This window comes from Aquamicrobium soli (genome assembly GCF_042646345.1).
Classification (GTDB): domain Bacteria; phylum Pseudomonadota; class Alphaproteobacteria; order Rhizobiales; family Rhizobiaceae; genus Mesorhizobium; species Mesorhizobium soli_A.
Map to the genome: position 1 here is coordinate 281,977 of NZ_JBHRTK010000001.1, position 110,345 is coordinate 392,321.

118 protein-coding genes and 5 pseudogenes (1 of these 123 running past the window's edge) are annotated in these 110,345 nt (G+C 60.1%); 47 read left to right on the forward strand and 76 right to left on the reverse strand.

Annotated elements, in window-relative coordinates; genetic code table 11:
• Positions 1 to 151: 151 nt before the first annotated feature.
• The 6 genes from ACFOHJ_RS01435 to ACFOHJ_RS01460 form a co-directional block, all read right to left on the reverse strand.
• Complete coding sequence (locus ACFOHJ_RS01435) at positions 152 to 355, reverse strand: hypothetical protein (RefSeq protein WP_378217735.1); 204 nt, start codon at positions 353 to 355, stop codon at positions 152 to 154.
• Positions 356 to 371: 16 nt separating this feature from the next.
• On the reverse strand, positions 372 to 752 hold the full coding sequence (locus ACFOHJ_RS01440) for a DUF6481 family protein (RefSeq protein ID WP_378218060.1): 381 nt from the start codon (positions 750 to 752) through the stop codon (positions 372 to 374).
• Between the two features lie 34 nt (positions 753 to 786).
• The gene (locus ACFOHJ_RS01445; RefSeq protein WP_378217738.1) at positions 787 to 1,008 is read right to left on the reverse strand and encodes a hypothetical protein; all 222 of its coding nucleotides are present in this window, start codon (positions 1,006 to 1,008) and stop codon (positions 787 to 789) included.
• Between the two features lie 126 nt (positions 1,009 to 1,134).
• On the reverse strand, positions 1,135 to 1,344 hold the full coding sequence (locus ACFOHJ_RS01450; RefSeq protein WP_184296509.1) for a cold-shock protein: 210 nt from the start codon (positions 1,342 to 1,344) through the stop codon (positions 1,135 to 1,137).
• 314 nt (positions 1,345 to 1,658) lie between these two features.
• Complete coding sequence (locus ACFOHJ_RS01455; RefSeq protein WP_378217741.1) at positions 1,659 to 1,898, reverse strand: helix-turn-helix domain-containing protein; 240 nt, start codon at positions 1,896 to 1,898, stop codon at positions 1,659 to 1,661.
• Between the two features lie 543 nt (positions 1,899 to 2,441).
• Positions 2,442 to 2,708 (reverse strand): hypothetical protein, encoded by a 267-nt coding sequence (locus tag ACFOHJ_RS01460; protein ID WP_378217743.1) that lies wholly within the window; start codon positions 2,706 to 2,708, stop codon positions 2,442 to 2,444.
• Positions 2,709 to 2,849: 141 nt separating this feature from the next.
• Between ACFOHJ_RS01460 and ACFOHJ_RS01465 the strand changes: the two are divergent.
• A pseudogene (locus tag ACFOHJ_RS01465) lies at positions 2,850 to 3,104 on the forward strand (transposase); the annotation flags it as partial.
• A gap of 270 nt (positions 3,105 to 3,374) precedes the next feature.
• Positions 3,375 to 3,563 carry a hypothetical protein gene (locus ACFOHJ_RS01470; protein ID WP_378217745.1) on the forward strand — a complete coding sequence of 63 codons (189 nt, stop codon included), beginning with the start codon at positions 3,375 to 3,377 and terminating at the stop codon, positions 3,561 to 3,563.
• 33 nt (positions 3,564 to 3,596) lie between these two features.
• Here the strand turns inward: ACFOHJ_RS01470 and ACFOHJ_RS01475 are convergent, their stop codons facing one another.
• On the reverse strand, positions 3,597 to 4,475 hold the full coding sequence (locus tag ACFOHJ_RS01475) for a LysR substrate-binding domain-containing protein (protein WP_378217747.1): 879 nt from the start codon (positions 4,473 to 4,475) through the stop codon (positions 3,597 to 3,599).
• 155 nt (positions 4,476 to 4,630) lie between these two features.
• Between ACFOHJ_RS01475 and ACFOHJ_RS01480 the strand changes: the two genes are divergently transcribed.
• Positions 4,631 to 5,857: an aromatic ring-hydroxylating oxygenase subunit alpha gene (locus ACFOHJ_RS01480; RefSeq protein WP_378217749.1), complete on the forward strand. Its 1,227-nt coding sequence runs from the start codon at positions 4,631 to 4,633 to the stop codon at positions 5,855 to 5,857.
• Between the two features lie 6 nt (positions 5,858 to 5,863).
• Complete coding sequence (locus ACFOHJ_RS01485; RefSeq protein WP_378217751.1) at positions 5,864 to 6,934, forward strand: 2Fe-2S iron-sulfur cluster-binding protein; 1,071 nt, start codon at positions 5,864 to 5,866, stop codon at positions 6,932 to 6,934.
• Between the two features lie 428 nt (positions 6,935 to 7,362).
• On the opposite strand, the gene ACFOHJ_RS01490 is transcribed toward ACFOHJ_RS01485, so the two are convergent.
• The gene (locus tag ACFOHJ_RS01490; protein WP_378217752.1) at positions 7,363 to 8,268 is read right to left on the reverse strand and encodes a LysR family transcriptional regulator; all 906 of its coding nucleotides are present in this window, start codon (positions 8,266 to 8,268) and stop codon (positions 7,363 to 7,365) included.
• 104 nt (positions 8,269 to 8,372) lie between these two features.
• On the opposite strand from ACFOHJ_RS01490, the gene ACFOHJ_RS01495 reads away from it, so the two are divergent.
• Positions 8,373 to 8,963: a hypothetical protein gene (locus tag ACFOHJ_RS01495; RefSeq protein WP_378217754.1), complete on the forward strand. Its 591-nt coding sequence runs from the start codon at positions 8,373 to 8,375 to the stop codon at positions 8,961 to 8,963.
• A gap of 11 nt (positions 8,964 to 8,974) precedes the next feature.
• Complete coding sequence (locus ACFOHJ_RS01500) at positions 8,975 to 10,012, forward strand: aldo/keto reductase (protein WP_378217756.1); 1,038 nt, start codon at positions 8,975 to 8,977, stop codon at positions 10,010 to 10,012.
• 733 nt (positions 10,013 to 10,745) lie between these two features.
• On the opposite strand, the pseudogene tnpA reads toward ACFOHJ_RS01500, so the two are convergent.
• Positions 10,746 to 11,009: pseudogene (gene tnpA / locus ACFOHJ_RS01505) on the reverse strand (IS66-like element accessory protein TnpA); the annotation flags it as partial.
• A 167-nt stretch (positions 11,010 to 11,176) separates the two neighbouring features.
• Between tnpA and ACFOHJ_RS01510 the strand changes: the two are divergent.
• A complete protein-coding gene (locus ACFOHJ_RS01510) occupies positions 11,177 to 11,998 on the forward strand; it encodes a class I SAM-dependent methyltransferase (RefSeq protein ID WP_378217758.1) in 822 nt (273 codons plus the stop codon).
• Between the two features lie 154 nt (positions 11,999 to 12,152).
• Here ACFOHJ_RS01510 and ACFOHJ_RS01515 read toward each other — a convergent pair whose 3' ends face one another.
• The 5 genes from ACFOHJ_RS01515 to ACFOHJ_RS01535 all read right to left on the reverse strand — a co-directional run bounded on the left by ACFOHJ_RS01515 (position 12,153) and on the right by ACFOHJ_RS01535 (position 15,415).
• Complete coding sequence (locus ACFOHJ_RS01515) at positions 12,153 to 12,428, reverse strand: hypothetical protein (RefSeq protein ID WP_378217759.1); 276 nt, start codon at positions 12,426 to 12,428, stop codon at positions 12,153 to 12,155.
• Positions 12,429 to 12,614: 186 nt separating this feature from the next.
• Positions 12,615 to 12,752: a hypothetical protein gene (locus ACFOHJ_RS01520; protein ID WP_378217761.1), complete on the reverse strand. Its 138-nt coding sequence runs from the start codon at positions 12,750 to 12,752 to the stop codon at positions 12,615 to 12,617.
• 239 nt (positions 12,753 to 12,991) lie between these two features.
• Complete coding sequence (locus ACFOHJ_RS01525; RefSeq protein WP_378217763.1) at positions 12,992 to 13,921, reverse strand: lysylphosphatidylglycerol synthase domain-containing protein; 930 nt, start codon at positions 13,919 to 13,921, stop codon at positions 12,992 to 12,994.
• A gap of 384 nt (positions 13,922 to 14,305) precedes the next feature.
• Positions 14,306 to 14,788 (reverse strand): TspO/MBR family protein, encoded by a 483-nt coding sequence (locus ACFOHJ_RS01530; protein ID WP_378217766.1) that lies wholly within the window; start codon positions 14,786 to 14,788, stop codon positions 14,306 to 14,308.
• A gap of 33 nt (positions 14,789 to 14,821) precedes the next feature.
• Positions 14,822 to 15,415, reverse strand: a complete 594-nt coding sequence (locus ACFOHJ_RS01535; RefSeq protein ID WP_378217769.1) for a helix-turn-helix domain-containing protein — start codon at positions 15,413 to 15,415, stop codon at positions 14,822 to 14,824.
• Positions 15,416 to 15,625: 210 nt separating this feature from the next.
• On the opposite strand from ACFOHJ_RS01535, the gene ACFOHJ_RS01540 reads away from it, so the two are divergent.
• From ACFOHJ_RS01540 to ACFOHJ_RS01555, 4 genes are all read left to right on the forward strand, one after another.
• Complete coding sequence (locus tag ACFOHJ_RS01540) at positions 15,626 to 16,108, forward strand: fasciclin domain-containing protein (RefSeq protein WP_378218062.1); 483 nt, start codon at positions 15,626 to 15,628, stop codon at positions 16,106 to 16,108.
• Positions 16,109 to 16,453: 345 nt separating this feature from the next.
• Positions 16,454 to 16,969, forward strand: coding sequence for a hypothetical protein (locus ACFOHJ_RS01545; RefSeq protein ID WP_378217771.1), 516 nt, complete (start codon positions 16,454 to 16,456; stop codon positions 16,967 to 16,969).
• 177 nt (positions 16,970 to 17,146) lie between these two features.
• Positions 17,147 to 17,353, forward strand: coding sequence for a hypothetical protein (locus ACFOHJ_RS01550; RefSeq protein WP_378217773.1), 207 nt, complete (start codon positions 17,147 to 17,149; stop codon positions 17,351 to 17,353).
• A 105-nt stretch (positions 17,354 to 17,458) separates the two neighbouring features.
• Positions 17,459 to 17,737 (forward strand): hypothetical protein, encoded by a 279-nt coding sequence (locus tag ACFOHJ_RS01555; protein ID WP_378217776.1) that lies wholly within the window; start codon positions 17,459 to 17,461, stop codon positions 17,735 to 17,737.
• 396 nt (positions 17,738 to 18,133) lie between these two features.
• Here the strand turns inward: ACFOHJ_RS01555 and ACFOHJ_RS01560 are convergent, their stop codons facing one another.
• The 6 genes from ACFOHJ_RS01560 to ACFOHJ_RS01585 form a co-directional block, all read right to left on the reverse strand.
• Positions 18,134 to 19,453 carry an HlyD family type I secretion periplasmic adaptor subunit gene (locus tag ACFOHJ_RS01560; protein ID WP_378217778.1) on the reverse strand — a complete coding sequence of 440 codons (1,320 nt, stop codon included), beginning with the start codon at positions 19,451 to 19,453 and terminating at the stop codon, positions 18,134 to 18,136.
• Positions 19,454 to 19,456: 3 nt separating this feature from the next.
• Entirely contained in the window at positions 19,457 to 21,187 is a 1,731-nt protein-coding gene (locus ACFOHJ_RS01565) for a type I secretion system permease/ATPase (RefSeq protein WP_378217781.1), read from the reverse strand.
• 170 nt (positions 21,188 to 21,357) lie between these two features.
• Entirely contained in the window at positions 21,358 to 22,782 is a 1,425-nt protein-coding gene (locus tag ACFOHJ_RS01570; protein ID WP_378217783.1) for an endo-1,3-1,4-beta-glycanase EglC, read from the reverse strand.
• Positions 22,783 to 23,365: 583 nt separating this feature from the next.
• The gene (locus ACFOHJ_RS01575; RefSeq protein ID WP_378217785.1) at positions 23,366 to 23,722 is read right to left on the reverse strand and encodes a response regulator; all 357 of its coding nucleotides are present in this window, start codon (positions 23,720 to 23,722) and stop codon (positions 23,366 to 23,368) included.
• Between the two features lie 11 nt (positions 23,723 to 23,733).
• Positions 23,734 to 24,738 (reverse strand): HWE histidine kinase domain-containing protein, encoded by a 1,005-nt coding sequence (locus tag ACFOHJ_RS01580; RefSeq protein ID WP_378218064.1) that lies wholly within the window; start codon positions 24,736 to 24,738, stop codon positions 23,734 to 23,736.
• A gap of 796 nt (positions 24,739 to 25,534) precedes the next feature.
• Positions 25,535 to 25,975 (reverse strand): hypothetical protein, encoded by a 441-nt coding sequence (locus ACFOHJ_RS01585; RefSeq protein ID WP_378217787.1) that lies wholly within the window; start codon positions 25,973 to 25,975, stop codon positions 25,535 to 25,537.
• A gap of 153 nt (positions 25,976 to 26,128) precedes the next feature.
• Between ACFOHJ_RS01585 and ACFOHJ_RS01590 the strand changes: the two genes are divergently transcribed.
• Both ACFOHJ_RS01590 and katE read left to right on the forward strand, forming a co-directional pair.
• The gene (locus ACFOHJ_RS01590) at positions 26,129 to 26,332 is read left to right on the forward strand and encodes a CsbD family protein (protein ID WP_378218066.1); all 204 of its coding nucleotides are present in this window, start codon (positions 26,129 to 26,131) and stop codon (positions 26,330 to 26,332) included.
• Positions 26,333 to 27,183: 851 nt separating this feature from the next.
• Entirely contained in the window at positions 27,184 to 29,295 is a 2,112-nt protein-coding gene (gene katE, locus ACFOHJ_RS01595) for a catalase (RefSeq protein ID WP_378217789.1), read from the forward strand.
• Positions 29,296 to 29,732: 437 nt separating this feature from the next.
• Here katE and ACFOHJ_RS01600 read toward each other — a convergent pair whose 3' ends face one another.
• Positions 29,733 to 30,209 carry a cupin domain-containing protein gene (locus ACFOHJ_RS01600; protein WP_378217791.1) on the reverse strand — a complete coding sequence of 159 codons (477 nt, stop codon included), beginning with the start codon at positions 30,207 to 30,209 and terminating at the stop codon, positions 29,733 to 29,735.
• A 65-nt stretch (positions 30,210 to 30,274) separates the two neighbouring features.
• On the opposite strand from ACFOHJ_RS01600, the gene ACFOHJ_RS01605 reads away from it, so the two are divergent.
• Together ACFOHJ_RS01605 and ACFOHJ_RS01610 are read left to right on the forward strand one after the other, a co-directional pair.
• Complete coding sequence (locus ACFOHJ_RS01605) at positions 30,275 to 30,736, forward strand: MarR family winged helix-turn-helix transcriptional regulator (RefSeq protein ID WP_378217793.1); 462 nt, start codon at positions 30,275 to 30,277, stop codon at positions 30,734 to 30,736.
• 387 nt (positions 30,737 to 31,123) lie between these two features.
• Positions 31,124 to 32,160, forward strand: a pseudogene (locus ACFOHJ_RS01610) (IS110 family transposase).
• Between the two features lie 441 nt (positions 32,161 to 32,601).
• Here ACFOHJ_RS01610 and ACFOHJ_RS01615 read toward each other — a convergent pair.
• The 10 genes and pseudogenes from ACFOHJ_RS01615 to ACFOHJ_RS01660 form a co-directional block, all read right to left on the reverse strand.
• Complete coding sequence (locus ACFOHJ_RS01615; RefSeq protein WP_378217795.1) at positions 32,602 to 33,591, reverse strand: acetamidase/formamidase family protein; 990 nt, start codon at positions 33,589 to 33,591, stop codon at positions 32,602 to 32,604.
• 29 nt (positions 33,592 to 33,620) lie between these two features.
• A complete protein-coding gene (urtE, locus tag ACFOHJ_RS01620) occupies positions 33,621 to 34,331 on the reverse strand; it encodes an urea ABC transporter ATP-binding subunit UrtE (protein ID WP_378217796.1) in 711 nt (236 codons plus the stop codon).
• On the reverse strand, positions 34,324 to 35,040 hold the full coding sequence (locus ACFOHJ_RS01625; RefSeq protein ID WP_378217798.1) for an ABC transporter ATP-binding protein: 717 nt from the start codon (positions 35,038 to 35,040) through the stop codon (positions 34,324 to 34,326). Before ACFOHJ_RS01625 ends, urtE begins: the two co-directional genes overlap by 8 nt.
• A gap of 3 nt (positions 35,041 to 35,043) precedes the next feature.
• Positions 35,044 to 36,102, reverse strand: a complete 1,059-nt coding sequence (locus ACFOHJ_RS01630) for a branched-chain amino acid ABC transporter permease (protein ID WP_378217800.1) — start codon at positions 36,100 to 36,102, stop codon at positions 35,044 to 35,046.
• A 6-nt stretch (positions 36,103 to 36,108) separates the two neighbouring features.
• Positions 36,109 to 36,981, reverse strand: coding sequence for an ABC transporter permease subunit (locus ACFOHJ_RS01635; protein WP_378217802.1), 873 nt, complete (start codon positions 36,979 to 36,981; stop codon positions 36,109 to 36,111).
• A gap of 65 nt (positions 36,982 to 37,046) precedes the next feature.
• The gene (locus tag ACFOHJ_RS01640) at positions 37,047 to 38,276 is read right to left on the reverse strand and encodes an urea ABC transporter substrate-binding protein (protein ID WP_378217804.1); all 1,230 of its coding nucleotides are present in this window, start codon (positions 38,274 to 38,276) and stop codon (positions 37,047 to 37,049) included.
• Between the two features lie 16 nt (positions 38,277 to 38,292).
• Complete coding sequence (locus ACFOHJ_RS01645) at positions 38,293 to 38,937, reverse strand: ANTAR domain-containing response regulator (protein WP_378217806.1); 645 nt, start codon at positions 38,935 to 38,937, stop codon at positions 38,293 to 38,295.
• The gene (locus tag ACFOHJ_RS01650) at positions 38,934 to 40,097 is read right to left on the reverse strand and encodes a transporter substrate-binding domain-containing protein (RefSeq protein ID WP_378217808.1); all 1,164 of its coding nucleotides are present in this window, start codon (positions 40,095 to 40,097) and stop codon (positions 38,934 to 38,936) included. The genes ACFOHJ_RS01645 and ACFOHJ_RS01650 overlap by 4 nt, the downstream gene beginning before the upstream one ends.
• Positions 40,098 to 40,420: 323 nt before the next feature.
• Positions 40,421 to 41,150, reverse strand: a pseudogene (locus ACFOHJ_RS01655) (IS30 family transposase); the annotation flags it as partial.
• A 47-nt stretch (positions 41,151 to 41,197) separates the two neighbouring features.
• Positions 41,198 to 41,347, reverse strand: coding sequence for a hypothetical protein (locus tag ACFOHJ_RS01660; RefSeq protein ID WP_378218090.1), 150 nt, complete (start codon positions 41,345 to 41,347; stop codon positions 41,198 to 41,200).
• A gap of 139 nt (positions 41,348 to 41,486) precedes the next feature.
• Here ACFOHJ_RS01660 and ACFOHJ_RS01665 point away from each other — a divergent pair, with 139 nt between their 5' ends.
• The 3 genes from ACFOHJ_RS01665 (at position 41,487) to ACFOHJ_RS01675 (ending at position 42,320) form a co-directional block, all read left to right on the forward strand.
• On the forward strand, positions 41,487 to 41,684 hold the full coding sequence (locus tag ACFOHJ_RS01665; RefSeq protein WP_378217810.1) for a hypothetical protein: 198 nt from the start codon (positions 41,487 to 41,489) through the stop codon (positions 41,682 to 41,684).
• Positions 41,639 to 41,968, forward strand: a complete 330-nt coding sequence (locus ACFOHJ_RS01670; RefSeq protein WP_378218068.1) for a VOC family protein — start codon at positions 41,639 to 41,641, stop codon at positions 41,966 to 41,968. The genes ACFOHJ_RS01665 and ACFOHJ_RS01670 overlap by 46 nt, the downstream gene beginning before the upstream one ends.
• Before the next feature lie 148 nt (positions 41,969 to 42,116).
• Positions 42,117 to 42,320: a hypothetical protein gene (locus tag ACFOHJ_RS01675; RefSeq protein WP_378217812.1), complete on the forward strand. Its 204-nt coding sequence runs from the start codon at positions 42,117 to 42,119 to the stop codon at positions 42,318 to 42,320.
• 327 nt (positions 42,321 to 42,647) lie between these two features.
• Here the strand turns inward: ACFOHJ_RS01675 and ACFOHJ_RS01680 are convergent, their stop codons facing one another.
• Positions 42,648 to 42,821 (reverse strand): hypothetical protein, encoded by a 174-nt coding sequence (locus ACFOHJ_RS01680; RefSeq protein ID WP_378217815.1) that lies wholly within the window; start codon positions 42,819 to 42,821, stop codon positions 42,648 to 42,650.
• A gap of 158 nt (positions 42,822 to 42,979) precedes the next feature.
• Positions 42,980 to 43,477 (reverse strand): MgtC/SapB family protein, encoded by a 498-nt coding sequence (locus ACFOHJ_RS01685; protein ID WP_378217816.1) that lies wholly within the window; start codon positions 43,475 to 43,477, stop codon positions 42,980 to 42,982.
• A gap of 1,249 nt (positions 43,478 to 44,726) precedes the next feature.
• On the opposite strand from ACFOHJ_RS01685, the gene ACFOHJ_RS01690 reads away from it, so the two are divergent.
• Entirely contained in the window at positions 44,727 to 44,825 is a 99-nt protein-coding gene (locus ACFOHJ_RS01690; RefSeq protein WP_378217818.1) for a putative RiPP precursor, read from the forward strand.
• Between the two features lie 190 nt (positions 44,826 to 45,015).
• On the forward strand, positions 45,016 to 45,285 hold the full coding sequence (locus ACFOHJ_RS01695) for a hypothetical protein (protein ID WP_378217820.1): 270 nt from the start codon (positions 45,016 to 45,018) through the stop codon (positions 45,283 to 45,285).
• Between the two features lie 138 nt (positions 45,286 to 45,423).
• Here ACFOHJ_RS01695 and ACFOHJ_RS01700 read toward each other — a convergent pair whose 3' ends face one another.
• The 8 genes from ACFOHJ_RS01700 to ACFOHJ_RS01735 form a co-directional block, all read right to left on the reverse strand.
• Complete coding sequence (locus ACFOHJ_RS01700) at positions 45,424 to 45,795, reverse strand: hypothetical protein (protein WP_378217822.1); 372 nt, start codon at positions 45,793 to 45,795, stop codon at positions 45,424 to 45,426.
• Positions 45,796 to 46,156: 361 nt separating this feature from the next.
• A complete protein-coding gene (locus ACFOHJ_RS01705; protein ID WP_378217824.1) occupies positions 46,157 to 46,459 on the reverse strand; it encodes a hypothetical protein in 303 nt (100 codons plus the stop codon).
• A 564-nt stretch (positions 46,460 to 47,023) separates the two neighbouring features.
• Entirely contained in the window at positions 47,024 to 48,106 is a 1,083-nt protein-coding gene (locus tag ACFOHJ_RS01710; protein WP_378217826.1) for a DNA topoisomerase IB, read from the reverse strand.
• A gap of 256 nt (positions 48,107 to 48,362) precedes the next feature.
• Positions 48,363 to 51,842 carry an AAA family ATPase gene (locus ACFOHJ_RS01715; RefSeq protein WP_378217828.1) on the reverse strand — a complete coding sequence of 1,160 codons (3,480 nt, stop codon included), beginning with the start codon at positions 51,840 to 51,842 and terminating at the stop codon, positions 48,363 to 48,365.
• Entirely contained in the window at positions 51,842 to 53,110 is a 1,269-nt protein-coding gene (locus ACFOHJ_RS01720) for a metallophosphoesterase family protein (protein ID WP_378217830.1), read from the reverse strand. Before ACFOHJ_RS01720 ends, ACFOHJ_RS01715 begins: the two co-directional genes overlap by 1 nt.
• 553 nt (positions 53,111 to 53,663) lie before the next feature.
• Positions 53,664 to 54,050 (reverse strand): LuxR C-terminal-related transcriptional regulator, encoded by a 387-nt coding sequence (locus ACFOHJ_RS01725; protein WP_378217832.1) that lies wholly within the window; start codon positions 54,048 to 54,050, stop codon positions 53,664 to 53,666.
• Positions 54,051 to 54,156: 106 nt separating this feature from the next.
• Positions 54,157 to 54,648, reverse strand: a complete 492-nt coding sequence (locus ACFOHJ_RS01730; RefSeq protein ID WP_378217834.1) for a hypothetical protein — start codon at positions 54,646 to 54,648, stop codon at positions 54,157 to 54,159.
• Between the two features lie 324 nt (positions 54,649 to 54,972).
• Complete coding sequence (locus ACFOHJ_RS01735) at positions 54,973 to 56,391, reverse strand: amidase (RefSeq protein WP_378217836.1); 1,419 nt, start codon at positions 56,389 to 56,391, stop codon at positions 54,973 to 54,975.
• Positions 56,392 to 56,807: 416 nt separating this feature from the next.
• Between ACFOHJ_RS01735 and ACFOHJ_RS01740 the strand changes: the two genes are divergently transcribed.
• From ACFOHJ_RS01740 to ACFOHJ_RS01750, 3 genes are read left to right on the forward strand one after another with little or no spacing between them, the layout of a single operon-like run.
• Positions 56,808 to 57,782: a sugar ABC transporter substrate-binding protein gene (locus ACFOHJ_RS01740; protein WP_378217838.1), complete on the forward strand. Its 975-nt coding sequence runs from the start codon at positions 56,808 to 56,810 to the stop codon at positions 57,780 to 57,782.
• A gap of 8 nt (positions 57,783 to 57,790) precedes the next feature.
• The gene (locus ACFOHJ_RS01745; RefSeq protein ID WP_378217840.1) at positions 57,791 to 59,341 is read left to right on the forward strand and encodes a sugar ABC transporter ATP-binding protein; all 1,551 of its coding nucleotides are present in this window, start codon (positions 57,791 to 57,793) and stop codon (positions 59,339 to 59,341) included.
• Positions 59,338 to 60,324, forward strand: coding sequence for an ABC transporter permease (locus ACFOHJ_RS01750; protein ID WP_378217842.1), 987 nt, complete (start codon positions 59,338 to 59,340; stop codon positions 60,322 to 60,324). Before ACFOHJ_RS01745 ends, ACFOHJ_RS01750 begins: the two co-directional genes overlap by 4 nt.
• Before the next feature lie 41 nt (positions 60,325 to 60,365).
• Here ACFOHJ_RS01750 and ACFOHJ_RS01755 read toward each other — a convergent pair whose 3' ends face one another.
• Entirely contained in the window at positions 60,366 to 60,848 is a 483-nt protein-coding gene (locus ACFOHJ_RS01755; protein WP_378217844.1) for a hypothetical protein, read from the reverse strand.
• A 683-nt stretch (positions 60,849 to 61,531) separates the two neighbouring features.
• Between ACFOHJ_RS01755 and ACFOHJ_RS01760 the strand changes: the two genes are divergently transcribed.
• The gene (locus ACFOHJ_RS01760; protein WP_378217846.1) at positions 61,532 to 61,723 is read left to right on the forward strand and encodes a hypothetical protein; all 192 of its coding nucleotides are present in this window, start codon (positions 61,532 to 61,534) and stop codon (positions 61,721 to 61,723) included.
• A 596-nt stretch (positions 61,724 to 62,319) separates the two neighbouring features.
• Here ACFOHJ_RS01760 and ACFOHJ_RS01765 read toward each other — a convergent pair.
• Positions 62,320 to 62,460, reverse strand: coding sequence for a hypothetical protein (locus tag ACFOHJ_RS01765; RefSeq protein WP_378217848.1), 141 nt, complete (start codon positions 62,458 to 62,460; stop codon positions 62,320 to 62,322).
• Between the two features lie 293 nt (positions 62,461 to 62,753).
• On the opposite strand from ACFOHJ_RS01765, the gene ACFOHJ_RS01770 reads away from it, so the two are divergent.
• A complete protein-coding gene (locus tag ACFOHJ_RS01770; protein ID WP_378217850.1) occupies positions 62,754 to 62,960 on the forward strand; it encodes a hypothetical protein in 207 nt (68 codons plus the stop codon).
• A 171-nt stretch (positions 62,961 to 63,131) separates the two neighbouring features.
• The gene (locus ACFOHJ_RS01775) at positions 63,132 to 63,419 is read left to right on the forward strand and encodes a hypothetical protein (RefSeq protein WP_378217852.1); all 288 of its coding nucleotides are present in this window, start codon (positions 63,132 to 63,134) and stop codon (positions 63,417 to 63,419) included.
• Between the two features lie 9 nt (positions 63,420 to 63,428).
• Here the strand turns inward: ACFOHJ_RS01775 and ACFOHJ_RS01780 are convergent, their stop codons facing one another.
• The gene (locus ACFOHJ_RS01780; protein WP_378217854.1) at positions 63,429 to 63,848 is read right to left on the reverse strand and encodes a helix-turn-helix domain-containing protein; all 420 of its coding nucleotides are present in this window, start codon (positions 63,846 to 63,848) and stop codon (positions 63,429 to 63,431) included.
• Positions 63,849 to 63,915: 67 nt separating this feature from the next.
• Here ACFOHJ_RS01780 and ACFOHJ_RS01785 point away from each other — a divergent pair, with 67 nt between their 5' ends.
• A complete protein-coding gene (locus ACFOHJ_RS01785; protein ID WP_378217856.1) occupies positions 63,916 to 65,145 on the forward strand; it encodes an MFS transporter in 1,230 nt (409 codons plus the stop codon).
• 248 nt (positions 65,146 to 65,393) lie between these two features.
• On the opposite strand, the gene ACFOHJ_RS01790 is transcribed toward ACFOHJ_RS01785, so the two are convergent.
• Entirely contained in the window at positions 65,394 to 65,705 is a 312-nt protein-coding gene (locus tag ACFOHJ_RS01790; protein ID WP_378217858.1) for a hypothetical protein, read from the reverse strand.
• A gap of 256 nt (positions 65,706 to 65,961) precedes the next feature.
• A complete protein-coding gene (locus ACFOHJ_RS01795; RefSeq protein WP_378217860.1) occupies positions 65,962 to 66,189 on the reverse strand; it encodes a hypothetical protein in 228 nt (75 codons plus the stop codon).
• 235 nt (positions 66,190 to 66,424) lie between these two features.
• Here ACFOHJ_RS01795 and ACFOHJ_RS01800 point away from each other — a divergent pair, with 235 nt between their 5' ends.
• The 7 genes from ACFOHJ_RS01800 (at position 66,425) to ACFOHJ_RS01830 (ending at position 70,715) form a co-directional block, all read left to right on the forward strand.
• A complete protein-coding gene (locus ACFOHJ_RS01800) occupies positions 66,425 to 66,652 on the forward strand; it encodes a hypothetical protein (RefSeq protein WP_378217862.1) in 228 nt (75 codons plus the stop codon).
• Positions 66,653 to 66,969: 317 nt separating this feature from the next.
• A complete protein-coding gene (locus ACFOHJ_RS01805) occupies positions 66,970 to 67,230 on the forward strand; it encodes a hypothetical protein (RefSeq protein ID WP_378217863.1) in 261 nt (86 codons plus the stop codon).
• A gap of 91 nt (positions 67,231 to 67,321) precedes the next feature.
• Complete coding sequence (locus ACFOHJ_RS01810; RefSeq protein WP_378217865.1) at positions 67,322 to 67,567, forward strand: hypothetical protein; 246 nt, start codon at positions 67,322 to 67,324, stop codon at positions 67,565 to 67,567.
• Positions 67,568 to 67,582: 15 nt separating this feature from the next.
• Positions 67,583 to 67,972, forward strand: a complete 390-nt coding sequence (locus tag ACFOHJ_RS01815) for a hypothetical protein (RefSeq protein ID WP_378217867.1) — start codon at positions 67,583 to 67,585, stop codon at positions 67,970 to 67,972.
• The gene (locus ACFOHJ_RS01820; RefSeq protein ID WP_378217869.1) at positions 67,969 to 68,274 is read left to right on the forward strand and encodes a hypothetical protein; all 306 of its coding nucleotides are present in this window, start codon (positions 67,969 to 67,971) and stop codon (positions 68,272 to 68,274) included. Before ACFOHJ_RS01815 ends, ACFOHJ_RS01820 begins: the two co-directional genes overlap by 4 nt.
• A gap of 224 nt (positions 68,275 to 68,498) precedes the next feature.
• Positions 68,499 to 68,873: a hypothetical protein gene (locus ACFOHJ_RS01825; RefSeq protein WP_378218070.1), complete on the forward strand. Its 375-nt coding sequence runs from the start codon at positions 68,499 to 68,501 to the stop codon at positions 68,871 to 68,873.
• 729 nt (positions 68,874 to 69,602) lie between these two features.
• Positions 69,603 to 70,715 (forward strand): calcium:proton antiporter, encoded by a 1,113-nt coding sequence (locus tag ACFOHJ_RS01830; protein ID WP_378217871.1) that lies wholly within the window; start codon positions 69,603 to 69,605, stop codon positions 70,713 to 70,715.
• A 52-nt stretch (positions 70,716 to 70,767) separates the two neighbouring features.
• On the opposite strand, the gene ACFOHJ_RS01835 is transcribed toward ACFOHJ_RS01830, so the two are convergent.
• Positions 70,768 to 71,664: a LysR family transcriptional regulator gene (locus tag ACFOHJ_RS01835; protein ID WP_378217873.1), complete on the reverse strand. Its 897-nt coding sequence runs from the start codon at positions 71,662 to 71,664 to the stop codon at positions 70,768 to 70,770.
• A 124-nt stretch (positions 71,665 to 71,788) separates the two neighbouring features.
• Here ACFOHJ_RS01835 and ACFOHJ_RS01840 point away from each other — a divergent pair, with 124 nt between their 5' ends.
• From ACFOHJ_RS01840 to ACFOHJ_RS01855, 4 genes are all read left to right on the forward strand, one after another.
• Positions 71,789 to 73,333: a proton-conducting transporter transmembrane domain-containing protein gene (locus tag ACFOHJ_RS01840; RefSeq protein WP_378218072.1), complete on the forward strand. Its 1,545-nt coding sequence runs from the start codon at positions 71,789 to 71,791 to the stop codon at positions 73,331 to 73,333.
• Between the two features lie 25 nt (positions 73,334 to 73,358).
• A complete protein-coding gene (locus ACFOHJ_RS01845) occupies positions 73,359 to 75,791 on the forward strand; it encodes a YbcC family protein (protein ID WP_378217875.1) in 2,433 nt (810 codons plus the stop codon).
• A gap of 69 nt (positions 75,792 to 75,860) precedes the next feature.
• Positions 75,861 to 76,085, forward strand: coding sequence for a hypothetical protein (locus ACFOHJ_RS01850; RefSeq protein WP_378217877.1), 225 nt, complete (start codon positions 75,861 to 75,863; stop codon positions 76,083 to 76,085).
• Positions 76,086 to 76,251: 166 nt separating this feature from the next.
• Entirely contained in the window at positions 76,252 to 76,854 is a 603-nt protein-coding gene (locus tag ACFOHJ_RS01855; protein ID WP_378217878.1) for a BA14K family protein, read from the forward strand.
• A 734-nt stretch (positions 76,855 to 77,588) separates the two neighbouring features.
• Here the strand turns inward: ACFOHJ_RS01855 and ACFOHJ_RS01860 are convergent.
• The 12 genes from ACFOHJ_RS01860 to ACFOHJ_RS01915 all read right to left on the reverse strand — a co-directional run bounded on the left by ACFOHJ_RS01860 (position 77,589) and on the right by ACFOHJ_RS01915 (position 89,301).
• Complete coding sequence (locus ACFOHJ_RS01860; protein WP_378217880.1) at positions 77,589 to 77,840, reverse strand: cytochrome C oxidase subunit IV family protein; 252 nt, start codon at positions 77,838 to 77,840, stop codon at positions 77,589 to 77,591.
• 2 nt (positions 77,841 to 77,842) lie between these two features.
• Positions 77,843 to 78,487, reverse strand: a complete 645-nt coding sequence (locus tag ACFOHJ_RS01865; RefSeq protein ID WP_378217882.1) for a cytochrome c oxidase subunit 3 — start codon at positions 78,485 to 78,487, stop codon at positions 77,843 to 77,845.
• On the reverse strand, positions 78,484 to 80,127 hold the full coding sequence (gene ctaD, locus ACFOHJ_RS01870) for a cytochrome c oxidase subunit I (RefSeq protein ID WP_378217884.1): 1,644 nt from the start codon (positions 80,125 to 80,127) through the stop codon (positions 78,484 to 78,486). Before ctaD ends, ACFOHJ_RS01865 begins: the two co-directional genes overlap by 4 nt.
• Complete coding sequence (gene coxB / locus ACFOHJ_RS01875) at positions 80,124 to 81,098, reverse strand: cytochrome c oxidase subunit II (RefSeq protein ID WP_378217886.1); 975 nt, start codon at positions 81,096 to 81,098, stop codon at positions 80,124 to 80,126. Before coxB ends, ctaD begins: the two co-directional genes overlap by 4 nt.
• Positions 81,095 to 81,706, reverse strand: a complete 612-nt coding sequence (locus ACFOHJ_RS01880; RefSeq protein ID WP_378217888.1) for an SCO family protein — start codon at positions 81,704 to 81,706, stop codon at positions 81,095 to 81,097. Before ACFOHJ_RS01880 ends, coxB begins: the two co-directional genes overlap by 4 nt.
• Positions 81,707 to 81,846: 140 nt before the next feature.
• Positions 81,847 to 82,293 carry a hypothetical protein gene (locus ACFOHJ_RS01885; RefSeq protein WP_378217890.1) on the reverse strand — a complete coding sequence of 149 codons (447 nt, stop codon included), beginning with the start codon at positions 82,291 to 82,293 and terminating at the stop codon, positions 81,847 to 81,849.
• Positions 82,286 to 83,275, reverse strand: coding sequence for a hypothetical protein (locus tag ACFOHJ_RS01890; protein ID WP_378217892.1), 990 nt, complete (start codon positions 83,273 to 83,275; stop codon positions 82,286 to 82,288). The genes ACFOHJ_RS01885 and ACFOHJ_RS01890 overlap by 8 nt, the downstream gene beginning before the upstream one ends.
• A 128-nt stretch (positions 83,276 to 83,403) precedes the next feature.
• The gene (locus tag ACFOHJ_RS01895; protein ID WP_378217894.1) at positions 83,404 to 83,940 is read right to left on the reverse strand and encodes a c-type cytochrome; all 537 of its coding nucleotides are present in this window, start codon (positions 83,938 to 83,940) and stop codon (positions 83,404 to 83,406) included.
• Positions 83,937 to 84,464 (reverse strand): DUF3341 domain-containing protein, encoded by a 528-nt coding sequence (locus ACFOHJ_RS01900; protein WP_378217896.1) that lies wholly within the window; start codon positions 84,462 to 84,464, stop codon positions 83,937 to 83,939. The genes ACFOHJ_RS01895 and ACFOHJ_RS01900 overlap by 4 nt, the downstream gene beginning before the upstream one ends.
• The gene (gene nrfD / locus ACFOHJ_RS01905) at positions 84,461 to 85,828 is read right to left on the reverse strand and encodes an NrfD/PsrC family molybdoenzyme membrane anchor subunit (RefSeq protein ID WP_378217898.1); all 1,368 of its coding nucleotides are present in this window, start codon (positions 85,826 to 85,828) and stop codon (positions 84,461 to 84,463) included. Before nrfD ends, ACFOHJ_RS01900 begins: the two co-directional genes overlap by 4 nt.
• Positions 85,821 to 88,661 carry a 4Fe-4S dicluster domain-containing protein gene (locus tag ACFOHJ_RS01910; protein WP_378217900.1) on the reverse strand — a complete coding sequence of 947 codons (2,841 nt, stop codon included), beginning with the start codon at positions 88,659 to 88,661 and terminating at the stop codon, positions 85,821 to 85,823. The genes nrfD and ACFOHJ_RS01910 overlap by 8 nt, the downstream gene beginning before the upstream one ends.
• On the reverse strand, positions 88,645 to 89,301 hold the full coding sequence (locus tag ACFOHJ_RS01915; protein WP_378217902.1) for a cytochrome c3 family protein: 657 nt from the start codon (positions 89,299 to 89,301) through the stop codon (positions 88,645 to 88,647). The genes ACFOHJ_RS01910 and ACFOHJ_RS01915 overlap by 17 nt, the downstream gene beginning before the upstream one ends.
• A gap of 210 nt (positions 89,302 to 89,511) precedes the next feature.
• Here ACFOHJ_RS01915 and ACFOHJ_RS01920 point away from each other — a divergent pair, with 210 nt between their 5' ends.
• Together ACFOHJ_RS01920 and ACFOHJ_RS01925 are read left to right on the forward strand one after the other, a co-directional pair.
• Positions 89,512 to 89,823: a DUF982 domain-containing protein gene (locus ACFOHJ_RS01920; protein WP_378218074.1), complete on the forward strand. Its 312-nt coding sequence runs from the start codon at positions 89,512 to 89,514 to the stop codon at positions 89,821 to 89,823.
• Between the two features lie 15 nt (positions 89,824 to 89,838).
• A complete protein-coding gene (locus tag ACFOHJ_RS01925) occupies positions 89,839 to 91,878 on the forward strand; it encodes an ABC transporter ATP-binding protein/permease (protein WP_378217904.1) in 2,040 nt (679 codons plus the stop codon).
• Between the two features lie 15 nt (positions 91,879 to 91,893).
• Here ACFOHJ_RS01925 and ACFOHJ_RS01930 read toward each other — a convergent pair.
• The 3 genes and pseudogenes from ACFOHJ_RS01930 to ACFOHJ_RS01940 form a co-directional block, all read right to left on the reverse strand.
• A pseudogene (locus tag ACFOHJ_RS01930) lies at positions 91,894 to 93,644 on the reverse strand (thiamine pyrophosphate-dependent enzyme).
• A gap of 1 nt (position 93,645) precedes the next feature.
• The gene (locus tag ACFOHJ_RS01935; protein ID WP_378217906.1) at positions 93,646 to 93,978 is read right to left on the reverse strand and encodes a four-helix bundle copper-binding protein; all 333 of its coding nucleotides are present in this window, start codon (positions 93,976 to 93,978) and stop codon (positions 93,646 to 93,648) included.
• Between the two features lie 11 nt (positions 93,979 to 93,989).
• Positions 93,990 to 94,202 carry a hypothetical protein gene (locus tag ACFOHJ_RS01940; protein WP_378218076.1) on the reverse strand — a complete coding sequence of 71 codons (213 nt, stop codon included), beginning with the start codon at positions 94,200 to 94,202 and terminating at the stop codon, positions 93,990 to 93,992.
• A gap of 220 nt (positions 94,203 to 94,422) precedes the next feature.
• On the opposite strand from ACFOHJ_RS01940, the gene ku reads away from it, so the two are divergent.
• Both ku and ACFOHJ_RS01950 read left to right on the forward strand, forming a co-directional pair.
• On the forward strand, positions 94,423 to 95,256 hold the full coding sequence (ku, locus tag ACFOHJ_RS01945; protein ID WP_378217908.1) for a non-homologous end joining protein Ku: 834 nt from the start codon (positions 94,423 to 94,425) through the stop codon (positions 95,254 to 95,256).
• Between the two features lie 32 nt (positions 95,257 to 95,288).
• Complete coding sequence (locus tag ACFOHJ_RS01950) at positions 95,289 to 95,516, forward strand: hypothetical protein (RefSeq protein WP_378217910.1); 228 nt, start codon at positions 95,289 to 95,291, stop codon at positions 95,514 to 95,516.
• Between the two features lie 39 nt (positions 95,517 to 95,555).
• Here ACFOHJ_RS01950 and ACFOHJ_RS01955 read toward each other — a convergent pair whose 3' ends face one another.
• From ACFOHJ_RS01955 to ACFOHJ_RS02005, 11 genes are all read right to left on the reverse strand, one after another.
• A complete protein-coding gene (locus ACFOHJ_RS01955) occupies positions 95,556 to 96,122 on the reverse strand; it encodes an alpha-ketoglutarate-dependent dioxygenase AlkB (RefSeq protein WP_378217912.1) in 567 nt (188 codons plus the stop codon).
• A 27-nt stretch (positions 96,123 to 96,149) separates the two neighbouring features.
• Positions 96,150 to 97,193 carry an ATP-dependent DNA ligase gene (locus tag ACFOHJ_RS01960; protein WP_378217914.1) on the reverse strand — a complete coding sequence of 348 codons (1,044 nt, stop codon included), beginning with the start codon at positions 97,191 to 97,193 and terminating at the stop codon, positions 96,150 to 96,152.
• Entirely contained in the window at positions 97,190 to 97,774 is a 585-nt protein-coding gene (locus tag ACFOHJ_RS01965) for a general stress protein (protein ID WP_378217916.1), read from the reverse strand. The genes ACFOHJ_RS01960 and ACFOHJ_RS01965 overlap by 4 nt, the downstream gene beginning before the upstream one ends.
• A gap of 20 nt (positions 97,775 to 97,794) precedes the next feature.
• On the reverse strand, positions 97,795 to 98,520 hold the full coding sequence (locus ACFOHJ_RS01970; RefSeq protein WP_378217918.1) for a DUF4142 domain-containing protein: 726 nt from the start codon (positions 98,518 to 98,520) through the stop codon (positions 97,795 to 97,797).
• Between the two features lie 168 nt (positions 98,521 to 98,688).
• Complete coding sequence (locus tag ACFOHJ_RS01975; protein ID WP_378217920.1) at positions 98,689 to 99,579, reverse strand: c-type cytochrome; 891 nt, start codon at positions 99,577 to 99,579, stop codon at positions 98,689 to 98,691.
• A 358-nt stretch (positions 99,580 to 99,937) separates the two neighbouring features.
• Positions 99,938 to 101,008 carry a GMC family oxidoreductase gene (locus tag ACFOHJ_RS01980; protein WP_378218077.1) on the reverse strand — a complete coding sequence of 357 codons (1,071 nt, stop codon included), beginning with the start codon at positions 101,006 to 101,008 and terminating at the stop codon, positions 99,938 to 99,940.
• Positions 100,915 to 101,703 (reverse strand): hypothetical protein, encoded by a 789-nt coding sequence (locus ACFOHJ_RS01985; protein WP_378217922.1) that lies wholly within the window; start codon positions 101,701 to 101,703, stop codon positions 100,915 to 100,917. The genes ACFOHJ_RS01980 and ACFOHJ_RS01985 overlap by 94 nt, the downstream gene beginning before the upstream one ends.
• A 4-nt stretch (positions 101,704 to 101,707) precedes the next feature.
• A complete protein-coding gene (locus ACFOHJ_RS01990; RefSeq protein ID WP_378217924.1) occupies positions 101,708 to 102,454 on the reverse strand; it encodes a gluconate 2-dehydrogenase subunit 3 family protein in 747 nt (248 codons plus the stop codon).
• 350 nt (positions 102,455 to 102,804) lie between these two features.
• Complete coding sequence (locus ACFOHJ_RS01995; protein WP_378217926.1) at positions 102,805 to 103,503, reverse strand: RES family NAD+ phosphorylase; 699 nt, start codon at positions 103,501 to 103,503, stop codon at positions 102,805 to 102,807.
• Positions 103,497 to 103,910 (reverse strand): antitoxin Xre-like helix-turn-helix domain-containing protein, encoded by a 414-nt coding sequence (locus ACFOHJ_RS02000; RefSeq protein ID WP_378217928.1) that lies wholly within the window; start codon positions 103,908 to 103,910, stop codon positions 103,497 to 103,499. The genes ACFOHJ_RS01995 and ACFOHJ_RS02000 overlap by 7 nt, the downstream gene beginning before the upstream one ends.
• Positions 103,911 to 105,809: 1,899 nt before the next feature.
• On the reverse strand, positions 105,810 to 106,154 hold the full coding sequence (locus ACFOHJ_RS02005; RefSeq protein WP_378217930.1) for a hypothetical protein: 345 nt from the start codon (positions 106,152 to 106,154) through the stop codon (positions 105,810 to 105,812).
• Between the two features lie 443 nt (positions 106,155 to 106,597).
• On the opposite strand from ACFOHJ_RS02005, the gene ACFOHJ_RS02010 reads away from it, so the two are divergent.
• The 3 genes from ACFOHJ_RS02010 to ACFOHJ_RS02020 all read left to right on the forward strand — a co-directional run bounded on the left by ACFOHJ_RS02010 (position 106,598) and on the right by ACFOHJ_RS02020 (position 107,386).
• Positions 106,598 to 106,807, forward strand: coding sequence for a cold-shock protein (locus tag ACFOHJ_RS02010; protein ID WP_378217932.1), 210 nt, complete (start codon positions 106,598 to 106,600; stop codon positions 106,805 to 106,807).
• 106 nt (positions 106,808 to 106,913) lie between these two features.
• Entirely contained in the window at positions 106,914 to 107,147 is a 234-nt protein-coding gene (locus ACFOHJ_RS02015; RefSeq protein ID WP_378217934.1) for a hypothetical protein, read from the forward strand.
• Between the two features lie 74 nt (positions 107,148 to 107,221).
• Entirely contained in the window at positions 107,222 to 107,386 is a 165-nt protein-coding gene (locus ACFOHJ_RS02020; RefSeq protein WP_378217936.1) for a hypothetical protein, read from the forward strand.
• An 85-nt stretch (positions 107,387 to 107,471) separates the two neighbouring features.
• Here the strand turns inward: ACFOHJ_RS02020 and ACFOHJ_RS02025 are convergent, their stop codons facing one another.
• A complete protein-coding gene (locus tag ACFOHJ_RS02025) occupies positions 107,472 to 107,930 on the reverse strand; it encodes a MucR family transcriptional regulator (RefSeq protein WP_378217938.1) in 459 nt (152 codons plus the stop codon).
• Between the two features lie 253 nt (positions 107,931 to 108,183).
• Between ACFOHJ_RS02025 and ACFOHJ_RS02030 the strand changes: the two genes are divergently transcribed.
• Complete coding sequence (locus tag ACFOHJ_RS02030; protein WP_378217940.1) at positions 108,184 to 108,390, forward strand: hypothetical protein; 207 nt, start codon at positions 108,184 to 108,186, stop codon at positions 108,388 to 108,390.
• A 163-nt stretch (positions 108,391 to 108,553) separates the two neighbouring features.
• On the opposite strand, the gene ACFOHJ_RS02035 is transcribed toward ACFOHJ_RS02030, so the two are convergent.
• Positions 108,554 to 109,075, reverse strand: a complete 522-nt coding sequence (locus ACFOHJ_RS02035; protein WP_378217942.1) for a Holotricin-3 precursor — start codon at positions 109,073 to 109,075, stop codon at positions 108,554 to 108,556.
• Between the two features lie 563 nt (positions 109,076 to 109,638).
• Here ACFOHJ_RS02035 and ACFOHJ_RS02040 point away from each other — a divergent pair.
• On the forward strand, positions 109,639 to 109,917 hold the full coding sequence (locus ACFOHJ_RS02040) for a lipocalin family protein (protein WP_378217944.1): 279 nt from the start codon (positions 109,639 to 109,641) through the stop codon (positions 109,915 to 109,917).
• Positions 109,918 to 109,997: 80 nt separating this feature from the next.
• Here the strand turns inward: ACFOHJ_RS02040 and ACFOHJ_RS02045 are convergent, their stop codons facing one another.
• Positions 109,998 to 110,345, reverse strand: partial view of a PRC-barrel domain-containing protein gene (locus tag ACFOHJ_RS02045; RefSeq protein ID WP_378217946.1) — the 3' portion only. Its footprint extends 123 nt past the window's final position; the window shows 348 of its 471 coding nt (coding positions 124-471); the start codon falls outside the window, past its right edge; it ends in the stop codon at positions 109,998 to 110,000.

Genomic DNA, 110,345 nt, shown 5'->3' on the forward strand with positions numbered 1-110,345 from the left:
ACCATCGAGCAATTACGCCGGTATAACGCTACTTGCGAAGCACGCACTGAACTTGAAGAAGTCGACGCGCTTCTAGGGGTCGCGCTCGAAGAGGTCAGGCGCAAAATCAGGCAAAAAGCTCGCGCGCCACATCCCTGAGAAACGGCTGGGGCTAGATCTGCTCGGAAGACGGAATCTGCCCGGACTCGGGCGGCGGGATTGGAACCGTTGGGACATCCCGCCGAAGAACTTCCCCAAAGACAATCACAGCCTCGCTGATAAGGCGGCGCAGTTCTTCGCGATCGAGCACATCAAAATGTTCTTCGGCATCCATGAGATTGACGAGCAGATCGACGCCGCGTTGGTGCAGTAGCATTCAAACCTCCGGCGCGCTATTTCTGTCGCGCTTTGCGATTGGCGTAGCGCAGATCACGTGCGGCCTTTCGCAACGCCGCATCCTCGATGACGCGAGAAATGCGGTCTGTCTCAGCCTTCTCACGTGCTTCGACTTCGGCTCTTGCGGCAGCATCAGCGGTTGCCTGACGTTCGGCCGCCGCAGCCTGAGTCCTCTTCTGCTCATCGAGTTTCAGGCGTTCTCTTTCTGCTCGCCGTTCTTCCCTGGCCACAGCTACCGCCATACGCTCTTCCTGCCGTGCGAGCCTGGTCGGCTCAGCGGCTTCCTTTGCGGCACGATAGGACTGGAGGAGAGCCGCCTTCGCGTCGGCAGCGGCGCTGCGGCGATCGGAGAGATCATTGTCTCTGGTGTTTTTCAAATCTGTGTTCCGTTTGAATCTGCTCACGCTGGGTTCAGGCATTGATGGCTCGCTTCGCGCTAAGGGCGGCAGTTGCCCTCGCGCGATCATCCGCTTCCTTTGCCAGGCGGGCATTCTTCAGTCGCGAAGTCTTGTCCTCGCGAGCCTTGGCCATCGTGTCGACTTCTTCGATGGCGCGATTTCGCGCCAGGAACTGCGATTGTGCCTTCGTAAAGGCGCTCTCCGCCTGTTGGCGGGACTTGCTGTGTTGCGTCATGATGGTCCTTCGGGCTCTTCTGACGGCGGGCGATAACAAAAAAGGCCAGGCAAATGCCTGACCTTTCTCGGTCTCATGCTCTCGACAGTGCCAGTACATCCGTGGTCAAGGGAGAGCTAATAACGATTACGCAGCCTGCAGATTGCAGGCTGACATCTTGCCGGACTTGCTGTCGCGCTCCAAGTCGTAGCCGATCTTCTGGCCCTCGACGATTTCGCGCATACCGGCACGCTCGACGGCGGAGATATGGACGAATGCGTCAGCACCACCATTGTCGGGCTGGATAAAACCGAAGCCCTTGGTGGAATTGAACCATTTAACTGTGCCAGTGGTCATAATGAACCCTTTCATAGCGTGTATTGTTACCGCCACGCGGGAGTGCGCTGCGGATCAGAATAACGATTATTGAAAGGGAGGTTCGTCCAAGCGCGGTGCCAATCGCGCAATAACCAAAGCTCAACAAGCAAATATCGGTACGCCTACATTCAGAGACAGCCCCTCTCAATGTCAATAGCTTGTTTTGTCGCCGCCGATCGCCGGCACCAGAGCGGAGCTGGCATCTATCAGTGCTGCGTCAACTGCTCTAACGTAGCCAGCAGACGCCGCTCAGCAGAGCCTTGCTGCGGTCGGTGGTCATGATGTTCGCGTCGTCAATCCCGTTTTAGAGAGACGCCGTCACCAATAGCCGGTTGGCCATCCGCGAGGAAGGTGACCCCGGCCGCTTCAAGCGCGCCCCGGATAGCGGCAAGGTTGTTAACGGAGGGAATCCGTCGTCCCTTCTCGAAATCCCGAATGGTGCTTTCGCTTAGTTGTGCTGCCGAGCCGAGCCGCATTTGAGACCAGTTCAGTAGACCACGTGCCGCCCTCGATTGTTCTGCCTTGATTGCCATTTCGGTTCCATCATTCCGGAAAACGTTTAGCACGAACCGAAAACGCTGACATCGGGAAGATTCACGCTTTTGCCTTGGTGGAACAAACCCGCACGTTGCTGGTTGGGAATACGTCGCGATGCACACCGCGACGGAGGAACCCCCGTCCTCTCTCGGCCCGTCACCCGGGTGACGGGCTTTGTTGATGAAGCTGTACGAGGAGCAGCCCGGTCGGGCAGACGGTCGGAAAGGAAACGGCCGGGCCGGTTGCCTAGGCAACCTAAAAACGCTGGCGGAACATGGAGCGGGAGTCAAGGATGGTTCGTCGCCCAATTACATTGCAATGCCGTGCCGGCGGCAATAGGAGTAAAGACGTGGTGCTTAGTGCTTTTCGTTGGCGAAGTAGATCAAGCTGAAGTCCCCAAGCCTCCCGCCGCGCCGCTTGTAACTTGCCGCGAAGGGGCGATCCAGCGGATACTTCCGGCAATCGAAATCTTAGTCCCGCTGCCGCACCCAACTACACACGGCAACATCGCCGATCTTGTCCTCTGCACTTTTGAGGCCTCAGGAAAGACCGTCGCAGGCGTTGCATGCCGAAAGGCTTGCAGACGGGTTGACCACTTCCGTGGCGTCCGCACGATGAACTTTCACGCCGTCTTCTTTGCAGCGCTGCTGATCGTGCGCTTCTATGAGAGGTTCACGCCGCGCCAGATTGGCCGAGCGGGCTTCATCTTGTGCACCATCGCATTGCTGTGACTGGCCTTTGTCGTGCGCAACGACTGGAGCTCCATTCCCGTGCTGTTCGGCCTTTTCGTGTTCGGCATCGGTCAAGGGTCACTGGTGACACTGCTGTTCAATGTGCGGGTTACGTCTTCGCCCAAGGAACTTGCCGGCGATTGGCCTTCCCCCTGAGAACGGGTCCATATTGAGAGTTAGAGTTTCGGCTATTTTGGGCTTTGAAAGGAGCACGGAATGGCACGGAAGAATTACACGAGCGAGCAGATCATCGGGATGTTGCGGGAAGCGGAGGTGCGGCTTTCTCAGGGAGAGAAGACCGGCTCGATCTGCCGCGGCCTGGGGATATCGGAGCAGAGCTACTACCGTTGGCGCCGCGAGTATGGCGGCCTGAAGGTAACGCAAGCAGCACGACTGAAGGCGCTGGAGAAGGAGAACGCCCGGCTCAGGAAGGCGGTCTCCAACCTGACGCTGGACCCCTTGATCCTGAAGATGTAAACGGTGGGGCTTTTCGCTCGCGTTCTAACTCTGTTCCTACCACGTGTCAGGAGGCGACGGGTGGCCAGTGGAAATCGAATATTCGTGCTGGGAATCATTGAAAACGTTTGATTTTTGGGAAACACGTTGCGGGCGTTGTGACATACCGGCCGGGTCGGGCCCTACGGCATGTGCGCTGAGTTCTCGCGCACGTGGTATCGCGGCAATGGCAAAGCCCTCCGACGAACAGGGAAAACTGCATGCCATCATCGCCTAAGAGCATGTGTGACGAACATGGCCATGCTCAGGCCAGGCGTCTCGTTTACCGAACTGACGCAGCGCGGCCTCAAGATTCCGGCCGAATTCACCGAACAGCGCTACGGTGTCATGATGCACGGTATCGGACTGTGCACGAACATCCGGCCGTCGCTAACTACGAAAATCTCTCCAAATGTCCTTTCGACCAAGCCTTAATGGGCTGAGTTTCTTCGGCGGGAGGGGTCGTTCTCAGGAATATTTGTCGAGCCAATCAGCGAAGAGGCGCGCTTTCGCAGAAGCCCGCGCAGAGATCTTGAGATAGAAAGGCACCGGCGAAGGAATGGCGGCAGGAACGAGCCTTGTTAGCCGCCCTTCTTGCAAGAGGCTCTGAATGAGTCCCTCCCAGCCCAATGCGGCCCCGACATCGTCTTGTGCCGCCTGGAGTGCGATCATGTAGTTGTTCACGTGAAAGCCGCGGCCTTTAGGAGCGGGCTGCGATAGCGCCGCGAACCATTCGGTCCAGGTCGTCCAATCAGTCTCCTCTATACCCGAATGGATCAAGGGCACCTGTAGCAGATCTTCCAGTCGGGTGATGCTGTATTCGGCTGCGAAATTGTCCGTTCCCACAGCGACGATGCGATCCTGAAAGAGTTCCTTGTATTCGACGCCGTCCTGCCGCGGATTGCCATAGCGGATGCTCAGATCACAGCGGCTGTCACCAACCGGCACGTCGCTGACGATCTGGGAGACGGTGACGGAAGGATGGAGCTTCCAGAAAGCCGAGATCTTCGGTGTGAGCCACAGCGCACTGACGGCAGTGGTGGTGCCGATGATTACATCGACCGTTTCCGGCTGCCCGCGTAATCGGGCGATAGCTTCGGAAATAGTCTCGAAGCCACGCTGGATGGCAAGGAACAGGAACGCTCCTTTTTCCGTCAGTTCAACGCCCCGAAACCGGCGCACGAATAAACTGCACGCGAGATCTGTCTCCAACGCCTTGATCTGATGGCTGATCGCGGCGGGCGTTACATTCATCTCCTGCGCGGCCTTTTTGAAGCTCAGATTGCGGGCGGCCGCTTCAAAGCAGATCAGGGCGGTCATGGAGGAGAAATCATATGGGCGGCGCACGCGGCTTTCCTCCGAGGAGATGTGCTCCTCTCCCTGCCTTGAGATTAGTTGATATAACTCAAGATGAAATTTAATGCCATTGTCAAAGGGGTTATGGGCGCTAGTGATGTTAAATCATCTGAATCCTTGATCTCGGAAGCTAGGAGGTCGCCACCATGATCAACATCCAGGAATTGCTCAGTCGCCGCATACCGGGCCATGCCCTCGAGCAACCCTTCTACGTGTCGCCAGATGTTTTCCAACTGGACCTCGAACAGATATTCTACAAGGAATGGCTCTATGCTATCCCGGCGTGCCAGCTCACGAAGACCGGCAGTTACGTCGCCCTGCGCATCGGCGCTTATGAGATCATCATCGTCAGGGGGCGCGACGGAGAGATCAGGGCATTCCACAATACCTGCCGCCATCGCGGCTCGATGATCTGCAAGGCCCGCGAGGGCCAGGTGGCCAAGCTTGTCTGCCCTTATCACCAATGGACCTATGATCTGGACGGAAAGCTGATGTGGGCCAGCAATATGGGCGCGGATTTCGATCCGACCAGCAACGGCCTCAAGTCAGTGCACCTGCGAAATCTGAGCGGCCTGCTCTATGTCTGCGTGGCCCAGGAACCACCTGCATTCGAGCCTTTCGCTCGGGACGCGGCTCCCTATCTCGACGTGCATGACCTGTCGGACGCCAAAGTGGCCTATACCTCGACGGTCGTGGAAAAAGGTAACTGGAAGCTGGTCTGGGAGAACAATAGAGAGTGCTACCATTGCAGCGCCAATCATCCGGCGCTCTGCCGGTCGTTTCCGCTGGATCCCGAGATCGCCGGCGTATCGGCCGATGGATCGATTTCCGCCAGGCTGCAGGGGCATTTCGACCGCTGCGCAGCTACCGGCGCCCCGGCGCAATTCCTGATTGGCGGCGACGGGCAATTTCGCCTGGCGCGAATGCCGCTGGAGGAGACGGCCGTCAGTTTTACCATGGACGGCAAGACGGCGGTCAGCAAACCGCTTGGCCATGTAAGCCTACCGGACGCCGGTTCCCTGCTCGTCTTCCATTATCCAAGCACATGGAACCATTTCTTGCCTGATCATTCGCTGACGTTCCGCGTCATGCCGATCGGCCCGACCGAAACCGAAGTCACCACCACGTGGCTGGTACACAAGGATGCGATCGAGGGGGTGGATTATGACCTTAAGCGCCTCACCGAAGTGTGGACCGCGACGAATAACGAGGACCGCGAGGTCGTCGAAGCAAACCAGAATGGCATCCGCTCTCCAGCCTACGCTCCCGGCCCCTATGCGCCCGAATGGGAAAGCGGGGTAATCCAGTTCATCGACTGGTATACTACCTGGATGGAACAGGCCGTCGCGCCCCATCGCATAGCAGCAGAATAACCGTCCATGGTCTCTTCTGTCGCGAGACCCAGGCTGGTGCTGTGGACGGACGCGGAGAAACTGGAGTGCGTCGACATCTTGCCGGAGGCGCCCAATGTCATCACCTTTTCCTTCCGCAGCCCGTCCGGCGCCCTGTTCAGCTTCGATCCTGGCCAGTTCCTGACACTGGAACTGCCGCTTCCGGAGGGATCGATCCATCGCACCTTTACGATATCGTCGTCCCCCTCGCGGCCTACCTCGCTGACGATCACGGCGAAGGCGCAGCCGGATTCGATCGGTACGCGCTGGATGTTCGAAAATCTACGGCCCGGGATGCGGTTGAAGGCGATCGGACCGGCCGGCCTGTTCTCGATCGTTCATCATCCCGCCGACAAGTACCTGTTCATCTCAGCGGGATCGGGCATTACGCCGATGATGTCCATGACCACTTTTCTCTACGATTCAGGGCTTAATGCCGACATCGTCTTCGTCAATTGTGCCAGGCGGCCGTCGGATATCGTCTTCCGACAAAGCCTGGAGCACATGACGACACGGGTCACTGGCATCGACCTGAAATGGGTGGTGGAGGAGACCGATCCTTACCGACCCTGGACGGGCTATAGGGGAACGTTCAACCAGTTGATGCTCGGACTTATGGCCCAGGACTATCTGGAAAGAGAGGTCTTCTGCTGCGGGCCAGAGCCGTTCATGCAGGCCGTACGGGGCGCTCTCTCCGGCCTTGGCTACGATATGGATCGCTACCATCAGGAAAGCTTCCAGGCCGAGCCCCATGAAGCGGAGGCTGTTCCCGAAGACATAGAACCACAGGATCACAAGACAGCGGAAATACGCTTCTCTGTGTCGGATGTGGTGGCGAAATGCAACGAGACCGCGACGATCCTCGATACGGCTCGCGCTGCCGGCGTCCCGATACCCTCCGGTTGCAGCATGGGCATCTGCGGTACCTGCAAGGTGCGCAAGCTCGATGGCCAGGTGCACATGGTGCATAATGGCGGCATCACCGACGAAGATATCGCCGACGGATTTATCCTTGCCTGCTGTTCCAAACCATTGGCACGCGTGACAATAGAGCTTTAATTATCCCCGTCGTCTGACGGTTTGCATCTTTGATGAATCGGCCCGGATATTGGCCTCGCCGTTTTGGCTCCGCGAGCTTATCTCGTGCTTCATTGGCGACCTCCTTTCCAATGATCATGACATTCGAATAAAGGGGCAGGTCGCTCCCGTGCAGAACGGAGGTAGAGACCAGGTCGTTATCTAGCGGAGCGAAAATTCCGAGCACCTTGAGCAGCTTCGACGAATGTCCGGCGCGCTAACGGTTCCGCTCTGCCAGCCATCAAGCGCATCACAGCACGTTTTGAGCGCTCTGGGGTATTCGTTGGGGGGGATGATGCGCCCAAACGTCCCGCATCACTTCGCGTATTTCATAGACGCTGTCTGGTCGCGGTCCAGCCCCACGGCCGCGCTGAAAAATCTGCTCGTCTCACAAGCGAGAATTGGGGTGGTCATGATACTCTGCCGTGTTCAGCCAGGAAGTCCAGTAGCGCACGAACGCGCGATGGCAATGGGCCGCCCTGACCGACATATACGGCGTGAAAGGCTTCGGTCTCACCGGTATCGAGATTGCCAAGGACCGGCACCAGCCGTCCCGCGGCAATGTCGCCGCGCACGGTGAAGGCGGCAAGCCGAGCGAGGCCTACCCCGGAAAGCGCCAGATGCCGGAGCCCTTCGCCGTCGCTTGCCTGGACGCGGCCAGTTACTGGCACAACAATGCCTTGCCCATTCTCCCGAAGCGGCCAACCATCGACTGCGCGGGTATAGCCGAAGCCGAGGCGATTGTGCTGTTCCAGATCGGCGATGCTGCGCGGTTCGCCGTAGCGCCCCAGATAGGAGGGTGCGGCAACGATGGTCAGCGCCGTCTCGCCGAGCTTGCGTGCCAAGAGGCTGGAGCTTTTCAGTGGCCCGGCCCGGACAGCAACATCGGTTCGCTCGGCTAGAAGATCCACCACTGCATCCGTTTGCACAATGTCGAGCGTGACGCCCGGATGCAGCGCAAGAAATCCCGGTAGTGCCGGCGCGAGGACATGGTTGAAATAGGACGCGCTCGTGTTGACGCGCACGCGCCCCAACGCTTGCTCGCCGACGTTGGCGGTCCGCTCGGCGTCGTCCAGATCGGCAAGGATGCGTGTCGCTCGTTCGTAAAAAGCGCAGCCCTCCGGCGTCAGCTGGAGCTGCCTTGTCGAGCGGTTGAGTAGCCTTGTACCGAGCCGCGCTTCCAGGCGCGCGATTAGTTTGCTGACTGCCGAAGGCGTCATTCGTGCGGCGCGCGCGGCCGACGAGAAACCGCCGAGTTCCACCACACGAACAAACACTTCCATCTCGCCGGATCGATTGACCTCGAGTCGTGCCATCGTGACCTCATCTCACAAGTGATGTTCCTGAGCGCCTTCTATTTCATCTAAATCCGGCGGTCTATCTTTCGCGGCCTAGTTCCGAAGGAAGATCGAGAAACATCATGCGCCTGGCGCTCTGTGCCCTGACAACCGGGACCCTCGGCATCGGCGTCACCCTCCGCGCGCCGATCCGGACCGCGGCGCTGACTGTCCGCTGGCCGCGTAAGTATGTGCTGCTCAGTCTGATGGTCCTCTTCGTCATCGCTAACGCAGCGTGCGCGCTCGCGCCGTCCTATGAATGGCTGACGGCCGACGGCAAGTTGATTCGCGCCATCGCCGGCACTCTGGCGGCGCTCGCCGCCGTCCTTGGATTAATGACCTTTGCCCTCGACAACCAGATTGCCGCCATCGTCTTCACCGGCCTCCTGGGCGCGGCGGGCTTCGCCACCGTCGCACCCTTGCAGATGTGGGTGCTGTCGAAGGCCGAAGGCGCAGGCCAGAGCCTCGCATCGAGCTTCAATATCGGAGCCTTCAACCTCGGCAACGCCATCGGCGCATGGGCCGGAGGCGTGGTCATCGACCAAGGGCCGGGCCTTGCCGTGGTGCCGATCACGGCTGCGTTGTTTCCGCTACTCGCCATCGTCACCGCGTTGATTGCCGTCCGGGCGAGCAAGGGCGCGACGCTGACACCCTCATGCAATCCCGTTCACTAAGGAGTATTCCCATGGACTATCGACCGCTCGGAAAATCCGGCCTCAAGGTGCCGGTCCTCAGCTTCGGTGCTGGCACCTTCGGCGGCTCCGGCCCGCTATTCAGCAATTGGGGCAATTCGGACGCCACCGAGGCCGGCCGACTCGTGGACATCTGCCTGGAGGCTGGCGTCAACCTGTTCGACACCGCCGATGTTTATTCAGACGGCGCTTCGGAGGAAGTGCTTGGCGAAGCGATCAAGGGCCGGCGAGATGCCGTGCTGATCTCGACCAAGACCAGCTTGCCGATGGGCGACGGGCCGAATGACGCAGGTTCCTCGCGCTTCCGGCTGATCCGTGCGGTGGAGGATGCGCTGCGCCGGCTCCAGACAGACTATATCGACCTGTTGCAACTCCACGCCTTCGACGCTGGCACGCCAGTCGAGGAAGTGCTTTCGACGCTCGACAGCCTCGTTCGCGCCGGAAAGGTCCGCTATGTCGGCATCTCCAACTTCGCCGGCTGGCAGATCATGAAATCGCTGGCTGTCGCCGACCGCTATGGCTGGCCACGCTATGTCGCCAATCAGGTCTATTACTCGCTGGTCGGACGCGACTATGAATGGGACTTGATGCCGCTCGGCGCGGATCAGGGCCTTGGCGCGATGGCATGGAGTCCGCTCGGTTGGGGACGCCTGACCGGAAAAATCCGGCGCGGCACACCGCTGCCCGAAAGCAGCCGCCTGCATCAGACCGCGAGCTTCGGCCCGCCTGTGGACGACGAACACCTCTATCGCGTCGTCGATGCGCTTGACGAGATTGCCGAGGAAAGCGGCAAGACTGTTCCGCAGATCGCACTCAACTGGCTGTTACAGCGTCCGACCGTTTCTTCGGTCATCATCGGCGCGCGCAACGAGGAGCAGCTTCGCCAGAACCTTGGGGCTGTGGGCTGGAGCCTTACACCGCAACAGGTGGCGAAGCTGGATGAGGCGAGCGCTGTTACCGTGCCCTATCCTCATATACCTTATCGGCGGCAGGAAGGCTTTGCTCGCCTTAACCCGCCGCTGGCAGGTTGAAGTGGTCTCGCGTGAGACTGATGAGGCAAATACTCCTGCTGATTGTGACATCATGCCTCGATTGCCTCCCGGTTAAATAAACGCTTCAGCTCCTCCATCGCTGGAGGCGCTATTGCGCTATCATCCCGGGGAGCGCGCGATGGAGTTTCCCGGCTTCTTCGCAGAAGCACCCACGATCTCGCTGCGTGATCCGATGGCGGCGTTCCTCGGAGCCTCCAAGGGCGGCATGATCACCTATTGCTGTGCTGACGCCGTGAAGCTGGCCGGCCATTCCTGTCCCACAGTCGCTGGCGCATATCTGATGGTAAGGCGCGGGCTCCGGCATCTGTACGGTGACGACGTGCCCCAGCGCGTCGCGCTCGAAGCCTATCTGGGCGGTGCGCGCGATCGGGGCACGACCGGCGTTGTCGCCGCCATCGTCACACTCCTGACGGGAGCGGCGCCGGAGACCGGATTCGGCGGCATCGGCGTGCACGGCTGGTTCGCACGCCGCGACCTCCTTCATTTCGACGCGACCTTCGACGGCATAATGGCGCTGCGGCGGACCGACATAATGCAAGGCGTCGTTCTCGGCCTCGACGCCACCGTCGTCCCGTTCGCCCGCGAGATGCAGACGGTGTTGCCCAAGGTAATGGCCGGGCAGGCCGACGCGGACAAGCAGGCGCGCTTCGCGGTGCTCTGGCAGGCGCGCGTCGAGCGCAAACCCGCTGTTCTGTCTCGACATAGCCCGATCCGTCGCGCTTTCAATCTGAACCGGAATAAACACCGGGGTCGAAGGCGGCGGGAGCGCCGCCGTGTCCTTCTGCGCCAGCCGGTGCTGGCGTATCCACTTCCAAAGAAGGTTCGCATTGACCCCGTGTTCGAGCGCAAGTCTCGATACCGAAGCGCCAGGCTCAAGGCAGGCCGCGACAAGACGCTCCTTCGAGGCGGGATCGTATCGGCGGCGCCCGTTCCGACCGACAAGCCTCACCCGCAGTTTCCGCTCACCTTCTTCCATAACTTGGTGTCCACCTACTTTGGTGGACACCTCATGCATCAGGGCACGCAACAGCAAAAGGAGCGGGGAAATGCGCGCTTACGCATGATCCCCCAAACGAACTAATTGTCCTTTTGACGCCGCGAGCTCACTCTCAAATCAGGATCTTTCCTTTGTAGGAGAGTTTGGTGACATCGAGCTTTAATGTCCATGATGCGGCCGGCTATGATCAAATCATGGGTCGCTGGAGCCAAAAGCTCGCCCCGCTGCTGGTTGATTTTGCGGGCCTTGCTCATGGTGAAAGGGTTCTTGACGTTGGTTGCGGCACCGGCAGCCTGACCTTCACATTGGCCAAAAATCCTGATCTGGCTGAAATTAGGGGAATCGACTTTTCTCCCGTGTTCGTCGACGCGGCGACACGTCGTAACACGGACCCGCGCGTCAAAATTCGTCAGGCAGATGCTTGCGCCTTGCCATTCGCGGATGACGAGTTCGATCGTGCGTTTGCACTGCTCGTGCTCCACTTCGTGCCGGAGGCAGGCAAGGCCGTGGCCGAGATGCGGCGTGTCGTGCGACCGGGCGGAGTGGTCGCGGCCGTCGTATGGGACCATCTCGGCGGCATGCCCGCAATGCGGATGATGGTCGACACGGTTGCTGCATTTAGCGAGGAAGGCTGTCAACTGCGCAACCGCTACTGTTTCCAGCCCATGATGCAGCCCGGAGAAATGAGGCAGACCTTTGTCGAGCAGGGACTGGTCGATGTCGTCGAACGCGAAATGATGATCCGTATGGATTACCGAAACTTCGACGACTATTGGGCGCCCATCGCCGCTGGCGAAGGTCCGCTCGGCAGATATGTAGTTGCCCTCAACAACGTGGAGCGCGCTCGTACTGATAAAGCGGTGCGGGAAGCGTATGAGGCGGGGCGGCCCGATGGGCCTAGGTCATTTGCAAATGCCGCCTGGGCCTGCAAGGGCCTCGTTCCGTACCAGAACGCTGAGCGGAGGTAGCTCCGCTCCCATTCTCGCACGTCGTCGGTTGCAAGCGGCAGGCCAACCTCAGAGCCCGCGCCATCCGCACCATCGAAGACCTTCGGAAGGCAACCGACGACATCTGTGACCTTTATTCGCCACAGCAGCCGGGTACGCCTGAATGCCCGACGCTCTAGCTTAGCCGCTCAGCGATCGGATCACGCCAGGTTAGCTGCTCAATCTTGGACACGACCAGTTCGAAGGCACTCCTGTCTTCAAGCAGAGCCATATCGATATCGCCGTTCTTGAGCGCATCCAGCATGTTGGCTTTAAGCGAGGAGGCTGCTTCTTGGCCCTCATGCACGTCTATATGCCTTATGGCGTATCCTATGCAAAGGTAGAGTGTGTTGAGGATGATTTTGATCTTTTCGATTTCCGAATTAGGCATGTCGTCGAGATATTCGGGCATTTGCGTCTCCTTCATGGTCACAACGAACCTGCCGCTACTGAGTTCCTGATCCTAATTCCGCCTCGCCGACGTTACGCCATACCCGGCCTTCGACTTTCGCCCCCACCCGACGTCCTCGGCCATTGGCTGCGCTCAGAAGGCGACGGTCGGAGCTCGGTAGATTCCACTTTTTTCATCAGTGGCCAATCAATGCGTGCGGTCTTGTGCGCCTACGATGACCAGCATCGGCGGCTTAAAGCCGTATGGTACGTCTTTGCGTTTAGCCCAGCGCACCACGGCGGTGAAGCCAATGATGAGCAGGCGCCGCAGCGTTCGCACTCCCATCCGCGACGTTCGTCCGAGCCGCTCCTTGCCTCCGGTCGAACGCTGGTTCCAAGTTGCGAAGTTCGTGTCCGCAGCGGAACGTCTCCGCTGCTGGCGCCATTGCCTCCAGTGCGGTAGCAATCACCGGACCGATACCGGGCACGCTCATCAGGCGACCGGCCGTATCGTCAGCCCGCGCCAGCTTGCTTGTCGACGAGAGCCTCGGGGTTGGAAACGCCTCTTTCCGTCTCTGTTGAGCTTTAAGTCTGGCGGTGGAATTCCGAGCGCTCGAATATGACCACCAAGCCCAATGCGATGATGAGCGGCGCAATCAGATAGAACAGGCGGAAAACCAATAGTGCTGCCACTACTCCCGCCTGATCCATGTGCGATAACCCAGCTAGGAACACGACTTCCAGCACACCCAAACCACCTGGAGCATGCGAAATTTGCGCCACCGAAAACGAAACAAGGAACACGCCGAGCACCACCAAATAGCCTGGATTGTTTTCCACCGGCAGGGCGAAAAACAGTATTGCGGCAGCGGCCAGTAGTTCTATGGGACCGATCAGCAACTGTCGTGCCACGATCGGTAGGCGAGGATAGTGCAGTTGGATTGCCCCGATCCGTATCGGGCGCAAGTTCAGCCAACTACCAAATACATAGGCGGCGATCATCGACAACATTGCGATTCCCGCACCTGTTGAGAAACCCGCGTAACCGATATTCGAAAAGCGTTCGAAGAGGCTTGGCTCAAGGAGCAGCACGATGCCCGATAGCAGCAGGATCGACAGAACGAACGTGACCGAGCAGACCGCTACGAGCACACCCACTTCTTGACCGGAGAGGCCCCGAGTGGAGTAAGCCCGATAGCGGACAACGGCGCCGGAAAAAATCGACCCGCCAATATTATGGGAGAGGGCGTAGGTCGTAAATGAACACAGGGTTACGAATAACCAGGAGACCCGTTTGCGAAGATGCAGGAGCGCTATGTGGTCGTAGCCGGCCAGTGCCGCATAGGCCACGAGCGCGCTCATCCCGGCTAGGACCCAGCGGTGGATGGCTATGGCGGCCAGGCCGTCCCATACATCATCAAGCGAAATGCCTCGCAACTCGCCAAAGAGCAGCCGTATGGAGAGCACAACAGCTGCAAGACCAACCGTAGGCCAGAGCAAGCGCCTCAAATTCATTCTACCACAGCCATCGACAGCTCCATTCCGTCATATGGATACGGGTCTCTCCGCTCAGAGCAATGTCTCATTGGGTAGGGTGCTTCGATTGGTTGATGGCTAACATTTGGGTATGAGACAATCATCCGCTAGTCGAACGTAACCGATCTCATCACGACGATCAGCTTCGGATGCTTCTGCTGAGGTAGGATGTTGGTGGACATGACGCCAGCATACTCGCGTCTCGCTGGTGCCATGCCGCCCTTTGACACGGAAACAGTCGCATGTTTTTGCTTCGTTCCGCATTTTTCGTGCGGGATGGAGTGGTGCCGCAATGCCGCTTGACGGCCACTGGTGACAGCTCAGCGGCAATACCGGCAGCTAGTTGCGAGCTTGGGGATCAGGTTAGGCGTGCTCATTCGGCACATTGCGGTTGAGGCGCCAGATCGTCAGGTTGAGTGCGGTGGCAAAAGTGACCCATGCAAGGTAGGGTATGAGCAGCAGAGCGGCTCCGACGTGTACCTGCAGGAACAGCATTATCGTCGCAACGATGGAAAGCCACACCAGGACAATGTCGACGAGCGCGAGATCGGGACGGTGCAGGCCAAAGAAGAGCGGCGTCCAAGCCGCGTTGAACACGAGTTGGAGGGCATATATGCCAAGCGGCAGAACAGCGCCGCCGAACCCGACTTCCCGCCAAATCAGCCAGCCGGAGACAGCGATCATCAGATAGAGACTGGTCCATACCGGTGCGAACAGCCGGTTCGGCGGACGCCACGATGGCTTCTTTAAGCGCTTGTACCATTCGCCTGGGCGGAAAAAGGCGCCCGTAGCCGCCGCGAGGAAGCAGGCAAGAATGAAACCGGCAAGCCCAAGCATCGAAGTCATCTTGTTGCATTCTCCATTTCGGATCGGGTAAGGCTAGCGCTTGTCGGGTGAGACGACGACAATCGCGGAGCACCGAGCATGGCCCTGGCGGCGATAGCTGTGTGAAAAGCCGGAGTTGAAATAGATAGAATCGCCGTCCCCGAGCAGCGCGTCTTCGTCACCGATATTAAGGACGAGCTGCCCGCTCATCACGAAGATGACCTCTGCTCCGGCATGGCTGTGCGGCACGGGTGGCTCCGACCGCGGTTCGAACTCCGCGTAAAATGCTTCCATGCGGCGGTCCGAGACTGGAAAGTCCAGGCTCTCGAAGAAGTAAGAAGGCGCATCGTCGCCTGGGCGGTCCGGCAGCCGCACGCGATCCTTCTTCCGGACAATCGCCAGCGCGGGCCGATCGGCCGATGCGATGAAGAAATGCTCAAGCCCGACGCCGAAGACCATCGCGACCCGGAGCAATGTTGGCAATGTCGGAAACAACTGGCCTCGTTCGATCTTCGAAAGCATGCCCGGCGATAGCCCCGTGTGCTCACCGAGCTGCACGAGGCTGAGGTCCTTCTTCTGCCGCAGCTCCCGGATTTTGGCGCCAATGCCGTACGCCTTGAGGCCTGCGGTCAGGGTTTCTGACAACACCCTTCTCTCCCTTGTTTTACCCAAGCGAAAATTACCATCTGCCGTTTTTCCTAATACGATAATCGTTATTCATGTCACGAAAATTTGTATGACATTCAAACTAATTATCTCTATATGCAACTTTGTCGCGGCGTAAATAAGGCTGCGAACGCAACACCAGCCGGACAGGGCCGTCATCAGCTTAGGAGAACTTCAATGAGTTCGACACTTGTGAAGCTCGCGGCAGTCGCCGCAACGGCAGTTGGTTTTGTGGTGGGAACCAGTGCCTATGCCGCCGACCAGGATGTCATCGATACCGCCACCGCCGCTGGTCAGTTCAAGACCCTTTCCGCAGCCCTCGATGCCGCGGGCCTGGTTGACACGCTGAGAGGTGTGGGACCGTTCACAGTGTTCGCGCCGACGGACGCGGCCTTCGCCAAGCTGCCGGCCGGCACGGTCGAGACCTTGCTCAAGCCGGAAAACGAGGTGCAGCTTAAGGCGGTTCTCACCTACCACGTCGTGCCAGGCAAGATGAGGGTCGCCGACGTGACGAAACTCACGGAGGCCAAAACCGTCAACGGCGCGCCGGTGGCGATCAAGGTCGACGGCGGCAACATGATGCTGAACGATGCCAAGGTCACCGCCACGGATATCGCGGCTTCCAACGGCGTCATCCACGTCATCGACACCGTGCTGATGCCGCCCGCCAACTAGGGCGGTATCCAGACGGCAACAGAGACACCCTCTCATTCACTCAAGGAGCGTTCGATGACACCTCTCAATATCCTGACCCTCATCCTCCTCATTGTCGGCGGTTTGAACTGGGTCTGGTCGGTTCGTTAAACTTCGACCTGGTTGCATCCATGTTCAGGGCGGGTCCCTGCTTGCGCGGGTCATCTACATCGCTGTCGGCCTTTCGGCGGTGTGGCAGGCGATGCGGCTAGCCGGCGCATTCAGCAGCGGCGAGTCGATGCCGCAGCGTGGCAGCGCCTCTCGATAGTGGCATGGCCCCGTCTCGCGTCCAGAGAGGCGAGGCCGACCCTGGGGAGTCCGCGCAACATGTTACCCAGCAAGCGGACGGTATTGGTCAACGACATGATGCAGCGGAGTTACCGCTATGTCTTGAGCGAGCCGGAGGGACGCAATTTCGACCCTGGCTTCGAGCCCGAGCTTACTCCCATGGAGATGCTTCGCCTGGGTGTTTTCGGCGGCAAATACCTGACCGACTGCCGCAGCGAATTCCCGTCCGACTGGTTTGCGGAAGCGAAGCTATCACCCAACGCCTCCGATCAATCGCTGAACTATTTCGGCGTCAAGGCCAGCCAACCGCTGGCAGTCTGGCGAGCGAAGGGCTGGATCCATCCCGAGGATCCTCGCGGCTGGTTTCAATGGTACTGCCGCTACTACATGGGCCGGAGGTTGCCGGGAGAAGATGTGCGACAGATTTGCCGCTGGCGTGCGATGGGTCGTCACGTCCAACAAGTGCGCCGGAATTGCGAGCCGGGTGATCTTGGCTGCCGCAGACGGCAGCGCCAAGCGCTCCTTCATTGGGCATACGACAGCCGAGGACTGTGACGATCGGCATAACCTAGGTTCGCGCGGCGAAGCGCGGCTAGATTTCTCCCGCAGACGGCTGTGCCCGTACCCGCCGGAAATCATTAAATCGGCCCCGATTTTCTTCGCTTCCTTCAAGAGCGCCTGCGGCGCATCCCGATCGCTTACGTCGATGACCTTCGATCGGGCCTTCACTCCATGCCTCTTCAGGAAGCGGACGACATCTGCCCCGCCCTCTCGGGCGAGGTCCTTCTGGTTGCCTTCGATCGGCGCGACGAGAACCTCTTGCGCGGCGACGAGAAACGGTATGGCATCTACCACGGGACGCCTCACCTCGCGCGTGTCTTTCCAGCTTACGAGGATATTATCGGCCGTCATGGGTTCATGGCGCTCACTCGGGAATAGGACGGGCCGGCCGGCCGACAGGATCAATTCACCCGGGGAAACCGTGCGATGACCGCTCGCGATGCCGTTGTTAGCGCTGGCGACCAGTAGATCGGCCGCACGCGCATGATAGGCAAGCAACTTCGTCGGCTCGCCGATCATGCCGAGCCACGAACCGCGACTGCTATCGACGAGGTTTTGGAATTCCGATTTCAGTACGTCCAGGCGCTCTTCGATCTCGATGCACTGCTGCTCCAGTTCGTTAAAGGTGCTACCGTTGACGTCACCAGGAACGGACCGATAAGGATCGGCCACGCAAAATGCGATCAGATGAGCCTTGAAGCGCCGAGCAAGGCCGCAAGCGAGACCAAGCGTGGCGTAGCTATGGCATCTATGTCGAGCTGAACCATAATCGTGTTATAGATCATCGCGGTATCCGTTCACCCGGCGACCGTCCTCTCGAACAGGCTTCTGCGCCTTGACGCATGTCAAACCGCTCGTGACAGCGACGATGCTCCGCAATTAAATAAGCCTTCACGTTCCGGGACGGCCAGCGTGAAATCTCGCCGCGGCTGTCACCGCCTGTTTCCACTTGTGGCCCTGCGGCGGACTCCCGGATTTGCGAGAGATCAATGGAATCCATCCTGCTGCGATAGACGCCACCCAGACTTTGAAGGGTGGTGCCCGATGCTCAGATTTTTGCTCGTCTCAGCCGCAAAACGGACTGTCTGAAGATGGCAACGCCGCGGCGGCTTTCACATCATACTCTGATGGTTGTTGTGGCAGCCTTTACTCTTTGTTTTACGGCTCTGCGAAGGCCCGAGCAAAAGAATCAAGGATCGGCCGTACGAGGTATTCGAAGAAAGTACGATCACCGGTGTTGATGAACACCTCGGTCGGCATTCCCGGATAGAGCTGCTCCGGTTTCACGCTAGGAGGGAGATCGTCGATGATCTTCAGCTTCGCACGAAAATATGGATCGTGGGTAACCTTATCGATGAGCCGGTCTGCAGAAACCTGGGTAACGGTAGCCGAAACCTCAGGAGTAAGGCGTGTGTTGAGGGCAGACAGCCGTAATTTCGCCGGTTGCCCGGCGCGCACCATGTCGATGTCCTGTGGCCGCAGCCGCGCATCGACCAGAAGACCTGAGCCGGTCGGCAGTATCTCCATGATCTTTTCCCCAGACGCTATGACGCTCCCCCTGGAGTTGTATGTGGAAGATACCACGATGCCCGCTGCCGGCGCCTTTATCGTTGTTCTTCGCAGCACGGCCTCGGCCGCGACGATCTGCTCGTTTATGTCGGTCAGGGAGGCGCTGTCTTCGTTCAGCTTCGTTATTGCCTCCTCCACGCGTCGCGTAGTCAGGCGCTCGATCTGCTCCTGGGCTTCCACGGTCTGGCTGTTCGTCACTGCCATTTGTGCCTCTACCATCCCTGCGCGGCCAACAAGATCGGCTTCGCTGCGCAGGAGTTCGGAATATTCGCTACGATTGGTCAGGCCCTTGTCGAGTAAGCCTGCTTTGATCCGGAGCTCTCCTTTCACCACTTCGGCCTGCCGGTGAATGGCTTGCTTCTGAGCCCGCAGCCCCGCAGCCGATTCCCTGTACGTAGCAACGCGTTGACGTAAGATCGACTGTTCCGAGCGGAAGCGACCTAGCTTGACCTCGAACTCCTTTTTCTGTTCACGAACTAGATTTTCGAGATCTTTCTCGAAGGGTTCGCCTGGGCTCATAGTGATCGGCCCGAGCCTATCCAACCCGTCCCGTTCAGCCGCAAGCCGTGCGACGTTTGCCTTGAGTGCCATCGAACGCTTCGTCAGCCGGTTGAGTTCTGCTTGCGCGGCGGTCCGATCGAGAACAACCAGCTCCTCGCCGGGCTTCACCCGGTCACCCTCCCGAACCCGCAGTTCCTGGACGATCCCGCCCTCAGGATGCTGGATGAGAATGTTCCCGCCCATCGCGGAAATCGTGCCCTGGCTTACCACCGCTCCGGACAGGGGCGCGGTGACAGCCCAATATCCAAAGCAGCCGACCAGTATCGCCAGCGCGCCGTATCCGGCGAATGCCGCGGGCCTGACGTCAATACCTCGGTTAGCCTCCCAGCGAAGGCCTTGATCCGTCATCTGCTACGATCCCTGCCTGATTTTGCGAGAGGTGTTGCTGATAGCCATGCTGAAAGATCCGGTCGTCGCTGGGTTCTGAAACTTGGGAGGTCGTGAGTCTCCACTCGTGGCCGGCTGCCCCAGTACTTCGTTGGCTGGACCAAAGGCTTCGATAAGCCCAGCACGCAAAAGCATCACGCGATCGCACGTGGCGGCTATGGAGGGCCGATGGGTGATCACAACGACGGTGCACCCCTCCTTCCGTGCGGCTGAAAGCATGTCCTCAAGGGCAGCCTCGTCCTTGCCGTCGAGATGAGCATTTGGCTCATCGAGAACGAGAAGCCTGGGATTACGATAAAAGGCGCGGGCAAGCCCTATTTTCTGGCGCTCACCGCCGGAGAGCACGCGGCCCAAGGGACCCAGGCCGGTCTGGTAGCCGTCTTGCTGCGCCAATATCAGTTCGTGCGCTCGAGCACGCTTCGCGGCTTCGATGATCCCGCTTTCGTCCGCATCCAGCTCGAAGCGGGCGATGTTTTCGGCAATCGTTCCGGGGAAAAGCTCGACTTCCTGTGCAAGGTAGCCGACATGTCTGCCGATCTGATTTTCGTCCCATGTCCTGAGGTCGGCGCCATCTATCTTGACGGAGCCGCTGGTCGGCTGCAGGGCGCCGACAAGCAGCTTCATGAGCGTCGATTTGCCGGCGCCGCTCGGTCCGACGATGGCCACCGCTTCTCCGGCGCCGATGTGGAAGTTCAGCCTCTTGATAATGGGCTCGGAGCCGGCGGAGGCATATGGCGCAATGAAAATCAGGTCCTTCGCCGAAAGGACGCCTGTAGGGGCCGGCAATTTCAGCTTCCGTGCCAGTGCCGGCCGCGCCGAGAGCGCGTTTTCCAGCCGCTTCCATGACTGCCTGGCGTTCATGATCTGCCGCCAAGATCCGATCAGTTGATCGAGCGGTTGCAGTGCACGGGAGGAGACGAGGGAGGATGCAAAGATCAGCCCGGCGGTCATCTCGCCCCGGAGGACGAGCCATGCTCCCGCGCCCAGTATAGCGAGTTGCAGCATCGTGCGGGCGGCACGGGACGATCCGCTGAAAATCGCATTGGCGGTTGATGAACGGTCATGGAAGCCCATCGCTTCTGAGAAATGGCGCCCCCAAGCCTCCGTAGCGTTTCGGACCATGCCCATGGCATGGAGCGTTTCCACATTCCGGCTGAAGACCTGTTCGCACAGGCTCGCGGCAGCTGAACGTTGCGCAGACAGAGCATCGTTCCTGCCGACGGCAAGCTGGTTTCCCGTGACCAGCGCGATCAACAGCACGGCACCCGCCAGCGTCAACCAGAACAGAACCGGGTGGATCAGATAAAGCACGGCGAGAAAGAGCGGAGCAAACGGCAGATCGAACAGGACCGCCGCGCCGCGGGATCTGATGAAGGCGCATACCGAGGCAAGATCACGTAACGGCGAGGTGCTTCCCGCGCGATAGTTGTCGGCGAGCGAGGCAGCGAACGTCTTCGAGCCCAGCTTTCTCTCGACCGCTGCCGCGACACCCTGCGCATAGATGGAGCGGATCGCATCCAAAACGCCGAGAAAGCCGAGCGCGACGACCGAGATAGCCGACAGGAAGAACAGCGTATCGACGCTGGAGGATGGCAGGACGCGGTCATAAATCTGCAGCAGGTAAATCGGGGTCACCAGCAGCAGGACATTGATCAGCGACGAGAAAACACCGATATCGACGATACCCCGCATCATTACTAACCGCAGGCTTGACCGATCAATCATCTGCGCATTCTCTCGCTCGGGGCTTCATTTCGAAATGCCGGCTCAAGAAATTCACACCCAAACAAAAAAAGAAATTTGGAAGTCGACCCCGCTAGATACCTTGCCGTGTGGTGATCACACGTTCCTGCAGGCAGATACGTTCAGACCGACCAGTCGTACGTCGTATCCAGCGCACCGTTGTGCACATCGTCCAGCGAATAGGCGCGAATATAGTCGATATGCATTTCCGCCGGCGCAGCCAGGCCGTCATCAGGGGCTCCTGCGATGCCGCCGACTGCAAGATTGACCAACATATACATAGGATCGTGCATGTCAGCGGGCGTAGCGGCACGAGCGACCTCGACATTGTCGTAATACCAGATGAGCTTGTCCTCGGTCCAAAGTACCCCATAAGTGTGGAAGCCCTCAGTATCCAAAACGTTGACCGTCGACGAAACCGTTGTTCGTTCTCCGCTTGCGTTTGAGTGCGCCGTCATGAAGAGCCTGTTCGGTTCCTGGCCGCGCGTCTCCACGACATCGATTTCCGGCGGCCATGAGCCGTCTTCGGGAAGAAGCCAGAAGGCGGGCCAGGTTCCATCGACCTCGGGTAGATCGGCACGCATTTCGAAATAGCCGTAGGTTTGTGAAAAAGATTCGTGGGTTGTAAGCAGGCCCGACGTGTATTCATAGTTGTTAATCAGTGGCTCGATATCAGCCGGTGCCCTGGCTGCGGTGATCGTGAGAATTCCGTTTCCCACACTGAATGGATTGACCTTGCTTGTCGGGCCGTAGTTCGTGTCGATGTACCACTGCAACTCGCCGTTCGTGCTCAAGGTGCTTCCGTTCGGCTGACCCCACCAGAAGTTGGAATCCCAAGTACCACTTTCGCCGTTCCAATGACTTAGAGTGTCAAAATTGTCGACGAAGGACGGCGTCATTCCGGATTTGTCTATCGGCAGCTCGAATTGGCCCGGCGCGAAATTTTCGATGGTCGTGTCCTTAAAGACGAGGATTTCGTCGGAACCAAGATCGAGCTGCACGTCTGACCCCGTCTGGACCATATGTGCCTGAACGGCTTCGAACGACGTCAACCCGTCACCGTTGAGGCGCACCGTGTCGACCGCTTCGAAGTCGACGATCAGGTCACTGCCATTGCCCTTGGAGATGACAAAAATGTCCGAACCGCTGCCGCCAATCAGGACATCGTTGCCTATGCCGCCATCCAGTGTTTGACGACCGGCTCCACCCTGGATGATATTGTCAAGCGCATTCCCGAACGCATATCGGCCATTATCCGTCACCGTCAGGTTTTCGACGTTGTCGGGAAGCGTGTAGCTCATCCAGGTGACGACTGTATCGATACCCTCTCCGGGTTCCTCGGCTACCTTGTTGATGGACGAGTACAAATGGTAGATGTCGTCGCCCGCGCCACCATGCATGGTGACGTAGACGCTGGCGTCGCCCCAGAAGGTGTCGTTGGCGGAAGTGCCGTACAGCTCGGGACCGGAATGAGTTGCAGAAATGTGTCTCGTGGAGGCGCCGCTGTAGAAAAGTGGAACACCCTTGGCGTTCACGATGGTGTCCATCACTCGCTCCTGGTTCGCGATTTCCCCCGAGCCAGGCTAGCATTCCCGCCACGTTCGCGCGATCTGCTTGCATTAACGTTCTACAACACGTCGTTACATTGGGGGAAGACGGCTACGGCACACTATGTGCACCTCGGCTCCCCTGGGAACTGGCTGCTACGCTCTTTCCTGCGCCGGAAGCAGACTGACTGCACGCGGCGCGGCTGCTGTGGTGGGCCATCGCCACTACAAGCTTCGGGTACAGAAGCAGGCATTTTCGGCACATCTTGAATATCTGAGATAAGCCGCTGCCGAGCAAAAGTTTCCCTTAGCTTCGAGCCCAAATCGGCGCGAGCGCGAATGGCGTCGCACTATCTCTCTATTGGCCGTGTCGGGCGAAGGGAGAAATGTCATGGGTATCTGACAGTATGACCCAGCCGCTAAAGGTCCATCAGCCTAGAAGGCAGGCAGGCAGGTCGGCGCCAAACGCGCGCTCGAAGTGAAGCAAATCTGGCTGATCCGCTTTTTGCTCGATAGCTAAGGGCGGACAGGCCGCCCGACAATAGCTTAACCGCCATTATACTGAAACTTTTTGTGCAGTCTGTCAGTGCTGCGTCAACAGCTCCAACGTAGCTAGGAGACGCCGCTCAGCGATCGGTTTTCCGACATTGGGAGCTCCAGCGAGAACGGCGCCGCCGAATTGCTCGGCATTCACATAGGCGGTTGCTACGGCGAATGGCACATCGTTCGCCTTCAGTTTCACTGCCACCTCGGTGACTAATTCATTACCCAGATTAACATCGAGCAGCGCGACAGTGGGCAATTCGTCCGCCAGCACTCGAAGCGCGTCCCGAACGTTCGCCGCCGGGCCTAGCACGCGCCAGCCGTGATCCTCCAGCATGGCCTGGAGATCCATCGCGATGAGAAACTCGTCCTCGACGATCAAAACGCTCTTTTGCACATGGTAGACCTTCAGCTTGGGTGAGTGGCACTTTCCAGTGGAATGACGATCTCCACGGCTAAACCCTCCGCCGCATAGTCTTGTTCCAAGTGCCCGCCGAGGCTGTAGGTCGTAACCGATTGAATGAGTCGGGTGCCGTAGCCCGCTGTTGCCGGGGGAGCCACCGGGGGTCCGCCGCTTTCTGCCCATCTGAGCCGAAGTTTCTTGTCTTCTTCCTCCAGTTTCCAACTGACATGCACTCGACCGCCAGAAACCGACAATGCTTCGTATTTGGCGGCGTTGGTCGCCAGTTCGTGCAGAGCGAGGCTCAGGGACATTACCTCTCGAGGGCCAAGCTCGACCGTCTGGCCGGACTCGACCAAAATGACCTCGGGGTTGCCAGCGTAAGGGGCCAGGATGCGTTCGAGCAGTTCAGCCAGACTGGCTTCCTCCTCCCCGCCAAATGCCAGCTCTTGAGCCTCCACCAAGGCACTGAGGCGGCCGAGGAAATCGTCGCGATATTCTTCTGCTGAGCGGCTCTTGGTGACGGTGTGACGGGCCATTGACTGTATCACGGCGAGCAAGTTCTTCATCCGGTGCCGGAGTTCGCCGTACAGCATGTCTTTCGCTGCATCACGACGAATCCGGTCGGTAGCGTCCACAATGGACAGCAACAGAGAGTGGCCACCATTGTCCGGATGGTGCAGCTTGCGAGCTGTCACGAGCATCGTTCTGCGCCCAAGGCGAGGGAAATCGTGCTCGACCTCGTGGTCAATGACGGCCGTGGCTTTGGGGATCACCTGCAGAAGCAGTTCGCGCAGTTCAGGGATGTCCCACTGACCGTTCCCCAACTCGTAGAGGCGCTGCCCGATTGTCTCATCCCGATCGACCTGAAATGTTTGAAAAAAGGAACGGTTGGCGCTTTGGACGCAAAGGCTCTCATCCAAAACCAGCAACGGGTCGGCAACCGTATCAACGATTCCCTGCGCCTGAACGTGGCCATTCCGCATAAGACGGTACAGGTCTTCCATATTCATCATGCGCCCCTCGCTGATCCGGCCCGCCCTATGCAAACCGACAATCATGTCGGAAGAGCATACCTAAGAGGATTCCAGATCGACTGAGAAGAGAAAATTAGAACCGTCAATGCCTTCGGCAAGCCCAGTTCTCCGGCCCAGGACGTTGTTGGCCGTGGCCCGATCCCCCATTCCTTGAGCCCGCTCTGAGGCCGCTGTTGAGCGCGCTGGACGCCGGTTGATGAGCAGCCGCTGCCCGATCTATAACAGCGCATGGCAAAATGGACGATCCATCCCTGATCGACGGCAAGATGACCGTGACGCGCTACTGTCACGCCGTCCAATTCAGGTCTCGATCTGGAAAAGCTTCGTGACCGTCTCGGTCGGATGCACTGGCAATGGCGGTCGATCTGGAACCGAAGCTGGTTTGCTCGAAGTGCCCCGGGCGGCTTGGCCTGATATATATGCCGACGACGCCAAGGTGTTTGGCATGGGGAAGGTGACAGGGAACCGGTACGCCACGGCGAAGGTTGATTAATATCCGTCTTTTCCATCTTCGCACATCACCGCCAATTCACAGCGTCATAGGTGTCCATCGTTTTCGTGGACGAGCCAACGGGCGGTTTACGGCGACCGTGGTGGCTTCTTGGCTCCGCTTCAAACCTCAGGTTCAAAATTTAGAATTCTGGTAGGGAAAGTATTTCAGGGGCACTTGGGAAACAGCGAGCCCGATTGAATAGCTTCGGTTGGATCCTCGAACGATCACAAGCTCCGCCTCGGTTAACACCGGGGCGGGCTTTTCTCGTTATCGCACCTTTTACTTCACCTTGATGGCGATACCGCTGAGATCGGCGTTGACCTGCAGGCCGACCTGTTTACCTGACAGTTCGAGTTGGGCACCCTTATCATTGGTCATAACTATCATCTGGGCTCCCTTTCCGAGCGCACCGCCGCCCCCGACCGCTCCGTAGACTCCGGCCACATCTCGCGCTCGGCGAATATGGCTTACGGTACCCTGGAAATAGGTCTTAGAAGCGCCAAAGGCGAAACCGCCAGAGATGCCGCTTACAGAAATGGGGTAGCGATGGCCGTGGAACGTCAAGGTGCCTTCGCCTCCAGACCCACCGACAAAGAAGGCAGCTTTGTAGACGAAGAAGCGAATCTTACCGCTGTCAGCCTGTGCGGACCCGGCAAAGCTAATTGCCGCTACGGTGAGGGCCGCAGCCGCGACTGTACGAAGTTTGGGCGAAACCTTCATGATGCATCTCCTCGAAAACGACGCCTGCCCAGCCCACACAACCCTCAAGGGCGACAGGAGTTCCCGTGAAGGTGGCGGTGGGAGTTTTCGGTGAACAAAAATGCAGTTGCTGCATTTCCATCAAGAGGCGATCCCCGCCTTATGGAGAAAACCATGGACTGGAACCGCGTTGAAGGAAACTGGAAGCAGCTCAAAGGCAAGGTCAAGGAGCAGTGGGGGAAACTTACCGATGACGATCTGGATCAGATCGCAGGCAAGCGTGACCAGTTGGAGGGCAAAATTCAGGAGCGCTACGGCATCGAAAAGGATCGAGTTCGCTCCGATGTGGACGACTGGTACGGGCGACAAGGCTGGTAGCACTATCGATCGACGAGCCCGCGCCGTGGAACGGAGCGGGCTTTTCCCGCGTAGATTGGCTGACGGTTCCTTGCATCGCTGGCGTCGATTGCCCATCGTGTGACTGCCGGTTGAGAGTTCTATGGGCAGGCTACCGAGCCGGTTCCGACACCCAGCAGACGGACAACCTCGAAAGTAGTCGCCAGCGCGCAAGGACGTTCTTTGCTTGGTCCGGCTGCACTGTGGCTCCGGCTGAGATAGAAGTCAGATAACCCAGCCGCCTTCCACTTGTGGACATCATGCGTCCGACCACGACTTAACCCTGTCATCTACCGCGCGACCCGACACCTTTGCCAGCCAAAAAAAGTGATGCGAAACGCCTACCGCTCGTCAATGCTGTCCGCCCTGGCGTCCGCTTCTGAGGTCCGCTCGCGATCTTTGGCATAGTTGCCGCTGCCGCCACGGCGGTTCGGTATTCGTCCTATCTGCCAGTTCGTCAGTTCGACCGGACAGGTCGAATAGCGGCGTGAGCCGTGCAGACCCGCCCGTCATTTTCCGGTAAGAGGAGCGGGATACGACATTCCCTGTGGAGCAAGACCGACCAAAATAATTGGCGCATCCGGCAGGGTTCCACTGCCATCCTTCCGGATGTTTCGAATTGCCGTATCCGCGCTTGCGTGCCGGCCGGCCGCGCGGGACACTCCGCACAGGATGAAGCCATGGCTGTGTGTCCTAAGTCGCCGTCTTCCTCTGGAAGAAGCACCGCCTTCATGGTCCGGCTTCGCTGTTCATGAGTTCGGGAACCGGGTGGCTCCCACCGCATTGTGGAAGACACGCACCCGCATGCGAGCCCTCTCTTCAAGGAAAAAGCTATGGCCAAGACCTCGAGCCGTTCGCAGGACAAGTCCGCGATGATCCATGACCAGAAGCTCGAACGCGGGGAGGGCGGTGAACTCCACCAGATTGCGGTAAGCGATGGACCGGTATTGACGACCGCGCAAGGTGCTCCCGTTTCGGACGACCACAACACCCTTAAGGTCGGCGAGCGTGGGCCTACATTGATAGAGGATTTTCATTTTCGCGAGAAGATCTTCCACTTCGACCACGAACGCATTCCCGAGCGCGTCGTGCATGCTCGCGGCTATGGCGCGCACGGCTATTTCGAGACGTATGAATCGCTGGCAAAGTACACCCGCGCCGACATCTTCCAGCGCGCCGGCGAAAAGACGCCGGCCTTCGTGCGTTTCTCGACGGTCGCCGGCTCGAAGGGTTCGTTCGATCTTGCGCGCGACGTGCGCGGCTTCGCTGTCAAGCTCTATACGCAAGAAGGCAACTGGGACATTGTCGGCAACAACATGCCGGTGTTCTTCATCCAGGACGCCATACGCTTTCCGGACATGGTCCATGCCGTGAAGGAAGAACCCGACCGGGCGTTTCCGCAGGCGCAGTCAGCGCACGACAATTTTTGGGACTTTATTTCACTGACGCCTGAATCGATGCACATGATCATGTGGATCATGTCAGACCGGGCGATCCCGCGTTCGTTCCGCTTCATGGAAGGATTCGGAGTTCACACCTTTCGCTTCGTGAACGCCAAGGACGAGTCGACTTTTGTCAAGTTCCATTGGAAGCCCAAGTTCGGGCTCCAGTCGGTCGTCTGGAACGAAGCCGTGAAGATAAACGGCGCTGACCCGGACTTTCATCGCCGCGACTTGTGGCAAGCTATTCAAGCGGGCAATTTTCCCGAGTGGGAGCTGCGGGTGCAACTGTTCGACCAGGACTTCGCCGACAGCTTTGACTTCGACGTGCTGGACGCCACCAAGATCATCCCGGAGGAAATCGTGGAACCGATCCCGGTCGGGCGCCTCGTTCTCGACCGCATGCCAGACAACTTCTTTGCCGAGACCGAGCAGGTCGCGTTCATGACGCAGAATGTTCCGCCCGGCGTCGATTTTTCCAACGACCCGCTGCTGCAGGGCCGCAACTTCTCCTATCTCGACACCCAATTGAAGCGGCTGGGCGGTCCCAACTTCACGCACATTCCCATCAACGCGCCCAAATGCCCATTCCATCACTTGCAGCAGGACGGGCACATGGCAATGCGGAACCCGGTTGGCCGCGTAAATTATGAGCCGAATTCTTTCGGCGAAGGGCCACGTGAATCGCCGCACCGCGGATTTCGATCGTTCGCCGAAGCGGAAGACGGCCCGAAGGTGCGATTGCGCGCCGAAAGCTTTGCCGACCACTACAGCCAAGCGCGGCAGTTCTTCAACAGCCAGACCCCGCCCGAGCAGCGTCATATCGCCATGGCGCTGACCTTCGAGCTTTCCAAGGTTGAGACGCCGGTGATCCGCGAGCGGATGGTCTCGCACCTCCTGAACATCGATGTGGGGCTGGCCGAGACCGTTGCCGACAAGCTTGGCCTCAAGCAACTGCCAAAGGCCGCAGATGCCGCTGTCGCGCCTCGGGACGATCTTGAACCGTCGCCCGCGCTCAGCATCATCGAGAACGGGCCAGATAGTTTCGCCGGCCGCAAGGTAGGCGTGCTGATCAGTCCACGAGCCGATGCCGCCCTCTTCAAGAGGCTTCGGGCCGCGATTGAGAAGGAAGGCGCGGTAATGGAGGTCGTCGCGCCGAAGGTCGGCGGCGTCGAGGCCGCGGACGGAAGCTGGATTGAGGGACGCTATATGATAGACGGCGGTCCTTCGGTGCTGTTCGACGCCGTAGCGCTGGTCCTTTCCGAGGAAGGTGCTCAACGCCTGACGGATGAGGCCGCCGCGCGCGACTTCGTCGCCGACGCCTTTGCCCATTGCAAGTTCATCGCCTTCACCCCCGCCGCCGTTTCCCTGTTGCGGAAAGCGGGCGTCGATCCGGACGCGGACGAGGGCATGATCAACCTAGACGATCCAAAGGCGATCACCAGGTTCATAGAGTCGTGCCGCAAGCTTCGACTCTGGAGCCGGGAGATGGCGGTCAAACTGTAGCCGAGCCAACCTGGCGACGACGGGAATTTCTGATGCAGATCGTTCGAACCAAGGTAGCTGAGACGACCTCGCTTTCCGGAGAGCCGATCCTGCGGGTCCTGTCTTGTGGCGAAGGCAGTGACTGTGTCACGGTCGGCATGGCCAGCTGAACGAAAAGCGTCTGAAACGAGGTCGGGAGCGGACTGGGCAAACCGCCCAATCACGCAAGTCCAGAACGGCAGCTAAAAGCCCAGCGCTACTCAGAAGCGGACTGTCGGCGCCGGGCCCCGGATCAGCCGGAACGAATCCTTCCGAAGCGGAACGTCAAAGGAATCGTGTACGTCCCGATCGGGGTAGGAAGCGACCTGGCCGGTTTCGGGTGTTACCGCAGGAAAGCTGCCCTTCACTCACCCAAGGGCCGCCGGCAGTTTGCACCCCTCAGCATTCATCGCTAAGCGTTATGTCGGCGGTACCGCCGGCGTGAGCCCATGGCGGCGCATGATCTCGGCTATCTTGGCCCGGTCCGGTGAACAACCGGTGGCAGCGTTGAGAACCGCGAATGTCTCGCGGAAATATTCCGGGCCGATTGCGGCCGGAGTGATCACGCAGAGCGCCTTCACGTCGCGGCTGTCGTTATTATCGAACCGATGAACGGCACCTCGTGGAATGCATAGGGCTTGTCCGGGTCCGACATCGATCGCCTTTCCGTCAACCGTCCAGGTCAGCACGCCGTCAATTCCGTAAATCGTCTCTTCGTAGTGGTCATGGCTGTGTGCCGGAGCAGGCAGCCGCTGCCCGCCTGGGACATCAAGTTCAAAAGCTGCGATGCTGCCATTCGAACTTTCTCCGGTCAGCAGAAAGCGAACCGCGAGCCCCTTGGTGGCAATGGTTTCATCGGCGGGATTGACGTGAGGGTCCAAAGCGGCCTGTGACATTGCATCGCCTCCTGGGGTAAACTAAGTTTACTGATATAAGTAAATTCCATTTACCGAGAATGTCAATGATGCCGCCTTCGAAAAGTTTTCCGGTCGATGCAGAGGATATGCTGATCGGCGCTCTTTTGCGGGTCCCCGCCCAGGCGATTCATCGCCGGATTATCACGGAGCTCAACGCCGCCGGCTTCGACGACCTGCGCATGCCGCATATCGCGGTGCTGCAGTTTCCCGGGCCAGACGAGGTTCGCCCGGCCACGCTCGCCGAACGGGCGGGCATGAGCAAGCAGGCCATGAACCAGTTACTCGGGAGCCTTGAGGGTTTCGGCTATATTGTCCGAACCGACGCGCCAGGTGAAGGCGGTGCGCGCATTGTCCGCTTTACCCAGCGTGGACACGCAGCGTACGCAAAGATCGTCGACACACTGCGCGACATCGAGCGCGAGTGGAGCAATGAACTCGGATTCGAACGCTTCGTCCAGCTCAAGGCGCTGCTGATGGTTGTCTGGGAGAGTCCGCTGGTTCGCTAGCCGAAGCGCCTGGCGAGCCACCTGGTTTTCCGGCCGGTAGACGGCGGCGCGCAAAGTCGGACCTATCCGGCCCTTCGCGACATTCACAGAAGAAACAAGTATGGCCGAGAGCAGGTCGATTGGAGGACGGCGGCAATCCCGTGGGCCCACACTGAAACCGGACCGGCCGCGGTTAGGCCCGACCCTGCCGCTCGTGAACAACCGAGCTGGCGGCAAGTTTCGAGCGGTCGCACAGCACGTCGAACGGCGACAATGGGCTCGCGTGCGAAACTCCAGCGTTTCAGTTTGGCCGCCGAAACCAGATGAGGTGGATGGCTCCCGCATCCGGCATCTAAGTGCCAAACTGGGTTTGCCGTCAGGGCGACCCAAGCAAAGGAGCCATCCGCCATGCAGATTACCACTGTGGGCCTAGATCTGGCCAAACGCATTTTTCAGGTTCATGCCGTCGACACGTCTGGCGGCGTTGTTTTGCGCAAGGCACTGCGCCGATCGCAAGTTCTGCCCTTTTCAGCAGATTGCCATCCTGCCTGATCGGCATGGAAGCGTGTGGGACATCACATCATTGGGCGCGCGAGTTGACGAAGCTGGGCCATGAGGTCCGTCTGATGCCACCGATCTACGTCAAACCCTATGTGAAGCGCGGCAAGAATGATGCAGTGGATGCAGAAGCGATCTGCGAAGCGGTGACACGTCCCACCATGCGTTTTGTTTCTATGAAGTCGGCCGACCAACAGGCGGCCCTGTCTCTTCACCGGACACGCAACCTCCTGATCAAGCAGCGTACGCAGCTCGTAAACATGATCCGCCGCGGCCTGGCCGAATTCGGCGTCAATATCCCGGAAGGTCTGGAGCGAGCCCTTGGTCTGGCGCGCAAGATTACCGCGAAGGAAACGACGCCGGATGTGCCGGCCGTGGCAATGCACGTTCTTGGCCTTCTTTGCGATCAAGTGCTCGACACCCACGCCCGTCTCCAGGTGATCGACCGATCGATCCTCGTGCTGCAAAGATCTGATGAGGTGGCACGACGTCTATCGACCGTTCCTGGCATCGGTCCTGTCGGCGCTACAGCATTGGCGGCTTCGGTCGCCGATCCAAGGCAATTCCGTTCGGGCCGAGAATTTGCCGCCTGGCTTGGGCTTACACCTTCGCAGAACTCGAGTGGCGGTAAGAATCGGCTCGGCCACATCACCAAGATGGGTGATCGATATCTGAGAAAGCTCCTGGTGGTCGGCGCGACGTCGTTGATCCGCGGTGCTAAGTACAAGCCAGAGACAGCCGATCCTCGGCTTGTCGCCTTGCTCGCCAGGAAACCCGTGCGAGTTGCGAGCGTGGCCATGGCAAACAAGATGGCCCGAGTAGTCTGGGCAATCATGACCCGCGGCGAGACATACCAAGCCCGCCATGTCCCAACACTCGTGGCGTAAAGCTGAAACAAAAATAGTTCGAGCCGATCCACCGGCTCCATGAGGTTGTAAGAGCGAAGCGAAGTGATGGCGATACCGGTCAGGCCGGGAACAAGGACAACCCACGGACAGTCCGAGGCGCGACAGCCTGAGAACCAGATTGGGACCTCGTTCGCCGACCCCATCAGGGCCAGCAGTCTCTCATGGCTGCATCAACAGGCCGGACAGAAGACTGCACCCGACCAGTGCGCCGAAACATCGAAATTGCCTCTTGCAACGCGGGAGCCATCCACAGAGGACCGTCCGCAGTCGGCCCCGACCCTGCCGTTTGGCGGAACCGACGATGGCAAGTTTTGACGCCGACGGAGGCCTCAAATAAGAGGTCGTCAGCCGACTGACGCTTTACTGAATTTCTCACCAAACGGCCGGCAAGCGGTCCCTCCTGCTGGGCGGTACCTACCTTCATGAAAGATAGCTCTTCAGGATCGACGCGCCGAGCGTGTATTTCGGGTCCACCATGTTGCCCAGTCTGACACGGCCGACCTGGGTCAGCAGCATATAGGCATCAAGCTCGCTGAATTTGTAGTCGGCCGCCATCCAACGGACCAACTCGCGATAGGCAATGCGCGCAGCATCTTCCATCGGGCGTCCCGAACCGATGGTCATGATGACCCTTTCGTTCTCGAGTCGAACCCACTTGAAATTCCAGTTTTTGATTAGGTCGATCTGTACGGTCGTGACCGTCGGATGCTCGATAGCGACGCCGCAAAGTTCCCCATCACCCTGGTTTGCATGGCAATCGCCGAGATAGAGCAGGCCGCCAGGTGCATTGACGGGCAGATAGACCACCGCGCCCGGCGCGACGTCCGGCAGGTCCATGTTGCCGCCATAGTAATCCGGCTGCAGTGCCGAGATGGCCTCTATTTCGGGAGACGTGCCGATGGTCCCGATGAATGGCTCGTAGGGAATTGTGATCTTGTCGTTCCAAGTCACGCCCTTGACGGCATCGATGTGAACCTTCTTGACCCGCTCGGGCAACGGAGTGTTCAACACGGCCGTATCGCCAGTGCCGACCAGGCCGCCAAATTCTGGAATTAGGCAGGTGGTGCCGGAGGGTTGGGGACCGCGCGGGCGAACTTCCTTGATGTAGACAGCTAAACAGTCGCCCTTCTCGGCGCCATTCACATAGATCGGGCCGTTCTGCGGATTGAGGTAGGGGAAGTTGAGGATCTGGCTCGGTACGTCGGTTTCGCTCTTGATGGCACCCTCGAAAGCGTCATGGGTTTCCACGGAAACTTCCGAACCGGGATCGACACGAAGCACCGGCTCCACATAGGGACCGTAGACGTAATGATACTTCCCCTGATCGGCCTCCGTCATGGTGTGAATGCTGTGGGCCTTGCCTTTGGCCACGCCTCGCTTGGCCATGATTGAATTTTGAAGCCAGGACATCTGGTTTTCTCCTTGTTGCTCTCACCCGCCTATACGGCCAAGTACTTCCTGATGGCGTCGCGGTCCTCGAGCTCCTGCGGCGTTACGTGCGCGACGATGCGCCCCTTGTCCATGACGTAGCAGCGCTGAGCGAGGGCCTTGATCATGTCTAGATTTTGCTCGACGAACATGATCGTCATGCCGCTTTCCCGGTTCAGTTGCGTTATGATGCGGCCGATATCCTGGACAATGGACGGCTGGATACCTTCGGAGGGCTCGTCGAGCAGCAAGAGTTTCGGCGAGCCGACAAGGACGCGCCCAATGGCGAGCTGCTGCTGTTGGCCGCCTGACAGCGTCCCGGCCTGCTGACGAGTTCGTTCCTTCAGGATCGGGAAAAGACTGTAGATGCGTTTATAGACATCGGCAGAGATGCGTTCGCGCATCGACTCGCCGACTTGGAGGTTCTCGCGCACCGACAGGCGCGGAAAGACGTCACGGCCTTGCGGGACATAGCCGACGCCAAGCCGAGCACGGTGGAAGGGTGCGAGTCCGGTGAGTTCGGCCGAGCCCAGCCTTATTGTTCCCGCCGTGCTTTCGACCAGACCGATCAGGGCCTTCATCAAGGTGGTTTTGCCGACCCCGTTGCGCCCGATGACGGCGACGATTTCGCCTTTAGAAACGCTGAGGTCTATGCCTTGCAAGACGGGCTTACCCCCGTAGCCTCCTCGAAGGCCCTTAACGTCGAGCAAAGTCTCACTCATGGCTCTGCCCCAGATAGATGGCCGCGACCCGCTCGTCCGCAACGATCTCGTCGATTGTGCCTTCTGCGAAAATGCGCCCGAAGTGCAGCACCGATACACGGTCTGCCACCTGGCGGACAAAGGCCATGTCGTGCTCGACCGCAAGGACGGTCATGCCCTGCGCATTAAGTTGCTTGACGATTTCCCCGGTCCGGAAAGTCTCGTCTGGAGACATACCGGCGGTTGGTTCATCGAGCAGCAGGAGCTTCGGCTTCAGCGAAATGGCCATGCCGATCTCGAGCCACTGTTTCATGCCGTGGCTGAGATTCCCGGCCTGCTGGTCGGCAGCTTCCGTGAGCTGCAGGAATTCCAGCAGCCGTTCGACTTCCAGGTCGAGATCGCGGGAGTCCAGCCTGTGCTGCAAGGCAATCTGCAGGTTCTGTCGCGTGCTCAGCGCCCCGAAGATGCCCGGTACCTGGAACTTGACGCTGATGCCCTGGTTGATGCGCTGGAATGGCTTCAGCCGGGTTATGTCCTTCTCGTCGAAAACGATCGTGCCGCTTGAAGGCGGGTACTCTCCCAGAAGCAGGCGGAAGAAAGTGCTCTTGCCGGCACCATTGGGGCCGATGAGACAATGAATCTTGCCCCGCTCAAGAGAGAAATTGACATCGGCGGTGACGTGCAAGCCGCCAAAGTGCTTGTTGAGGTTATGTGTTTGTAACAGGGTCACGGCCTATTTGCCCCCGTTCTTGCGGTCGAACAGGGAACCGAGCCATAGGCCGGCATTGGTGATCAAGCCCTTCGGAGCCATCAGGACCGTACAGACGAGCAATAGGCCCATCACCACGAGTGCATATTGGCTGCCGTAGATGGTCAGCGCCTGGAATACCGAAAGCACAACCAGCGTCCCGATCAGCGTCGCGGTGAGGTCCGACCTGCCGCCGACGGCGACCCAGATGATCGGCATCGCGGCGGCGGTGATGCCCATGCTGGACGGCGTGATGTATTGGCCCCAGCTTGTATAGAGGACGCCGCTCAGGCCGGCGAGGGCGGCGCCGATGACAAACCCGCCCAATTGGTATTTGCGGATATCGTAGCCGAGCATTTCGGCGCGCTGCGGGTTTTCGCGCAACGCCACCAGGACGTTGCCGAACCTAGAGTTAACGAGCACACGCAAGCCGAGATAGGTGACCACGAGAAGCCCGAGGACTACGTAATAGAGGCCGACGTCGGGGTAAAGGGAGATCCCGCCACCGAACCAGGGCAGGGTAAGTGCCGGCATTCCGCTCATGCCATTGAAGCCATTGAGGCGCGCTGAGCCAACCGTCCATTCCGGGCCGGCGGTCTGAGCCATGAACCGCTCGAGCGCCAAGGTCACCGACAGCGTGACGATGCCTAGGAACAGGCCGCTGATGCGCCCGAAGAAGAGGAAGTAGCCGAGCACGGCGGCAAACAGCGCGGCGATGGCCACGGCGAGCAGCACCGAAGCCAAACCGAAGCCGTAGGCAGTTCCGAAATTGATGGTCAGAATGCCGTAGCTGTAGCCGGCGACCCCGAAGAATGCGGTCTGGCCAAACGACAGCGATCCGCCATATCCCCAGATCAAACTAAGGCCCAGCGCCATGAACGTCCAGTTTAGGAAGTAGACGTTATTGCCGACATCATAGCCGTCTGCGAAAAGGGGGTAGGCGAGGGCGATAGCCAGGACGACCACGAAGGCGGACCAGAACGTCGGGCCTTTGCCCATGGTCTGCGGCCCTTCCAGTCGCTTCAAAATCTGTGACAATGTCATTGTTGCTTACGCCCGATCTTTCAGGATGAAGCCCGTGATACCTTTCGGCAGCAGGCGGATCACGAGAATGACGGCAAGGAGAAGGCCGATCTGGCCAGCCAACTGACCCTGCCAGGAAGTCAACGAGGCCTTGACGACCGCAAGCAACGCAGCCGCTGGCGCGGTGCCGAGGAACACGTCCGCGCCGCCGACGACGACCGTGACGAAAGCTTCCATGAGAAATGTCGTGCCCATTGTCGGGATCATCGTCATGGTGGGCGCGTAGATGCCCCCGGTAAGCCCCGCAAGGGCCGCGCCGATTCCAAAGGTGAGGGCGTAGACGCGGCCGGTATCAACGCCAAGTGCATTGGCCATGTGAGGCGCTTGTATGGTGGCCCGCGCGAGTACGCCGAAGCGGGTCTTGTTGAACACCACATAAAGCAGTAGCAGCACCGCCAACGCGGTCGCCATCAGGACGAGGCGATAGTAGGAGAACGACAGCGTTCCAATCGTGAAACTGCCGAGCGGCGTTCCGACGCCTCGCATTGTTGGGCCGAAAAGGATCAGCGTGCCTTGCGAGGCGATGAGGCTGACACCCCACGTCGCCAGGATGGAATCGAGCGGGCGGGCGTAGAGCCTGCGCACAATGACCCGCTCGATGATCATGCCGACAAGGCCGGCGAAGAGACTGCCGCAGGTGATTGCCAACGGCAGCGGCAGACCCCAGTTGACCGCGAATACGGTCATGTAGGCCCCGCACATAATGAACTCGCCATGCGCGAGGTTGATGACGCCCATCATGCCGAAAATCACGGCGAGACCACAGGCGGAAAGGACCAGGAACGCGAATGCGTCGCCGAACTGGTAGGCCGACGAAACGATTGCTGTCATGAACTCCATGGGTGGCTCCGGCAGGGCAGGCGAAAGGCGGGCGGGCCAGTGTTGCCCGCCCGGTACATTGAGGCTTACTGTTTCGGCGGAGGATTGGATGGCGTATACTGCGCCATCGGGTCCGATTTCGTCAGATCGCAGCCGGCCTCGCCGAGCCAATAGGGCTTGATGTCGTCCCAGACCTTCGGGAAGTCGATCGAGTGGTCCTTGTTGACATGCGCGAGGTAGATCGTGTGCGACATGTGCTGGCTCTTCGGGTCGAGGCAAGTATTGCCGGACGGGCCCTCGAAGCAGACATCGCCCTGCGCGATGACCTTGCGCAGATCGTCACGCTTGGTTGAACCATCCGCCCGCTCGACCATCTGCTTGTAGAGGTTCATGGCGATGTAGGAATTCGCCGCTTCCTGGTTGACGTACGGCTCGTCCGGGTATTTCGCGTGGAACTTCTCCAGGAACGCTTTGCTGGCGGGCGTGTCGACTTCCTCGATGTAGTTGGTCGTCACGTACATGTCGGCGAGGCTGGGCGGGGTGAAACGCTTATGTTCGTATCCCTGGCCAACGTTAACCGAGGAAGCCATGGGCAGGCCGAGATTGGCCGAGGCCGCTTGTTCATAATAGGAGGCCTGTGCTGCCCCAACGAGCAGGGTGACGACAAAGCCGGGCTTTGCTTTCTGGATGTTCTGAATCGTCTGAGAAAATTGCGAGACACCGAGCGGGATAAACTCCTCGCCGACCATCTCGCCACCGTTCTCCTTGACGATGTTACGGACCCATTCCGCAGAGATCTGGCCGAAGTTATAGTCCGCCGCGATCGTGTAAACGTTCTTTCCGTACTTCTCCATCATCCATGGGATCAGGGTCGAGAACTGCTGCTCTGGCACCGCACCGGTCACGATCATGTGGGAATCGCAGACGCCGCCCTCATACTGATTGTTGTAGAAGGCCAGTCCGTCGAGCTGATCGACGATCGGACGGTAGGCTTCGCGCGAGGCAGACGAAAACCCGGCAAAGACGACGTCGACCTTATCGCGCTGAAGCACGCGGCGCATGAATTCCTGATACCGATTGTTGTCGGATTGGGTGTCGTAAACAACCAATTCGATCTGGCGACCGGCAATACCGCCTGCCTTGTTGATCTCCTCGGTCGCTAGCTCGATGGCATGAACCTTGCCGATCGTCGCGGCTGCAAAGTCGCCTGACTGATCCTCAAGCACGCCGATCTTGATGGGGTCGGCAGCGAAGGCCGCGCCCGATAGGGCGAAGGCGCAAGCCAACGTCCCTGCCTGTAACCATCTTACCGTCATTTCATTTCTCCTCCGGTTAGCGTTTTCTTGCGTAAGTTCTGTTTGTCCCGACAGGCGTTTGGGGCTCATCCAATTCGGGACCGACTGTCTGGATGAACCTTTCGCAGAAATCCTCCAGGCTCTGACGGGTGCGCATGCTCTCGCGACGCAACTGGTCATAGGCGGCTGCATAGTCGCCTCCGGTGCGCTGCATCACGATCAGCACTGCCTGAACCAGACTTTTGCGCAGGAGGCGACGCCGCTCGTGCTCCTCCAATCGATCGGCCAGGTAGCGACGGCGACGAAACTCGTTGATGCCCACAAAAAGCGCAGAATAGACTGCGGCCCTGTGCACGGGCTTTCGCAAGGTCGCCGTGGCTCCAAGCTGCATCAGCGAGCGAAGCCGGCTGGGCGCCTCCACGCCGATCATGCCGACGACGGGCAGGCATCGGCTTGGCTCGAATGTGCCGGTCTCAACTGTGACATTAAGATCTGAGTCGATGAACAGCACATCCTTGTCGTCAGGATCTATGTGCAACTTGCCTTCGCCCATCTCGGCTGTGCAGAAGGAGACGCCGAGCTTGGTCAGCATGTCCTGAAGTTGCTCGACAGCGGCCGGCTGCTCGGTGGCGATAGTGGCGTGGTAACCTATGAAGTTCTGGATGATCCGCGGCTCGCTCATTTGACAGCCCTCAGCTTCGGAGCGCTGCTGCGCATCGCATAGCGAGGCGTCGTTTGCACGAGATAGGGGTCTGGCCGGACAGGCTGGTTCGCTTCCCACAGGACTTCAAACTGCCCCGACGCGCTCGATTTGCCGATCCGAGGTGTAAGGAACGCGTGGTTGGTCGCGCCGTCTATGCTAACCCTGCCTTGTGGCGCATCGACAGACAGGCTGGGCAAGGCGTTACGCACCGCATTCACGTCGTCAGAATCGGCCGCTGCGATTGCTGCTGCAAGCATTTTGACCGCAACATAGGAAGCTTCAGCGTCCGCCGATGCGGCCGAGCTTGAGGGCCACCGCTTTCGGTACGCCGATGTGAAGCGCTGATTGGCCGGCGTGTCTATGGACGAAAAATAGACACTGGAACTGATATGGCCATCCATGGCGAGCGTGCCGATCTCCCCCAACTCCGGCTCGGAAAGACTGCAACTCACCACGGGCATCACCGCAGGCTGATCGATGCCGCTCTCCTCACAAACAGCTCGGAAGCTTCGGAAAAAATGATAGGCACTCGTTCCAATCAACGTGTTGAAGATGAAATCTGGCTTTGCCTCGAGGATCGCGGTAATGGTTTTGGAAAGGTCGGTATCGCCAACCGCAAAGTAGCGCTCAGCCATCACGGTTCCCCCGCCGGCCGACAGGGCCTCCCGCAGGATGCGGTTGTTTTCCCACGCCCAGATGTAGTTCGAGCCGATGCAGTAGGCGCGCTTGCCCATGTTGGCGAGCAAGAACTCGATCAGCGGAATGATATGCTGATTGGGCGCTGCACCGGTGTAGACGACGTTCGAGGAGCTTTCGAAGCCCTCATAGTGTGAAGGATACCAGAGCAGTGCGTCATATTTCTCGAAAAGCGGAATAACGTCCTTGCGGCTGGACGAAGTATAGCAGCCGACCACGTGGTGCACGCCATGCTTGCTTAGGAGATCGGAACTCGAATGCGCGTATTGCGCCAACGAGCCAACTGGATCGGCGACGACGGGCGATAGAGCAAACGGATAACCTGACGACGCCCTAATTTCGTCAAACGCCAGCATCGCACCATTGAACATGGAGCGCGACACGACCCCGTATGGACCGCTTTGCGAAAACAGAACGCCAATTTCGTATTGCGCTTTTGCCATGACCTCCCCTCAAAGCAAAAAGTGCCCAGCAGTTGGCACTGTGGGCACTCTTGCCATCAATATGTCATGCAAACTTTGCGCCGCTCGGGCTCACTTGCCCAGCGCATCTTCATAGTTCAATGAAACATTGGAAGTGTCAAGCGCCGGTGCATTAGGGAGAGGTGTTTATACCACATACGCCGGTTGGTCACGCCGATACAATGATCCTAAGTGCTGGAAAAGGCGGGACCGCCGTGCGGCGTTTTAGGCCGTACGGAGCGGCGAAACCGAGGTTGTGGGTTCCAGCTGAAGTGCGACTTCGCAGCCGGGGCTGCGTTGCGGCTTCATCGGATTGACGCCATCATCTTCTGTCGGAACACGTCCGCGGGCGCCTTGAGGCCGAGGCATTTGCGAGGTGTCGAGTTAGGGTGGACGCAGATTTGGTGAAGATCCCGGTTGTTGAACGACGACGGATCGGTATTCCGTGACAACCAACATCGTGCTCATCGATTGGTGTTTTCGATGGTACCTTTCTGCCAGGGCGCCTTGGGGGTCGCAGAACCATGTCCGAGCGCCCAACTCGGCTTGCACATAAGTCCAGTCGGTGAACTCGATACCGCCGTCGAACGTGATTGATCGTCGCGCCGGTTGAGGCTGGGAGCCGAGAACGTTGATCAGCCCCACCCTTGACCGATCGTGCCTGACGGTTGTTGTTGCGCAGGAAGATGGTAAAGCGGCTGACCCGTTCGATGAGCGAAGTGCCATTCACTTTCCCAAACTTCTTTCTGAATTTGGATCACCTCGCACTCCCAATGGCCGAGCTGCCGTCGGCTCGAACGATGTCCGGACGGTATAAAATGCTCAATTCCGGGCCGAATCTACGGTTAGGCGCCGTCTGGCATGACGCGGTCGGCGCGACGCGCGTCTCTCGGGGAGAGAGCGCCACAGCTTTATCTGCTGACCATCGGACGAATAGGCGAAGCGGTAGATCGTGTCGTGACAGACGCGGACACTGTTGTGCTCATAAACCAATCGACCGGCGATCTGCTCCGGCGGCCAGCCGCGAAGGCGACGACGAGATCGGCGCGCGTTGGCGGCAACGTTACCCGGAGAGCGCCGGATTACGAGACCGCGAATTCCTCGTGCGTCCGCAGGAAGCGCAGAAAATCCTCTCCGCCGAGGATAAGGTCGCGTTCCATCGCGGTGCGCGCCTTGGCGGCGTTTCTCTCCTGCAAAGCCGAGATCACGTGCTGGTGCTCGGCTGCGCCCACATATTTGTGCTCGCCTTCGCGGCACCGAGCACATCGGCTTCACCGTGCCCAATCTGGACGAGGCCGTCGATTTCTTCGTCAACATCATCGGCTGCGAGCCGTTCTATGAACTCGGCCCCTTCCAGTCGATCGGCGCTGGATGCAGACGCAGCTCAATCTCCACCCCGGCGCCGTCATGAAGCGGCTGAAGTTCTTGCGATGCGGCAACGGCTCTAACTTCGAGATATTTGAATATTCGGCCCCGGACCAGCGTCTCGAGCAACCGGAGAACAGCGACATCGGCGGCATCATCTGGCCTTCTATGTGGACGACATCCACGAGGCTATCGCCTATCTGAGGGCGAACGGCGTTCGCGTGCTAGGCGAACCGGTGGTTCGCGAGGAAGGCCGAGCGCCGGGCAGACCTGGATCTATTTCCTCACTCCATGGGGGATGCAGATGGAACTGGTATCCTGAACGGCAAAGCCTAGGAGCGGGGGAAGAGCCGGCTGCTTTGGCATCCGGCGGCGCCCGCGAAATAAGACAGGCCGAGCGGGTGCGAGGCGGCGACCGGTTCAGGAAAGGGAAAGCTTGGCCGCCCCTTCCTTTCAGAACTTGTCGACCAGCTCCTCCAAGCGCTTGACGATGACGTGACGCAAGGTTCCACGGCGGCGGAAAGATTGACACACTCGCCACGATGCTGACTACCGCTGCATGGCTCACCCGCAGGTGTCGGCGCCGGCGCGTCGGCACAATGTTGCCCTTCGCAGCTTCTGGCGTAGCGGCCGGCCATGCTGGCCGATGAGGCGTTGTTGGCACCGCGTTTCGTGTCGGCGATGGTGGTGCCCGACGTCGCCGCAGGCGCTTTGCCGGCGGACGCGCCAAAGTCGCGTATCGAGGTGGTGGTGCGCTGCGACGGACGGACTATCGTCAGCGGTGGCGTCGAGATGGACGCAGTGCTGAGCTCACGCGAGGCCTCGGAGGCACTAAAATGACCCTCGGTCCCCTGTGGCGTGAAAGCGTGGCTCGGGACGCCTACATCGATATGTGGAAGGGGTGTGCTCCGCTATCGCTGCTCGTGCAACGATGCACCTTCGCGGGCTTCTCTTTCAGCTTGTTGTTCGCCTGCAGTACCCTGCTTCAACTGCTCCTCCGCGGTATCGCGTGATCCTTGGAGGGGTTCTCTTTCAAAGCGCTCGTCATCTGACATAGCGGTTCTCCCTTTCTGACCGCACGGGCAGGAGCAAGCAATCGTTCCACGCGAAATCCGCCGGGCCAAAGTGAGACCGTCTCGCCCTGCGGTAAGCGAGCGAGGTCTTGCCCTAAGAGCTGGCCTCCTGCAGTGTGTTCTCAATCGCAGAAATATTTAGCTCCAGTGTCGCGACGCGCTGGAGGGTGCTTTGGCTCGGGATAGCACCTGTTACGGCTGCGGCGACCAAAAGCTTTTTTTGTTCATCACGCAGGAGTTTCGCCAGGCTTTCAAGGTGTTCACGCATAGATTGTGCCCCTTTTTAAGCGGTGCTGTATCTTCGCGAAGCCTGAGAGGCAAGCGGGAATGGGAAGCGGAGCATCAACCTCACGTTTGTCCCCGGGACCATCAGCCTATCGCACAATGGGCATGGGCAAATCGCCAGCAGTCGCTCCCTGATCAAAACTATCGACCTTTTTTGGCACCCTGGACCATCTGTAGAAGGCCGAGGACAATCAACGCTAACACGGTAGCAAGTACCGCGATCTGCCAGAATCCAAGTCCTACAGCTAGGCCGATGGCTCCCGCGAGCCACATCCCGGCGCCCGTCGTGAGGCCGTGTACCTCGCCTTTGGCGAAGAATATCAGGCCGGCTGCAAGGAAGGCTACCCCGGCCGTGGTGGCCTCGACCAGGCGAATTGGGTCAATCCGTATTTCCTGACCGGCGAACACGTTCAGATGGGTTATCTCGACGGTCAATATCGCAATAGCGGCAGTTGCCAAGCAGATAAGGATATGCGTTCGCAAGCCGGCGGGGCGATCCCGCCACTCACGTTCCATGCCCACGAACGACCCGAGCACCGCTGCTAGGATCAGCCTTCCAGCAATCACCGAAAACGGTAGCCATGTTTGCTGGCCAAACCTATCAACGAATTCTTCCATGAGCGAGAGAACGTCCCGCACGCTGCCCAGTTCCCATGGAAGCCTGGGTGATAGAAGATATGCCTGTGACGCGTGCTACCGAATTCACGCTGGCGCGCGGCCCGCCGCTACGTCGGCTGCGGCGCGGTCGTCAGGCATCGATAAATCCTGTTCTCGAGATCAGCTGCAACAAGCACTCCGCTCCCACCGACCTAGATACGCAACGAAAGTGGCATCAGGCCCGCGATCAAGCGCCTGTCAGACCGCAGCCTGGATGGCGTCTCGACCCGTCTCGCGTTCCACCAGGAACGCTTAAGGTCGGCGATGAAATAGGGTGGAGCAGTTTTCGCGGGGGGGGCGTACGAAATTTCTCAGGGTGGAGGTCGCCGAGGCTTAGTTCAAGAAAAGGCAAACACCTCGCTCTGACCATGCTCAGGTCTGAACGAAATAGGATAATCCGGCGTGGAGCAGTTAATTTGGCCAAGACTGCGGCCCGGGTTAGACCAACCAGGATGCGGTAGCACCCGCAATCAAAAGCCCGGCCGCTCAAGGAGAAGCGACCGGGCCGGGGGAAGTCCGGGACTAGCAGGTACCGGGCAGATCGATCTTATTCCGCATCGAACCGAAAGCAAATGGCCCTGCCATCAATCAAATTGCCGATGACGCCGGGCCACGCTGTCGCAGCGGGGCAATCTACCGGGCTAGGCAATGCTGATCGTACACCTGCCGCTTAGTTAAACGAGGCAAAAGGCTTATGAGGGTGATTCCTCCGACTTGGCATCCGGTGGGTCTGCCACTTCGACCTTCAAGAGTTTCACTTTGGCGTCAGAAAACGTCCGTCTCGCTGTCGAAATTATATCTTCGGCATGTTGAGCGCCAGAATACTCATTGTCGATCTCAACCAGGATGGCGAGGACGACCTCCACGGACTTCGTCAATGCTTCCTCCGGACCGCATAATTTCCGACCACCATAGCTCCACCGAGCACACAAACAACCGAAAGCATCATCACTGTGACGAATGTGCCTACCGGTGCGGGCGACCGCTATAAGTGCATCACCCAGGCTCTTCTTAGCGCGCATGCAATCTTTGATTGCAACTAGGTCCGCTGCGAGGTTTATGAAGCCCGGCACGGGAACTTTGGGCCTTTTTCGGTGTTGACGTATCGCCCTCATATTCCGGCTCTCCCGCTGGCCCCGGCCGGCGGGCTTTTTCGTTTACGCCCCCTCGGTAGCCAGCATCAAATTGTCTCGCTATAGTCCGTCGCGTAAATCCCAATCTGGAGGGCAACGTGAAAAAGAAGACCTATGAGAAGCCTGTGCTTCAGAAGCGCGAGAAGCTTGGTGCCGTGACGGCGGCGCCGGCCGGTTCCGGCGTACGCGAGACCTGATCTACGGCTTAAAAACCCTAGATCAGCCCGCTGGCCGAAAGGCTGGCGGGCTTTTTTATGCAAAGTGTCCTTTTTAAACGACGGTCCGTGTGGGCAGGTTTATCATTTCCTTCATCGACGGCATATGCCAAGGGCGCTGTCGGCTGTGAGCGACGATCGCGCTTCCGCCCCAACATGAAGGGAGGAAGCCATGAAAGGGCTCTTCATTTCATCGAAAGGCATAGCCTACCCCGAAGACCTGGAAATGCTGAGTTCCGTCTTCGATCACTTCTGCCGGGAACACCAGATCAAACCGCAGAGCTCAGAAGCCACTGAACTCGCTCGCGTGATCATATCGCTCTTTGAAGCGGGCCTCTGCGAGGAGGCCGCGATCTTGGTCATTCTCGACAGCATGAAGAACGGTACATTGACCCGGGCGGAACCGAACCTGGCGGCTCATTTAACCGACCCGCGCAACTGATGATGCGCCCTGTCGCCCGGATGCATGAGCGGTTGTCACCCGCTTTTACCTAGCGTGTCTCCATGGAGTGCCGCTTTTCGGTTGACGATGCTGCTGTGCTCCAATTTGGCTATTGTTGGGTTTGCGGCGGAGCGCACGCTAGGGTGCGTCTTTGCCGTTTCTGTCGGCACCCTCGTCCATGGTTCCTAGGATTGACGGTAGATACGCTAGGACAATCAGATACAGACCTAGCCCCCACCCCAAAAAGAAAGCAGCCGTTCCATCAAACGGAAATGGCTCGCTTTCGTAATAGCCGCCTTCGTGCTTGCTCAAATAACGTTGCGTATCAAGGGCACCATTCTGGTAACCGGCACCGTAGATCATCCCACCAGCGATAACCGCAACGAGAAGCAGAAGGATACCGATCAGGAAACGACTATATTCTTTGGGCTTTCGGTAGGCGAGAGTGGTCATTGCGACGACAAATGCAGCCGTCAATGACCAGAAGAAAGTCCCCATAGCGCCGCCCATTCTACAAGCCTCCCATAGTCGGGCACGCTTTCACTTTTCTATCCCGGACGCAATTGGTGATTGCGATGAGGTCTACCGCCAGTTCCGATCGGTCTTTCGGAACGAACTACGCCGGCCGGAGTTTGGGATCTATTCCATGACAGGCATGGCCTCCGCTACATGCTCGCCCGCTGATTGCGACCAGCGGGTTTTCATTTTTTTCGGTCTGTCCTATATCTGGCCTATGGCAATCGAAGTTCTCTTTGCTCTGATCTTGGGCGGCTATTTGGTGGTGACTGCGATCTATATTTGACGCCGGCACTGACAGCGCCCGCCGACTCTTAGGCCGGCGGGCTTTCTCTTCGACTAAGTACTCAGCCCGTCAGCACTTTTGGTCGGTGGTTTTCATCTGCCCCGGTGCGGCCGACTTGGTGTCCGTATCCTGCTGACCCGGCGCCGCTTCCTTTGCGCTGCCTGCCTGCTGTCCCGGAGCACAATCCTTGGCGGAATTAGCATTCGTTGAGTTCGTCTTGGTCGCATCGGTGTCCTGGTCGGTCGTCGTCTTCGGCATCGTCGTTGTGGTGGTTGTGGTGCTGGTCGTGCCGCTCGTGCTCGAGTTCGATTGAGCAAAGGCAAATCCGGACGAGAGGGCGATAATGGCTGCTGCGGTTAGGATGGTCTTCATAGCTTTCTCCTCGTTTGACGCGCTGAGTGCGCAGGATTTTCAAAACACGAGAGGATGTGAATTGTTCCCAGTGGATATCTTCGGGTCGCTGGGCCAGGGGCCAAAGGCACATAGACGGAGAGATGATGGATGTCCTGGTTAAGGACGATCAATCCGACCGAATGAAACCCCTTGCCAGCCTCAGGTGTGATGATTTTCCACGGAACCTCCCGCACACTCGGACGTTTTCCGCGGTCTCGATAGGTCCATGACCATCGGGATAACTGCGAGTGGGCCCGTCACCTTCTCTCACTGGTGGCGGGCTTTCTTTAAGTTGCCGCCAAGAAAGGCCCCAGAGCGCTGAACTGACTCGGTAAGGTTGGACGGTTCATGGAACGGGTAGTTTTAAGCCTGGGTCGGGTATCGCACAAAATGATCGATGGCCGTGTCAAGGTCGGATTAGAGCGTGGCGACGAAGCGAGACAACGAGCGGCTCATCAGCCCGTTCAAAACTGCGGGCTGAGGAACACCTTCAGGGGCTCAGAGGGCGTGGATTCATACGAACGTGAGCGACACGATCGTGGTTTACGTTTTTTGGACGCTTTTGTCGGTCGTAGACCTAAGCCACCGTAGCACTAGCGATTCCTCGTCGTCCAACCCCTCGATCCGGTGCTTTCCTCGACTGGCCAGAGCCATCTCCCTGGCAAGGTCACCGTTCACCCAAGTGTCCAGAACGGAGGGATGAACATAGCACTGCCGGCACACGGTACGCGTGTTGCCAAGCCGCTCGGCCACTTGGTCAATAACGCCGTTTAGCACCTTTTTCTGTGCCGTTTTGCTGTCAGGTCGTTCTGTCTGAGCCAGAAGAGAGGCGGCATGGATCGTGCCGCCCCAGGTACGGAAATGCTTGGCGCTGAAGCCGTTGCCGGCAGCGCTGCGGATATAGAGATTGACGTCCTCGGAGCGCACCGGTCGCCGGCGGCCATCCTCATCGAGATACTGAAACAATTTCTGGCCGGGAATATCCTGGGCGCCGCGCACGACACGGGCAATGCGCCGGTCCACCAGCTTCAACTTCCATACCTTGCCAGACTTGCCTTTAAACGAAAAACGCAGCCTGGAGCCGGTGATATCGACATGGCGGTCGCGCAACGTGGTGAGGCCGAAGCTCTTGTTGTCGCGGGCGTACGCAGCGTTGCCGACACGTATCATCGTGTTGTCGAGTAACCAGACGACCGATGCCACCACCCGCTCGAAGGGTAAGCCATGGCGCCGCAGATCCGCGTCGACTTGGCTGCGCAGCGCCGGTAACGCTTCTGCGAATGCGATCAGGCTTGAATATTTCTCTCCGTCGCGCTCGGCCGCCCAATCTGGATGGTAGCGGTATTGCTTGCGGCCCTTCTGGTCACGTCCCGTTGCCTGAATATGGCCATTTGGGTCGGGGGAAATCCACACATCTGTCCAGGCCGGGGGGATGGCAAGCCCGCGGATACGCTGAACGGTCTTTCCCTCTCCGAGCTTCTCGCCTGTCGGACTGACATACCAAAAGCGTTTCGGCGCACCCTTGCGACGGATGCCGGGCTCGCTGTCGCTGACGTAGACCAGTTGCGCACGCTCGGCCGCTAATTCGTTGCGGCTAGCCTCAATCAGCTTCGTCTTATCCAACATGACCGCCTCCGCAGAGCCACGACGCCACTTGGGCAGGGCAAGATTTGTCGCCCGAGCGCAGAGGTCGCGAAAACTCTCCAGTTCCCGCGTCGGCTAGGTGTCCACTTCCGGTAAATGTTTTCTCCATCTCCGGATTTGATCAAATTGCGGCACCGTTCCGATTTTGCGTATCCCGGTTCAGGCTACCCATAACATCGCCCTGGGCTGTAAGTTCCGCTTCCGGCTAGCGCTCATACGAATGCCAGAACAAGTGACTTTACTCGAGTTCATGAATCTTCGCCTGCGGCACAACTCGGGCAGCAATCTCGCAAAGGTGCCTGTGGTGGGTGAGATAAATCACCTGGCCCACGCCAGCCATCTGTCCGAACAGCCGAAACACTTGTTCCGAACGCGGCTCGTCAAAGGTCTCCATGATGTCATCGGCGATGAATGGCACCGACGGTCGCGCGGCTGCAAACTCCTCATATCCGGCAAGCCGGAGAGCCAGATAGAGCTGGAACCGCGTGCCCTTGGACATGTCGACGGCGAGCTTTGATCCACCGGAGCGTGACAACCCGATCAGTGCTTCCTGGTCTTTCTGCGGCCGTGTCGCAAGGCCGGTGTATTTGGCGTGCGTCATCAACCGGAACGCTTCGGAGGCTCGGTTCATCATTGCGCTACGATGTTTGTCGCGATAGGCGCGTAAGGCATGATCGGCGACCAAGCTGCCCGTCTTAAGTCGCAGATAGCGAATCGCCAGATCTTCGATTTCGAGGAGGACCGTGCGGCGCATGGCCTCGATGCGTGCGACAACGTCATCACCACCAATGGCGTTCAGCTTGTCGGATGCGCGTGTCTTATCGGCGAATAGCTGCCTTGACCGTCCTTGCAGATCATCGAGCCGCGTCGTCAGTTCCGCCTGTTCCTGCTGGAGCGCGGCGAGGTCAATTTCTGCCAGGACAGCCATTGCCGCGGCCAGCGATTGCTGCTGCATCTCCCCGGAAATTTGCTTCTCGGTCCTCGTTAGCTGCTCAACCAGTTCCTTCCGTTTACGGCACCGCTCTAACGCCTCACGAACATCGGCCAGCGTTTCGACGCCGAAGAATCCTGTCATCTCTTTATTGCGCGCGTCATGAAACGCGATCTCGCCGACCAGCTGCTCGCGTTCCGCAGATAGATCGACAAGGGCCTGCCCGCGTTCCTGTCTTTTCACCAGAATCTGTCTTGCCGCCTCGTGCCGCCCGCTCAGTGCTCTGGCTGCGGCCAGCGGATCCGCGCCGTCGAACGGTTGTCCAAGCACAACACACAGCTCGGCTACCGCCTCGGCGAAATTACGCCGATCAGCTTCCATGGCATCGATGCGATGGTCGAGATCGTCCGACTCCCGCAGTGCTTCTGGAAGGTTGACGATAGCCTCGAGCAACTCGCGAACGGCGCTGACACTGGTTTGCCGATCGGCAAACCAGGTCCCGGCAAGCGCGTTGGACCATAAGCGATGCCATTCGTTTGACGCGGAGATGGCCTTGTCCTGTTCGCTTTTCCGTTGGGAGAGAATGGCGTTGAGTTCATTGAGACGGTTCTCGGCTTCAGTCCTGTTGGACCGCAGGGCAGTATTCTCCGCAAGCACGGTTTCTGCGGCCTGGATCAAAGCCGCTAATGGAAGGTCGTCCGCCGAGACGCCGACGGTATTAAGGACCTCTGCTATGGAACTCTGTTCGGCCTCAAGAGCGGTCCTTGCCGCTTCGATATTGCGGCGGGTCTGCTGCAAATTTTCCCACGCCGACAGCGCAATCTCTTGGTGTCCCGCCCATCGTTCGATCCGCGCAAGCCAAGCGGTCGTGGAGACGTCCGCGGCCAGCTTGATCTCCGCGGGAGTTTCGGCTCTGATTTCCGCCCGAAGCGCTTCGGCCTCATCGTCGATTTCGAGCAGCAGTTCGTCCAGCCGGGCAAGGGTCGCTCTCGTCACCGCGAGCGCCGCAGACCGTGACCGAAGCTCCTCCAGATCCTTTGCCCGTTCGAGGCGGGCTGCGGAGAGCGTATCTGTCCTGCGCATCTTGTCTTCGAACCGGTGCGCGCTGTCGCGGTCCAGTCTGGCCAGATGCTGTGTCCAGGCTTCGTCGCGTTCTGCCAGGGTGGCGGCGGCTTCACTGTCATCGATGATGCCCGCTGCGGCATGCAATGCGTCTATCCTGGCCGTGTCCTCGGCTCTTTTCATCGCCAATTCGGCTTTTCGCTCTGCATATTGCAAGCGCCGCTTGTCGATCGATCCCAGGACGGATTTCCAGTGCTCGAGGCGGCTGGAAGCAGGTGGTGCGATCCTGAGAAGGGCGTCACCGTCCCCCGCCCAGGGATGCAGGACCACCATCGCATTGTCGAATGCCTGCTGCTTGTCCGGCAGGCTGCGATCAGCAAGCCGGTGTTCGGCCATCAGATCAGTTTGGCGGAGGCGACTGTGGATTGATTGCAGCCGCGCGATGGTCCCGGCATCAATGACATGGATCTGGTTGAGGGCCGCTCGCGCGAGCTTCGCTTTTTCCAGCGCCTGTTCTGCCGCCTCACATTCTTTTTCGGCTGACCGTCGGGCGACATCGATACCGGACCGCTCGGCGATCAGGTCACGGAGGGTACCGATCGTGGCCGCTGGTACGAGCAAGGTTCTAGGCTCTTCAATTCCCGACTTGCCGAGCGCCGCCAGGATGAAATCCACTTTTCGGCTCCATTCCGCCAGCGCGGCCTTCCTTTTAGGAAGATCACTTTCGGCTGTCGTGTAGCGGCTGGCCAACTCTGGCAACCGATCGAACCGGTCGGACAGCTTGAGCAGCGTGTCATCGACCACAAGTCCTTCGAGCTCTTCACGAATTCTTTCTTGGCGCTGCCCTATGCCCGACATCTGGGTCTGGAAGCGCGTTTCCTCGTTCATGAGATCAAGAACGGCGGCCGACCACTCGGCAGGTGGATGCGGGAGTTCCTCATACTCCTCCAATTCGGTCGCGATCCGCCGATAGTCGATCGAGAGCGGATACGCCCGCAGCAGGCGGGCGATCTCATCCTGGCGGGCCTTTCCCATTCCGATGTCCCGCATCACCTCTTCATATGCAGAACTTGCCTGTTGCAGTGCGGCGGTTAGTGCCTTGTATGCCGACGCCTGTACGTCAATCTCGTCGCGGCGCGATTTCAGGGCCGCCATCTCGTGCTTGAGGCGGGCAATCCTGGTCGAACTCGCGCGCTTGCGGAAAATGCCGTCGGCTTCTTCATTCGCCTTCTCGAGGATGGAACTGATGCCTGCCAGTCCAGCGCTTGCTGAAAACAACAATTCGCCGAGATCCCCTTTACTTTCCAGAATGGCATTCCCGCCATCTTCCAGGGTTTGGTCGTCGAGCGAGAACATCATACGATACGTTTCACGCGTCAGCCCAGCGAGCGGTGCGCTCAAGATCGCTTCGTTGACGAGCTGGCCGTATTCGTTCAGTAGCGAATTACTGCGCTGCTTGAGACGCTTGAACGCGTGAGCCTTCCCATCAAACTCGAGACAGGCTCCGATCTCCATTGCCTTACCCTGATGCAGGAAGCCATAGCGCGTACGCTCCTCGATTCCGAAGAGGAGGTCGAGAAAGCCAGAAAGTGCCGTCGACTTGCCTGCTTCGTTCAAGCCGTAGACGATGTGCAGGTCCGGTTTACCGGGCGTACGCTCACCGAAATCGATCGAATGATCGGTGAACTTGCCGTAGCGGGTGAGGTCGAGCCGGCGAAGACGCATCAGGCATCCTCCGGAATTTCCGGCTTCAGGCGCGCCAGCATGTCCTCGCTGCCTTCCAAAAGAAGCTGATCGACCAGAGTCTCGAACGCAGCTTCGTCATCGCCGCTGAAGCCGCGGGCATCCGGGGGAAGATCATCACGCAACTCCTGGACGAGATCGCGGACGACATCGCGGATGCCATGCCGGTGGACGACGTCATCGCGCATCAGTGAGCCCAGTTCGAGGACCGGATCCGCCGCAGAACCTTCGCCGTCAATCCTAGGAGTGCTGGTCGCGATCTCGAGCTTTTCGATCCAGATATTTCCTACGCTCTCGGCGCGCTGCTCGACCTCGGTCTGCAGCAAATCACGATCCCGTCGCAACTGCCACGACAATGGGGTGGCGCCGATCAGCCGCAGGCGCCCGACCAGATGGCGGGTTCGTGTACGATCGCGCGCTTCGCCAAGGCTTTTTTCGATCAGCGCCGCTGCTTCCCGGCAAGTCGAGACTGGCGAGAGATCAATGGTCACCCGTTCGAACTGTGCGGTGCTGGTCCGACGTTCCTCAACCGCAAGGCTGCGGTCATCGTTGACTGTCACCAGCGTGACTGTTTTCTCGCCAGCCTCGTTGATATCCCGCCCTTGCGGCATGCCTGGCATGATCACCGTCCGCGCGCCGGTGTGTTGCGTCCGAGAATGGATATGGCCCAAAGCCCAATAGTCGAAACCCCAGTTGTGAAGATCGGACACTCTGCAGGGCGCGTAGGGATCATGACCGGGCGCGCCTGCCAGGCTCGTGTGCATGATGCCGATGTTGACCGCATCGGGGGCAGGGCGCCGGTACTTCTCGAGTAAGCTGTCCGGGGCCTGGGGGTGGGCGAAGCTCAGCCCATGGATCGAAATGGCAAGGTTCTTCTGCTCAATATCGATCATCTCGGCGCGGCCGCCAAATCTTGCGACCGAAGGAGGCAGGATCAGTTCCTGCGTAATGCGCGACATCGCATCGTGATTGCCCCTGATGATGAAGGTGGCAATTCCTGCCTCATGCAGCCGCTGCATCTGGCCGGCCAGAAACCGGGCGGTCTTCATCGACGTCTGGTCGCCGTCGTAAAGATCGCCAGCGATGATCAGCGCATCTACCCGCTCTTCGATGCACAGATCGACGATTGAGACGAGCGCCTGTCGTGTCGCATCGCCGATAAGTTCCGCCAAGTCGCTGTTGCGCATTGCCAGCGAGCGCAAAGGGGAGTCGAGGTGCAGGTCGGCTGTGTGGACAAATCGAAATGGCATGCAAAGGAGTTCGTCTAATCGTTGAGGATCCGCAAGTAGCCTATCGTACTCGTACCGTCCGCTGCACGGACGATCTTCCGTCATGCACAGTAATGGTTGGATGGGAGAACTGATCGGCGCGGCGGGCACCAGCAAGCGCTGGGTCGGAGGCCGTCGGCAGCGTCTTGTCTGTCCTGAAGGAACAAAGGCTTGGCGCTCACCGCCTCGACTTGATCTGCCACCGCATTGAGAGCCTTTTCCGGCGATCAGGGTCGGTATCGGCGATGATCGCGCGCGACCCAAGGCGCGGCGCACGACTGCTCGGGGACAACGGCCATGGTGGCACGATATTGCGCGAGGCAGAGGCGCACTTCTAGCGGGATGGTCTCTCCCCTGGGCCACGGGCCGGCTGCCCGGCGGGTGTCCGATGGAGGAAGTGAATCCGCTATAGATCCGGTCGCCGCCACCAACACAAAGGCCAGGTTATAGGGGGGCAAAAAGGGACGTCGACGTTTGTTCGAGTTTACCAACTGGTTGCACGAATGGAGAATTTTCGACCACGTCGCAAAGGTGGTCAGTGTTTGCCCCGGAAAAACGGGAGCTGCCGCAGATTTTTTGAGAGCGCCGCTCTAACCACCGATGTGCGCGTGTTGCAGCCTGTCTTGTCGAAGATGTTCTCCAGATGTTTGGAAACCGTGGTCCGAGCCACGAAAATCTCGGAGGCGATCTCGCTGTTGGTTGCTCCGGTTATTAAGAGATCTACGATCTCGAGTTCGCGCATCGTCAGGCCATAAGGTATCTCGCATGCTTGTGCGACGATGACCCGGGCGTCTCCGGACAGGAGGCCCGTGTGAATGCGATACCAATCGGCCCCGTGACGGAAAAGAAACACCTCTGGGATTTGGCCTTGATGCAAGTCGGAGATTCGAGAGGCCAGTGCTTCACGCAATTTTTCAGGCAAGGGATTTACCCGAGGTAGGTCCACCACCTCTCCGTTATGGGTCAGTACACAACCGCTGCTTCCGTCAAGCTGGCCACTGAATCGGGCGGTAAACGACCGAAGCAAATCAGTGAAGTTGCCTAGAATAGTCTGAAGGGCATTGGACTTCGTTCGCTATCATTTCGCGAGTTGGATAACGGGGATCGTCGGTGCTGATGTGGAGGTTGCCGGTGTAGCGGCCATCCCGAGTATGCAACCGTAATGTTATGCCCTCTCGAAATCCGGCTGGCATGAAGACTTCCTGGACCGAGAAGGTCTCGTAGTAGTTGAAGGGCATTTCTGACCATTTGAGAGCTATCTGACGATCCCCTTGATCCCGATAAAGACGACAGGCGATGTCGTCGGTCACCAGCCAGCCGTCGAGGTGGGACAATACGCGCTTGCTGTACCCGACCGAGGCGATAGTTCGATGGGTTCGAGTGGTGGGATCATAAATAGCGAGACTAGAAGCAATATAAGGACGCTTCTTCATCATATAGGTAAGGATTTCTTGAGCGGCCATCGCATCGCAAGCGGAAGCGCCTGTGGCGATGCTTGCAATATCAAGAGGAATGTCCACGATAGTCACTCCGCTTTGCGAAAATATCCGCTTCGCCTTCCGATACCCACCACCAAGCGTTGTGGGTGTATTCTGCTACAAGCTATTGCGGGATCTCGAGAATTATAAAATGTTGCATATCGGAAATGGACAAGTCAACGCCTTTGCGGTGAGGGTTTGATGTCCGGGCGCCCGCGATGCGAATTCGGTCATCACCGGTAAGAATAGAGAGGGCCCGCAGTGCGAGCCCTCTTTCGATTGTCGTATTCACGGGCAGCATGACCGATTGACAGAAAGCCGAGGGCCGCATCTCTCCGGTCTGCATCGGCTGCCGGCATATCCTTGTCAGATTGACCTATAGGCGTCTGCCCAAGGACGTATTTCCTCGATGTTCCGTGCAAGTCGCAGCAGCAGCGCATCCTTGCGCGGCCGTGCTGCGAACTGGATGCCGACCGGCCGATTGTCCGACGTGAATCCTGCCGGAATGGTCAGCGCCGGATTCGAAAGCATGTTGAAGGGATAGGTCAGCAGCCAGTCGAGAATCTGTTCTCGAACCGATTTTCCATGCAGCCATTCCGGCGAGAAATGACCGTGCGGGAACGTCGCCGACGCCAGCGTGGGCGAGGCCAGAACGTCGTAGTCCTGCATGAAGGCTGTAAAGACGTCCCACATCTTGCCGCGAACGATGCTGGCCCGGCCGACGTCGACCGCCGTGGTCGTTTCGGCCGCCTGCATGATCTCGATCAGATTGTCGTCGACCTGGCCACGCAGTGTTTTCCAGTCGTAGAGATCATACACCTCGGCAAAGGCCGGAACCCAAAGACCATCCCACATTGCCTTGGAAATATCTGCCTCCCATTTAGGCGATGCCTCCGTAACCCTGACGCCGAGCTGGACCAGGTCCTTCAGGGTATCGCGGCATATGGCGAGGACTTCGGGATCGACATGGACGCCGGTTCCCAGATCATCGCTCCAGGCAAGGCGCATACCTCTTACGTCGCCTGCGATGGCCGCTAGGAACGACGGCACCGGCTTTTCGATCGTCTTCGGATCGGCATCCGAGGTACCGGCCCAGACATCCATCATCAGAGCGGCATCAGCGACCGTCCGCGTGATGGGGCCATGGAAGAGAAACGAGTGGTATCGGTTTGGAAACAGGGTATCCGGTACGACACCAACGGTTGGCTTTAGCCCGACGGTGCCGCACAATGCCGAAGGTATACGGACAGAGCCTGCGCCATCGTTGCCTTCGGCGAGAGGGGTTATTCCGGCGGCAACCGAGGCGGCGGCCCCGCCGCTGGAACCGCCAGTGGAATAGCCGTGCTTAAACGGATTGTGCGCTGCCCCGTATTCGTGGCCCTCGCAACCGCCATAGTAGCCGAACTCCGGCAGATTCGTCTTGCCGATGAATAGCCCGCCCGCATCGCGCAGTCGGGTATACACATCGGCATCGTAGGTGCCGACATTGCCGTGGTTTGGCTTGAAACCGCTCGTGAAAGGCAGGCCTTTCATCGAGGTGTTGTCCTTGATCGTATAAGGAACTCCGTGGATAGGGCCGAGATGGTCGCCTCGCTGCACCGCGCCATCGAGCTTCCTGGCGTCGTCCAATATCTGCTCGCGATCGACGTAAATCACAGCATTCAGTTTCGGGTTGATCGCGTCAATCCGTGCGAGGGTCGCTTGAGCGATCTGTGTCACGCTGAGCTCGCGATTGCGAACCATTTCGGCCAGCTTCGTGGCTGGAAGGAGGTGCAGATTTTCCAATGGACGGCTCCTTTTGAACTCTCGATTGGGAGATTACGAGCCGGTCTTCCTTCCTGCCCGTCTTGGGCGCGCAGTATTCACCCAATGACGAAAGGCTATGGGCTGCAAAGAGGGCGGGAAATACGTCATTTGACGAATTCTTTCGGGATCGGACCGGTCTCGCGCCCGCCTGTGTCGTCTTTGCGCTGCGAAGATAGCCACGCCCGGCTTGTTCGACAGGCGCGGGGAATCTTGCCCCGGTCTGACGAAAATACGGCATTTGACGAATGTTGTTGGCGCCGCCGACGGTGCTAGCTCTGCCGTCAGCAGGTCAACCGACCCCAGAATTGCGAGCCCGCCGACCGACAAGGCGCCCAATGTGCCGCGACGATGGAAACCTGCATCGATCAAGAACCTCAACATGGGAGTGTTGTTGCATGTTTCTTCGTCTTTCCGGGCACCGCCCGCAGTTTCTCGCCGCAGCCTTTGTTGCCGTCACGCTTCCTGTTGGCGTGACCTCGGCGCAGGCATGCGAAAAGACCTATACGATCGGCTACAGTCATCCCGTCAGCGAAGCCAAGGCCGTCCAGGCTGTCGCGAAATATGCGCAGAAGAGGGCTGATGAAGTCGGCTGCGTCAAGCTGCTCCTCGACGCGACCACCAATCTGAACCTGCAGACCCAGCGCGCGGCGGTCGAGAACTGGATCCTCCAGGGTGTCGATGCGATTGTCATTCGGGCCGTAGACCCGACCGCATTCACCCAGCTTCAGCGCGAGGCTCAAGCCAAGGGCATTAAATGGCTGACCTATACCAAGCCGATGAAGGATCAGGACGGTTCGGTGGGCTGGGATACGAACAAGGCCGGGGAACTGATCGCCGAAGACCTGACGAAGTGGGTCAAGGACCACCTGCCTGCAGGTGGGATATCGGCCGCAGTGACCGAACTGACGATCGAGTCTTCGCTGGCCGGGCAGTGGGAAATTCCGGAAGCGGCACTCAAGAAGCTCAACGTCCCCGTCGTGCTTGCGCAAGACTGTGCCGATCAGGAGTGCGGTCTTGCGATGGCGGAAACCGCGCTGCGCGAACATCCCGACCTCAGGATCTTTATCGGCGGCAGCACCGACGACCCCGGCGTGGGGGCCGCGCGCGCTTTTCAGAATGCCGGGATTGACCCGAATGACGTCTACCTCGGTGGGATGGACGGCTCGGAACAGGCCTTGGTCGAGGTCAAGAAGGGGACATACTACAAGGCCACGGCTGCCATCCGCCTCGATCTGCTGGGCTATTCGATCATCGATGCCGCGCTGAACGCGGTCAAGGGTACGGGAGAAACGAATATCCTCTCCCCGAACCAACTGGCGACGACTCGCGATGCCGAGCAACTGGATCAGTTGATCGACCAGTACAAGTGAGGTCGGAGATGACCGCCCGCAATTCCATCCAGCTGATCGATCTTTGCAAGTCGTACGGAACGGTCACTGTCCTGAAGAACATCAACCTTGAGTTCAGGCCAGGAGAAGTTCATGCCATTCTTGGCGCTAACGGCGCGGGAAAGTCGACATTGCTTGGTTGCCTGAGCGGGGCGGTCCATCCAAGCTCCGGTTCGATCGTCATCGACGGACGAGAATTCAAGGGTTTCGCCCCGCGCGAAGCTCTTGATGCCGGAATTTCCATCATTTACCAGCACTTCCAACTCGCGAATTCGCTCAGCGTCAGCGACAATGTCTTTCTTGGCGACGAAAGACGCACCAAATGGGGATTTCTGGACAAGGCGGGCCAGGCGCGGATCACGTCTGAAGTCCTGGCTCGCATCGGCCTTGAACTCGACCCGGATGAGATCGTCGAAGACCTCAGCGTAGGCGAGCAGCAGGGCATCGAAATCGCGCGCTCGGTTCGACGCGAGCCGCGGCTCCTGATATTGGACGAACCGACCGCCGCACTTGGTAAGCACGAGGTCGAGGCGCTGTTGGCGCTTGTGCGCCGTCTGGCCCATGAGTTGGGCGTCGCGGTCATATTCGTGACGCACCTGCTGGGCGAGGTTATGGCAGTCGCCGACCGAATTTCAGTCCTGCGAGAAGGGCAGGTGCTATGGACGAGAGCCCGTAGCGAGGTAGGAATCGGCGAATTGGTTGCCGCCATTTCGCCCGATGCCGTTTCCCTGGAAACTCGTCGTTCACGCGAGGTGTCGCAGAAGGGTCTCGCGCGCTTTCATGGGTTTCGCTCCAGTTATTGTGGTCCGTTCGACCTCACCATAAATGAGGGCGAGATCCTCGGGATCTATGGGATGCTGGGAAGCGGACGGACAGATCTGCTTGAGACGATTGCGGGCGCGCGTCGTCCGTGGTCAGGCAGGTTGACCCTGCGAGACAGGGAACTGCATTTCGAGTCGACGATCCAGGCGATGACGGCAGGAGTTGCGCTGGTTGCTTCCGATCGTCTTGCGCAGGCGTTGTTTCCCAGTCTTAACGCGGTCGAAAATCTGATGATGCCGCATTATTCCCGGATGTCGCGCCTGATGCGCAAACCCCGCAAGGAATTGGGTATGTTCAGGCAGATGGCTGCCGATTTGCAGTTGAGGCCGTCCGGCCCGACGACGGCCGGATCGGCCTTTTCCGGTGGGAATGCGCAGAAGTTGGTCCTGGGACGCTGGCTCTGCGGCCTTCGAGACATCGCGCTTCTGTTGTTGGACGAACCCACCCAGGGTGTCGACGTCGGATCGCGTGCGCAAATCTATCAATTGCTGCGCCGATTTGCCAAAGAGGTGACGGGGCGAGCCGCGATGTTTGCTACCAGCGACCCGGAAGAGGCGATAGCCCTTGCCGACCGCATCGTTGTCCTGGTGAACGGCCAGGTGGCGCATGTTGTCGACCCCTCCATTGGCGAAGCCGAACTGCTTTCCTTGGCTCAGACCGCCGAAATCGCGCATGGCGCAACCCATCAGCTCGGCTCAAAAGAGGACATTGCGCTATGACCGCGATTTCGAACGAGACAGGGCGCGCACCGGCGTTCACACCGAGCAGGGTCATCATCCTGGCCATCAATTTCGTGATGCCGCTAGCTACGCTGGTGTTGATGGCGTTTTTCGCGGCCAACACGACAGCCTTCCTGTCGCTCGACAATTTCGCGGCCCTCATCTCTCAGAACGCTGCCGTCATCATCATTACCGTCGCCTCGGCCATGCTGCTCATGGCCGGTTATGTCGATCTGTCGGTGGGCTCGGTGATGGGCCTCGCCGGCGTTGTGGCGGGTCTGGTGTTCCTGGATGCGGGCACCGTTCCAGGGCTCCTTGCCGGCATTGCGGTGGGTCTCGGCTGGGGGTTGGTAAACGGCATCCTGATCGGCTTGTTCGAACTTTCGCCTATCGTGGTTACGCTTGGCGGACTTGCGGCGGCACGTGGTATCGCATTGGCGCTCGCTCCGAATGCCGTCTACGGTTTTCCGGAAGCGGTTGTGGCTTTGGGGAGCGGGAAATTCCTCGGCCTTGGCTACATTGCCTGGATTGCGCTCGCCGTCGCCGCGGCCGCCGTGCTTGCGATGTCCATCACTCCGTTCGGCAAACATATCCTCTCGATAGGCGTCAATCCCCGCGCTGCCTTTCTTGTTGGCATACGGGTCAAGAAGACCATCCTGACCTTGTATGCGCTGACAGGCCTTTCGGTCGGTGCCGGGGCGGTGTTGATCGCAGCTCGCCTTGACAGCGCTCCATCCGGAACGCTCGGGGTTGGCATGGAACTTACCGCGTTGACCGCCGTGTTGCTGGGCGGGGTGCCTTTCACCGGCGGGCGTGGCAGCATGTGGCGCGTCCTTCTCGGTGTCTGGTTCCTGATGATACTGCGAAATGGACTGGCCTTGATGAATGTGGGCACCGAATTCACCAACATCATTTCGGGCGCTGTCTTGGTTGTGGCTGCTGGCCTCGAGGTCCTGCAACTACGTCTTCGCAAGCTCGCTTGATATTTTCCGTGAATTCCTGATCCCGTCGATCGCTTAACGAACTATCTCGCTGCGGCACCGGACGTGCAAATCAATCTGCAGTTTAAGAGGGGGTCAGGTGCGGCCACGCTCAGGATTGACGCGCCATTGCTCGGCGAAATAATAAAGCCATAAAAGCCCGTCACCGGTGCGTGTGACCGGGCTCGGAGGAATGCTTCTCGACTGTCGCCGGCGGCAAAGGTGCCAAGCGCGATCAAGAAGGCAACGGCTTTGTCCAACCGGCGGCCACAATCTATCAGCTTCGCGGGTCGCTTGGTCGGTCGGCTCAAGGTACCATCTTCCATACCGTCGAGGGCAGCTCGGATCCTAGGCTCGTCGCAGAGACCCGCTTGGAATAGCGATATGATCGTCCGCGCGATTTCTGCCGCCTCGGGGCCATCGCCGCTGACGTGGTGGTCCTTGCAAAAGCGATTTAAGACGGCCCGCAGGATTTCCATATCCTCGGGGTAGGCTATGCCACTTGATGAAACGAAGAGGCCTTTCATGGCTTCCTCCCTTTCATGCTGGGGCGGAAGCTCGATCGTCGCTCTCAGCCAAAGGCGCCCTTGGCATTTGCCGTTGGTAAGCTGATCATACTCCTACCTGCTCGGTCCGTCTTTAGAAATGGGAGAACACGCCGTGCCGAACCGCGGCCTCAAACCGGAATGACGCCGCACATGAACGGATGCCGACAATGATTTCGTGGCTATCGACAAGCGCATGGCTAATGACGGCATCGTCGGGCGAATCTACGTGTTCGCGGCAGGCCATCCAAGCACCAGTGGTTCTGGTCCGTGACGGCAAGCGGTAGGATGGTGAAGCGGCCGTCGGACGATCGGGGCTATTGCCATTCCCCGATGGAGGCGGCGGCTAAGGTCGAGGCGGCATGGTTCACAGCCGTGAAGAGGGCCGATCTGGACGCGCCAGCCAAGTCGATACGCTGAAGCATCATTCCCGTAGCAGTACCGCTAGCGCCGGTAGCAGAAGCCCGCCACCGGAGCGTCAGTGACGGGCCTCTCAAGCAACCCCAACGGCCATGGCGAGCCGGGATGGTGGCAAACGCGCAGGGACACCGCAGGTTCCGGGCTCAATTACCTAACGATGTTTTGACGATTACGCAGTCAGGCGCCGCTTGCCCGGCAGCATCAATGATGCTTCGCTAAAGCGGCGGGGAACAGAGGAGGTTCGAATGGTACTGCATCAACGCGGCGTCGATCTGCTCGTCAATCTCATGGATGCCGAAGAACATTTTGATACCGTCGAGCGCGAAGAACTGCGCAGCCTTATCAGCGAGGCAGTGGTTGTCTTCGGGGAGATTCTTCAGCGGGACGTTCCATCGGTCCCAGTTCCGCCGCCTGAGAAGGGGCATACTCCCTCGTAGTGGCAGAGCGAGGCCTAGTCTTTATCAGGATGTGGCGCCCGAGCTTCTTTTTGCCTGATCTTGCGTCTGACCTCTTCGAGCGCCACCCTTAGAAGCGCATCGACTTCTTCAAGTTCAGCGCGCTTCGCAGGTAGCGATATACCGGCGTAATTGTTCGATGGTGCTGCGAACATGCTGCATGGCCGGTCCTTACCGACACTTGGTCGAGAATAGATGTGATCCTGCGATGAAAGCCCGCACCAGCGAACCGGTACGGGCTTATCCAAACAGATGTGAGGAACCTGTCATGGAGTATACCCCAAACACCGGCCGGCCTGTTTGGTTCCAAATGACTAAAGTCCGCCAACCGAGAGGTCAGCGAGCGGCGGTAATCAATGATTGCACGCTTCCCCAAAAAGTAGATTGGCTTCGCTCCGAAGAGCGCTTGGGAATGGGAGGCGGCTGAGACCGCTCCGTTCACCGGATAAAGATGCCGCCAATGCGATATCGAGCATCCCCGACGTGAGCTGCAGATTCTTCTCCGCTGCGCGACTTTGCGGCTGCGAAACGTCGACGACATCAAACTCTACCCGGATTTGGAACAGGCCGTAGCGGGCTTAGGAGCGGCGCTGGACAAGTCGAAAAAGCTGTCGGTCCTTGTCGCCGTTGCCAAGATCGAAATTGATGTCAGCGTCGACCCGGTATTGGGCATTGAGGCCGCCGATGAGCATCGCCGAGCCGTTCTCGGCGATGCTCATCGATACCTGCCTGTACGAAGCGGTTGCTGTCGTAGGAGGTACCGGTAGTCGACTCCCCCTCGACATGGCAATGTGCGCCTTCGATCCGGGTCCAGAGGTTGCGCGGGCCGGAATAGCCGGCGGGTTCGTCGACCGCGCCCGGCCAGTAGCAGTCGCTCACGCGTTGCTGGAGCGGTCGGCAGCTCGGTTAGGCCGAGCAACACAATCGGATAGTTCTCGTAAACGGGTACTGTCGGCGCGAGAATGTCGGTCGTGCGCAGGTACTAGTCGCCGCCGGCGACAGTGGTTGTGCCTTGGAAAAGGCCGTAAAGATAGGCACCACCGATGGCTGGTGCGCTGAGCGTGAAGGCATCGGCGGCGGATGCTCCCGCTACATCGACGATTGTAATCCCGTCGACCGGCTGAGCACGCTTTCTATCTGCAATGCGCCGCTGCAGCGGCGGCGGCAGAGAATCGTTGCCAGCGACAGAAAGCCCGCCGGCCGGAGCCAGCGGGCCTGATACCTGAACTAGTTATTACAAGCGAGTCTGGCGCAAATTCCAGCGGCTATGACATGTGTTGCCAGCAACTCAGCGCGGGATGCATATCCCGCCATGTCCATTTTCCATATAGCCGCCAAGCCAACTATCAGCCCCGCCAGTGCTCCGAAAACTGGCGAAAGGCGCCCGCTTATGCTGGCCCATGATGCGGTAGCAATTCCTGCCAGTAGAGCTTGTACGACGCCGAACAACCACGAGAAAGCCATGCCAATCACGCCCCAAGGCGATAACGAGGTAACTGCAGAATGCCAGTACCGCCTCCATGCCGAAGGCTTTGGCAGGGACAGGGCAAGGCACCCGACTGTCAAGGAACGCCTGTATGAAATGACCGAGATGGTCGATTGCCGAATCTCAATTATTCAACCGAGCACGCTCGCAACCGAACTGTCATCAACCAGCCCGATCAGCGGCACAGTCTAACCCATGTTCCTAGCCCTTCGGCACTTTTCGCGGCTGTGTCGCTTTAGACGCTGTCTTGAGGAGCTTGCGGAATGCCGGGCATTCGAGATGGCTGGAGGCCTTGCAGTCGGCGACATGTCGAAGCGTGTCGCGCAATATGCGCAGGCCCGCCATCTGTCTACTTACTTCGTCCGCCTTGGCGCGCAGTTCCTCTCGCGGCAATTCCAGATGGCCATCCTGCCGAAAGATTGCGGTGATCTCGGTAAGTGAAAAACCTGCTGCTTTACCGAGCGCCACCAGGGAGAGTTTCAGCAAGACATCGCCGTCGAACTGTCGTCGCAAACCGTGCCGGCCGACGGATCGGATAAGCCCAATTTCCTCGTAGTATCTCAGGGTAGAGGGCTGTACGCCAGCGCGCTCCGCTACCTCGCCAATGTCCATCATTTTCATGCTTGACCTCAAGTTGGCTTGAAGTCGTAGCATCTCTTGCGACGACAAGTATGGCAAGGAAAATGAGATGGAAATCATGTCGAGAACGACTGAGATGCCGATCTGGCGCGATAGCCGCGCTGTCGCGCTGCTGATGGCGGCAACGCTGACGGTGATGGCGAATGCTACGGTCAGCCCCGCTCTTCCTGGATTGCAACGATTGTTCGCGGACGAGCACCACTCCGCCTTGCTGACACGACTACTGGTCACCGCTCCTTCGTTGAGCATTGCGCTGCTGGCGCCGCTGGCGGGGCTTGCCGTGGATTGGATCGGGCGACGTGTCCTGCTTCTTGCTGGCATCATGCTTTTTGTGATCGCGGGCACCGCCGGATCGTACCTTCCCGACTTGCTGACGATTTTCCTTAGCCGCATTGTCTTGGGGATTGCGGTCGCGTTCATCATGACCGCGCAGACGGCCCTGATAGGCGACTACTTCACCGGCGGAGCCCGTACTGCACTGACGGGACTGCAAATCTCCGCTCGAAACTTCGGCGGCCTGGTTTTCATACTGCTTGCGGGCCTGGTCGCAATGGCTTCGCCGCGCTGGGTCTTCGGCGTGTACGGAATCGCCCTGCTGATGGTGCCGATCGCGTGGATGGTGATCGTGGAACCACGGCGCCCACTTTCAGGCAGCCGAGATGCCTCTCCGTCCGGATTGGAGGAGGCGGCCAAGCAATGGCATCTGCTATTTATCGGCCTGATGGTGCTGCAGTCCCTGACGAACATGTTCTTTTCCATCATGCCGACGCAGTTGCCATTTTTTCTCGAGGCTGGTGGCTATAGCGGTCCCGCCATGACGAGCCTGACGCTCAGCGTGCTGATGCTGAGCGGCGGCAGCGTGGCGTTGGCCTACTCCCCGATACAGCGTGCGATCGGATACGTGGGCGTCTATTCAGCCGGGTACGCTTGTATGGCATCTGGTTTCCTGCTGCTGGTGGTTTCGTCAGCGCCTTTGTTCAGCTTAGGTGGCGCTGCTCTGATCGGCGCGGGGTACGCGGTGGTGTCGCCAACGTTCGTCGGTCTGACGCTCGCTCTTAGTCCACTGCATCGCCGGGGACTGGCCAGCGGTCTGCTGACGGCGTCGGTATTCATTGGTCAATTCATCTCACCGCTACTCATCACACCTGCCATCGCGAGCGCTGGTTATGAGGGGCCGTTCTTGCTTGTGGCCGTGCTTCTAGGGAGCATGGCGGTGATCGCACTGGGCAGCGCACTTTTACGCACCACCCAAATACGCCATTCAACCGATCGGATTTGACCTTTCACGATTCACACCAGGCCCCGTTGAATCCGAACGGACCCGGCGAGCGCTTTGATGTGTGCGCGTTCAAGAACGCCCGACCATAATAGGGAGGGAGATTGCGCGGGGAGAGCGCTCGGAGGCGCCGGTCTGCTTGTCGAAGGAAAGCCGCCGCCCTGATCCCGTTGTTTGTAGCCGCTGAAAATAGCCCCAGCTTGTGCTGGGGCTCCTTATCGCCTAACCGTCAGTCGATCAGTTCTGGACCGTCAATCGCTCTGGCTGTTGGTGTTGGAGTGAGCCTCGCCGAATTTTCTCGTCATGGCGCAGAAATTACCGTGTGCCTTTGCCGCGGCGTCCTCGCTGCATTCCCGGACGATCTTGTCTTGATCCTCCTTGGTCAGCTTCATCCAGGCTGCTTTGAACTCAGCCTCGGGGACCAGCGTTTTCATATCGGAATCGCTGTAGAACGGCTTCATCGTGTCGTGGTTGTCGAGGGCGGTTGTATCGCTCGCAGCAAGAACTGCCCCGCTTGTCAGCGAAATAGCGAGCGCCCCCAGGCAAAGCGTCCTGATGTTCATATCTATCTCCCGTGGATTCGAAGCCGTCTCGGCGACGGCAACCATGCGAGACAACGAGAGACACTCCAGTCCGTTCCAACTTTGGTTGCGAAACAGGGAATAACCTCCAGGAGAATAGACTGGGGGATCGCAGAGTGACATACGACGGAAAGCCGACCGACCCCGGGAAAGCCTGTCACCCACCCTCGGTGACGGGGCTTCTGCGTCTGTGGCCCTGGGAAGATCATGCCAACGCCGGTCAAGCGGAGGCGCCAATTCAGTCTGGAGGCGGGTCCTCGGCGGGCGCGTCAAGCACGCCATAAGCACCCGACTTCGAACCTGGGGCCAATAATTTCCCTTCAGCCAGGAGCCCCCGTCGTAGCAACTCGCGGACGGCAGCCGCCCGGCTTGGCATGCGCTGTTCGAATCGCCAATTTTCCAGCGCATCGAGTTCTTCGGACGTCAGCATTATCTGCAATCGTTCTTGCCGTTCCAAATCTACCATCACCGCCTCGCTGCCATAGAATGAGTAACTGGCGCATAATGCACAAAAGTAGGTTTCGCTTCGCTTTGGGTCAATATGGCTTTCGCCGCTAAATAGTCACAGGCTAATCGTCCGCCAAAGGCGTTGACACAGTACCTTGCTAACTATCTGATATCAGTAATTAATATTTAGATCGTTCTTGCCTTTTGTCGAAAATGGTAGCACCATCCGCCGTGGGTGGCAGAAGGAGCCACAAATGACGCTGGCAAGCTTTGAGGAACTCTACAGCGATGTAATTACTGCCGTGGAAGAGGCGGTTGCAACCAACCGTATCGTGAACGTCTCGGCGATTGCCGAGACACTCAGGCGTCGCCACGAGTGGCTGAATATCGCACTGGAAGACGTCGAGCTCTTGGTGCTCCAGTGTACCGACCGCCGTCTGCCCGTTGAGTTTGATGGAGCTCAAACGGGCGTCGACTTTTGACGTGATTGGAGACCCCAACGGAGCTGGCGTCTGTTCCCTCCTTTTTCATTGGCGGCTATAATGTCTATGCGAGAATCTCGATTGGTCATGGTGCGTCGGGCTTAGCTTTCGCAACGTCGATGGACCCTTTCGCTCCCGACCTGAAGCATCGACGTCGGGCTTTTTTCCTTCTCGCGACAATCGGAACAGCGACACCCTCGCCGTAGGCCGGGAAGTGCCAATGTGATCGCGAGCATGTTTCCGCGCGCATCACATTTCGCGACAACCGCAGCGGAACCGGTTCGTCAGCGTTTCTTCCAGGCGCAAGGGAGAGACCAATGACCCGGGTTCATGTGTTTCACACGGTTCGAATGAGGAGCGGTTGGGTCTTGAAGGAAGGCGGTGAGGTTATTTCGACCCATCACAACCAGTTGGCCGGTTGGGCCGCCGCCGTCCTGGCATGCCGGACATCCTGCCTCAAAGGCGTCCGCGCAAAGGCGGTCCTGCATCGCAAAGACGGGAGTGTCCGCGAAGAACGCCTGTACGAGCACGTCCACAGTTCCATGGATGACGAAGAAGGTCGACAGGCCGACCATTGAAGTCGCCGCAGGTCACGTATGGGCCGAACTCCGAAGGGAACCAAATCATCGGCCACAGGTTGCCTTGGACCCATCCAAACGGAGAACTTCAATGGCCAACGAATTTGAAAAGCATATTGCAATGGATGCCGACAAAAGCGAGCAGCCGGAAGATCCCGGCATTGTCGGCCAGACCAGGGACAAAGTCAGCCAGACGGCCCGGGCTGCCGGCGACGCCGTGCGCGAAAACGCCGTCCCGATAACGTCCACGGCGATTGTCGTCGGCGTCGTCGGCTTTGCAATCGGCTGGATGTGCGGGCAGTCGTCCGCGCGATCGGCGCGCTACTGGCACTACTAGCAAAGGGGGGCCGTCATGCCCGATAGCAAGCGCTTCGAAAGCGACGAGGTCCAAGGCTCTGAAAGAGACGCCCGGCCGCCCGACGAATCGTTCCCGCCCTTCGACGACCCCGCCAATTCACCAGCCCCGGCCGGCTCCCCGGTACAGGAGACAGCGCCTGAGCCCGCGCGGAAGCCCCAGGACCCAATATATGCGGGCCACCCGGAGTTCTCGCAGGATGCGGCCAAGAACGCGCCGCCGCCCTCCGGCTTGGGTAATTCGGAACGGGTCGACGATGCGAACGAGAAAACGCGTCACTCCGAAGGCCAGAATCCGCCAGGCGCTTCAACGCAAAATCCGGAGGTATCCAGGGAAGCCCTGGAAACGGCCATCGACAAGCATTCAAAGAGCGCAGGCACGCAATGAACGTCGCCAATCTGCAACTCGAGGGCCTTCTGGTCGCCGTAGCCGAGATCAATCGCCTGCTTGTCAGCAAGGGCTTGGTTTCCGTGGACGAGCTGGACCTTACCCTTCGCAAGGCCGAGGCAAGCCTCACGAGTGAAGACAAGTCGGTCGAGTTGCCGCCAGCCAACCGGGACGCCGTCGCCTTTCCGGTCAGGTTCCTGCAACTGGCGAACAGCTTGGGCATCGACGAGAACCTGTCGGAGTTCACCAAGATCGCCAAGCTGGTCGGAAAAACCAAGGAGCCCTACAACGATCAGCGATAGAGGGCTCCCTTTCGCGCTGCTTCCCGCTCGAATGGCAGGATGCACACGGCGGATGCCCGGCGGGTGATGAACCGGGGCTCCCTCGGCAAGGCTCTAGCGGTATCCGTCAACCGGAATGCTTATGCTACGCAAGATTGCTCCTCGCACGGCAAATCAGGAAGTGCTAAAATTTCCTCTTTAGGGAGGATTCCATGAAAGCTTCATCCATATGCTTTCCAGCCGCCGTGTTGCTGGTGCTCGTCGGCATGCTTTGGGGCATCGAAATGGCCATCTCGCAGGACCATTCGGCCATGCCGGCCCATGCCCACCTGAACCTGCTCGGATGGGTCTCGTTGTTCCTGTTCGGAATTTTCTATCACCTGCATCCCGCTATTGACGAAAGCAGGTTCGCCCGGACGCAGGTCTACGTCTGGATCGCCGGGACGGTCATTCTGACGATTGGCGTCGGGCTCGTGCACACCGGCCATGACGCCGGCGATCCTATTGCCGCCGTGGGTTCCCTGATCGTGCTGCTGGGAATGGTGATGTTCGGCTGGATCGTGGTAAGGCGGCGGGATGGAAACCAGGTCGCGGGCAGGCGCCTGACGCCCGCCGAATAAAGACGCCAATTTGCGGCTTCGTCCCTGGCCTGCTTCGAACGGCGATATGATTACCTGAGTGACCTCAGCAGTTCGGAGCTCCTAGGCTCGGTCGGGCGTTACAACGGTCACGCTGACTATCCGGAACAACGTGATGTCGAAGCTGCAACAGGGTTCAAGCAATGAGTTGGAGGGCATTTGACAAAAGGCGGCTGCCCACTTCGCACCAAGCATGCTGCGCGAGGCTCTGCTTCGAGGAGGTCAGCGAACGGTAAGGACAGAGACTAGTGAGAGTGGGGAGAGCACGAGACTATTACGCCCAAGAGTTCGCCGACTATTGGCGCAAGAAGCCGACGCCAAAATGGAATCGCTTCACTTTACCCCTAGCCCAGATAGCGCGGCCGACCCATGCCGAGGTATTCAAGAGGCCGAGGGCGGAAGGAAATAAGCGGGGATGAGGAAGATCAACTGATAATCCGCATCATCCAAACCTCCGCTCGGTGGCGGAACTCTTGCTCGCAGCCTAACGCTTTACGTTAGGCCATATGGTTTCAATTCCGTACCTCTATCGGCTTCGCCGTCGTCGTCGAAATCAGGGTCAGCAGTGATCTTCGGACTGGCCTCGTTCTGGGGCGCCCGTAATTCTTGCGGAACAGATAAGCTATCCCACTGTTGTTCTGTCGCGGACAGACGAAAAAGGCTGGAGGCGGACGCTGGTGCCGGTTGGGGACCACTCCGTGCCTTGAGGATATGGCAGGATCACAAAGCGGACTGATACAGATCGCCAGACGGGAAGCTGTGCTGGCGCCCGTGATCGGGGTGGGGCTTCTGGCCTTCGTTTTCAAGGCTCAGGTTTTTGCGCTCGGCGCAATGGCCGGACTGGTTGTGGCTGTCCTGCTCATCGTCGCGGTGGTGTGCGTCTCAGTGCGGGTTGCCCATCACGGGGAAGTGCTCGCCGCGAAAGTCGGCGACCCATACGGCACGATGATCCTCACGCTGTCAGCCGTGCTCGTGGAAGTCGTCATTCTTCTTACGATTATGAGGGAAGCATCCTCACCGACGCTGGCACGCGACACTATCTTCTCTGCCGTCATGCTCGACATCAATGGAATCCTGGGCATTTCCGCGTTGTTGGGCGGCTGGAAGTTCGGGGAGCAACCCTACAACGATGATTCAGGGAAAACCTATGGCGCCATGATCATGACAGCTATGGGCATATCGATGGTGGTGCCCGAATTCGTACCGCACGCTCAATGGCACGCGTACTCCATTTTCACCATTCTGGCGATGATGATGCTCTATTGGGTGTTCCTGAGAAATCAGATCGGGGTTCACAGCTACTTCTTTAATTATAGCTATTCTGACAAGAAGCGCGCCACCGACAAAAAACCCGCTGACGAGCCGTTCCTACCGTCGTTGATTTTCCTAATCGGTGGAATAGGGGTGGTAGGCTTGCTGGCGGAAGTTATGTCGGGGTTCATGTCCGTTGGCCTCCAGGCGATTTCGGCACCTCTCGGCGTCGCGGCCCTGATTGTGGCGACGATGTCCGCTGCACCGGAAATACTAACCGCCTTGCGGGCGGCGTTGGTAAACCGAATGCAAGTCGTGATCAACATTGCTCTTGGCGCTTCCCTTTCAACAGTCATACTGACGGTCCCTGTCATCGAAGCCGTCGCACTCTTATCTGATCGACCCGTAAATATGGCGATGACGCCGGTTCAGACTGTACTGGCTGCTATCACGCTGGTCGTCGCCGCAGTAAACCTGAACGACGGAGAGACGAATGCGATCGAGGGCATGACGCATTTTGTCCTGTTCGCAACTTTCCTCATGATAACGTTGCTAGGAGCCGCGGGTGGCTGATGAACCGTCGCTTGTTACCGTCGTCAGGTGAAAATGCCGGATGCTGTAATCGTTAATCGCCAACTCGAATGACGGGTACCTGTTTGCCAATGAGTTCTTTCAGCAGTGGATTCGGAAAGCGCCTTTCCATCACCACCGCGTAGAACGTCTGCACGATATCGGGAAGGGCAGCGCCTTCAACAAGCGTGCCGGCCGCGATTTCATCCTTCACCACGATCGGCGGCAGCACGGCGATGCCGATGTCTTCGCGCGCAAGCAAGCGCATCATCGCCATATCGTCGGCTTCCGCAATGATGTGCGGACGAATGCCAAGTTGGTATATGAGGGCGTCGAATCCAGCGCGAACGCTGGTTCCACTTGTTGGGACAATGACGGGGTGTGCCATCAGGCGCTCGGCAAGGCTGCAGTTCGTGCCGAAGCGGGCAGGAGTCCCGATGAGACTTACCGCACGCTCCGCGAGGCGGTGGGCGACGAGGCGTGAGTGACCGTCGTGCATCGGCGGCTGGTTGATCAACACGACGTCAAGGCTGAGCGAGCGAAGCGAAGCGATCAGTTCGCCAGTGTTGCCCGAACGCAGGACGAGTTCGACGTCCGGCCGCCCAAGGAGAGGCTGCAGAAATTCCATCTGAAAGTTGCGCGACAGTGTAGCCAACGCACCGAGGCGCAGGGTCTTATGCGCGGTACCGGCATCGCGAAGAGTGCCCAGCAGTTCCTCGCCTGTGTTGAAGATTGCGTCGGCATGATCCAACGCGATCTTCCCGGCTTCGGTCAAATGGAGCTGGCGGCCGCTTCGTTCGAACAAAGCGTCACCGAGACTAGCCTCTAATTTGCGGATCTGGACCGACAGGGCGGATTGGGTAACGTTCAGACGCGCCGCTGTGCGCGTGAGATTGCCGTCATGGGCTACAGCCCAGAAATAGCGCAGGTGATTGTAGTTCAAGGAAGGCATCGTTCGATATTAGCGAACGAAACTGCATAAACAATGAATTTTCTTCAGCGAGGCGTGCCTGATATCGCAACGCAACGATTGCCGTCGGAGATCAGCGTTGTCGCTCTATCTGCTTCCACTAGCCATGCCGCTCCCGCTGCTTGTCGCCGCTGCCATTACCTTCCCGGGTTCCGGTCGCTGCCCGAAGCGCGCCGGGGCAGCTGAAGCGGCCGCGCTGGGTTCTTTCCTCATGGCGCTCGGCGTGCTTGCCGTGCTCGTCACGCGGGGGGCGGCGACGAGCGGCCTGATTGGCGCCGCCGGGATCGGCTTTTCCAGCCTGCTGGACGCCGTCAGCGTGACGATGTTGCTCCTAGTCAGTTTCATAGGTTGGCTGGTGCTGCGCTTTGCCCGAACCTATCTCGACGGCGAGACGCGGCAAGGGGCGTTCACGGGATGGTTATGCCTGACGCTCGCGGCCGTCCTGTTTCTTGTCCAGGCTGGCAATCTCGTGCAACTGGCTGCGGCATGGATCGGCATGAGCGTGGCGCTGCGCCGGCTGCTGCTGTTTTATCCGGAACGGCTGGCAGCACAACGGGCCGAGCGCAAAAAGCGATTGTTTTCGCGCATCGGCGCGACCGCGCTGATTATCGGCACCGGCCTTGCCGTCTGTGCGTACGGCACGACCGACATCGCAACCGTCAACTCGATTGCAAGAACGAGCGGTGGGTCGACATTGACCACCGCCACTGCCGCCGGCCTGCTTGCGTTCGCCGCGCTGCTCAAGTCCGCCCAGTTTCCCACGCATGGCTGGTTGACGGAAGTCATGGAGGCGCCGACGCCGGTTTCGGCGCTTCTGCACGCCGGCATCGTCAATGCCGGAGGCTTCCTGCTCGTTCGTTTTGCCGACTTGATGCTGACAGCGCCCGGTGTTCTGGCGGCCGTGGCGATGGTCGGCGGCTTTACGGCGCTGTTCGGCGCGCTCGTCATGCTCACCCAGCCCGCTGTCAAGACTTCGCTTGCCTGGTCGACGGTGGCGCAAATGGGCTTCATGATGCTGGAGTGCGGACTGGCGCTGTTCCCGCTCGCCTTGCTGCACATTGTCGTTCACTCCTTCTACAAGGCGCACGCCTTTTTGGCCTCTGGCGGAGCTGTCGAACAGGCCGCCGCCATCCGCCGCCCCGGACCGGTCGCGATCCCCAACGGCGCCGCCGTTGGCCGGGCATTCGTGCTGGCGCTCCTGATCTACGCGGTTATCGGCGCGGTCTTCGGCGTAGTTTTCGGCTTTGGCCATAAATCTCCGCAGTCGCTTGCCCTCGGCGCAATCCTGATTTTCGGCGTCGCCTATCTGCTGGCCCAAGGGCTGGCCGATACCGCGCCTCGCGTGCTGACTCGAAAGACGGCGAGCTACGCCATCGCCGCGGCGGTCGGATATTTTATGCTGCAGACGGCGGCTGAGTGGCTGACGCGCGGGACTTTGCCGGCAACGCCGCTGCCCGGCCGGCTTGAATGGACATTGATGTTTCTGGCCGCCCTAAGCTTCGGGGCGGTCGCGATTGCCCAGGCCCTGTTGCCGCTGTGGTCCAGTCATCCGGCCGCTGCCGGACTGCGCGTGCATCTTGCCAACGGCTTTTATCTGAATGCGGTCCTGGACCGACTGCTCGGCGGCTGGCCGGCCCGCGTCTCGCTATGACGAACGCACAGTGCAGGGGATATCGATGCTGAACAGGATCGACGCTCATCGCATTCCTGCCTCCGGCAGGACTATCGAGGCGGCGTGGCGCGCGGCCCGTCAGGTTCCACCGCTGTGGCCGCTGGATTCGAGCGTAACGGTCAATCCTTTTCTTGGCCAGACGGGCGGCTCCCTCGAAATGGCTGCCTCCCGTCTCGGCCGCGTTGCCGGCATGCGGATCACCATGCCGCGAAGCTGGTACGCCGCGCGCATCCGGTCCGGTGAAATCGATGATATCGACCTCGCCGCGGCGCTCGCCGGCGCGTCGGCTCCCGGTGCGCCGAAGGCGCGCGCGGATCTCGATGTGGGGCTTCGGGCAGAGCCCCCATGTCCAACACCGCTGCCAGCGGTTGCTGAACTTGCAGCTGAAGCATCGGGAACCGACTGGCCTGGCTTTTTGACGGAGCGCATAAGCCATTGGGCCGCCGATTATTTCGATATGGCTCAGGCGCTTTGGGCAGCACCCAAGGGGCGTGGCGCATATGACAGTTGGCGTGACAGCGCCAGGTTTGATCTTTCGCCGGAAATCGCCGGCCTCAAGCGCTTTGCCGCATTTGCGGCGCATCTCCCCGAAACGGCGGAGCAGGCGATCCTCGATTGCGCCGGATATCTGGGTCTATCCGACACAGCTCTCGAGATTTACTTCCACCGGCTGCTGATGAGCCTCGGCGGCTGGGCGCAGATCGGGCGCTACCGCCTGTGGCAGGCGGAACTTCGCGACAACAGCGATCGCACCTTGATTGATCTTCTGGCGATCCGCCTCGTCTGGGAAAAGGCGATTTTCTGCCAATATGTCTCGTCGATCGAAGACAAGTGGCGCGAAACAAGAAAGCTCTATGCAGAGGAGATCGCACCGTCAGCTGACGACATCTTGGATTCCGTCTTGCAGGAAGCGGCCGAGCATGGCGCCCAGAGGCGGCTTGCGGCGGTTCTCGCGGCAGGACAGACACGGCCCCCCAGCGGACGCGCCAAGTTGCAGATGGCCTTTTGCATCGACGTGCGATCCGAAGTGTTCCGCCGCGCGCTGGAAAGTTTCGACCCCGGTATCCGCACGCTTGGATTTGCCGGTTTCTTCGGATTTGGTGTTTCCCACCGCCGTTTTGCTTCCGACATTGAAGAGAACCGCTTGCCGCCGCAACTGGCTCCGGCATCAAACACGCGTTCGTGCGACGGCAGCGCCGCTATGGCCAAGCTGGATGAAGCGGCGCGGCTTGGCGAACGGGCAGCCCGTGCCTGGGGTCGCTTCAGACTGGCCGCCGTTTCCTCCTTCGCCTTTGTCGAAGCCATGGGTCCAGTCTATGTGAGCAAGCTTTTGCGCAACGGGCTTGGCTTTGCGAAGATCAAACTCCCGAGCGATCCGGCACCGCGTTTCGATCCCCCGCTGGCACCAGCGTCCCGCGTCGCCATGGCGGAGAAAGTGCTGCGCAGCATGTCGCTGACCCATGACTTTGCACGGCTGGTGGTGATCGCCGGCCACGGTGCGAGCGTCGTCAACAATCCGCACGCCAGCATGCTTCATTGTGGCGCCTGCGGCGGCTTTTCCGGGGATGTCAATGCCCGCTTGCTTGCAGGCGTGCTCAACGATGCTGCGGTACGCGCCGGTCTCGCCAAACGTGGCATTCCAGTCCCGGATGACACGTTTTTTCTGGCGGCGCTGCACGATACCACCACCGATACCGTCATGCTCTACGAGGATGACCAGCACTTTGCCACTCATGCCGAGGATATCGAACAACTGAAGCGCTGGTTCTCGGCGGCCGGCGCGCTGACGCGAACCGAGCGCGCACTTCGCCTGCCAAGAAGGCCACCTGCGACCGCTCTTGCCCATCGGGCCAGGGATTGGGCCGAGGTGCGGCCGGAGTGGGGATTGACCGGCTGTCAGGCGTTCATCGCTGCGCCGCGTAGCCGCACGTCAGGGCGGAATCTGCAAGGTCGCGTCTTTCTGCACAATTATGTCTGGCGCGAAGACGAGGACTTTAAAGTCCTTGAACTGATCATGACTGCGCCAGTGATCGTCGCGAGTTGGATCAGCCTGCAATATTACGGGTCGACCGTTGCGCCACAGGTTTTCGGCGCAGGAAATAAGCTGTTGCACAACATCACCGGCGGGATGGGGGTCGTCGAGGGCAATGGCGGTCTTTTGCGTGGCGGAGTGCCTTGGCAGTCCGTTCACGATGGCGAGAATTTTGTACATGAGCCGCTGCGCATGTCAGTCGTGATCGAGGCCCCGTGCGAAGCGATCACCAAGGTGCTGGCACGCCACCCCGACGTCCGCCAACTGTTTGACAACCGCTGGCTCCACCTCTTCGCGCTCGATGACACGGGGCGTTTGGCTTGGCGCTATGCGGGCCGCGGTGGCTGGATCGACGCCTTCGAGCATGCCCGTTGCGAAGCGGCGTTGGAATTGGCGCCAAGGTAACGGTGCACAGGCGCGACTGAACATATCCGGTCTACGGCACGCACAATGCGCGTAAAAATGGAGTAGGAAATGAGACTTGAGAACCCAGCGCTGATAGAGACTGACGAGCAGATCGATTGGCTGTTGTCCCGTTCCAACGTGAGCACCTGGCTCAAAAATGCACTGGCAGCCGCCCGAGGACGTGATCCCGTCGAGCTACTAAGCGATCTCAGTATCCTGGATTGCGTGCTCAGGTCACGCTGCACCACGCAGCTTCGGACGGCGTTGGACAAATATGAGCAGGGCGCTGCGTGATGTGAGTCGCCACGCCCACGCGACGCCGCCGATCGCGCACGCGGGGTGCCTCGTATTGCCCCGAGTGGTGATAGGCGACTGTCGCCAGGGCGGCTAAATATCGCTTTGTTGGAACCTGCACCGAGCGCCCTGCATTCTATCTTTCAATCGATAGATGGAGGCTCAGATGAAACAATTGGTCGCAATGCTTGCCGGTTTCTGTCTGACTCTCGCCATCTTCGCCGGCGGTGCCTTGACGGCGGTCTTCTTTGTGAACGCCAAACCGGTCCCGGTCCACAGGGCAGACATGAATGCCGGGGCTCTGTGGACCAGCAAGGCGGTCAGAGTACAGGCGGCGCCGACAGACCTGGAGCGCCTTCCTGCACGTCTCGGACCGCAACCAGTGGAGACGAAGGCGCCGTCCAACGCCGCCTCGATCGATCCAGGAGCAACTGCTTCCGTCTCGACCGAGAACGCTCCCAAAGCCTCGATGAACACTGCACACTCCGAATGGTGTCTACAGCGCTACCGCTCCTACGACCCGACAGATGACAGCTACAACGCCTATAGCGGCGTGAGGCGTAAGTGCATTTCGCCGTATTCTCGTGGGGGTGACCCCGAGGTCGTCGATGCCTCTGCTACGTCTATCCCTACTTCGGTCTCCGATGAGGTGATGGGGGCGCTGAGCTCACAGCACATCCAATCCTGCTTCGAACGGTACCGCTCCTATCGGCCCGAAGACAACACATACCAGCCTTATGATGGCGGTCCGCGGCGACAGTGCGAATAAGATAACGACCCTCGAAGCCTGAGTCCTACACGAAAGCTTGCGCCAATTTGGCAGGCGGGATTCTTGTCCGCCGGTCGCCCTGCCGTTCGCACGCTACCGCGAGCGCACACACCATGTCCGGCCTGCCGCGGCAATCAACACCAGAGCTCTTTGTGAGACCATTTTCCCAAGCAGAGCCGTTCAAATAGGAACAATTTTATCGACCCGCAGTTACCGCCGGAGGAGTGACAAGGGGCACACATGAGCGTCGGTTCGCACAATCCAACTCGCGAGCAAATCACCGAATTTGCGGTCAGACACGGCATTTCCAAGAAAATATCGAAAGCGATACTTAGAATCCACGGTCCCTCACCATTGAGATGCGATGAAGCTGCGAAATCATATCTAAGGGCAGATGACTCTCGAAGATCTCACCGTGAAAAGATCAATTCTCCGTGAAAGGCGCCGTGACAGCGCGGAAAGCCGCGAGCTGCGCCGCAAGCGCGAGGAAGTTCGATTGCTCCCTGTCAGGCCCAGTCGCACGAGCCGGCTCGGCAAGGCAAGGATAAGGCGCCGAAAAACCTGCTCCAGATACCGCAACTACCCATGTCATTCCCTCAAAGCCATTCCGAAACAGGCGGCGCGGAAATGAGCCTTTGCCGTTTCCCCGCTTGAACTTGCCCTCGCGCACTCCCGAGTATGTTCCGCCTTTCGGCTGATAACCGCTGAGGTACGACGAAAGCTCCGCTCTGAGATCACGCGATCAGGGTCAGCGCTGTCAGGATGATGAGCCAGACGGCCACGGCTGCAGCGACCAGCCGCACCAGTGCTTCCTCGCGCCCCATGTGCATGAAAACGAGCGCGATCAGCGCTGCCTTGGCAGCGCCGATCGCCATGTTGACCGAGGCGTTCAGCCCGTGGAGCGACAAGAAGGACGAGGCTACCGTCAGCGCCAGCAAGGCAAGCAGGCCGGCGTAGGCAAAGGCGATCTTGCGTAGTTCGCTCATGCTCAGGCCGTCCTGTCGATGAGGTAGAGCGCAGGAAACAGGAATACCCAGACGATGTCGACGAAATGCCAATAAAGTCCGACGCCCTGTACGCGCCGGACCCGGTTGGCTGGTGCCGCCCCCCGCCAGGACAGAAGGAGGGTCGCGACGGCGGCGATGCCGCCAATCAGATGCAGCGCATGGAGCCCGGTCATGGCGAAATAGAGCCCAAAGAAGAACTGAGCATGCGTCGGATCAGGGCCGGCATAGGTGAACGGAGCGCCCAGCACCGGCGCGATGCCTTCGGCGAATTCCTTCGCATATTCGCTTGCCTTAATAACCAGGAAGACCATGCCGAGCAGTCCGGTCGCAGCCAGGGACAAGATAGCGGCGCGCCATCGCTGCTCTGCGCAGAAGAAGCGAGCGAGCGCCATGGCAAGGCTGGAGGTCAGAAGCACGGCGGTGTTGAGCGTCCCGAGCGGCAGCGACAGATGTTTTGAGGCTGCGGCGAACGTTTCTGCGTAGGTGAGCCGCGCCAGGAAAAAGACCAGCAGCACTGCTCCGAACAGCATGGCCTCGGAACCTATGAAGATCCACATACCGAAGGTATCGGCCCGCTGCTCGCGCTCCGGCGTGTCGAAGGCGATGCTTTCGATTCCCGCCTTCATGACGCACCCTCCCTGTGCGGACTGTAGCGCTCGTGCTCCAGCCCCTTCATCGGGTAGTCGTAGGCAGGGCGGCTGACCTGCGGCATGCGCTCGAAATTGTGCGGCGGGGGCGGCGAGGCTGTCTGCCATTCCAGGCCGGTGGCGCTCCAGGGATTGTCGGGCGCGGATTTACCCCGAAACAGTGAACGCCCGAGGTAGAGGAGCGGCAGCAGGTAGCCGACGGCGAGCACGACCGCGCCGGCAGACGACAACACGTTCCAGAACTGAAACTCCGGCGGGTAGGTATGGTAGCGGCGCGGCATGCCATCGTAGCCCAGCACATACTGCGGGAAGAAGGTGAGGTTGAAGCCGATGAACATGGCGGCTGCCGCGACGCGCCCCCAGATTTCGGAGTACATGCGGCCGGTGATCTTGGGCCACCAGAAATGCAGGCCCGCCATGTAGGCCGTCACCATGCCGCCGACCATGATGTAATGGAAATGCGCGATGACAAAATAGGTGTCGTGAACATGGACGTCCACGGCCAGCGCCGCCAGAAACAGGCCGGCCAGCCCGCCGAAGGTGAACAGCGCCAGGAAGAACAGCGCATAGAGCATGGGCGTCTCGAAGCTGATCTCGCCCTTGCGTAGCGTCAGGCTCCAGTTGAACACTTTTATCGCAGAAGGAATGGCGACGCAGAAAGACAGGAACGAGAACACCAGCCCCGCATAGGTCGACTGGCCGGAGACGAACATGTGGTGGCCCCAGACGAGGAAGCCGAATACCGCGATCGCCATCGACGACAGGGCAACCGCCTTGTAGCCGAACAGCGGGCGACGGCTGAAGCAGGGCAGCACCTCCGACACCACGCCCATGCCGGGCAGGATCATGATGTAGACAGCCGGGTGCGAATAGAACCAGAACAGGTGCTGAAACAGCAACGGGTCGCCGCCGAGATCGGGGTTGAAAATGCCGATACCGAACACACGCTCCAGCACGATCAGGATCAGCGAGGCAGCGAGCACCGGCGTCGCCAGCACCATGACGAGGCTGGTGGCGTAGAGTGTCCAAACGAAGATCGGCAGGCGGAACCATGTCAGGCCCGGTGCGCGCAGCTTGTGTACGGTGACGATGAAGTTGATGCCGGTCATGATGGTGGAGAACCCGACGATGAACACCCCGAGCGCCGCCGTCGAGACATAGCCGTTGGCATAGAGGGTGGAGAGCGGCGTGTAGAAGGTCCAGCCGGTATCGACGCCGCCGCCAACCACGGCCGCCAGCGCGAACAGGCTGCCGAAGATGAATACGTACCAGCTCGCCAGGTTGAGGCGCGGGAAGGCGAGGTCGCGCGCGCCGATCATCAGCGGCAAAAGGAAATTGCCGAGCGTGGCCGGGATCGACGGCACCAGGAAGAACCACACCATGATGATGCCGTGCAGGGTGAACAGCCGATTGTAGACGTCGTCGGAAACGAGATCGCCCGCCGGTGTCACAAGCTCGATGCGCATCATCACGGCGAAGGCCCCGCCAAGGAAGAAGAAGACCGTCAGCGAGATGAAATAGAGCCAGGCGATGCGTTTGTGATCGGTGGTGGTGAACCACGCGCGCGGGCCGGCGCCTTCTTGGAGATAGCTGGTCGTGGGGATCGGCTGGCCGCTCATTGCGTCATCTCCGGTTGCGTCGTGCCGGTCTGGGTCGCCCCCGCCGGCGAGAGCGACTTCAGATAAGCGAGCAGCATCTGCAATTCGCCTTCGTCGATCAGGCCGTCGAAGCTTGGCATAATCGGCGCATAGCCGCCGACGACCTCCTTGCCGGGCTGAAGGATGGAGTCGCGCAGGTAGCGTTCGTCGGCCATGACCGTGCGCTTGTCGCTCAGCGCCACCGGCCGGCCGTAGATGCCCTCAAGGCTGGGCGCCCGCACGGTGATGGAATTGCCGTGGCAGCCCGAACAGCCGAGCGCCCGGAACAGCTTCTCGCCGTCGGCCGCAAGCGTCTCGCTTTCCCCTTGGCGCGAGAGCCACGCGGCATAGTCCTGCGGTTCCATCACCGTTACCCAGCCGCCCATTTCCGAATGCTGAGTGCCGCAATATTGCGCGCAGAACAGGTGGTAGCGGCCGGGCCTGGTGGCGGTGAACCAGACATGAGTGGTGCGGCCGGGAACGGCATCCTGCTTGATGCGGAAGGCCGGCACGAAAAAGGAATGGATCACGTCCTGCGAGGCCAGCGAGACCAGCACGGGCTTGCCGACCGGCACGTGCAGTTCGTTGATCTCGCGCTGGCCGCCCGGATGGCGGAAGGACCACATCCATTGCTTGCCCAGGCCGGCGATTTCCAGCGCCCCGGCGGGCGGCCGGTCGCGGCCGACGAAAAGAGCAGCACCCCAGCCGAAGAAAGCGAAGGCGATGACGAGGCTTGCCGTCGTCCAGCCGATTTCCAGCGGCAGGCTGCGGCCGCGCGCGCCGGTACGATCGGCGGGCGAACCGGCGCGATATTTCACCGCGTAGAAGATGACGAGGCAGGTGAGAAACAGGCCGAGCGCGCCGGCAAAGGCAAGCAGGGCGTAGAACAGTATGTCGACCTTGCTAGAAAGCGCGGACGCTTCCGGCGGGGCGAAGGGGATGCCGAAACTCATGTCCGTCTTCCGCGCTGAAGCAGGACAAGCATGGCCGCCAGCGCCAGCGCGGTCGCGACGGCGCCGATCTTCACCGCTGCCCATATCGCCGGTGTGTACTGGCCCTTGGTGGCGTCAAAGCCGGCACAGAACAGGAAGACGTGATCGGCGATGGAGCCGAGCCGGCCGGCTGAAGCCTCGACCAAGGCAAGCCGCAGATCGCGCGGCTCGAAGGTCAGCGCCGGCAGCACTCGGGAAATGCGCCCGTCCGGAGTCAGCGCCAGGACGGCGATCGGATGCACGTACTGGTTAATGCGCGGGCGCCTGTCGAAGCCAATGCCGGCTTGGGTGGCAAGTGCGGCGCCGCTGCCGTCGGCGCTGGTAAGAAAACGCCAGGCAGACAGGTCCGCCGCGTCGGTGGCGGTCGCGACTTCGGCGCGGGCGGTTGCGGCGTCTTCGCTCGTTTCGCCGGGATCAATCGAAACGAACAGAGCCCGGTAGGCTGAGGGGGAAAGCCCGGTCTTTCTCAGATCGGAGGCGACCGCCTGCTGGGTGAGGCCACACAGGTTCGGGCACTTGTCGTAACCGAAGACAACCAGAGCCGGCCTTCCGTCAAGTATCTCGGACAAGGTGGACCGTGCACCGGATGCGTCGCGGAAAGTCCTGGCAAGGTCCAGATGTGCGCCAATCCGAGGGTCGAAAGCGGGCCTTTCGGCCGCACCCGCACTGGTCGCCGAGAAAAGCGCCAGAATTAGGAGGCAAAGCCGCGTCATGGCTGCGGCTCCTTGCTCGGGGGCGTTGCCGTGAGGCAATCCTGCGATTGGGGCGCGCGAGGTGCGGCCTGCGCCACCGGACCGCAATCGTCGGCCTGGACGCTCCAGCGGGGCAGGCCATGTTCAGCGACCATCCGCATCGCATCGTCTATCGGGATGCGGGCGATGCCGTTGGCGCGATCCTCCCAGCCGAGTTTTGCAAGCTCGCTGTCCTCTATCGCGCGAAAGGCGGCGAGATCGGCTTCCGGGAAACGCTGCAAGGCAGGGCTCGCGGCATTGCCCCTGTCGGCTGCGCCAAGCAATTCAGGATAGGGCGCGGTGGCAAAGATAAGCTTCAGCGCGACGAGCGCCAGACCGATGAAGGCCAGCAGGCCGACCGCGAACATCAGCAGCGCTCGCGGCCAGACATCGCGCGTTTCCGGATGGCGTACGGCTTCAGCCATCGACGGCCCTCCGTCGCAACAGAAACAGGGTTTGCGGATGAGCGCGTGCGAACAGGAAGCCGCCCAGCCATAAACCGCCTACGGCGGCAAAAGCGGCAAGGTCGGGCCAGACGGCGGCATCGTCGGCAAGCGGCGGCCGGATGCGCCAGGCAACGTCGGCGAAATGGCCGGCAAGCAGCGCGGCGGCCAGCCATAGCAGGCCGCGATGGCTGCGCTTCACGTCACGAATGAGGAAGCCGGCGAATGGCGCCACGAAGTGCACAAGGACGAGCAGCAGGAGCAGATGTTGCCAGCCGTTCTCGCTGCGTAGCATGTACCAGCGAATGTCGTCCGGCAGGTCGCCGGCCCAGATGATCACCCATTGCATGAAGGCGAGGTAGGCCCAGGTGAGCATGAAACCGAACAGCATGTTGGCGACATCCTCGCCGAGCGCCGTTCGGCTGTCGCCACCGGGCAGTGCTTCGATCGAGCGCGTGACGGCAAGGACGAACAGAGCAAGCGCGGAAGCGCCGACGATCTGGGCGGATGCCTCCAACAGTGCGTAGATTGTAGAAGTGAAGTCGGGCTCCAGCGAAAGCATCCAGTCGGTGGAGAAGACGGCGATGGCGAAAGCGTGAATGACCAGGCCGAGCGCCGACGTTTTGCCGTCGAGCCTGCTTTTCTCGTCGGTGCCTTTGAGGACCAGCCAAGCGAGAATAAGCCACGCGGCCGCATAGACCACGAAGCGGAGCAGGAAGAACGGCAGGTTGAGATAGGCGAGTTTCAGCCGCACCGTGTCCGGCAGACCCGCCGGGTCTGGTGCGGCCCAGGGGAAAATAAGGTCCGGCCGGAAAAGCAGCGGCAGAAGCAGGGCCAGCGCAAGCGGCAGCGTGGCGACTATCGCACGTAAAGGCGCACGCATGACCACGCCCCAGCGCCCGCCAGTCAGCCCATGGATCATCAGGACGGACATGGCGCCGAGCGGAAATCCGAGTACGAACAACGTTGTCGCCAGCCATCCTGCGAACACAGCGCCAGGGACCAGGAACAGGGCTATGGCGCAAAGCAACAGGCCTACAGCTGCAATGCGGAGCGGCACGAGGCGAGGACGGTCTGCGGCGGCGAAGCGCATCACGGCATAGCCTCCAGCTTCGTGCGCAGTGGCTGCGGCAGATCGGTCTCCGGGGCATGACGCGAATATTGCAGTGCGCGGATATAGGCTACGATGGTCCAGCGGTCGGCGGGCGGCACCCGCGCGGCGTAGGAATACATGGCGCCGTAGCCATCGGCGATCACGTCGTAAAGATGCCGGTCGGACGCCTGCCGCAGCGCATCCTGATGGTAGCTTGGCGGCGCGGGAAAGCCGCGTTGCACGACCATGCCGTTGCCGTCGCCGGTTCGGCCGTGGCAGGGCGAGCAAAAGATATCGAAGCGTTGTCGTCCGCGCTCCAGCAGTTTCATCGTGACAGGGTAGGGGAAGGCCTGAGGTGCCGGCGCGAGATCGGCGCCGCGCGCCACCGTGCCTTCGACCGGCCTGCGCGCCGACGCGCCGTCCCGGAACTGGCTTGACGCGGCTTGCGGGTTGTAGCGCGGCTGGTCGGCCATGTCCTGCTCGCAGCCGGCGAGGCCGCAAAGGACAAGCAGGAGAAGCGCGCCGAGCCGCATCATGCCTCCACCTCCTCGACCGTTTCCGCGCCGAGACGGGTCAACTGGCCCTTGGTGACGCCCTTGCGGAATTTCGGATCGGCGGCTTCGACGAGCAGGAAGAACTTGCCGCCCTGCGCGTAGGTGAAGCTCTTGGCATTGAAGACGGGATGGTAGTAGCGTGGCAGGCCGTTGGCCACCAGCATACCGAGGAAACCTGCCAGCGCTGCGCCCAAAATGGCCGCCTCGAAGGCGATAATGACAAAGGCCGGCCAGGAATGCAGCGGCCTGCCGCCGACATTGACGGGATAATCCACCTCCACGGAATAGAGAATCAACCCGTAGGCAAGGACCGCGCCGGCAATTGCGCCGGCCAGCACCAGGAGGGGAAGCCGCGATTTCCTGGCGCCGAGTACCTCGGCAAGGCCTTCTACCTGGAAGGGCGAGAAGCCGTCCATGCGGCTGTAGCCGCGGGCGCGCATGGCGTGTGCGGCCTCGAGCAGGGCCTGTGGGTCGGCAAAAGCCGCCATGACACCATAGAGGCTCATGCGGAGGCGCCTTTCTTCTCGGCCAGTTCCTCCACCTCGAAGATGGTGATGGCTGGCAAGATGCGCACGAACAGGAAGACGAGGGCGAAGAACGTGCCGATGGAGCCGAATGCGATGCCGTAGTCCAGCCATGTCAGTGACTGTTCACCCCAGGAGGAGGGCAGGAAATCACGGCTTGGCCCGGTGACGACGATGACGTAGCGCTCGATCCACATGCCGATGTTGATGACGACCGCGATCGCGAACAGCAGCTTCATATTGAGCCGGATGCGGCGAAACCATAGAAGCTGGAGGGCGCCGACATTGCAGGCCAGCATCGTCCAGAACAGCGGCGCATAGGGACCGACGGCACGCTCCACCATCATGGTGCGGTCGTAGGTCTGTCCGGAATACCAGGCGAAGAAGGCCTCCGAGGCATAGCCGTAGGTGACGACCATGCCGGCCGCCATCATCAGCTTGCCGGCATTGTCCATGTGGCGCAGCGTGATCAGGTCCTCGACCGAGAATGCCCAGCGCAGCGGGATGGCTATGGTCAGCACCATAGCAAAGCCCGACAGCAGCGCGCCGGCGACGAAATAGGGCGGGAAGATCGTCGAATGGTAGCCGGGGATGATGGCGAAGGTGAAATCCAGCGCAACGATGGAATGCACCGACACGACCAGCGGCGTGGCGAGCGCGGCAAGTAGGTAGTAGCTGGTATCGTAACGGGCCCAGTGGAATGCCGAGCCGCGCCAGCCGAGCGCCAGGATGCCGTAGAATAACTGGCTGGCCCGCGATTTCGCCCGATCGCGCAGCACGGCGAGGTCGGGCAGCAGGCCCATGTACCAGAACAGCAGCGAGACCGTGGCATAGGTGGTGATGGCCGCGAAGTCCCACACCAGCGGGCTGCGCCATTGCGGCCAGTGCATATGCGTATTGGGCAGCGGCAGCAGCCAGTAGAAGAACCAAGGCCGGCCGAGATGCAGGATCGGGTACAGCCCGGCCATCGCGACCGCAAACAGCGTCATCGCCTCGGCGAAGCGGTTGATGGAGGCGCGCCACGGTTGGCGCAAAAGGAGCAGGACCGCCGAGATCAGCGTGCCGGCATGGCCGATGCCGATCCACCAGACGAAGGAGGAGATCATCGTGCCCCAGGCGACGGGGATGTCGACGCCGATGCTGCCGATGCCGACCGAGATCAGGTAGGTGATGGAATAGAGGAACAGCAGCGCCAGCAGAAAACACAGGAAGAAGGCGAGCCAGAAGTAGCGCGGCAGCCGCCCCTGCAACACGATGGAGGCGATGCGGCCGCTGATCTCCGGGAAATCATGGCGACCGCTGAGCACCGGCGGGGGGGCCGTTTTCGCCTGGATCGCCTCAGCCATCGCCGGCCTCTTCCGCCTTGCCCGGGGCAAGGCCGACGTCCGGGTTGCTGACCTTGCCGAGATAAGTGGTGCGCGGCCGCGTGTTCAGTTCTTCAAGCAGCGCATAGCTGTGAGGCGCGGCCTTTTCCTGCGCCACCTTCGAGGCCTTCTTGTTGACGTCGCCAAACGTGATCGCCTGCGTCGGGCAGGCCTGCTGACAGGCGGTGACGACCTCGCCGTCAGCAATCTGGCGGTTTTCGATCTGGGCCTGGATGCGCTTTTCGCTGATGCGCTGGACGCAATAGGTGCATTTTTCCATCACCCCGCGCGAGCGCACCGAAACGTCGGGGTTGCGTGCCGCCTGCTCCGGTCCGGCCTCCTCCTTGTCGAAGGAGCGATACTGCAGGAAGTTGAACCGCCGCACCTTGTAGGGGCAGTTCTGCGAACAGTAGCGGGTGCCGATGCAGCGATTGTAAACCTGTGCATTCAGCCCGTCATGGGTGTGAACCGTCGCGTTCACGGGGCAGACGATTTCGCAGGGCGCCTTTTCGCAGTGCATGCAGGGAACCGGCTGGAAGACGGTCTGTGGATCGTCTGCCAGCCCTTCGTAATAGCGATCGACGCGCAGCCAATGCATCTCATGGCCGAGTTCGCACTGTTGCGGGCCAACGGTGGCGATGTTGTTTTCCGCCTGGCAGGCGGCCACGCAGGCCATGCAGCCGATGCAGGCCGAAAGGTCGATCGACATGCCCCAGGCTTCTTCGTCGTAGGGCCAGTCCGGGTAGAGCGACTCCGACCGCGCAGGGGGTAGGCCGCCACGCGCGATGCGTGGATCGTTGCGGAATTCCCCAAGCGAGGCGTGACGCACCAGATGGCGACCTTCCATGGCGTGATGATGTTGCGTGGTGACGGGCGGCTCGACGTGGTCGCGCCGGGTCAGTTCCACGCCTTCGGCAAACCAGGGCGTGTCGGCGGTTCGCAACCGGAAGGCGTCGTAGCCTTTTGCCATGCCGGCAACTTCGCCGGATTTACGCCCGAAGCCGAGGGACAGCGTCACGGAGCCGTCAGGATGGCCGGGCACGATCCAGACCGGCGCATCGACATCAAAACCGGCGCGAGCCACGTTGACCACTCGTCCGCTTTCGACGCCTTGGCGCGCGGCTTCGGAAGGCGACATCAAGGCTGCGTTGCCCCAGACGATCTTGGTGAGTGGGCGCGGCAATTCCTGCAGCCAGGAGGAGTTGGCGTGGCGGCCGTCGCGCAGGAAAGGATCGGCAACGAAGCGGATTTCCAGTCCCCTGGCGACTGAGCGCGGCTTCAGGCCGCCGAGGTCGGTGGCGAGGCTGGAAACATCGGCCGGGCTTGTCGCTGTCCCGGCGATCACGCCGTCCTGCAGCGCCTTTTTCCAACCCGTCTCGTCAAGCCTGTCGACCCATGCGGCACGTAGCAGCGCAAGCGCGCTCTGGTCGAAGGTTCCGCCGATGGCTGCAAGAATTTCATGGACGGTCCTGCCGCCAAACAACGGTAGGATTAGCGGTTGCACCAGCGATACGGTCCCATCGAAAGCGCGCCGATCACTCCAGCTTTCGAGATCGTGGGCGGCCGGGATATGCCAATGGGCCAGCGCCGCTGTCTCATCCCGATAGACTCCCCAATGGACAAGAAGTTTCAGACGGGAGAATGCGGCGTGAACGTCGAGGCCGGCGGGCGTGGTGTGCAGTGGATTGGCGGCAAGCACGATCACCGTATCCGTTTCGCCGGAGGTGATCGAATGGCAAAGTTCCGCCAGATCACCGTCGACCGGCTGGTCATGTGGCGCTTCGATCAAGTGCACTGTGTTGCCGAGCGCGCCGAGCCGGGCATTGGCCGCAAGCGCCACGGCGTGGACGAACGAACTCTGCTGCGGACCGGGGACGACCAGCGCGTTACGCCCGGCCGCCTGCAGATCGCGGATGGACGCTTCCAGCCAGCCGGGGTCGACGGCCGAGGGCAGGGCGCCTTCTTCGGCCAGCGCTGCATTCGCCGCCGCAGCGACCCCGTCCATTTCGCTTGGCCTGACCGCCTTGCGATGGTCCGCGGCGGCGCCGGTGATCGTCGGCGTCGATTCCACGGCATAGAGGCGGCTCATCCCGTCACCGACCTTGCGCACCCGGCGGCGGGCGGCGAAATCATGCGCATAGGCGAGACGGCCCGGCCCTTCGCCGAGGAAGTCGGCATCCAGCGACAACATCGCATCGGCACGGTCGAGACGGTAGACAGGCACCAGCGCCTTGCCGAACACAGCACGCGTCGCGTCTTCGCTGGATGGCGTGACGAGCGGATCATGCCGGTAGATGTGCAGCGCCGGAAATCGCTTCCGCAAGGCCTGAAGCTGAGCCTTCATGGTCGGCGAGGTGGTGGCCTCGATCAACACGGCCGTGCCCGTGCCCTTGGATGCACCGAGAGCAGCGGAAAGGCCCGACATGTCCCTGAGAAAGTCGCCATAGCTGGCGGGTTCGCCGTTCTTCAGCGGGGTGCGCGAGCGTTCCGGGTCGAACAGCGAATGGACAGCGGCCTGCATGACTGCGTCGGTGGCGCCCAGGGAAGCCGGATGGTCCGGATTGCCTTCGATCTTGGTCGGCCGCCCCTCATGGCTTTCGACGATCGCGCCGAGGCCGTAACCGCTGTCCGACAAGGTGGTGGCATAAAAGAGCGGCCGGCCGGGGATTAGGTTTTCGGGCTGGTCGACATAAGGCACGATTTCCTGCGGCTTCGTGCAGGCTGCAAGGTTCGCGAGCGCCAGAGAGGCGCCCATCAGCTTGAGCAGCGTTCGCCGGTCAAGGCCGGCGGCCGGGCGGTCATCGGTGGCAGACATAACAATCGGTCATCGTTTCGGGATGGATGTTGAGCATAGTGATGAGCCGCCGCCGGATGTCGGCGATGTCCGACGGCGGTTTCCAGTGCATCCGGAAGACATCCTGCGGCGGCCGCAGGTTGGGTCCGGGATCGCGATGGCAACCGAGGCACCATTCCATCGACAGTGGTTCGGCTCGCGCCATCAGCGGCATCTCATCGACCTCGCCATGGCAGGTCTCGCAGGCCACGCCCTTGTCGACGTGGATCGCGTGATTGAAATAGACGAAGTCCGGCACGGAATTGACGCGCTGCCAGTGCAGCGGTGTGCCGCTCGCCAGGCTGGCACGAACCGGCGCCAACATCGCGGCGTTGGTGAAAAGCTGCGAATGGCAGGTCATGCAGACCTCCGTCGCCGGCAAGCCTGCCGCCGAGGAAGTCTCGACGCCGTTATGGCAATAGCGGCAGTCGAGACCGAGCTGGCCGACATGATGCTTGTGGCTGAAGGGGACGGGCTGAGCCACGGCCTGCCCGACGCCTGTCAGGAAAGTGGAGCGAAGGAATGCGGTTCCCATTACCGTTATGAGCACGAACACGGCCAGCAAGCCCCCGAGCACGAAGCGGGCAATGCCATCGGCGCTTCTTGGAAAGACTTGCGGCATGACTTGCCGGAACGGTCGCTTTGCCGGTTGTGTGACGGATCGAAAGCCAACGTCCAGCGGGGACGAAAGTTCCGCCTGCCGTACCCCCTATCGACATGGCAGCGACGTTGAAACCTCGGTTGCGATGTCGCCGTGCGGCCGGCGCGACATTCGTCCGACATGCGGGATGAACGCCAGGGAACCTGGCGGGCGATCCCGCGTTTGGGGGCCATGACCGTACGTGGATGGTGGGCTCAACCTGTCGTTATCTGGATTGGCAGCAGGTGTTGTGTAACCTGCACGGCCGAGGCAGAGATTTTGCTTCGATACAAATGGATAGGTCCGAAAGGACCACTTTACCACGCAGCCTGTGACGCCTGCGAATACGCGATGCGGGAGACAGGCAACCATCGCCAAGCCAGGCTTGCATTCGTCCGGGTAGCCAAAGAGTTCAATCTTATCTGCTCAAGGCCTGTGCCGGCCAACGTCCATGAAGCCCATGTTCCCGTTTCGGGCGATGCGGTGAAACCTTTTGAATTTTAGGCCGTTGTCGGCCGTATGTCCGACGCGAAATCCAAAGCGAAGCCGGTCCGTGGCGCCAGGTCGCAAACCGCTCAGAAACCGCGTCGGAAGAAGACGCGTCAACAGAAGCCACAGTCCGAAAATTTGCAGGAGAGAAAGCCGAGCGGAAGGCCCTCCGCTGCCGCATCCGAGGTCGTGGGCAAGGCCGCGCCACCACCGGAGGCAGCCGAACCCGATCCCGAGTTGACGCGCGCCGAAGCCGAGCAGGCGCGCAAGAAGTATCTTCTGAGGCGTTTCTGGATCAGCGGGCGCGCATACTGGAGCAGGCACGGCGACAAGCTCGCCTGGCCGCTCACGATCGGGCTTCTGGTCCTGATCGGGGTAAATGTCGGCTTCCAGTACGGGATCAACGTCTGGAACCGCGCGATCTTCGACGCCATCGAGAAGCGCGATGCCCATACAGTGTATTTCCTCAGCGCCGTCTTCCTGCCGCTGGTCGCCGGCAGCATCAGCCTGGTCGTTGCCCAGGTCTATCTGCGCATGACTATGCAACGCCGCTGGCGGTCCTGGCTTACGACCGCCATCATCGGGCGCTGGCTCGCCCATGGCCGCTACTATCAGCTCAACCTCGTGAAGGGCGACCACCAGAATCCCGAAGCCCGCCTCTCGGAGGATCTACGCATCGCCACCGAAGCGCCCGTCGATTTCATGGCCGGCGTCATTTCCGCCTTCCTGTCGGCCGCAACCTTCATCGTGGTGCTATGGACGATTGGCGGGGCGTTCCACCTCACGATTGGCGGCTCGACCGTCACCATCCCCGGCTTCCTCGTGGTCACCGCCATTGTCTATGCCGCGATCACCTCGACGTCGATGTTCGTCATCGGCCGCCATTTCGTGCGGCTATCCGAGGAGAAGAACCAGGCGGAAGCCGAATTCCGCTACGTGCTGACCCGTGTTCGCGAAAATGGCGAGAGCATTGCCTTGCTCGGCGGCGAGGAAGAAGAGGAAAGCGGCATCGACAGGACTTTCGGCGATGTATTGAAACGATGGACGCAGCTGATCGGCCAGCATATGCGCACGGCCCTTGTTTCGCAGGGCTCGAGCCTGTTTGCGCCGGTCGTACCGGTGCTGCTCTGCGCGCCGAAATTCCTCGAGGGCAGCATGACCCTCGGGCAGGTGATGCAGGCTGCGTCCGCGTTCGCCATCGTGCAGGGCGCCTTCGGCTGGTTGGTCGACAACTACCCCCGCCTTGCCGACTGGAACGCCTCCGCGCATCGCGTCGCTTCGCTGATGATGTCGATCGATGTGCTGGAACGCGCCGAACAGAGCAACGACCTCGGCCGCATCCAGCGGGGCGAGACCAAAGGGGGGGCGATGCTCTCCCTCGACGACCTGTCGGTGACTCTCGACGATGGCACCGCGGTGGTCAGGGAAACCGAAGTGGCGATCGGGCCTGGCGAGCGGGTGCTGGTATCCGGGGACTCCGGTTCCGGCAAGAGCACGCTGTTGCGGGCCGTTGCCGGTCTATGGCCATGGGGAAGCGGCAGTGTCAATTTCCATCCCGGCAAGCGGCTGTTCATGCTGCCGCAACGCCCTTACATGCCTTCGGGCACGCTGCGCCGGGCGGTAGCCTATCCGGGCGCTGCCGAGGACTGGGCCCCCGAGCAGATAAAAGCCGCGCTCGACAAGGTGGACCTCGGCTATCTCACCGGCCGGATCGAAGAGGATGCGCCTTGGGACCAGACCCTGTCGGGCGGTGAAAAGCAACGAATCGCCTTTGCGCGGCTGCTGCTACACCGTCCCGATATCGCCGTGCTGGACGAGGCCACCTCGGCGTTGGACGAGAAAAGCCAGGACAAGATGATGGCGACGATCATCCATGAGTTGCCGGAAGTCACCGTCATCAGCGTGGCGCACCGCGCCGAACTGGAGGCCTTCCACACCCGCAAGGTTACGCTGGAGCGGCGCAAGGGCGGCGCCAGGCTGGTCAGCGACGTCGATCTGGTCCCGCGCAAGCGCCGGCGGGGCCTGTTCGCGCGGGCGTTGTGGGGGCAACGGGTTCGGAAAACGGACTGACAGTGCCCACGGCGGCTATCCCATCATGGTCTTCAGCGGCTCATCCCGCAAACTTGCTTCGATCTGCCTGTGTCCCGGAGTTTTCGGGAGGGCCTGCCGCATGTTCCTCCGGTATTCGCCGGGCATCCGGGGCGGCATCATCGGTTCGTAGGCGTCGACGACCGCTTCGATGATCACCGGCCCCTCCGTGGCGAACGCGGCATCCAGTACACCGTCGATCTCCTCCGGGCGCGTGACGCTAAAGCCGATGCCGCCCATGGCTTCCGCTGCCATTGCGAAATCGATCGGCTGCAGTTCGCAGCCGAACTGGGGATTGCCGAGGAACATCATCTGCTCCCAGACAATCTGGTTGAGCATGCCGTTCTTGATGACCAGCACCTTCAACGGAATCCGGTAGCGGACGGCGGTCGAGAATTCCCCGAGCTGCATTGCGAGGCCTCCGTCGCCCACGACCGCGAAAATCGGCCTGCCCGGGAAGGCGATGCCGGCCGCGATGGCATAAGGAAGTCCGCACGCCATTGAGGCGAGCGCGCCGGAAACCGCGAACTCCTGACCCTGCTTAATGCCTATGTGGCGCGCGGCCAGTTCGGTGTTCTGGCCGGAATCCGTCGCAAGTATCGCACCCTCCGGCATGCGATCGCCGAACGCCCTGACGACCCGCTGGGGCTTCAGGGGGACGTCGTCCCTGGCTTCGGAAATCTGCATCATTTCGCGCCAGCGCTGCATGCCCTGGCGGGCCCGGTCGAGAAACGAGCGGTCGGCTTTCGCTTCCAGCTTTTGACTGAGAAGCTCGAGCGAGACAGCTGCATCGCCGACGAGGCGGCTTCGACAGGGCAGCGCAGGCCGATGCGCTGGGCATTCCTGTCGATCTGGACGCAACGGGCTTGGTTGGGCTTCGGATAATATTCGATATAGGGAAACGTTGAGCCGACAATGAGCAAAGTATCGCAGGTTTCCATGATCTCCTGCGACGGCAATGTGCCGAGAATGCCTATGCCGCCTGTCGTATAGGGATGATCGTCCGGCAGGACCGCCTTGCCCAACAAGGCTTTCGCGATAGGAGCGCCGAGCAGCTCCGCGGTTCGCTCGAGTTCTGCGCGTGCATGCAATGCGCCGCGTCCAGCGAGGATGGCGACCCTCGACGCTTCGTTCAGGATGGCCGCCGCCTTGTCGAGTTCGGAGGAGGCAGGCAGCTTGCTTCCTTCGAACCAGCGGTCGGGTGCGTGGCCTGGCCGGTTGCGCCGCGAGCGTTCAGTCTTTTCCTTCTGCATTTCCTGCACGTCGCTCGCAACCGAGATATGGGCGACGCCACGGGCGGCGAGAGCGGAGCGGCACGCAAGGCTGGCCACGCTTTCCATGTGCGCGGCGTCCGACACCTGCACGTTGAATATGGCGACGTCGTTGAAGGCGCGGGTGAGATCGACGTCCTGCTGCGTGAAAGTCTCGATCAGGTCATGGAACTGCATGCCGGTGATGGCGAGCACCGGCGACTGATCGAGCTTCGCGTCATAGAGGCCTGTGAGCAGGTGCGTGCCGCCGGGACCGGAGGTCGCCAGGCATACACCGAACTCGCCGGTCCACTTGGCGTAGGCCGACGCCATGAACGCTGCCGATTCCTCGTGGCGCACCTGGACGAAGCGAATCCGGTCCTGGCGTGTCCGGAGCGCTTCGACAATGCCGTTGATGCCATCACCGGGGAGGCCAAACACGAGCTTTACGTTCCAGGCGATGAGGTTTTCTACGAGAATGTCCGCTGTGTTTGGCATGTCAGGCGGCCATCTGCCGGCAGCTTTCGGCACAGCGGCGGCAGGCCTCCACGCATTCCTGCATGTCGCCGATCCGCTCGCAATCGTCTGCGCATTCGGTGCAGATTTCGGCGCATTCGCGGCAGGTGTGCCGGTGATGGGGTGAGCCCAGCAGCATGAAGTGAGCCGCCGTCCGGCACATCTCGCAACAGGCCATCATCAGCGTGAAATGGTTCTTTTCCACATGTTTGCCGCCGACCTCCAGGCAATGGTTCATGGCGGTCGAGAGGCACACGGAATAGCAGCGCAGGCATTCGTCGACGCAGGACTGCATTCTCTCGTTAAGGTATGGCATTGCTCGATCTCCTATGGACGACGGTTTGCAGCGTGGTCCTGTCTCTGCTCTGTCTTGATGGCGTTGCCGTCCTGTCCGCGCTCTTTGGAATGCTGTTTCTTGTCCCGGTTCGACAGGATGTCGTTCTCACCCGTCGTAAGGTCATCAAGGTCGGTCATCGCGCCTGACCCCGATCCTTTTCCCTGCGATCCCTTGCCGAAATGCTTCTTGTCACCGTTTGCCATGATCGGTGTCCCCTTGCGTGAGATTGGAAACGCCGGCCGCGTCGTCCAGGCATCGGCCGCGAGACTGCCGGCGGTCTTCACCAACCCGCCCGGTCCTGAATTGTTCCGCAACCTTTTGCGGCAGCGACGAGCCACCACGAACGATGTCGCTGGACGGCATCAATCCGTCAGGAACGAATAGCCCTTCTATCCGTTCGGTCCTTCAGCAAAGGAGTTGGTGATGGCTGCCCCTCGTGCTGCTTGGACGGGTTTTCTCAGGGTCGGATCGGTATCATGCGGCGTCAAGATCGTTGGTGTAGTCACCGAGGCCGAGAAGATTCATTTCAACATCCTGAACCGCTGGACCGGGAACAAAGTCCGCAGCGTCTATGTCGACGAGCAAACCAGTGAGCAGGTCCCCCCCGACCAGCAGCAAAAAGGCTGGGAGGCCGATAAGGACAACTTCATCGCGATCGACTCTCAGGAGATCAAGGCGCTGAAGCTTACCTCGGAGCACACGCTCGACGTCGATGAATTCGTTCCGATCAGCGACATCGACACCCGCTATCTGGAAAAGCCGTACTATCTCTTGCCTGCGGACAAGCCCTCGACGGAGGCTTTCACCGTTCTGCGCGAGGCGATGGAGAAGACGAAGATGGCTGCACGGTCCTGCGTGGTCATGTACCAGCATGGCCATGAGGTCGTGATCCAACCCTACGGGAAAGGGATGCTTCTGACGTGGATGCGGCCCTACAACCAGGTGACCCAGGTGGGAGATATCTTCAAGGGCATTCCGGGTGGCAAGCAGGATCAGGAGCTGATTGATGTGGCCTCAATGCTCATCGACAAGAAACTCACGACGTTCGATCCGTCGAGGTTCGAGGACAGGTACGAGGAAGCACTGGCCGAATTGATCGACGCCAAGCGCAAGGGCAAGGAACTTCCCAAGCCCAAGGCGCCGCCCAAGCCCGAAAACGTCGTCAACCTTGCCGACATTCTGAAGAAGAGCCTGACGGCAGAAGGGCTCGTGCCCAGGAAGAGGGGCAAGTCATCGAAAAAGAGCAAGGCGGCATAAGGGGGCCAACCATCCTAACATAGGAGATTACCATGAGCCAGAAACCGAAAGACGGCGCACCCGGCACGATCGACCAGTCGCCGAGATGGGAAGGCCCGGAGGAAAACCGGCCCCGCGGCTATCTGCCGGCGAAGGATGACCCCGACCAGGATCGGGATGCAGCCGGAGAAAACAATCAAGACCCCGAAAAAAGCGATCTGGGCGATGCGCTCAAGCAGAAGGGCGACCGCTCCCCGGAAAAAGACCGTGGCTCCGGTTAGGAAAGGGTTCGGTTGCGGGTTTCCAAGCTGTCCGTGCCGTCATCCCTCGCGCAGCGTGCGCAGCGTTATCGAATAGCGGTGCGCCGCGACGGGCGGTATGTTATGCTCCCATTCGTTCCGTGACGGCCCTGCCATGAGATAGGCCGATTTCGGCTCGACGACGATTGTCTTCCTCTCCCATTTCGTACCGTTCCTGCGGCGCAGCCGAAAGCTGCACGGGGCCAGCAGGGAAACCCCGGCGATCTCCTCGAAATGCGGTTTGTCCCGATGCCAGCCGATCCCCGCGCCCTCGCGGTATTCGTTGATCAATATCTGCGCGAAGGCGGTCGCTGGCCGCCCGGCGAATTCGGCCACCTTCTCGCGCAGGGGAATGAGAAAGCGCGGAATCTCGCTTGCTTCGACCACGACCCGGCGCTCGTAATCGTAGCGCAGCCCGAACGACACTACCTGCCGGTTGGCGAGATGCCCATGGAAGTCGAAAGGCTGGAAGGGCAACGCCTGCAGGTGACCGAGGAGTTCCGCTTCCTCGTCTGCCGTGACCACCTCTGCCTGATAACGGAATCCCTCAGGCAGATCGTCCTTCCTTCCGAAAAGATCGCCTTGCATGCTGGGGCTCCCGCGATGTTCGATCGCTCAGGAAAGCTGGTCGAAGGTACATTGCTTCGGCGACTTGTCGGGCCGCCAGCGCAACAGCCTGGTCCCGTGCCTGAAGCGATCACCCGTCACATGATCGTAGCGCACTTCGACGACGAGTTCAGGCCTGACGGATTGCCAGTCGCCCGAGCGCTCCGTGCTCCACCGGCTGGGGCCTCCAGGAGCGCGACCGGTGAACCCGCCCGGCGCCTTCAGCGCCTCCAGTTTCCGCGTCAGCGCGGCGCGCTCCCCATTGGCGATGGTCGAGGTAAAGCCGACATGATCGAGCAGCCCTCGTTCGTCATAGAGCCCGAGCAGCAGCGAGCCCACTTCGGCCCTGTCGTTCAGATATCGAAACCCGCCCACGACGCAGTCGGCGCTGCGCAACCGCTTGACCTTGACCATAGCCCTTTCTCGGGGGCGATAAGGCTCGTCGAGCAGCTTCGCCACGATGCCGTCGGTTCTTCCTGACCGATCCGCCAGCCAGGACACGGCGACGTCACGATTCCGCGTCTGCGGTGAAAGCCGCATGCCATCGCTCCCCAGCCGTCTCCACAGGCCCTCCAGGGCCAGGCGCCGTTCGGAAAGAGGCTTTTCGAAGAGACACGGATCCTCGGTCAAAGCCAGCGCGTCGAATAGAATCGCCGTCGCCGGCGTCTCCACGGAGAGCCTGCGTATGCGGCTCTCGGCTGGGTGCAATCGCATCTGAAGGGAATCGAAAGAGTTCTGCGAACCGACCTCTATGACCAGTTCGCTGTCGAGGACAAAGCTGGGCGCTTCGGCCACGCGGAACATCCCGACCGTCTCGGGAAAGAAACGACTAAGGGACTTTCCTGATTTTGCCCGAAGCTCGACGGTACTCCCGTCCTTGAAGATCAGGCAGCGGAATCCGTCCCATTTGGGTTCGAATTGCCACGGACCGCCGGCTGATGGAATCTCGCCGGCGGTCCTTGCCTCCATGGGAGACGTCGACAGTGGCAGTAGAAAGGACGACATGAGCCCCTCGCTGATGCCGAAGTCGGCTTTCCCGGCGGGAGGCGTCATGGGGCCCTTCTGGCTTCTTCCGGTGCATAGGCGGGCGCGGCTGGATCGAACGCCGTCCATCCGTCTGCTTCGTAGTCCCGGCGGCGCCGGTCGAGATCCACCGAAGTGGACTGGCCAAGTATTCGCTCGGCTTCCGGCGCAAGTTCGTCGCTGACGCGCGCCGTCACCAGCGTGCCACCGCGACGGATCCCTTCGGCGTAGACATGCGCGTCCCGCTCGGGAACCCCGGAGTCCGTGAGTGCCCCGATGATACCGCCTGCCGCACCGCCGACGGCAGCGCCCGCTACTGCTCCCGCAGCCGTCGCGGCTAGCCATCCCGCCGCGACCACCGGCCCGATTCCAGGAATGGCCATCACGCCAAGGCCCGCCAGCAGGCCGCCGGCACCGCCGACCACCGCCCCGATGCCGGCGCCTGCGCCCGCGTCTTCGGCAGCTTCGGACGGACCGTCGTCCCTGGACCGGTTCCTGGAATCATTCGCGACGATGCTGACATCGGAACTGGGAACGCCTGATGCTTCAAGCTCGCCCACGGCGTCCTGGGCATCGTCGTAGTCGTCATATAGCGCGCTTAGGGTTTTCATTTGCAAGTCTCCTGTTTCGGTCATTCAGACTGGGAGGTGACGTGGCCCTGGTAATCGAGCGCAACGGAAACGGCCTTGCCATCCTTTGTAGCCTGGCCGCGCCAGACACCGTTGTCGTCTTTGGCAAGTCCCGACACACCGGAGTAGCCGGCATTCTCGATCCGGTCCTTGGCCTGCGCTTCAGTGAAGCTGTTCGCCCCGGAAACCGGGGCAGCGCCCTCGGTCGAGCCCGTTGTTGTCTGACCCTCCATGATTTTGGCGATCGTCTGGATCTTTTCCTGATGCATCTTAAGCGTTGGCAAGGTCTCGGCGGCAAACGCCTTCAGTTGAGCGTTGTCGCCGTCGCGGGAGTAATTTTCGAACAGCGAAACCGCCTCGTCATGAGCGTCGCTTTGCGCCGGGACATAAGCCTGGTCGAAACTCTCGCCCTTGGCGCCGTTGAGTTTGTCCAGCGTGGCTTGGTGCTCGGCGTCCAAGGCTTTCGGTACGTTGAGCTTCTGTTCACCGGCGATGGTCTCCAGCTTCTTATTGGCTGCGGTGTGGTCGGTGACCATCATGCGCGCGAACCCCTTGACGTTGTCGTCCGCCGCCGCGCTCTCCGCGAGCTTGCTAGATTGAACTTCGAACATCCCGCCGACTGCGGCCTTGTTGACGAAGTCCTGTGCGGTATCGGCGCTCAATGCCGGGAAAGAAAAGGCAATGGCTGTCGCTCCGGCCAGCGAGGCCAGCACTAATTTGGTTCTCATGGAAGTGTTCCTCGTTGTCGTGCACCTGCGTGCGATACGAGCTAACAGCGCCGGCCGGCTTTGGTTCCGACCAGACACATTCTGTGATCGATTGTAGCCACGCTTGATCGCGGCAGACGCCTCCACTGGGCGCCAAGCCGGAGGCCGATTTCAGGGAGCCGCCTGGAGCTAGTAGTCACTCGTCACGGACTGAATCTTGCCGCGCAGGTCGCTCACGTCGCTGGCGCTGACGGGACCGGCTCTGTTTCCCCACTCGTTGCGGACATAGGTGGCAAGGGCGGCGACCTGATCGTCCGAAAGTTTCCAGTCGAAGGAGGGCATGGTCAGGGAACTGGGGTGGTTCGACGGAGATGCCGCGCGGCCTCCGTTGAGGATGATCCGCAGCAGGGTGAGCGGCTGGTCGGACTGTACGACCGCATCCCCCCTCAGCGAGGGGAAGATGCCCTTTACGCCTTCACCACCAAGTTGATGGCAGGCCGAGCACACATCGCGGTAAATCGCTCCACCGGTAGCCATGACATTCCGGTCGGGGGCGTCGGGCGTGTCCGACGTCGATGCCGGAAGCGCCTTGAGGAAGGTCGCAATCGCCTTGAGATCCTGGTCCGTCATCTTTGACGTGGATTCCCGGACGACCTCCCCCATGGGCCCATAGGCCGTGGTCCGGGCGTTATGGCCTGTCTTCAGGAAGGCGACGATGTCCTCGGCACTCCAGGATCCCAGGCCCGATCGCCTGTTGCCGGTGAGGTTGGGTGCGAACCAGTTCTGAATTTCGCTGCCCTGATAGGCTTCCGACGTTTTCGTGGCGCCGAGGATATTCTTCGGCGAATGGCACGCGCCGCAATGACCGAGGCCTTCGACGAGATAGGCGCCGCGGCTCCATTCGGCACTCTGCTTCGGATCGGGCTTGAATTCGCCCGGTTCGAAGAAAAGTCCGTTCCAGCCAATCATCGACAGCCGATGGTCGAGCGGCCAGGGGAATTTGTTTTCCGTGGGCACGGAGCGCACAGGCTCGAGGGTGCGCAGATACGCCCTTATGTCGTTGACGTCTGCACGCGTCACCTTTGTGAACCAGGGATAGGGGAAAGCGGGATAGAGTCGGTCGCCGTTTGCGTTCCTGCCCTCGTGCATGGCCCGGTAGAATTGATCTTCCGTCCATGCGCCGATGCCGGTTTCCGGGTCCGGGGTGAGGTTGGCCGAGTAGATCGTGCCGAAGGCGTTTCGATCGGCCTGTCTCCGGCGAAAGGCTTGCCGCCGTCCGCGGTGTGACAGGCGATGCAGTCTCCGGCGGCCACGAGGTAGCGGCCATGCTCCTGCCTGGTGAAATCACCGATCTGCGCTCGAGCGAGTGGTCCGAAGGCGAACGCGCCGATCCCGACCAGCGCGGTAGCGGCTGCCAGGCCAAGGAGCGCGCGCCTTCTCATGCCGACACCAACGGTCCGGGATGTTTAAGGTATTGATCCCGTATCGCCTGTGCAGACCATAGCGCCAGGGCGCTGACCGTCCCGGTCGGGTTGTAGCCGCTGTTGTGCGCGAAGGCGCTGGCGCCGACGACAAACAGGTTCGGCACATCCCAATGCTGGAGGTAGCGGTTCACCACGCTTTCGCGTGGATTGACCCCCATGATCGCGCCGCCCGTGTTGTGCGTCGACTGATACGGATCGATGTCGTAGTGAGGCCCGCGCAGCGACTTCTTGATCTCGCGGGGCTTCATCGCCTGCGCGATCTCCACCATCTTTCCCACGGTGAAGTCCTGCATCTTTAATTCGTTCTGCTTGAAATCGTAGGTCATGCGCATCAACGGCCGGCCGTAGACGTCGCGATAGGTTGGATCGAGGTCGAGATAGTTGGCCTTGTTGGGCATCACCGCTCCCATGAGAGAGACCGACATGGAAGTGAGGTAGTTCTCGACGAAGGCCTTTTTCCACTTAGCCCCCCATTTCGGCGTGCCTTCGGGGAGAAGTTCCGTTTCGATCGGCCTGCCCGTGGTCATGTAGGCGGCGATGTAGCCGCCATGGATGAAACCCAATCCGGTGTGATCGAAATTGTCGCCGTTCCAGTCGTCCACCACCATGCCTAGCGCGCCCGCGCCGACGAACGGATTGAGCAGTTTGTCGTCGAAGAAGATATTGACCGAGGGGGTAAGCTGGTAGCAGTAGTTCTTGCCCAGCGTGCCCTGTCCCGTCGCGGGGTCGTACATGGTGCCGATGCCCGATGTCATGAGCAGATGCACGTTGTGCGTGATGTAGGCGCACACAACTACCAGCTCAGCCGGTTGCTCGAACTCTTCGCCATGGGCGTCGACATAGGTAACGCCTGTCGCACGCTTGCCCGAAGCGTCGACGTTGATCTTCGTCACCTCGCTTTCGGTTCGCAGCGTGAAGCTTTTCTTCTGCATCAGGACCGGAAGGATCGTCGTCTGCGCGCTCGCCTTGGAATAATTTCCGCAACCGAATTTCTCGCAGAACCCGCAATAGGTGCAGGGCGCCATCGAGACCCCGAGCGGATTGGTGTAGGCCTGGGACATGTTTCCTGACGGACAGGGAAACGGGTGCAACCGAGCGAGGCTGCCGCCTCTCCAAACAGCGTCGGCCCGTAGGTCTGCTTCATCGGCGGCGTCGGGTAAGGCTTGGAGCGCCGCCCTTCAAACGGATTGCCTCCCACCTGCTTCTGTCCGTTGACGTTGCCTGCCTGTCCTGCGATCCCGCTGATCTCTTCCCAGCGCATGTAATGGGGTTCGAGCTCGTCATAGGTGACGCCCCAGTCCTGGAGGGTCATGTCCTGCGGAACCATCACCTCGCCGTAGCGAGCGACCGTGCGGCTGCGGATTTCGAAGTCGTAGGGCAGAAACCGCCAAGCTTGCCCGTTCCAGTGGACGATCGAGCCGCCGACCCCGGTACCGGGCAGGAAGGACCCGAGCTTGCGCATCGGCAGCGCCGTCTGGTCGGCGGTGTTGCGGAACGTCAGCGTTTCCCGGCCGGTCTGCTCGAACAGGTGGCCGTGATAGCGGTACCGCAGTTCGTCCTGGATGAACGAGGGAGCGAAATCGGTCCCGGTATCGCGCCAGCCGCCTCGTTCCAGCGCCAGTACATCAAGGCCCGCCTCGGTAAGTTCCTGCGCCATGATCGCGCCGGTCCAGCCGAAGCCGACAAGCAAGACGTCCGTAGAGGGAAGCTTGCGCGCCATCGGCTCAGCCCTGACCGTTCCACGCGGGGCGCCCGCGAATGCCGACGGGCGGCTGGTCGTAGCGTTCTCCATGCCGGTCGACCCAATCGAGATAGTTGTAACGAGCGCCCGGAAAGCCGAGCATCTTCCGTCCGGCCATGTCCTTGTTGCCGCCGTAGATCGGGTCGCAGAACATCCCTTCCTTGGTGTTCAGCCAGAGCGTCTGGAAGAAGGTTTTTGCGTCAACACCACCCAGGTCGAGTTTGCCTTTCTCCAATTCGGAGATGATTTCGTCCTGTGCCTGAGCCGCCAGATCGGCGAAGCGCTTGCCGGTCTGGATCGAGCCGACATGCTCTTCGATCGCCTTGATGGCAGCGCGGTAGAGCTCCGCCGGGCTCATGCGCGATTGATAGCCTTGTGTATCCTGGCCTTTCGCCCAAGGTCCCTGCATGTACCAGCTTTCGGCGCGTCCATAGGCGCCGGCGAGCTGATGGTCGATGAACAGCGGCACACCGCATGCTTTCGCTCCCGGGCCGAGATCGTCCTGCGGGATCAGGCGTTCGGTCACTGCTTCGACGAACAAGACCTCGTCCGGCGTAAAAAACTTGTATTCGATTGCTTGCAGCGGGTCAGGCGCGTCGGCCTGATGCGGCATCCATGGATCGTCTACGCCCCCTCTGATCTCGCGGGCGGAGGCGGTCTCAACTCCCAAGGCGATCGATACTGCCCCTGCGGTAAGAAACTGGCGGCGGCTGAAGGTGCTCGTGCTCATCAGGATGTTCCCCGTATGGTCGGTTGCGAAACATGAGGAGCGACACGGGGTTCCGGTCATTCAACTATTTTTGACGCAAAATGCGAGGTGTTGATTTCCGCCGAGAGCTGACCCGGGATTGGAGTGAACCCCTCGGGCTGGGTTGGATGAGTGGCACTCCAGCATCTTTGAAAACCGAGACTCCGACGAAAAGAAGCCCTATTCGGTAGCAACCGCCGCCGGAAGTTTAATCCTCGGACGAACGAGAAACCCCAGGGCGGATCGTAGCATCCGCCTTTACGCAGGCGCCTATGCGAGGCGGGGGTGTCAGCAGATTCGTGACTACGCGCGGTGAAGGTGCGCACCAGGCCTCAGGACACCGCAAGCACGGCGCCCGTGTCATACCGGCGGACGAAGTCCACGCGCGAGCCGTTCCAATGGTAGCAGTAGTGCCGTCCCTGCTTCGGGATACTCACGACATCCGGCCAGAAGGCCCCGACACAGCTTCCGCCAGGCATCCGAACGCTGTTCCACGTCAGTCCGTCGCTTCCAGCCGCCCGAAGTCCGCGCGCTTCGGCCTGCGAAAGGACATAGTCGCTCGGGTGCAGGACTCCGGGAACGGCGTTCACGTCGTCCAGGTCGCGATCCACGCTCCCAATGAGGACCCTGAAGTCCGAAGTCCAGCCGGCATCCTCATGGGTGGCAGCCATGAACCTCTCGTGATGATGGATGGTCTCGGCGAGCGCCACCTCCTCGCTCTCGCCGGCATAGTAGATGCCGTAGGTCCCGTCCGAGAACCTTCCTGGCCTGAGCGGCGAACAGTGAACGAAGGGAGCCATGACGTAGCTTGCGCCGGGTCCTGTGACACGCCGGTGAGCAGGGACCTTGCCGAGGTCGCCGACCTCGAGCCTGACGCGCGGATTAGTCTTTGCCTCGACCGACACGAGCGCCTCCCAGTCCTTAGGATCGCCGATGTCTTCGAAAAGGTCGACCGGAGGGTGGATGGACCGGATAATGCGGTAGGTTTGTGGCCATTGGACCCGGCGGCGCACCGCCAGTCCGCTCACCATGCTCCACGCTCCGCGTCGAGCCACTCGCGGAGCGCAGCGAGGTCCGAGATCTCGCCGCGCAGCATCAGCTGCAGCGCAGACAGGTCCCCAAACGCCGAATTTGCTTTTCTGATCCAGGCATATCCGCGGGCCGGCTCCTTGAAGAGGTAGCGCAGGCCCTTATGGATGCCCATCAGGTGGGCCATCCTCGCCCGGAGATCGCGGTCGATCCTCCCGTGCGCGCCGTCCTTCCAGCGTGCCCATGTACGAGCGGACATGCCGCCGAGCAGACTGCATGCTTCCGCGTCAGTCAGACCCCACGCCTTGAATAGGTTGACGGTGGTGCGCGCCAAGGCATCGGCCTCGTCATCGGAGATGGTCGGGCTTGCGGTATTGGCAGGGGTGGCGACAACGCGCTGCAGTAGCATGGCGGACCTCCATTTGGCATATATATGGCATATCGCTGCCATTTGACAAGTCAAGCAACGCGGAACCGAGATCGAAAATTCCCTCTCGCGGGGCGCGTCGGCACGATAGTTTCAACCTTTGGCGAAGTGGGATTCGATCGTCGAACGAGAGCGGTTCCATCGACGATGCTTTCCTGTCGCGTTTATGTCGCGTGGCAGGGGAAATGCTAGCGGGGAATTTCTTGAAATTTCGCGGACACGATCGAAATCCGTTTAGCGGTAATCACCACATTTTGCAGGGTAGAAGATCAAACTATTTGGGGAAGGCATCATTCGTTTTGCATGGCATGGGAACTTCTGTTCGAAGGCTAGTCTCGTCCCCATGCCGGACCTGCCAGAACCGGATCACCGATCTACCTGTAGCGGGAGAATCGCTATCCTCGGTCGCCGCCTACGATTGGCTTGTCTGTCGGCCTCGGCGTAGCGCCGGCTTCCCGCGGTCCTTCCTGTTTGCGGTTGGCAACGGGGCTGCGGCTAGTGTCGGGTCCTGGCCCAGGCGCTCCGCTGGTCTCGGGTACAACAGGCGCCGGTTCCTCGCGCGGTGTCTTGCCCTTTCGCTGCGCTGGCACGCCCGGGGCGCTCGTCTCATCGATAACTGTCTCGTTTTCAAGCCGCTTCACTTCGTTCATGGTCGTTTCTCCTTTGCGGGCGAACGGACGACGGCAGCGAATTGTTCCCAAGGAGATGCAAACCGAGGCTCAGACCGAGCTTGTCGGCACCCGGAAAAAGTGTCCAAAGCCCGCACGGAGGCCGCGCCTTCCGCCTTGCCATCTATGCGACGGTGCCTGCGAACCAAATCCGGTGCCGACGGCTGGGGTTTCGCGACGAACCCGGGGGTGTCGAGACCCAGTCGGATCGGGCGGGCGAGCCGCACGACAAACCATATCACGGAACTGTCTGTGGACGTTGCCTACGCGGCCCGCTTGCGGATGTGACCCCTGATCGTGAAGGCTCGCTTCGTCAAGGCCGCGGACACAATCGCGAATATGGATGTCGGCAAGCGTCGGCCGTCGAGGTGCGCTCACTTTGGCCGACTCATCAGACTGCGAACGCGGGAGCCAGCACTTTAACCAGGGTATCAACGGCAGCTAAGTGCCGTACCGACCTTCGAGCAAGGCGATATCCCGCTCCGAAGAAGTGATCTGCGGGAGACTATGTCGACGACGGGAAGGGTCGGCGGCTGCTCGATCAGTGGGCAGCCTGCCAGCCAACGCCGAAGCAGGCCCGGAAACCCGGACTTTCTGCAACAAAATCGGCCTCTCGCGTAGTACCGCCGTCGCGTAAATCAAATGTTTAAAGCTGTTGCGGCCGCGATCCTTAAATACGCCCGAACTGGTCGAGAATGATGCCAATAATGCCGAATCCGCGTATCGAAATGTAAGACAGCGGCAGTCGCGCTGGATGGCCCGCAGGGGCTGAGCAGGCGCGCCATCGAGAGGTGCTGAGCGCCAGAGCCCAGAAGCCTAGCGCTCCTAGCCGAGTTAGCGTCTATTCGGTCTTCTGGGGCGCGTGTTTCTTGACCGTCGGCGTGGTCGTTGTCGATGACATGTCAGCGTCGCTCACGCTAGCTGTTTTTGTTTGCGTGTCCACCGAGGTCGAAACATTCGAGTGGGAAGCACAATCCGCTTAAGCGGCCTTTACCGAGAGTGCGAATGCTGCGGCGAATGCGAGGAATGTCTTCATCGTCGTTCTCCTGCTGCGTTGATGGAAAAAGAGTAACCGGTGAAACTCGAAATCAGAAATCACGTTTCCAGTAACGGCCCTGTAGTCTCGTGGCCGAGGCGAGCGCAGGCGACCACCCGCCTAGGTCAGGCGCGTTTTTGCTAGTGCCTGGAAAGCCGCTAGCCTTCGTGTGCTAGATCATTCCTTCGCGCTGGTACCTGGCTGTCTTCCTGCGCTCGATGCTTGAGCGTCCTTGGAGTGTTCGGCAATAGCCGGACCAGCGCCGAGCTTTTCCATATCGGGGCTAGCCGTTTCACGCGGAGAGGCTTGCGCCTCGGAAGTAGGTGGCTCCGCCTTTGCGTCTTCGCCATCCCCCAAGCTGCCGCTCCCATCCGGACGGTCACCGAAACCCGGGAACGATGCACCTTCACGGGCTTCTCTTTCAGCTTGTTGTTCACCTGCAGTACCCTGCTTCAACTGCTGCTCCGCGGTATCGCGTGATCCTTCGGCGGGGTCTCTTTCGAAGCGCTTGTCATCTGGCATGGCTGTCTCCTTTCTGATCTGATCGAACGAGCAAGAGCCAGCATCGTTCCACGCGAAAATTCCTTGCTGGGTCGAAGTGAAGGGCGCCCGCTGCGCGCTATCGGAAAGACAGGGCATCAACAGCGAGGCCGTCTCGACCTGCGAGTGCGGTCACTCGCCTTGGCCGCCAAGCTATTATCCGGTTCAGATCAGGCGACGACCATTCGCTGAGGGCGCCACCGACGAAACCGGTAACACCCGGTCCGGTTCGCGGGGGCGGCTTTTTGTCGTTTCAAGATCGGCCTTGTGTCGAACACAATCGTTCGCTATGGTCCTGTAATCGACTTTGCTTGTTAGCTTGTTTTGCGCCTTGGCGCTCACCGACCTTCCTCTCAATTTCGAAGACTACGACGTTTGGCGTTCGGCCGGGCGGCGAATTTCTATGCCGATTGAAAGGAATCGTCATGACCACAGGTACCGTAAAGTTCTTCAACTCGACCAAGGGCTTTGGCTTCATCACGCCGGAAGACGGCAGCATGGACGTCTTCGTCCACATCTCTGCCGTGGAACGTGCCGGCATGCGCACCATCGTCGAGGGTCAGAAGCTTTCGTTCGAGGTCGTGAAGGACAACCGCAACGGCAAGAACGCGGCCGAAAACCTTCAGGCGGCTTAACTCTCGCCTCTGGTCTTTGACCACGGATGTACTGGCACTGACCATGAAGGCGAATAGGGGAAGGTCGGGGAAACCCGGCCTTTTTCGTTTTTTGGAAGGACGATCGATGAGAAAGATTCCGGACGGCGTTTTCAAGCCGAGGCTTACCAGCGGGGAAAAGAAGAGCGACGTTACCACCACCGTGGCGACGCAAATTACCGAAAGCGAAAAAGCAGCTCGTGAGGCCAAAACAGCACGACTGCGCCAATCACGGCTGGCCCACGAAAAAGCGCACCCGGCGGAACCGTCCAAGAAGAAGCGGCAAACTCGAACCCCGCGCTCAACGCGTCTCGCTCGGTAAACTTGGCCTTCGATCACAATATTCTTGACCGGAGCGGACTTTGATGCGCGGTGTTTGGCTCGAAAGGAACCACTATGCAGCACGTTCGCAGCACCATCGAGCAACTACGCCGGTATATCGCTGCCTGCGAAGCACGCGCCGAACTTTTAGAAGTCGACGCGCTTCTAGGGGTGGCGCTCGAGGAGGTCAGGCGCAAGATCAGGCAAAAAGAAGCTCGGGCGCCCCATCCCACCTTGTGAGAAATCGCGAGGCAGGACGCGATAGGTGACACGGTGTCCTCTAAGGCCTGTCGCGCCCTCCCAAGGGGTGGCGGGCTATTATTTTTTACCCGGCCTTCGGCTTCCTGCCGCGCTTCGCGGGAGTCGCCGCGGGTTCGGCCTTGGGCTTGCGGCCAAGTCCCATCTTCTTTGCCAGTTCCGAGCGGGCCGCGGCATATCCGGGAGCGACCATGGGGTAGTCGGCCGGGAGGTTCCACTTTGCGCGATAATCCTCGGGCGACAGGCCGTGATGGGTCATCAGGTGGCGCTTGAGCGACTTGAACCGCAGGCCGTCCTCAAGGCAGACGATGTGGTCGTCGCGCACGGAGCGCTTCGGGTTGACGGCAGGGGCCTGGGCGTCGACTTCGGCCTTGACCGGGCTTGCCAGCCCCGAGATCGCGGCGCTGATGCTGGCGATGAGCAAAGGCAGTTCCGCTGCCGGAACCGGGTTGTTGGAAACATACGCAGAGACGATGCCCGCGGTCAGTTCTAAATGAGACTCGTTCTTTTCCGTTGGGTTGTTCATCACCGGCCCTCATTCAATGCTGGTTCTATCGGCGGCCCAGATAGAGGTTATTGGGCAACTCCGCAACTCTGATACGAGTAGCTAACCCGGTATCGACTCTACTCCATCTCCGGCACGACGCCCAAGGCGAGCAGGGTCGCCGTGGGCCAGCACCTCCGATACCGATCGTCGGTATGCCTGGTATAGGGATCTGCTCCTCGGTTTGGCATGCTTGCGGTCGACCTTCGTTGCCGCGCCACTGCGGGGGCGGGAGATGCCCAACTTCGCCTCGGATTTCATGAAAGCTTCATCCATGTGCTTTCCAGCCGCTGTGTTGCTGGTGCTCGTCGGTATGCTCTGGGGCATCGAAATGGACATCTCGCAGGACCATTTAGCCATGCCGGCTCATGCCCATCTGAATCTGTTCGGACGGGTCACGCTGTTCCTTTGCTCGGGATGGCGAAGATCGGCTGGATCCTGATAAAGCGGCGAGATGGAGACCTGGTTGCGGCAGGCGTCTGACGCCCGCCGAATAGACACCCGGCCTTCTGTTTTGCCGAAACGAGAGCCAGTAGCAAAAGGCGCTCCGGCAGTCAGGTCGGAGACCTCCCGGTTTTGAGAGATCGCCGAGCCGTCAAATGAATTTACTGCCTCGCGTCCAGCAACGCGTTGATCTGATCGATCTCGGCCGCGGTCAATTCGGTTTTTCCAAATTCCTGCGCCAGTTGGGTCGCTGCGTCGGCCAGAGCTTGCTCTTGAGCGGCGGGGTCCTGAATTGCCTGCGCCGCTACGCGGCTCTTTTCGTAGGTCGCAATCTTGCCAACCGCTGAAGTGGGCGAAGCATGCTGCCGCGCGGTTGCCGAGGCATGAGCGGCGTTCAACGCCCCGAGCAACCCAGCACCGGATTCATTTTCCGATACGGAAGCCGTGGTTACATGCGACAGGGATTTGTCGTGCGCGTCCGTCGACCCGCCATGGTCTCCGGAAGATCGACCATGGTCGGAGCCGCCATGCCCACCATTGCCGTGGCCACCACCATTGCCGTTGCCGCCGCCTTTAGCATGAGCGGTGGAAGCTAAGCTGAATCCGTCGATATGGCCTAGCGATGCGCCGCCAGCTAACAGACCAAGGCACGCCAACGCGGCAAGGTGGGTTTTCAATCTCATCGGAGTTCTCCTGCAACGCCCCCGTTCGATGAAATCGGACCGGTTTAGGGCAGTTCTGTGGCAACTATGCGCATTGTAAAAACCTCGTAGGGCGAAGTCCGACCCGGTAGTCGGTGACAAAGTGCTGCCGCTTGTAGGTCAGCGTCATGTGTGGTTACCTCGCCAAAACAGGGGACGCAGAATGGCCAAGTATGCTCTTAGTTGTCCAGTTTGTCACAGGAAGGCCAAGCTGAGTGCATCTACGGCTGGCGATTATTCGGAAATCACCTGCTCAGATTGCGGCCATTTCCAAATCTCGGCGACGCTGAAACAAATATTCGCCAGCTACCCGATGTCGATAAGACGACTAGCCCTCGCTCGAGCCCAGCTGCGCGCCAGGTACGGTGTCCTGCCGTTGATCACGACGTACGATCTACCATAGAGTAGCGCTTCCGGCGTTATGCCTTGTTGCTTGGGCCATGGCCCGGGGCACGCCAAATTTCCACCGGAACCGGCCTTTCCGGATCGCGTTACGTCTCTCCACGGAGAGGCCTGAATGACCGACGTAATCGCCATTCCCTACCTTGACCTCAACAAGTATCTCGGCCGCAGAGGGCAACTGGATACCGTTCACCACAGGCGACTATTGGGTTCTTAAGATCGATTCGGAATACAGCGTGGCGTTGATCGGTACGCCACATCGCAGATACCTCTGGATTCTTTCGCGGCAGCCACAGCTAGCGGAAGCCACGAAAGCGGAATACCTCGACGAAGGGCGCCGCCAAGGCTTTGATCTTTCAAACCTGATCGGCCCGCGACACACAGGCCGTGAGGTGAGGAATGCGATGGTCGAAGACCTATAAGCGTGGGTCGGCGAACCCGTAAGTTCAATCTCGCTAGGCCTCGGAAAGGCCGGCGGGTTGTCATCCGCCGGCCAGTTAGGTTACTTCGCCCAACGACCTTCGTACTTGAATTCGGGCGCTGCTTTCAGCTGGTCCTTGGTGGTCTCCATTTTGGCCGCCCACTTCTTGTCATTCTCAGCATAGGTGATCTGAATAGCTGAGGGCGCAACCACTACGTAGCGCTCACCCATGCCAAGAAAACCGCCAACGGAAACGATGTAGCCGGCCAACTTGTCGCCGGAAATCACAATGTCCTTGATCTCGCCGACGTCCTCGTCGTTGGCATTGGTGATGTTCAAACCGACCAAGTTGCTGCTCAGAACGTCCGTCGGCTGGGCGGTGACAAAGGTTTCGGTCGAGGTCGTGGTGGCCGCCGGTGCCTCAGCTGG

Coding starts and splice junctions, on each gene's coding strand:
- ACFOHJ_RS01570 (WP_378217783.1), bottom strand. CDS start 22,782: ATGGACACCATCGTGAACGCCAAGGGTGTTCCACTTTTCTACAGCGGC.
- ACFOHJ_RS01815 (WP_378217867.1), top strand. CDS start 67,583: ATGCCCGATAGCAAGCGCTTCGAAAGCGACGAGGTCCAAGGCTCTGAA.
- ACFOHJ_RS01565 (WP_378217781.1), bottom strand. CDS start 21,187: ATGATGCGGGGTATCGTCGATATCGGTGTTTTCTCGTCGCTGATCAAT.
- ACFOHJ_RS01635 (WP_378217802.1), bottom strand. CDS start 36,981: ATGGAGTTCATGACAGCAATCGTTTCGTCGGCCTACCAGTTCGGCGAC.
- ACFOHJ_RS01480 (WP_378217749.1), top strand. CDS start 4,631: ATGATCAACATCCAGGAATTGCTCAGTCGCCGCATACCGGGCCATGCC.
- ctaD (WP_378217884.1), bottom strand. CDS start 80,127: ATGAGCGGCCAGCCGATCCCCACGACCAGCTATCTCCAAGAAGGCGCC.
- ACFOHJ_RS01695 (WP_378217820.1), top strand. CDS start 45,016: ATGAAAGGGCTCTTCATTTCATCGAAAGGCATAGCCTACCCCGAAGAC.
- ACFOHJ_RS01495 (WP_378217754.1), top strand. CDS start 8,373: ATGCGCCTGGCGCTCTGTGCCCTGACAACCGGGACCCTCGGCATCGGC.
- ACFOHJ_RS01920 (WP_378218074.1), top strand. CDS start 89,512: ATGACCGTACGTGGATGGTGGGCTCAACCTGTCGTTATCTGGATTGGC.
- ACFOHJ_RS01850 (WP_378217877.1), top strand. CDS start 75,861: ATGAGACTTGAGAACCCAGCGCTGATAGAGACTGACGAGCAGATCGAT.
- ACFOHJ_RS01840 (WP_378218072.1), top strand. CDS start 71,789: ATGCCGCTCCCGCTGCTTGTCGCCGCTGCCATTACCTTCCCGGGTTCC.
- ACFOHJ_RS01590 (WP_378218066.1), top strand. CDS start 26,129: ATGGACTGGAACCGCGTTGAAGGAAACTGGAAGCAGCTCAAAGGCAAG.
- ACFOHJ_RS01755 (WP_378217844.1), bottom strand. CDS start 60,848: ATGAAAGGCCTCTTCGTTTCATCAAGTGGCATAGCCTACCCCGAGGAT.
- ACFOHJ_RS01910 (WP_378217900.1), bottom strand. CDS start 88,661: ATGTCTGCCACCGATGACCGCCCGGCCGCCGGCCTTGACCGGCGAACG.
- ACFOHJ_RS01515 (WP_378217759.1), bottom strand. CDS start 12,428: ATGCCCGAATATCTCGACGACATGCCTAATTCGGAAATCGAAAAGATC.
- ACFOHJ_RS01970 (WP_378217918.1), bottom strand. CDS start 98,520: ATGAGAACCAAATTAGTGCTGGCCTCGCTGGCCGGAGCGACAGCCATT.
- ACFOHJ_RS01720 (WP_378217830.1), bottom strand. CDS start 53,110: ATGCCATTTCGATTTGTCCACACAGCCGACCTGCACCTCGACTCCCCT.
- ACFOHJ_RS01455 (WP_378217741.1), bottom strand. CDS start 1,898: ATGGCAATCAAGGCAGAACAATCGAGGGCGGCACGTGGTCTACTGAAC.
- ACFOHJ_RS01680 (WP_378217815.1), bottom strand. CDS start 42,821: ATGCGTGAACACCTTGAAAGCCTGGCGAAACTCCTGCGTGATGAACAA.
- ACFOHJ_RS01900 (WP_378217896.1), bottom strand. CDS start 84,464: ATGAGCCTCTATGGTGTCATGGCGGCTTTTGCCGACCCACAGGCCCTG.
- ACFOHJ_RS01750 (WP_378217842.1), top strand. CDS start 59,338: ATGACCGCGATTTCGAACGAGACAGGGCGCGCACCGGCGTTCACACCG.
- ACFOHJ_RS01790 (WP_378217858.1), bottom strand. CDS start 65,705: ATGAACATCAGGACGCTTTGCCTGGGGGCGCTCGCTATTTCGCTGACA.
- ACFOHJ_RS01960 (WP_378217914.1), bottom strand. CDS start 97,193: ATGACGCCTCCCGCCGGGAAAGCCGACTTCGGCATCAGCGAGGGGCTC.
- ACFOHJ_RS01710 (WP_378217826.1), bottom strand. CDS start 48,106: ATGTTGGATAAGACGAAGCTGATTGAGGCTAGCCGCAACGAATTAGCG.
- ACFOHJ_RS01855 (WP_378217878.1), top strand. CDS start 76,252: ATGAAACAATTGGTCGCAATGCTTGCCGGTTTCTGTCTGACTCTCGCC.
- ACFOHJ_RS01800 (WP_378217862.1), top strand. CDS start 66,425: ATGACGCTGGCAAGCTTTGAGGAACTCTACAGCGATGTAATTACTGCC.
- ACFOHJ_RS01520 (WP_378217761.1), bottom strand. CDS start 12,752: ATGGGAGTGCGAACGCTGCGGCGCCTGCTCATCATTGGCTTCACCGCC.
- ACFOHJ_RS01955 (WP_378217912.1), bottom strand. CDS start 96,122: ATGCAAGGCGATCTTTTCGGAAGGAAGGACGATCTGCCTGAGGGATTC.
- ACFOHJ_RS01845 (WP_378217875.1), top strand. CDS start 73,359: ATGCTGAACAGGATCGACGCTCATCGCATTCCTGCCTCCGGCAGGACT.
- ACFOHJ_RS02035 (WP_378217942.1), bottom strand. CDS start 109,075: ATGAGATTGAAAACCCACCTTGCCGCGTTGGCGTGCCTTGGTCTGTTA.
- ACFOHJ_RS01935 (WP_378217906.1), bottom strand. CDS start 93,978: ATGCCATACCTTAACGAGAGAATGCAGTCCTGCGTCGACGAATGCCTG.
- ACFOHJ_RS01545 (WP_378217771.1), top strand. CDS start 16,454: ATGTTACCCAGCAAGCGGACGGTATTGGTCAACGACATGATGCAGCGG.
- ACFOHJ_RS01860 (WP_378217880.1), bottom strand. CDS start 77,840: ATGAGCGAACTACGCAAGATCGCCTTTGCCTACGCCGGCCTGCTTGCC.
- ACFOHJ_RS01630 (WP_378217800.1), bottom strand. CDS start 36,102: ATGACATTGTCACAGATTTTGAAGCGACTGGAAGGGCCGCAGACCATG.
- ACFOHJ_RS01585 (WP_378217787.1), bottom strand. CDS start 25,975: ATGAAGGTTTCGCCCAAACTTCGTACAGTCGCGGCTGCGGCCCTCACC.
- ACFOHJ_RS01740 (WP_378217838.1), top strand. CDS start 56,808: ATGTTTCTTCGTCTTTCCGGGCACCGCCCGCAGTTTCTCGCCGCAGCC.
- ACFOHJ_RS01885 (WP_378217890.1), bottom strand. CDS start 82,293: ATGGCTGAAGCCGTACGCCATCCGGAAACGCGCGATGTCTGGCCGCGA.
- ACFOHJ_RS01485 (WP_378217751.1), top strand. CDS start 5,864: ATGGTCTCTTCTGTCGCGAGACCCAGGCTGGTGCTGTGGACGGACGCG.
- ACFOHJ_RS01915 (WP_378217902.1), bottom strand. CDS start 89,301: ATGCCGCAAGTCTTTCCAAGAAGCGCCGATGGCATTGCCCGCTTCGTG.
- ACFOHJ_RS01990 (WP_378217924.1), bottom strand. CDS start 102,454: ATGAGCACGAGCACCTTCAGCCGCCGCCAGTTTCTTACCGCAGGGGCA.
- urtE (WP_378217796.1), bottom strand. CDS start 34,331: ATGAGTGAGACTTTGCTCGACGTTAAGGGCCTTCGAGGAGGCTACGGG.
- ACFOHJ_RS01760 (WP_378217846.1), top strand. CDS start 61,532: ATGGTACTGCATCAACGCGGCGTCGATCTGCTCGTCAATCTCATGGAT.
- ACFOHJ_RS01580 (WP_378218064.1), bottom strand. CDS start 24,738: ATGAATATGGAAGACCTGTACCGTCTTATGCGGAATGGCCACGTTCAG.
- ACFOHJ_RS01950 (WP_378217910.1), top strand. CDS start 95,289: ATGAGCCAGAAACCGAAAGACGGCGCACCCGGCACGATCGACCAGTCG.
- ACFOHJ_RS02015 (WP_378217934.1), top strand. CDS start 106,914: ATGAGAAAGATTCCGGACGGCGTTTTCAAGCCGAGGCTTACCAGCGGG.
- ACFOHJ_RS01675 (WP_378217812.1), top strand. CDS start 42,117: ATGCTGGCCGATGAGGCGTTGTTGGCACCGCGTTTCGTGTCGGCGATG.
- ACFOHJ_RS02020 (WP_378217936.1), top strand. CDS start 107,222: ATGCAGCACGTTCGCAGCACCATCGAGCAACTACGCCGGTATATCGCT.
- ACFOHJ_RS01780 (WP_378217854.1), bottom strand. CDS start 63,848: ATGAAAATGATGGACATTGGCGAGGTAGCGGAGCGCGCTGGCGTACAG.
- ACFOHJ_RS01785 (WP_378217856.1), top strand. CDS start 63,916: ATGGAAATCATGTCGAGAACGACTGAGATGCCGATCTGGCGCGATAGC.
- coxB (WP_378217886.1), bottom strand. CDS start 81,098: ATGAGTTTCGGCATCCCCTTCGCCCCGCCGGAAGCGTCCGCGCTTTCT.
- ACFOHJ_RS01500 (WP_378217756.1), top strand. CDS start 8,975: ATGGACTATCGACCGCTCGGAAAATCCGGCCTCAAGGTGCCGGTCCTC.
- ACFOHJ_RS01435 (WP_378217735.1), bottom strand. CDS start 355: ATGCTACTGCACCAACGCGGCGTCGATCTGCTCGTCAATCTCATGGAT.
- ACFOHJ_RS01665 (WP_378217810.1), top strand. CDS start 41,487: ATGCAGACGCAGCTCAATCTCCACCCCGGCGCCGTCATGAAGCGGCTG.
- ACFOHJ_RS01865 (WP_378217882.1), bottom strand. CDS start 78,487: ATGAAGGCGGGAATCGAAAGCATCGCCTTCGACACGCCGGAGCGCGAG.
- ACFOHJ_RS01445 (WP_378217738.1), bottom strand. CDS start 1,008: ATGACGCAACACAGCAAGTCCCGCCAACAGGCGGAGAGCGCCTTTACG.
- ACFOHJ_RS01765 (WP_378217848.1), bottom strand. CDS start 62,460: ATGAGCATCGCCGAGAACGGCTCGGCGATGCTCATCGGCGGCCTCAAT.
- ACFOHJ_RS02005 (WP_378217930.1), bottom strand. CDS start 106,154: ATGCCAGATGACAAGCGCTTCGAAAGAGACCCCGCCGAAGGATCACGC.
- ACFOHJ_RS01615 (WP_378217795.1), bottom strand. CDS start 33,591: ATGTCCTGGCTTCAAAATTCAATCATGGCCAAGCGAGGCGTGGCCAAA.
- katE (WP_378217789.1), top strand. CDS start 27,184: ATGGCCAAGACCTCGAGCCGTTCGCAGGACAAGTCCGCGATGATCCAT.
- ACFOHJ_RS01705 (WP_378217824.1), bottom strand. CDS start 46,459: ATGAAGACCATCCTAACCGCAGCAGCCATTATCGCCCTCTCGTCCGGA.
- ACFOHJ_RS01555 (WP_378217776.1), top strand. CDS start 17,459: ATGATAGGCAAGCAACTTCGTCGGCTCGCCGATCATGCCGAGCCACGA.
- ACFOHJ_RS01835 (WP_378217873.1), bottom strand. CDS start 71,664: ATGCCTTCCTTGAACTACAATCACCTGCGCTATTTCTGGGCTGTAGCC.
- ACFOHJ_RS01700 (WP_378217822.1), bottom strand. CDS start 45,795: ATGGGCGGCGCTATGGGGACTTTCTTCTGGTCATTGACGGCTGCATTT.
- ACFOHJ_RS01715 (WP_378217828.1), bottom strand. CDS start 51,842: ATGCGTCTTCGCCGGCTCGACCTCACCCGCTACGGCAAGTTCACCGAT.
- ACFOHJ_RS01965 (WP_378217916.1), bottom strand. CDS start 97,774: ATGAAAACCCTAAGCGCGCTATATGACGACTACGACGATGCCCAGGAC.
- ACFOHJ_RS01775 (WP_378217852.1), top strand. CDS start 63,132: ATGCTGGCCCATGATGCGGTAGCAATTCCTGCCAGTAGAGCTTGTACG.
- ACFOHJ_RS01925 (WP_378217904.1), top strand. CDS start 89,839: ATGTCCGACGCGAAATCCAAAGCGAAGCCGGTCCGTGGCGCCAGGTCG.
- ACFOHJ_RS01995 (WP_378217926.1), bottom strand. CDS start 103,503: ATGGTGAGCGGACTGGCGGTGCGCCGCCGGGTCCAATGGCCACAAACC.
- ACFOHJ_RS01640 (WP_378217804.1), bottom strand. CDS start 38,276: ATGACGGTAAGATGGTTACAGGCAGGGACGTTGGCTTGCGCCTTCGCC.
- ACFOHJ_RS01525 (WP_378217763.1), bottom strand. CDS start 13,921: ATGAATTTGAGGCGCTTGCTCTGGCCTACGGTTGGTCTTGCAGCTGTT.
- ACFOHJ_RS01795 (WP_378217860.1), bottom strand. CDS start 66,189: ATGGTAGATTTGGAACGGCAAGAACGATTGCAGATAATGCTGACGTCC.
- ACFOHJ_RS02010 (WP_378217932.1), top strand. CDS start 106,598: ATGACCACAGGTACCGTAAAGTTCTTCAACTCGACCAAGGGCTTTGGC.
- ACFOHJ_RS01530 (WP_378217766.1), bottom strand. CDS start 14,788: ATGACTTCGATGCTTGGGCTTGCCGGTTTCATTCTTGCCTGCTTCCTC.
- ACFOHJ_RS01810 (WP_378217865.1), top strand. CDS start 67,322: ATGGCCAACGAATTTGAAAAGCATATTGCAATGGATGCCGACAAAAGC.
- ACFOHJ_RS01650 (WP_378217808.1), bottom strand. CDS start 40,097: ATGGCAAAAGCGCAATACGAAATTGGCGTTCTGTTTTCGCAAAGCGGT.
- ACFOHJ_RS02000 (WP_378217928.1), bottom strand. CDS start 103,910: ATGCTACTGCAGCGCGTTGTCGCCACCCCTGCCAATACCGCAAGCCCG.
- ACFOHJ_RS01940 (WP_378218076.1), bottom strand. CDS start 94,202: ATGGCAAACGGTGACAAGAAGCATTTCGGCAAGGGATCGCAGGGAAAA.
- ACFOHJ_RS01645 (WP_378217806.1), bottom strand. CDS start 38,937: ATGAGCGAGCCGCGGATCATCCAGAACTTCATAGGTTACCACGCCACT.
- ACFOHJ_RS02030 (WP_378217940.1), top strand. CDS start 108,184: ATGCCCAACTTCGCCTCGGATTTCATGAAAGCTTCATCCATGTGCTTT.
- ACFOHJ_RS01450 (WP_184296509.1), bottom strand. CDS start 1,344: ATGACCACTGGCACAGTTAAATGGTTCAATTCCACCAAGGGCTTCGGT.
- ACFOHJ_RS01805 (WP_378217863.1), top strand. CDS start 66,970: ATGACCCGGGTTCATGTGTTTCACACGGTTCGAATGAGGAGCGGTTGG.
- ACFOHJ_RS01550 (WP_378217773.1), top strand. CDS start 17,147: ATGCCTCTTCAGGAAGCGGACGACATCTGCCCCGCCCTCTCGGGCGAG.
- ku (WP_378217908.1), top strand. CDS start 94,423: ATGGCTGCCCCTCGTGCTGCTTGGACGGGTTTTCTCAGGGTCGGATCG.
- ACFOHJ_RS02025 (WP_378217938.1), bottom strand. CDS start 107,930: ATGAACAACCCAACGGAAAAGAACGAGTCTCATTTAGAACTGACCGCG.
- ACFOHJ_RS01560 (WP_378217778.1), bottom strand. CDS start 19,453: ATGACGGATCAAGGCCTTCGCTGGGAGGCTAACCGAGGTATTGACGTC.
- ACFOHJ_RS01820 (WP_378217869.1), top strand. CDS start 67,969: ATGAACGTCGCCAATCTGCAACTCGAGGGCCTTCTGGTCGCCGTAGCC.
- ACFOHJ_RS01980 (WP_378218077.1), bottom strand. CDS start 101,008: ATGGCGCCCTGCACCTATTGCGGGTTCTGCGAGAAATTCGGTTGCGGA.
- nrfD (WP_378217898.1), bottom strand. CDS start 85,828: ATGGCTGAGGCGATCCAGGCGAAAACGGCCCCCCCGCCGGTGCTCAGC.
- ACFOHJ_RS01600 (WP_378217791.1), bottom strand. CDS start 30,209: ATGTCACAGGCCGCTTTGGACCCTCACGTCAATCCCGCCGATGAAACC.
- ACFOHJ_RS01830 (WP_378217871.1), top strand. CDS start 69,603: ATGGCAGGATCACAAAGCGGACTGATACAGATCGCCAGACGGGAAGCT.
- ACFOHJ_RS01985 (WP_378217922.1), bottom strand. CDS start 101,703: ATGGCGCGCAAGCTTCCCTCTACGGACGTCTTGCTTGTCGGCTTCGGC.
- ACFOHJ_RS01490 (WP_378217752.1), bottom strand. CDS start 8,268: ATGGCACGACTCGAGGTCAATCGATCCGGCGAGATGGAAGTGTTTGTT.
- ACFOHJ_RS01605 (WP_378217793.1), top strand. CDS start 30,275: ATGATGCCGCCTTCGAAAAGTTTTCCGGTCGATGCAGAGGATATGCTG.
- ACFOHJ_RS01745 (WP_378217840.1), top strand. CDS start 57,791: ATGACCGCCCGCAATTCCATCCAGCTGATCGATCTTTGCAAGTCGTAC.
- ACFOHJ_RS01895 (WP_378217894.1), bottom strand. CDS start 83,940: ATGATGCGGCTCGGCGCGCTTCTCCTGCTTGTCCTTTGCGGCCTCGCC.